Genomic DNA, 113407 nt, shown 5'->3' on the forward strand with positions numbered 1-113407 from the left:
TCGATGGCGGGTGCACTGGTCAGCGGTGCATTGATGACCGGTGCCGCGACAATCTTCGGCGCCTGTGCGACTTCCGCGCTGGTCACGACGACGGGCGCAGTCGCCGGCGCTGCCGCTGCGGCGGCAATCGCGCCGATCGGATCCGCCGACTCGACCGGAATGCGCGCCGCTTCGGGATTCGATATATCGACGACCAGACGGTGGCCATACTCCTCGTTCGGCATCAGCTCGAAGCTGTTCGCGAACACCGAGCCCTTGACGTCGAGCACGATGCGCAAGCCATCGCCGCGCGGGCCGCTGCGCAGACGCTCGACGACACCGAGGCCAGGAACGGCATTGATCTTCTTCATCGCCTTGCCGCTGATGCCGGCAATGTCGACGACAACGCGGTGCGGATTTTCCAGCGTGAAGATCTTGTGCGTGATATCGCCATCCAGATCGAAGACAACGCGGGTCGATTCCGGGCTATCCCACAGACGCAGGTCGCGCAACTCCGCTGCCGTGGCAAGCGGCGTCACCAGCATCGCGAGAACCAGCAAACCCCAGCGCATAAACCCACCCCGTAGGAGATGGGCAGAAATTACGCCTATTTTTTGCGCAATGCAAGGGTCAATACCCTTATCAAACATGGTGATAAGCAACTTTGTTAATCCAACTTATCTAAATCGTGTCCAGATCGCCGCAAAATTCGGCCAGCCAAGGCACCCGCCCCTCCACTTTCAGCAGGCGTTGAGCGCCCTGATGCTCCAGTGTCAGCGTCAGGTCGGCCGCAGGCAGCACACCCGCTCCGCGCTCCGGCCATTCGACCAGCCAGACCGAGGAATCCGGGGCATAACCGTCCAGCCCCAGCTCCCACAGCTCATCCGGGCTGTGCAGGCGATACAGGTCCATATGCAGCAGCTGCAGACCCGGCAACCGCGGCGGCCGGTAGGGCTCCATCAGGGTATAGGTCGGGCTGCGAACCGTGCCCTCCACCCCCAACGCCTGCAGAACCCCGCGCGCGAAGCTGGTCTTGCCGGCGCCCAGGTCGCCGAGCAGATAGACAACGGCGCCGGTCGACGAGTTCGCCAGCCGGCGCGCCAGCATCGCGCCCGCAGCCGCCGTTGCCGCCGCATCGCGCAGCCGTCGACTGCAGACCGTCATGGATTGACCACGCCGCGCAGACGGTCGATGACATCGCCCGGCAGCAGGCCGCGCTCACCGCCAGCTGCCGCTTCATCCGCCGCGACGGCATGCGCGACGACGCCGCGCTGCGCGGCGTCGAGCGCCGACATACCCTGCGCCATGAACGCGGCGATCACGCCGGTCAACGTGTCGCCCATGCCGGCGACCGCCATGCCTGGATTGCCGTGCGCGCAGATCGCGAGCGGATCGCCGCTGACCAGCGTGCCGGCGCCCTTAAGGACGACGGCGCCGCCATAACGCTGCTGCAAGGCGGCGTGACTGGCCCCGCGATCGGCCTGCACCTCCGCATTCTTGCAACCCAGCAGGCGCGCGGCCTCGCCCGGATGCGGCGTCAGCACCCAGTCCTCGCGCTGCTGCGGCACCCGTGCCAGCAGGTTCAGCGCATCGGCATCGACGACCATCGGCTTGTCGCTGCTCAACAACTGGGCGAACAGACTGCGGGCCCAGGCGTCCTGGCCAAGGCCCGGTCCCAGCGCAACGACCGTGGCGCGCGTCACCAGATTGCGCAGATCGTCCGCCGACGCTACGCCATGCACCATCAGTTCCGGCTGCGCAGCCACCAGCGCCGCTGCATGTTCGACCCGCGTCGCCACGCTGACCAGACCGGCTCCGGCCCGCAGCGCCGCCCGCCCCGCGAGCAGCGCGGCACCGGCCATGCCCAGATTGCCGCCGACCACCAGCACATGCCCGAACAGGCCCTTGTGGGCATTGCGTGGGCGGCGCTGCAGTTGCTGGAGATGCAGGCGCGTCAGCAGCTGCGCACGCGGCGGCTGCGCGGCGAACAACGCCGCCGGAACACCGAGGTCGTCATGAATGCGGCGGCCGCAGCACTCGGCGCCATCGCCGGTCCAAAGACCCAGCTTGTTGCCGATGAAGCTCAGCGTCAGGTCGGCATGCACACAAGCGCCGTCAGCGCGTCCGCTTGTCGCGTCGAGCCCCGACGGCACATCGACGGCGAACACCTTCGCGCCTGCGTCACGCGCCGCGTTGATCGCCGCAATCGCCTGCGCCGCAATACCCGTCGGCGGCCGTGACAAGCCAATGCCGAACACGGCGTCGACAAGCCACTCGCTCGCCGGCAGCACAGCCGGCAGCGGCTCGATCTCGCCGCCCAGCGCCAGCCAGGCCTGTCGCGCCATTGCGGCATCGCCGCTCGGAATCTGTTCGCTGACCGCGAAAACCCGCACCGGCACCTGAACCTGCCGCGACAGGCAGGCAATCTCGTAACCGTCGCCACCGTTGTTGCCGCTGCCGGCAACGACGACCAGGGATGCCGGAATGCCCTCGGCACAGATCAGCTTCCAGCATGCCGCGGCAGCGCGCTGCATCAGGCCGTAGCTGGGAATGCCGCCAGCAATCGCCGCGCGCTCCAGCGCCCGCACCTGATCGGCGTCGTACAACAGATTGGCGGCCTCGCTCATGCGCGCATTATAGAAGCCGGCGCGCAGCGCCCCGCATAATGTCGCCAGCCAAAAGCCAGTGCCTCCATGACCGCTGTCCCCCTCGACGACATTCCGAATCTGATCCCGCAGTGGGCGCGCGAGCTCGGCTTCAGCGATGCCGGCATCTCGACCTGCGAGCTGGACGGCGACTACGCCCACCTGCAGCGCTGGCTGGAACTGGGTCGGCATGGCGAGATGCAGTACATGGCGCGCGATCCGGACATGCGGCGCGATCCGCGGCGCCTGCATCCCGGCACGCTGAGCGTGATCAGCACGCGCCTGCACTACCGGCCGGAGGCGGCCGATGCAATGCAAGTGCTGCGCAGCGACGATCTCGCCTACGTGTCGCGCTATGCGCTCGGCCGCGACTATCACCGCTTGATGCGCGCACGGCTGGTCAAGCTCGGCCAGCGCCTCGAACAGGCGATCGCGCCGCACGGCTTCCGCGTGCTCTGCGACAGCGCGCCCTCGCTGGAAAAAGCACTGGCGCGCGATGCGCGTCTTGGCTGGATCGGCAAGCACACCCTGCTGCTGAGCAAGACCGCCGGCTCGTGGTTCTTCCTCGGCGAGATCTATACCGACATGCCACTGCCGGCACCGGCGACGGCGCTGGTCGAAAGCGCCTGCGGCCGCTGCAACGCCTGCATCAAGATCTGCCCGACGCAAGCCATCGTCGCGCCCTATCAGCTCGATGCGCGGCGCTGCATTTCCTATCTGACGATCGAACACCACGGCAGCATTCCACTGGAATTGCGCCCTCTGATGGGCAACCGCGTCTTCGGTTGCGACGACTGCCAGCTGGTCTGCCCCTGGAACCGCCACGCCCAGCTCACCGCCGAGGCCGACTTCGCGCCGCGCCACGGCCTCGACGCCGCACGGCTGGTGGATCTGTTCGGCTGGAGCGAAAGCGAATGGTCGAGCCGCAGCGAAGGCATGGCGTTGCGCCGCGCCGGTTATGCGCGCTGGCTGCGCAATCTCGCCGTCGGCCTCGGCAATGCGACGACGACACCGGAAGTCATCGCCGCATTGAACTCACGCGCCGATCACGACGACGAAATGGTCCGCGAGCACGTGCGCTGGGCGCTGGAACAGCATTCGGCGTAAAGGCAACCTAGCCCGGGTGAACCCCGGGATTCACGCTCATATCAAACCTGCATCCCGGGCTACGCCTAGCTGCCTCGCTTCGCCGCCATGGTCGAGACGCGCTGCATCAGCGCGCGCGTCGTCGCATCGATCTTGGCGTCGTCGCCCGGCTTGGGCTCGATGATGCGCTGCGCAGTCTGCTTGCCGAGCTCGACGCCCCATTGATCGAAGGCGTTGACCTCCCACAGCACGCTCTGCACGAAGGTGCGGTGCTCGTACAACGCGAGCAGCGCACCCAGGTGCCAGGCGTCGAGGATCGGCAGCAGCACGGTGTTGCTCGGCCGGTTGCCGGGAAATACCCGATGCGGAATCGCCGCTTCCAGCGCCGCGCCGCTCTGGCCCGCCGCGGTCAGCTCCTCGCGGACCTGCTCGGCTGGCTTGCCGTGCATCAACGCCGCCGACTGCGCCAGGCAGTTGGCGATGAGCAGCTGATGCATGTCTGCGTAGGGATGCTCGACGGCGGCAGGCAGAATGAAATCCACGGCGTGGCGTTCCGGACCCTGATGCAGCATCTGGAAATAGGCATGCTGGGCATTGCTGCCGACACTGCCCCACAGCGCCGGCGTGGTCCGGTAGTCGACCGGAACACCGTCGCGGTTGACGCCCTTGCCGTTGGATTCGAGTTCCAGCTGCTGCGCCCAGCCGCAGAGCATGCGCAGATGCTCGGCATACGGCACGACGACCTGGCTCGCGCAGCCGACGAAATTGCTGTTCCAGACGCCGATCAGGCCCATCAGCATCGGCAGGTTGCGCGCCATCGGCGCCGTCGCGAAATGACGGTCCATCGCATGCGCACCGGCGAGCAGCGCCGCGAAACGTTCGGGGCCGAGCGAGACGATGATGCTCAGGCCGATCGCGCTCCACAGCGAATAGCGGCCGCCAACCCAGTTCCAGAAGCCGAACTGACTGTCTTCGGCAATGCCGAAAGCCCGCACCGCCTTGGCGTTGGTCGACACCGCCGCGAAGTGCGAAGACACCGCCGCATCGCCGAGCGCCGCGACGATCCACTCGCGGGCGCGCTTGGCGTTGGCAATCGTCTCCAGCGTCGTGAAGGTCTTGCTGGCGACAATGAACAGCGTCGACTCCGGTCTGAGTCCGCTCAGCACGCTGTACAGGTCGCCGCCGTCGACATTGGCGACGAAGTGCGGCCGCGGCCCGTCGATCTGCATATTGAGGGCGTCGCAGACCATGCGCGGACCGAAGTCCGAGCCGCCGATGCCGATGTTGACGACATCCGTGATCCGCGCGCCGCTGGCACCGCGCAGTTCGCCGCTGCGCAGCGCCTTGGCGTACGCATACATGCGATCGAGGACGTCGTGGATATCGCCGCTGATCCGCAGGTACGCCGGATCGCCCTTGGGCGCACGCAGCGCCACATGCAGGACTTCGCGCTGCTCGGTGTGATTGATCGCCTCGCCGGCGAACATGCGATCGCGCCATTGCGCCAGCCGCTGTTGCTCGCCGAACGCCAGCAAGGCAGCGAGCGCCTCTTCGTCGATCAGCTGCCGCGAATAGTCGAGAAACAGATCGCAGCCTTCGGCACTGAAGCGCTGTACCCGCTCGGGATCGCGTGCAAACAGTTCGCGCAGATGCTGGGCGTTCAGGCGCAGCGCCTGTGCGTCCAGCGCCTGCCAGGCGGGGCTTCGCGTGAGTTTGGACATTGCGGGCGGAAGACACTGACTAAGCTGTGGAACGTCACAGGCTACTGGTTCTGTGCTTCACCGTGAAGATGGCCGCGATGCGGCCGCCGCGCGACAGCTGAACGCCAGCTATCTGGAAATTCTTGCGCGGCGCGGGCTAGGCCCAGTGATAGTTGAAGCTGATGCTGATGCGGTCTTCGTCGATCTGGCTGGGCGGCACTTCATGGCGCAACCAACTCTCGAACAGGATCACATTGCCGGTGCGCGCCGGATAACTGATGTGCGCGCGCTGATCTTCGCGCCCGCGCTGCTTGCGCGCCGGCGCCGCCATGAAGTGCGTCATGCGCGGATCCTCGAACTTGAGGCCGGCACAGCCCTTCGGCGTTGCCACGTAGTACGTGCCGCTGACGACGGATTGCGGATGGACATGAAAACTGTGCGCGCAACCGCGCGGCATGATGCTGAGCCAGCAGTCGCTCATGCTCAGGCGGCCACCGCGCAGATCCCAGTCGAGCGCGCGCGCGTAGGACGCGACATGCGTATCGATACGCTCGCGCAGGGTGTCGAACGTCGAAGAGAACCGGTGCAGCTGATCGAGCGAGCCGTAGCTCGTGTAGCCGGGCGGATAATTCTTGGCCGACCACTGACGCCCGGGGGCGTCGTAATCACGAATGCGGTAGCACTCGTCCAGCAGTTCCAAATTAAAAGCCTGCAGGCCACGGGCCTGCAGGCGTTCACAGTAGATCAGCGTAGGGAACCACGCCTTGACCGAGGTCACGCCCCGATCACGCGTTCGATGCCGCCTGCTGCGGAATCGTGTTGGCGGTACGCACGACGCGATTCTTTTCGTCGAGGTAGACCAGACGCGGCTTGTGGGTATGCGCAACCGCCGAATCCATCGCACCGTAGGCGCAGATGATCACGCGATCACCGACGCGGGCCTTGTGGGCCGCGGCACCGTTGATCGAGATGATGCCGGAGCCGGGTTCGGCACGGATGGCGTACGTCGTGAAACGCTCGCCGTTGGTGATGTCGTAGATGTCGATCTGCTCGAACTCAAGAATGCCTGCCAGCTCCAGCAGCTTGGAGTCGATGGCGCACGAGCCGTCGTAGTCGAGTTCTGCGTGTGTCACGCAGGCGCGGTGCAGCTTGCATTTCAGCATTTGCAATTGCATGGCGTATGCCTCTCTAGGAACTTTGGCGCGCCGGCGGCCCAATAAGACATGCGCTCGGCGACCCAGGGGTCTTGGATATGGCGGGCGGCCCACTAAGACATACGCCCGTTGCTGTGATCGGCGCCACAGCTGATGCGGCCCGGAGTCTAACGACAATCGTGCAGTGCATCAAATTTCTGTCACATGCACCTGCAGGTTGTCGATCAGGCGGGTCGTTCCGAGCTTGGCGGCGACCAGAATCACGGCATCTTCGGAGGGGTTCTGGCGGGGCAGCAGCAGGGGGTTACGGACCTCCAGATACTGAACCACAAAGCCCAATTCCTTCAGTCGATTGCGTTGCTCTTCTAAGGTTTCTTCGAGCTTGTTTTCCGGCTCGCGAACCTGCCCGGAAACCAGCTGCAGACTGCGGTACAACTCGACCGCCAGAACGCGCTCCGCCGGGGCCAGATACTGGTTGCGGGACGACAGCGCCAGGCCGTCGGCATCGCGTTCGGTCGCCACGCCGACGATCCGCAGGCGCATGCGCAGATCGGCGACCATGCGGCGGATGACGGCCAGCTGCTGGAAGTCCTTCTGGCCGAACAGGGCGACATCCGGCTGCACCAGGTTGAACAGGATATTGACGACCGTGGTCACGCCGTCGAAATGACCGGGCCGGAAAGCGCCTTCGAGCTCGGCGCTGACCTCGGGCACGCAGACCTTGCTCAGATTCTCGCGGCCGCGCGGGTACATCTCCTCGGTGCTCGGGGCGAACAGCAGATCGACGCCGGCCTGTTCCAGGGCGGCCTGGTCCTGCGCCAAGGTGCGCGGATAGCGGGCGAAGTCATCCTTGGGCCCGAACTGCAGCGGATTGACGAAGATGCTGGCGACGACGCGATCCGCCTGGCGCCTACCCTCTTCCATCAGGCGCAGGTGCCCGCGGTGCAGATTGCCCATCGTCGGCGCGAACGCGACGCGCTGGCCCTGCGCGCGCCAGCGATCGAGCTGCGCATGCAGCTCGGCAATCGTATGGACTGTGATCATGCGGCGGCTGGATCAGCTCGCGAAGCAGTGCTGCGGTGCCGGATACGCGCCCGACTTCACCTCGCGGACGTAGTTGCCGATCGCCGTTTCGATGTCGACGCCGCCGGTCATGTAGTTCTTCACGAAACGCGGCGTATGGCCGAGCGTCACCGTCGGCGAGATGTTGAGGATGTCGTGCAGCACCAGGATCTGGCCGTCGACGCTGGCGCCGGCGCCGATGCCGATCACCGGAACCGGCGAAGCGGCGGCGATCTTCGCACCCAGTTCCGCGGGAATGCATTCAAGCAACAGCAGGTCCGCGCCGGCCTCGGCCAGTACACGGGCGTCCTCGATCATTGCTGCGGCGGCGGCGGAATCGCGGCCCTGCACTTTAAAGGCACCCATCTTGTGGATGAACTGCGGCTGCAGACCCAGATGCGCGCAGACCGGCACACCGCGGATCGCCAGGTATTCGACGATGCTGGCCTGCTCCTTGCCACCTTCGAGCTTGACCATCTTCGCGCCGCCGACCTGCATCATCTTCTGCGAAGCATCGAGCGCGCGGTCCAGCGTCGCGTAGGACAGGAACGGCAGATCGGCAATCAGGAAGGCGCGCGACAGATGCGGTGCGACGCAGCGCGAGTGGTAGACGATGTCGTCGACGGTGACCGGCGTCGTCGTCTTGCCGCCATGCAGGACCATGCCCATCGAGTCGCCGATCAGCACGACATCGACGCCGGCGCGATCTTCGATCAGCGCGAAACTGGCGTCGTAGCAGGTCAGGCAGGCAATCTTCTCGCCGGCACTGCGCATACGGCGCAACTCGGCAATGTTGACGGGTTTCGCGGTGTTCATGGCCTCAGGTCCTGTGTGTCCGGGCGACGAGGGCGCGAAATATAGCAATCTGCGCGCCGCTGTGCGCTCAGGCGCCCCACAACTCCAGGCCTTCACGGCCAATCGCGCGCAAGGCCTCTTCCAACGGCGGCAAGCCGGGGATTCGCAGGCCGTCGGCAGCGACATCGATCAAGGGCGCCAGCACGAAGTTGCGCTGCGCGATGCCGGGATGCGGCAGCTGCAGGCTCGCACTGTCCCACTGCAGGCCTTCGACATGCAGCAGGTCGAGATCGATGGTCCGCGGCCCCCATTTGACGCTGCGCTGGCGGCCCATCTGCAGTTCCACGCCGAGCAGCGCCTGCATCAGCGCTTCGGGTTCGAGCGCGGTTTCAAGGCGGCAGGCCGCGTTGCAGAAGGCCGGCTGATCCGCCGGCCCCATCGGCGCGCTGCGGTAAAACGGCGATGTCGCATCAATGCGGCCGAGCCCGGCGATCCGATCCAGCGCCGCACGCAGCTGCGCGGGCGGATCGCCAAGATTGGCGCCCAGGCCAACGTAGGCGACGCGCATTCGCTGGTCGCCCGTCTTCAGTCCGCGGTCGGCGGCGCGCTCTGGCCGGAGCCGGATTTGCGTCCACGGCCGCCGCGACGGCGACGGCGCTTCTTCGGCCCGCTGGGTGCTGCCGGCGCCGATTCACTCGACTCCGCGACATCCCCATCGTCGAACTCGCCTTCCGGTTCCTCGGCGTGACGGCGATCCTGATGACGCGGCGCGGCCGGCATGCCGATCTGCGCCGTCGTCCAGAAGTCGGCGGCTGCCTGCGGCACTTCGCCGACGGCGGCGCGCAGCACCAGGAAATCGTAGGCCGCGCGGAAGCGCGGATGGGTCAGCAGCCGCTGCGCGCGGCCGCCGCGCGCATCGAAACGCGGCTGCAGCACCCAGATCTCGCGCATCGGCAGCGAGAAGCGCTTGGGAATCATGATGTGCCGCAGCGTCTGGCTCAGTGCCTTGTCCGAAGCCTGGACGATCGCGACGTTGGCATGCACGCCTTCGCGCTCGGTCAGGCGCTTGTACTCGCGCAGCACGCTCGGCCACAGCAGCGCGGCATACAGGAACGCCGGGCTGACGCTCTGGTCGGATTCGATGCGCTGCGCGGTGTTGGCCAACGCCTGACGCAGAAATTCGCCGTGCCGCGGATCTTCCATCGCCGCGTCGGCCGACGGCAGCAGGTGCTTGAGCAGGCCGTAACGATGCAGGCCTTCGAGATTGGCGACGCCGTCCTTGCACTGCAGCAGCTTGATCACTTCATCGAACAGGCGCGCCGGCGGAATCTCGCGCAGCAGGCCGGCGAGCTGCGGAATCGGCGCAGCCGTCGCTTTCTCGATCTCGAAGCCGAGCTTGTTGGCGATGCGCACCGCACGCAGCATGCGCACCGGATCTTCGCGGTAGCGCGTCTCCGGATCGCCGATCAGGCGGATCAGGCGACGATCCATGTCATCCAGGCCGCCGGTCAGGTCGACGATCGAATAGTCGCGGATGTCGTAATACAGCGCGTTGACAGTGAAGTCGCGGCGGAACGCATCGGTCTCCAGCGTGCCGTATTCGTTGTCGTCGAGGATGCGCCCCGTACCGTCGCGCTCATGCTCGTCGGTGATGACATTGCGGAAGGTCGTCACTTCCAGCACGTCGTTGCCGAAACGCACATGACAGATGACGAAGCGCCGGCCGATCAGCCGGCAGGAACGGAAGACCTGACGGATTTGGTTCGGATGCGCGTTGGTCGCGATATCGAAATCCTTGGGCGACAGACCCGCGAGCAGATCGCGGACACCGCCGCCGACCACATAGGCCTCGTAGCCGGCGTCCTTCAACCCATACAGCGTGCGCGTGGCGCCCTGCGTGAACTGACTGCGGGAAATCGGGTGATCTTCGCGCGGAATGCGGCGTACAGCCGGACGCGCGGACCTCTTTTTTGGAATTAATGCCTTGAGCCAGTTCATTGGGCGCGTATAATACGCGGCCTTTCGCCGTACCTGTAACATCAATTTCTACCCAGTTTCTTTGCTCCTATCGTCTAGAGGCCTAGGACGGAGCCCTCTCAAGGCTTAAACCCGGGTTCGAATCCCGGTAGGAGCGCCATCAAACGAAAAACCCCGGCCTTGTGCCGGGGTTTTTCGTTTGAATGCCATTGCGGGGTTCGAACCCGCAGGGTTCGACCACCTCGCAAAGCGAGGTGGCGCGAGCACGCGCAGCGCGCGCAGTCCCGAGCGAAGCTCGGGATCGAGGTCGCCTCCCGGCGACCTCGACAATCCCGGCCCTGCTCTCACAGAGCCCAGCAGCGATTTCGCCCTACACAACCACCACCTTCAACCCTACCTCGACGTTATTCCGCGTCGCCTTCGAGTACGGGCAGAACTGATGCGCCGCGGCGACCAGCTTGTTGGCGTCGGCCTCGGTGAGCCCGCTGATCCAGGCGGTGATATCGGCCTTCAGGCCGAAGCCGCTGTCGTCATTGCCGATGCCCACCGCAACCTCGATCTCGACCGACTTCGGCTTGAGCTGCATCTGCCCCGCAAGAAAATCGACCGCGCCGCCGAAGCAGGCGGCATAGCCCGCGGCGAACAGGTCCTCGGGTGTCGTCGTGCCCGGCTTGCCGGGACCGCCCATTTCCTTGGGCACCGACAGATCGACCTTGACGACGCCATCGCGCGATTCGGTATGACCATTGCGGCCGCCGCTGGCGACGGCATGCGCGGTGTACAGCACTTTGACTGGCATATCTCTGCTCCTTGTTATCGGTTCTGTCGTTGCGAATACTGCTCCACAAATCCCTACCGTACGATGAAGCGCACCGGCGCGGCCTCGGCATGCTGGCCGTCGCCGGCTTCCGCCACCGCCTTGAGCACATGCGCGCCGCGTTGCAGGCGCCAGCTCCAGCGCGGCGCAGCACCCTCGCCGACCAGTTCGTCGTCGAGATACCAGCGCACCAGCGCAATCGGCTGCTGCCAGGCGAGCTCGAAATCGAAGGCCTCCAGTTCGTCGGGGATGCGCGGGTCCATCGCCAGCTGCAATCCGTCATAAGGCTGGGTCAGCGCCGGTTGCTCGGGCGCCGCCGCGACAGCGGCCACCGCCAGTCCGCCCTGCGCCGCTTGCGCGACGACCGGCGCGGCGCTGCCGGCACGCGCCAGCAGTCCTCGGGTCAGCAGCGCCGCGCCCGTGGAGCCGGTGATGCCGTCGGTCGCGCGACCCGACAGATTGCCGATCCAGACGCCAACGACATATTGACCGTTGTAAGCCACCGTCCAGGCATCGCGGTAGTCACTCGAGGTGCCGGTCTTGACCGCCGTGCTCTGCGGGAAGCGCAGCACCCCGCCGTCGCCAAACTCAAGCAACCGCGCGGAAGGATCGGACAGGATGCCGCTGGTCATGCGCGCCGCCGCGGCCTGGAAGCCGACGCGCTCCGCTCGCGTCTCGCGATCGTCCTCGAACACCGTCAGCGGCCGGAAGCGACCTTCGCGCGCGAGTGCCGTGTAGGCCTGCACGAGTTCGTACAGCGAGACCTCGCCGTTGCCGAGCGCGAGGCCGTCGCCGTAGATATCCGGATGACGGTCGAGGCTGCGCACGCCGAGCGTCTTCAGCTTGTCGAGAAAGCGTTCTGCGCCGACGAACTGCAAGGCTTTGACCGCCGGAATGTTCAGCGAATTGCCGAGCGCCTCGCGCACGCTGATCAAACCGTAATGCGTGCGACTGTAGTTGCGGTACTCGTGCAGACCGCCGTTGACGCGCTCGGCGAGCGCGCTGTCGTCGATCGTCGTCTGCGGTCCCCAGCCCTGCTCGAACGCCGTGGCGTACAGCAGCGGCTTGAGCGTGGAGCCGGGCTGACGCGCGACATCGACGGCGTCGATACCAACGACATCCGGCGTCTGCATATCGACCACCGCCCAGGCTCGGATGCGATTGCCGTCGAGATCGACGATCAATGCCGCACCCTGGCGCGCACCTTCGCCGCCCAGGTCCTGCAGGCGCGCGCGCAGATAGGCTTCGGCATCGGCCTGCAGATGCGCATCGAGGCTGCTGCGCAAGGCCAGACCGCTCGCCAGACCCGCCGAGCGCTGCCGCACCCTGGCAACGAAATGCGCCGCCTGCAGCGGCGGCCGCGCGCGCGCGAAGCGCAGTGGCGCCGCATCGGAATCCGCCGTGGCATCCACCTTCGCGACGATGCCGTCGCCGAGCAATCTTGCAGCCAGACGGTCGATGCCGCGCTGCAAGTTGGCCGGCTCCTTCAGCAACCGCGACGGCGCGCGCAGCAACACCGCGAGCGCCAGCGTCTCGCGCTGGCTCAGGGTTTCCAGACTGCGTCCGAAATAGAACTGCGCGGCCTGGACGACGCCGCGCCGGTTGGCGCCATACGGCGCCTGGTTCAGATAGAACTCAAGGATGTCGTCCTTGCTGAAGCGCGCTTCAAGACGCATCGCCTCGAAACCCTCGACCCAGCGCGACCACAGCGTGCGTGGGCGGGGATGCAGCAGGCGCACGACCTGCTCGCTGATCGTGCTGGCGCCGCGGATGCCGCGCCGCGCCTTGAGGTTCTGCCATACCGCGGCCGCCCGCGCGCGCCAGTCGATGCCGGCGTGCTCGCGAAAGCGATGATCCTCCGCATAAACCACGGCCTGCGTCAGCAGCACTGGCATCTGCTCCAGCGGCAGTTGCTGCAGCTGATTCCAGCCGCCATCGAACGGCAGCTGCAAGGGCTCGCCGTGTCGATCGAGTACCGCAACACTGCCGTCCGCCGCGGCAACCTCAGCGGGCGGCACGAGCAGTGCCGGCAGGCTGCGCTGTGCCAGCGCGGTGGCCAGACCCAGCACCAGCGCGCCGCACGCCGTGCCGAGAACGGCGCGGCGCAGCAGCACGCTGGCGGCCAGCTGCTTCACGGCGCCCTGGCGCTGATCCGCAGCCTTGCCGCGACCCCGTTGCCGTAGACATCCGGCTCGTACATCTGCTCGGCGTGGCTACGCTCGATGGCGAATTCACCGGCGGCAATCGCCTGACCGAACCAGCTCAGCTGATAGCGGCCCTGCGAGATGAAGTCGGCGTAGTGACGCACCGCTTCGAAGCGCAGTTCGCGGTGATAGAACGGCCAGGGGTAGGCACTGTTGTCGGCCAGCGCACCGGCATCGATGCCCGCGGTCGTCGCCAGATCCGGGTTCAGCGGCTCGATGCCGCCCGGCACCGGATCGTCGACGACGACATAGGTCATCCAGGCCGGCGCCTCGAGCACGAGATCGACCTTGAGCAGTTCGCCCTGCTGCATCTCGAGTTCGCCCTGCGCGTTCGGCTTCAAGCTCTGCCATTGTCCGCCGCGCTGTACCGCATAACTGCGTTGCACGCTCAGGCCGGCATTGACCGCCGGTGCGTCGAACGGCTCGACGTACTGCAGTCGCGTGCTGACATAGCCGCGACCCTGCCCGCTGGCCTCGACCTGCACGCGCTGCTGACCGCTGGCCGTCACGGCCGTGCTCAGCACCGGACTCGTCGCCGGCTTCAGCTCCGCCTTGCCGAGCGGCTGCCCGCCGAGCGTTGCCGTCACCGCCAGATCGACCGGATCGCGCTCGTAGGTTTCGCTGTAGGCGATCAGCGCCTGCGCGCAGTACAGATTCTCTTGTGTATTGCTCCAGTGCGTACGACCGTCGCGCGCGGCGGTGACATGGCGGATCAGCTTCTGCGGCAGCTCGCCGATGCCGGGCTGCTCGCGCGCCGCGATCAGCGCACTGAGCGCCGCACAGTTGGAACGCACCGGCGAACCCAGCAGCCAGACCCAGGCGCTGTCGTTGTCGTCCTCGAGCGACAGCCGGCCGGCTGATTCGTTGGCGCGCGCCAACACGCGTTCGCGCGCCCGCTCCGCCCAGGCCGCGCCGCCATCGATACGCTGCGCGGTCTGCCAGAACAGGCTCTCGCCGAACAGTCCCATGCGGACCAGCTGCTCGCCATGACGCGCCAGCTCGGCGGCATCGACCTTGCCGCGCTGCGCCAGCGCGGCCAGCGCGACGGCGCGCAGCTGTGCTCGTGCCTCGCGCGAGTCGTAGCCCTGCGATGACGGATCGGCCCGCAGCACGCCGAGCAGATATTCGTCGAGCGCGTCCCAGACCTGCGCCGGCGGCGCATGGCCCAGCTCCTTGAGCCAGCCGAAGGCCAGCCCGGTGAAGGCCGACAGATACGGACTGACATTGGCGTCGCTGGCGACGAAGAAGGCCATGCCGCCATTCGGCGCCTGGAAGCTGCCGGCGTCCGCCAGCACATTGGCAACCTGCTGCTCGGCGTTCGGCCAGTCGACCGCCGGACCCAGGCGCGGCTTGAACTTGAGGAACTGCGCCGCCATCGTCGCCTTGCTCAGGCGCTGCTCCCAGCAGTCGTGCGGATACTCGCGCTGATAGGTGAAGGCGCCGTCGAGCGCGCCCAGCAGCGTCGGCGTCATCGCGACACTGAGCTGCGCCGCCTGCGCGGTCGCCGGCACATCGATGGTCTGCGTCACCGGCTGATCCGCGGTCAGGTCGGACAGGTCGGCGGCGGTCGCCGAGTAACGCGGCGCACGAACTGCAACGCGATGCGTCAGCCCGTCGCGATCCTCATCGTCACCGGCTTTCGCGGTGAACTGCAGCGTCTCGGCGGATGCAACCTTGAGCGGCAAGGTCACCGTCTTGCGCTCGAACGAGGCCAGTTCGACGATCTGCTTGATCTCGCCCTGCGCGCCGCCTTCGACCTTGATCGCCACCTCGATCTTGCGCGCGTGGTCGGCGCGATTGAGTACGGTGAAACCGGCGGTGAACTGATCGCCCTGCGCAAGCTGGTTCGGCATCGCCGGACGCAGTTCGGTCGGCTTGGTCACGCTGATATCGGTCTGGCCCAGGCCCATGCGATCGCCCGGCGTCACCGCCATCGCCAGCACGCGCCAGCCGGTCAGCTGGTCCGGCAGCTCGAAGGAGATCTCGGCGTTGCCGTCGGCGTCGGCAACCAGCGCCGGATTCCAGTATGCGACGAACTTCTCGACCGAGCGCAGCGACAGATCCGCACCGCCATCGCCGCCCGGATTGGCGCCTTTCTTCTCGAACTTCTGGCGGCCGATCAGCTGCGTCAGCAGGCTGTAGTTCGACAGATCGAGCGCATCGAGCGTCGTGAAGCCCTTGAGCGGATCGTAGTAGCTGGCACCGGCGGTGATCAGATCGAACACTGCCTTGTCGACGACGGCGACCGCGAACTCCGGCGCCTCGGCCTTTGCGTCCTTGCCGGCCGGCGGATGCGCGATCTTCGCCTGCAGCTTCAAGCTGACGGTATCGCGCGGGCGATACGCCGCGCGATCCGGCGTCAGCTTCACCTCGATGTGGCGATACGGCTCGTTGACCTCGAGCTTTGCGTAGCCCATGCGGAAGGTCGGCTTGCCGAGATCGACACCGCCCTTCAGCGGCGCCTCGACGCGCGGCGACATGACGACGACCGACACATAGGCGCCCGGCACATATTCCGGCAGCACCGGAATCTCGACGACGGGCGTCGAACCCTTCAGCGTCTGCACCGACGAGTGCAGCACGCCGTAGCGCTCCACCGTCACCAGCGCCTGTGCATCGGGGAACGGATTCTTGACCAGGAAGCGCGCGGTCTGGCCGACGGTCCAGCTGTCCTTCTCGGCGCGCAGATCGAGGCTGTAGTCCGGCGATTCCTCCCACAGCACCGCACTGCTGCCCTGCGCGTACAGATCGTAGTGCGTCTGATGCAGGCGATCCTTGCTGTCGCGGACCATCGCGGTGATGCGGAACTCGCCGGCGGCGTCGGGCGTGAAGTCGCAAGCCATGCCTTCCAGCGACGAGCGGCCCTTGCAGGTCGCGACGCGCTGCCACTGTGTCGTGTAGCGCGTGATGAAGGCATTGCCGGCGCCTTTGACGCGCGCACCCAGCGTCTGCTTGCGTTCGACCTTGACGTAGTACGGCGTGCCGCGCTGCGGTTCGCCCTGTTCGTCGACGACCAGCACATTGATGCTCGACGCCTTGCCCTGCTGCAACGACCAGTTCTCGGAACGCACGCCGATATAACGGTCGCGCCCGAAATACGGAATGCTGCTGCGGCCGACGATGCTGCGGCCGCGGTCGTCCTCGACGCTGCCTTCGAGCAGGACGCGGCCGACCAGCACCGGACCGTCGTCGGGCTTCAGCGTGGTCTGCCACTCGCCCTGCGCATCGAGTTGTCCGGTCTGGTCCAGCAGCGGCTGCAACTCGCGCCCGCTGTCGTCGGCGCTGTCGAAGCTGTAGATCTTCGCCAGCGGATGCTTGGGCTCGAACGCGACGACCTCAAGCCGCGCCTGTGCCCGCAGCCGCGCCGACGCAAAAGGACCGCCGCCCTGCAGCTTGGCGTCCACCTGCAGCGGAATCTCCGCGGCCGGCATCGCGCGCTTGGCACGCAGTTCGGCGTTGACGCGGAACGGCGCCGGCACGAAATCGGCCACCAGCACTTGCAGCGGATCGAGCGTGAACTCGGCGTAGTCCGGCTTCAGCTCGAAGCGGTACCAGCCGACCGCGGCGTTCTTCGCCAGCGCGAACGAACCATCGAGCGCTCCATAGCGATTCAGGGCAACCGCGTCGCGTTCATGCACGGTCGCGCCGGCAGCGTCGTACACGGTGACCTTGTAACGCCCGTTCGGCGGCGCAACGAGCGCCTTGCCGGAATCGTCGCGCACGTAGATCTTGTACTGCACCGTCTCGCCGGTGCGGTAGACGCCCTGGGCCGTCGTGCCCCAGCTGCGCATATGCGCGTAGCGCTCACGCCGGCTCGACCAGAACTGCTGGCGCGACGCACGCCAGATATCGACATCGAACGCCGACTGCAGCGGCAGCACCGCCAGCTGCTTATCGCGCTGCACGCGTACCGCGAGGCTGTCGGCGCCGCTGGTCCACAGCTGTTCGAGCTTGGGATCGAGTTCGACCGTGCCGGGCAACAGCGCGATGCCATCGGCGTCGGTGCGCGCGGTCGCGCGCGGCGTGTTGTCGAGTCCCTTGATGATCGCCACATCGGCATTCGCCACCGGCTTGCCGTCGGCGAGGCCGGTCACCCAGACCAGGCTGTTGCTGTGGCCGATCTTGGCGTGGATCTGCCAGGGCGTGACGGTGACGAAGAACTCGCGCGGCTGCTCGTCGAGTGCGGCACCGCCGCTCTGGGCCTCCAGCTTGCCGCGGATCGCGCCGCTGTCGTTCGTACCGAACATGCCGCGCACATTGAGCGGCATCGCGAAGGCGATATTGCGCAGCGGCGACACCGGAATCTGCTGTTGCTGATCCACCTCGAGCTGGGCGCCGCCCGTCCCCGCGGTCATGCGCGTATAGCGGGCGACGATGCTGTCGAGATTGGTGACCACCGCCGGCACCTCGGAATCCAGGCCGCTTTCCAGTACGGCGACCGGATGATCGGTGACGAGCGTGGGCGCACGCGCACCGGTGCGCAGTGCCAGCGCTGCGGTCTGCTGCAAGCTGCGGCCGAAACGATCGACCAGCCCGCCATCGATGCTGATCGAATAGCTGGACTCGGCGGTCAGCGAGTACGGGAGGTAGACGCGGTAGGTCTGCTGCGCGTTGTGCGGCCAGGACACCGGGTGATCGTCCGCCGAATTCGCCCAGGGGTTGTAGTCCGGGTCCTTCGGCTGCACCGGCGCCGGCGTGATCTTGAAATGCTCGCGCACGGCGCTGCTGCTGACCGGCGCGCTGAACTCGAGGCTGATCGGCGCGAGCGGCACGCAGCCCTCGGCGGTTTCTCCCGGCGCGAAGGACTGCTCCTCGTCGCCGATCGTGCAACGCAGGCCGATCAGGCGCAGCTCGGGGAACATGTGCGCGGTGAATTCGCGGTCGCTGCTCTGGCCCGGTTCGAGACCGAATGCCGATGTCAGTCCCGGGCTGATGGCCAACTCGTAGCTTTCATCCGGCTCGAGCGCCTGCGTCGGCCACACGCGCCATTGCGCCCGCGCCTCGCCCTGCGGCGTGTAGAACGGCGTATCGGCATCGAACACGTCCGGCCCGACCTCGAGCGCCTTGCCGAGCTTCAGCTTCGCGGCCACCGAGGCCGCGGTCACCGGCTGATTGAAGCGTACCCGCAGCTCGGGCTGTTGCGGCCCGCGCCAGGCGACGACCTGCGCATACAGCACGCGCGGCAGCTCCGTCGTGAAGCTGCTCGTCATGCCCTTGCGCAGCACCGCGCCATCAAGCGCGGTGAGGTCGGGGCGCACCTGCACGCTATAGCGGGTTGCCGGGCGCAGGCTGGTTTCGGACTGCAGATTGCAGGCAAGCACCTGCGCATCGAGCCAGCGCCACTGGCAGCCCGGATCCGGCGTCACGCTGACCGGCACTTCGTCGGCATTGCGTTCCATGCGGCCGAGCGGCACGACGGCGCGGTCGAAGCTGATCGTGATCTGGCGCTGCGCGCGCAGATCGGCGCCGGCCGGGGTGATCCGGCTGACATGCAGATCGCCGGCGGCCATTGCCGACCCAGCCAGCGCAAGCAGACCGAGTACGGCAGTGAATTTCATGGCGGGCTTATTCATGGCTCACCTTGATCCGGGCGAACAGCGCGCCGTTCTCGTCGCCGACCATCTGAACGCTGCGCAGACCCTGGATCGCGGTCCAGCCGATCTGGTTTTCGTCACCGGACTGAGGCTCGCTGACCGGCAGGCCGAGCAGGCCCAGGCTTTCGGCAGCGAGCGGGAAACGGCCATACGGAAAAGACACGGTGATCCAGTCCGCCTTGCCGTCGATGTAGACCACTTCGATACGATTGGCATAGTTGCAGCGCTCGCTGTGCAGCGCCGGCTGGCAGGATTGCGAGGCGCCAAGCACCTGCTCCGCCTCGGCACGCGGCTTGCCCGCGAAACTGGACAGCTGGACGAGCGGCTGGACCGCACCGCCGGCCTCGGGAATCTGCTCGAACGCGGCCTCGTAGTCGAAACCGCCGTCGCTGCGCCACCACTGCCAGGCCAGGGCACTCGCCGCCGCCACCACGAACAGGACAGCCGCAATCTGCTGTTGCCTTGTGCTTACCGTCATCATCAGGCTCCGAATGGGTGGTGCGCCGTGCCGGGTACACTCTAACGATTCCGCGTTGCAGTCTGCTGCGCGCAAGTGCACATCTTGACGCGAGATCGGGCGCCGGGCGGCCCGGACATGAAATAATGGCGCCGGTCTTTCCTCGTCCTACGCCGTGCTCCTGCTCTCCGCAACCCTGGCTGCGCTGCTGTCCGGCCCCGCGCTATACGCGATCGCGCAGCGGCATCCATCCCTGTTGGCGTTTCTCGACGGCTTCGTGCTGGTCAGCATCGCGGGCCTGGTCCTGCTCGAAGTGCTGCCGGATGCCTTCGTCGCAGGCGGCTGGCTGTCGCTGCTGTTCCTGCTGATCGGCCTGCTCGGCCCGACCGCGCTCGAGCATGGCTTGAGCCACGCGCGCCGCGAGGCGCATCTGCTGGCACTGGGCCTGGCGATCTTCGGCCTGGTGCTGCACAGCATCGGCGACGGTGCGGCGCTGTCCGGCGCCGGCGACGATCCTCACGAATCGGCGCTGGGCCTGGCCATCGCGATCCACAGCATTCCGGTCGGCCTGATGGTCTGGTGGCTGCTGTATCCGGTGTTCGGCATCGGCCTGCCGGCGCTCGCGCTGATCGCGATGTGCGCCGCGACGGCCGCCGGTTACTACAACGGCATGTCGTTCAGCGTCGTGCTCGGCGCACAGGGCTGGGCCTGGTTCCAGGCCGTGATCGCCGGTTCGATCCTGCATGTGATCTTCGGCCGGCCGCATCTCGACGAGACCTCCGAACATCACCAGTCGACACCCCCGTTCGAGGGCCTCGGCAATCTCGCCGCACTCGCCGCGCTGGCCTGGCTGGCACTGTCGTCGGCACATCATCACGGCGCCGAACTGACATCACCGACGCTGTCGCCCTATCTCGAACGCCTGCTTGAACTCAGCCTCGAATCGGCGCCCGCGCTGTTGCTGGCGTATGTCGTCGGCGGCTTCATCAGCGGCGAGCTGCCGGACCGCTGGCTGCGCTGGCTGAGCCGCGGCGGCCCCGCCTCGCAGGCGCTGCGCGGCATGGTGGTCGGCCTGCCGCTGCCGATCTGCAGCTGCGGCGTGCTGCCGCTGTATCGCTCGCTGATCCAGCGCGGCGTGCCGGTTGCCGCGGCCATGGCCTTTCTGATCGCGACGCCGGAAATCGGTCTGACCGCGCTGTTCGTGTCGGTCCCGATGCTTGGCTGGGAGATGACCGTGCTGCGCGTACTCGCGGCCGCTTTGCTCGCCGTGTTCGTCGCCTGGATGGTCGCGCGCAAGCTGCCGGCACCGGTCAGCGCCGCACCGAAGGCCTGCCCGCACTGTCATCCGCCGGCCGCTGAGAATGCGACCGCCGGCAAGAGCGGACGCCTGCGCCGCGCGGCGCGCGCCGGTCTGGTCGACCTGGTCGACGACACCGCGGCCTGGATCACGGTCGGCCTGCTGCTCGCCGCGGCGCTGATGCCGCATGTCGGCGATCTGTTCAGCAACCAGTGGCCGGCCTGGGCGGAGATCCTGCTGTTCGCCGCACTGGGCCTGCCGGTCTACGTCTGCTCGGCGGGTGCGACGCCGCTGGTCGCGGTGCTGATTGCCGGCGGCGTGTCGCCTGGCGCGGCGATCGCCTTCCTGCTGACCGGCCCGGCGACGAATGTCTCGACCTTCGGCGTGCTGAGCGCCATTCACGGTCGCAAGGTCGCCCTGCTGACGGCGCTGTTCGCCGGCGGCGGCGCGGTCGTGCTGGGCCTGCTCGTCAACCTGTGGGCGCCGGCAGCGACCGGCAACGCACTCGCCGGCACGCATGTGCATGGCGCGCCCTGGTACGAAACCCTGAGCCTAATCCTGCTCGTGCTGCTGCTCGCCGCGTCGCTGTTACGCCGCGGCGGTCGGGCGCTGTTTGCCGATCTGTATCTGAGCCACCGGGCTGCCGCTTAAACCGCGACTCGCGCGATCTTCATCGCCAGCTCCAGCGCCTGCTCGTAGTTGAGGCGCGGATCGACAGTGGACCTGTACGCGCGCTGCAGGTCTTCCTGCGACAGGTTGCGCGCGCCGCCGGTGCATTCGGTGACGTCTTCGCCGGTCAGCTCCAGGTGCACGCCGCCGAGGCGCGAGCCGCAGGCCTTGTGGATCGCGAACGACTGCTCGACTTCCGACAGGATCTTGTCGAACGGCCGCGTCTTCAGACCCGACGGCGTGCCGATCGTGTTGCCATGCATCGGATCGCAAATCCACAGCACCGAGTGGCCGGCCTTGCGCACGCCTTCGATCAGGCGCGGCAGATGGTCGGTAACCTTGTCGGCGCCCATGCGGTGAATCAGCGTCAGGCGACCCGGTTCGTTGTCCGGATTGAGCACGCGGCACAGGTCGACGACCCATTCCGTCGACATGCTCGCGCCGACCTTGACGCCCATCGGATTGCGGATGCCGCGGCAGTATTCGACATGAGCTCCGCCGATCTCGGCCGTGCGCAGGCCGATCCACGGAAAATGCGTGGACAGGTTGTACCAGCCGGTCTTGCGCGGCACCTGGCGCGTTTGCGCCTGCTCGTACCAGAGCATCAATGCTTCATGCGAGGTGAAGAAATCGACGCGCTGGAAATCGCTGATCGGCGCGCCGGCGAGCGTCTCCATGAAGCGCAGCGAATCGCCGAGGTTATCGACCATGCGCTGATAGTCCGCGGCGAGCGGCGAATGGCCGACCCAGTCGAGATCCCAGTATTCCGGGTGATGCAGGTCGGCAAAACCGCCGTCGATCAGGCCGCGGACGAAGTTGATCGTCATCGCCGAGCGCGCATGCGCTTCGAGCAGGCGCTGCGGATCGGGCGTGCGCGCGGCCTCGGTGAATTCCGGCGCGTTGACGATATCGCCGCGGTAACTCGGCAACGCGATGCCGTCGCGGGTTTCCAGGTCCGCCGAACGCGGCTTGGCGTACTGGCCGGCGAAGCGGCCGATGCGCACGACGCGCGAGCGCAGGCCATGCACCAGCACCAGCGACATCTGCAGCAACACCTTGAGACGGTTGGCGATGATCTCGGAGCGGCAGTCGGAGAATGACTCGGCACAGTCGCCGCCCTGCAGGATGAAACCGTCGCCGGCCTGCGCCCGCGCCAGGTTCTGCTTCAGCGCGTCGACCTCCCAGGAGGTGACCAGCGGCGGCAGCGAGCGCAGCTGAGTCAGCGCGCTGTCGAGCTTGGCCTGGTCCGGGTAGCGCGGCTGCTGGGCAGCCGGGAATGCGTGCCAGGACTCGGGGGTCCAGGCGCTGGTCGATGCTGGGGTCTGCTTTGAATCACTGCTTGTTTCGGCCACGGCTGCAGTTCTGTGTTGTTGATCGGCGATAATCGCGCGGGGCGCAAGTATACGGCTCCCGTCAACCCTGCCCCACTCGCAGCTCGTCCTCTGATGACCGTCAGCCCTTACGCCGACCATACGCCCCTGATGCAGCAGTTCCTGAGCATCAAGGCCCAGCACCCGGACACCCTGGTGCTGTTCCGCATGGGCGACTTCTACGAACTGTTCTACGACGACGCCCGCAAGGCGGCGCGGCTGCTGAACATCACGCTGACCAAGCGCGGCGAATCCGCTGGCCAGCCGGTGATCATGGCCGGCGTGCCGCAGCACGCGCTGGAGCAATATCTGGCGCGCCTGATCAAGGCCGGCGAGTCGGCGGTCATCGCCGAACAGGTCGGCGAGCCGGGCAACGACAAGGGACCGATGCGCCGCGAAGTCGTGCGCGTTGTCACGCCGGGCACGGCGACCGACGAAGCGCTGCTCGACGAGCGCACGCAGACGCTGCTCGCGGCGGCCTGCCGCGTCGGCCCACTGTTCGGCCTCGCCTGGCTGGAGCTGTCGTCGGGCCGCTTCAGCCTGCTGCAGACCGCGTCGGCCGAGGAACTCAAGGCCGAGCTGCAGCGCCTGCGCCCCAGCGAACTGCTGGTGGCGGACGGTGCCGCGCCGGAGATCTCCGGTTATTCGGGACCCGCCGCGCACACACGGCCGATCTGGCATTTCGACAGCGCCTCGGCCTATCGCCTGCTGACCGCGCAGTTCAACACCCGCGATCTGCGCGGCTACGGCGCCGAAGGCCTCGATGCGGCGATTGCCGCCGCCGGCGCGCTGCTGCAATACGTGCAGGAAACCCAGCGCAGCACGCTGCCGCATCTGGGCGGCCTGAACGTCGAATCACCGGGCGATGCGCTGATGCTCGACGCCGCGACGCGGCGCAATCTGGAAATCGATCGCTCGATTTCCGGCGCCCACGATTTCACCCTGTTGCACATCCTCGATCGCTGCGTCACCGCGATGGGCGCACGCGCCCTGCACCGCTGGCTGACGCGCCCCTTGCGCAATGCCGCGCTGGTCGGCGCGCGCCACGACGCCGTCGCGGCGCTGATCGAGCTCGGCGCGGACGCACGCAGCGCGCGCGGCTTCGAGACGCTGCGCGGCGCGCTGAAGGACATTGTCGATATCGAGCGCATCCTCGCCCGCATCGCGCTGCGTTCGGCGCGCCCGCGCGATCTCGCCGGCCTCGGCGCGAGCCTGCTGCAACTGCCAGCCGTGCATGCAGCGATCGCAACGCTCGAATCGCCATTGCTCGCCGAGCTGAAGAGCCGCCTCGGTGCGCATCAGGACCTGGCCGCCCATCTCGCCGCCGCGCTCAGCGACGAACCGCCGCTGCTGACCAAGGACGGCGGCATCTTCCGGATCGGATTCGACGAGACGCTCGATGAACTGCGGCGCCTGTCCGAAAACGCCGATGGCTATCTCAGCGACCTTGAAGCCCGCGAACGTACGCGCAGCGGTATCGAGACGCTCAAGGTCGGCTACAACCGCGTGCACGGCTATTACCTGGAGGTCGGCAAGACCCACGCGGCGAAGGTGCCGGCCGACTACACGCGGCGCCAGACGCTGACCAATTACGAGCGCTACATCACCGAAGAGCTGAAGCGCTTCGAGGATCAGGTGCTGTCGGCGCGCGACCGCGCCCTCGCCCGCGAAAAGGTCCTATACGAAGCCCTGCTCGACAGACTCGCTGCCGTGCTGCCTGCGCTGCAGGCCTGTGCGCAGGCGCTGGCAGAACTCGATGTGCTGGCGAACTTTGCCGAGCGCAGCCATGCGCTCAACTACGTGCGCCCGCAACTGGTCAGCGAGGACTGCGTCGAGATCTGCGGCGGCCGCCATCCGGTCGTCGAGCAGACCGCCACGTCGGCCTTCGTGCCGAACGATCTGACCCTGAACCGCGACACGCGCCTGCTGATCATCACCGGCCCGAACATGGGCGGTAAGTCGACCTACATGCGGCAGACCGCGCTGATCGTGCTGCTCGCGCATACCGGCTGCTTCGTGCCGGCGGACAGCGTGAAGCTGGGACCGATCGATCGCATCTTCACGCGCATCGGCGCGTCCGACGATCTGGCTTCCGGGCAGTCGACCTTCATGGTCGAGATGAGCGAGACCGCCAATATCCTGCACAACGCGACCGCTAGCAGTCTGGTGCTGATGGACGAGATCGGCCGCGGCACCTCGACCTACGACGGCCTGTCTCTGGCGCGCGCGGTGGCCGAGCATCTGGCGACCAAGCTCGGCGCGTACTGCCTGTTCGCGACTCACTATTTCGAACTCACCGCGCTGCCGGCGACGCTGCCCATGGTCGCCAACGCGCATCTCGACGCGGCCGAGTATCCGGCGGGTTCCGCGGGCCACGACGGCGACCGCCTGGTCTTCCTGCATCGGGTGAAGGCCGGCCCCGCCAATCGCAGTTACGGCCTGCAGGTCGCCGCCCTCGCGGGCGTGCCGCAGACGGTGATCCGCGCAGCGCGTGAACATCTGGCCGAACTGGAGCGCAAACCGGATCCCGCTTCGGCTGCGCCGCAGCTGTCGTTGTTCGGCAGCAGTCCGAAGCCGTCGGCTCGCGAAGCGCCGGCGCCTGCAAAGGCACCGGCGCTGGAGCTGCTCGAAGGCCTTGAACCGGACAGCCTGAGTCCGCGCGAGGCGCTGGAAGTGCTTTATCGGCTCAAGGCGACATTGCGCAAGGATTGAAGATCAAGCCGTGTTGCGCTGCCTCAGCGCGGCGATGATCCCAAAGACGGCGAAGCCCATCAGCACACCGCCGACCGCGATCGCGATCAGCGCGATATGCGGGACGTTGACGACGCGTGACAACAGCGGCAGCTTGCCAAATTGCTCCGCGGCGCCGAGCCCGAGAAGTACAGCGCCGATGCCGTCCAGCACAAAAAGCGGCCACGGCATCTTCTTCGCCGGCGGTGGCAATAACTGATCCGTACGCCGGCGGCGCAAACCTTCGCCACTTTTGTCCTGCCGACGTTCGCCTAGCGCCATTGGAGCCCCCGGAAACCCTGGCATTCCCGACCAGGCAAAGAGAATCGCGATCTCTAGAGAAAATTACAAGCCGGCGCTTCGCAGCGCCAGCTTGACCGCCATGACCACACTCAACACGAACAGCACGGTCATGGCCAGACCTATCACGATGAAATGGGCCGGCTTTCCCTTGGAAAAATCACGTTGGCGATTCTTCGAGCTTTGCACGCCGAAGAACGAGGCCGCGACGCTGGCCACGGTCTGCCACAAGGTCGGTGCGCGCACGCTGTCGTCGTCCTGCCCCGGCGTCTGCGTCATATCGGTCGCTCAGCCGGCCGCTCAGTAATCGGCGAGGATGCCGCGCGTCGTCGCGATATCGTCATCGGCCTTTGCGTTGATGTCTTCCGCGGTGAGCTTTTCGATCTTGCCGCCGATCAGCGGAATCGGGCAGCTGATGTTCCACTTCAGGGTATTGGCCGAACCCTTGCCTTCGTCCTTCAGGCTCATGTCGCACTGCACCTTGACCGGCGTGCCCTTGATCTCGACATCGAGCTTGCCGGTCATCCTCTTGATGTCCCAGCTGTCCTGCTGGACGACGACCATCGACGTCGGCAGGAATTTCTTCGCGAAGTCCGGAATCGATACCGTGTTCTTCGCGGTGTAGCGCACCTTGATGCTGAATTGCGTGTCGGTCTTCTTGTGCTCCAGCACCTCGACTTCCGTGAAGCCCAGCTCCTTGTACTTGCGCTCGAAATAGGCGCGGTCGCTGAACATCTTGATCACCGTTGCCGCCGGCTTGCCGAAGGTGTGCTTGCTGTCGAATTTCATGACTCCCCCTACGCGAATTTAGTGTGTGTATGCCGGGCATGTGCCGGCGCCAACGTCCGGCGCTCTTGGCGACCGGGGCGGCAGAAACAAAAAACCGCCGGGTTTGACCCCGGCGGTTTCAAATCTACACCAATCGCTCCGCGGTTGCGGTGCGTTTTTACTTGGTCGTCATCTTCTGCACCGACGCAGCGGTGAAGTAGTCCGGCTTGAAGGTCACGGTCGCATCGATCGGCTTGTCTTCGTTGAACGCAGCGGTCACGAAGTAACGGCCCGAAGTGAAGTGATAGATGACTTCCGGAATCGTCGTCGCGGTCAGGATGTTGTATGCGAAGACCATGTGGCCTTCCTGGAACTGGTACAGCTGATCGCGGTTGTCGTAAGCGTCGATCATGCCGATCGTCCAGGAATCCTCGTCAACGTAGTAACGACGCTTCTTGAACGTGTGGCTGGTACCGGCCTTGATGTCAGCCTCGACGACCCAGACGCGATGCAGCTCGTAGCGCGGGATGTCCTGATTGAGATGGCGCGGCTTGGCCAGATCCTTGTACTTGACCGACGGGCCGGCGATCTTGTTGGAGTTGTACGGCAGGTACATTTCCTTCTTGCCGACCAGCTTCCAGTTGTAGCGCTCAAGCACGCCGTTGAACATGTCGACCTGATCGTAGAACTGGTGACCGTCGGTGCCTTCGTACGGGTTGTCGCAGCAGACCGTCGGGGCGCGACGGATGCGCTTCAGGCCCGGCGAGTACAGCCAGGCAGCGCGACCTTCCGCACCCGTACCGGCCTTTTCGTGGACCAGAATAAAGGTGCCGGCGAGGCGCGGCGGGGCGACCGTCTTCGACAGATACTTGAGGAACTCGCCGGAACCCTTGGTCAGCGGCACCGGGTTCTTGATCGAGCCATAACCGAACTGGACGTCTTCGACCAGCTTGGTCAGCTGGAACTCGCCGTTCGGCTGCACGATCATCTGGTTGTTGTAGCGCGTCAGCGCTTCGCCGCGCCATTTGACCTTGTGATTCCAGATCGGCTCGGCGCCGGTCTTGGGAATCGGGAACGGGAAGCCGAGTTTGCAGTCGTTCGGCGTATCCGGGTTGAGCATTTCGCAGCCGGTTGCATTGATCTTCGTGGCGTCGAAGATTTCCTGCGGCCAGGTCACCACGCGATGCGGCGGATAGACGTTGAGCTTATAGGTGTCGTAGGTGTTCAGCAGGTGCTTGTGACCTTCCGACAGCTTGTCCGCGTACTGGGCCATGTTGGCCTTGGTGATCGTGTACAGCGGCTTGTCGCCGTCAATCTTCGGATCGTTCGGGTATTCACCCGACAGCGCGCCACGCTTGGCGCCCGGCGTCCACGCCGGAATCGAGCCGTCCTTATTGCCGGCCTTTTCAGCGCCGACAGGCGTCAGGCTGGTACCCAGCTGGGCTGCCTCTTCCGCGGAGACCTTCGCACCAGCCTGCCCAGCCATCAGGGTCAGTGCCAGCGCGCCGGTCAATACTGCTAGGCGCTTGTTCATCGGGTTTTCTCTCCTCAAAGGGGTTCAGATCTATGCCGTTATGCCACTTTCTGCAGCGGGCTGAAGGCGCGGGTCATGCTACATGAATACGCAAACAGCTTTCCACCGTCGAGTCTTGCATTGTCCATTGAACGGATGCTGAACTCACTACCCGTTCTTTATGGGTTTATTGGCTCGAAAACGCGCGCCGTAAGCAGCCGTACCGTCTTTTTTAACGTGCGGACGATGCGCGCAGGCGCTCCAGAGCCGCCAACAACGCAGGCCGCTCGCTGAGTTCGCAACGCAGCGTCGCCAGCATGATGAAAACGCCGGCAAGCCGGCGGTGCAGGAAGACGATTTCGCGCGGCGGCACCCGGAAATGCACCGACAGGGCATTGTTGGCGGCCAGCTTGCTGGCCCGCATGGGCAGATCGCTGAGACCCCAGTTGTAATCGCCCTCGGCGGTCCAGAGCTGCGCAGGGACCCGCGCGTCACCCGTCTCGCTGAAGGGCTCGACGATCATCTCGCAAAGCTTTGCGAACGCACTGCCGACCGCATCGGGAACGCCGGCGCGCATCAGGCCGATGGCGCGCGCGCCGCGCATGACTTGCGCGGTATCGCGCAACAGCGCGCCTTCGACGATGTCGGCATAGTTTTCGATGAACCCACGGCCGAACACCCGCGTCGCACCGAAATCGAGCAGCACGATGCGATCGATCTCGCCGTCCTTGCCGGGACGGATGCGGTAATTGCCGAAATGCGGATCCGACTGGACCATCCCCCAGTCGAAGAACTCCTGCAGGAAGAGCTCCATGAAGGCGTCGCCCAAGGCGTTGCGACGCTGCTGCGACAAGCCCTGCACTGCCGGCTGACGCACGTGCTCGCCGTGTTCGAACGAGGTCGTCAGCACCTGGTCGCGACTGTAGTCGGCGATGACTTCGGGCACGACGAAGCGCGGATCGTTGGCCAGGCGCTTGCGGAAGGTCTCGGTGAACTGGCGTTCGCTCTGGTAGTCCACCTCACGGTGCAGCATCTCGCGCACTTCGTTGAAGACCGGCGTGATGTCGAGCCCGCGCGGCGACAGGCGCGTCATGATCAGCAGACGCGACAGCGTGCGGATATCGCTTTCGATGGCATCGGCAACGCCGGGATACTGGATCTTGACGCACAGCTCCTTGCCGTCGGAACGACGCCGTGCGCGGTGCACCTGGCCGAGAGACGCCGCTGCCAGCGGCTGCTCGTCGACCTCCAGCTCGCGCAGGCGCGAACGCCCGAGCGCACGCTCCAGCACCGGCTGCACGATCTTCCAATGGACCGGCGGCGTGTCGTCCTGCAGCGACGACAGCACGGTGACGGCTTCTTCGGGCAGGAAATACTGTCCGTACAGCGACAGCATCTGCCCGGCCTTCATGACGCTGCCCTTGAGCTTGCCCAGCTCGTCGGCCAGGATCTGCGCCTGCTTGCGATAGAACTCGCGGTTCGCCTCGCTGCGATCGACCTCGCCACGGAAGATATTGGCGACCGAATGCGCAAAGATCTTGGCACCGGCGCCGACGCCGAGCTTGGTCAGCGCAACGCTACGCTCCAGCGACCCGGTTTTGAGGGACGAAATGCTAGGCTTGCCGCCGTTATCGTTCGCCGAAGACATTGATCGATGAGTAATGGCCTTGCCGATGTACTGTTAGCGCCGCAGCAGCGCGACGCCGTGATTGCCGATACGGTCCAGCTGATCGAGTCCCGGATCAGTGGCATCGGTGGACTCAAGGGCATCAGCCTGAAGACTGGATTGGCGATGGTCAAGGCTGCAAAGCCCGGCATCATGGTCAAGGCGACACAGCGCCTGCTGCCCGAGTTCATTGCCGCGCTGGATCCGCTGTACCAATCGTTCCGCAACTCGGCGGAGCGCGACTTTAGCGCGTTTCTGCGCAAGCATGATCGCCAGGTCACGACGGCGCTGCTGTCGATTGCCGATGCGCGTGTGCGCCAGGCCAGCCCCGGCATCCAGTCCAGCTACGGAAAATTCCGCAAGCTCGCGGAAGACGAGGTCAGGGCTGCCGTGCCGGACCTGGCGAAACTGATTCGCGGCTACCTGCCCTGAGGGCTTGGGCACAGCGGCGAAAAATTGGGACCGGCCGACACCGCCTGCATCGACCGGCCCCAAGGGAGTGATCGTTCGGGTGCGCGGCGCGCACCGGGTGATCGCGGATCGCCTAGGGTTTGGCCTGCACCGAGGTCGACGCGCTGACCGTGCCGCCCTTGCTCAGGGCCGCCAGGGTTTCGGATCTCAGCCCCGCGAGCGCCTTGAGCGCAGCCTGCTGCACCGCGCGCCGCTGTTCGGCACGGATGTCGTTCAGCGCCCGCGTCAGGACGCTGTCCGGCGCTGCCGCCTTGTCGGACGCGGCGACCGGCGCTCCAGCGTTGGCCAGCGCCGACGCGGTCAGCATCAGCGCAGCGGCTGCCCGGCCGGCATATTTGCCCAGTTCCTTGGTATTCATTGCCCCTTCTCCATCCTTGTCCAGCGGCAAGAACTTCCGTCTTGCAGGGGTTGGATGCGGCTCGGGCAAAAAGGGTTGCAGCCGATCGGGCGGATCGCCCGGCAGCCGCCCCGGCGCCTGGCTACTTGGCGTAGCGGGCCTTGACCTGCGCCGGCAGGAAGTCGCCTTCCCGCATCGGGATGTCGTATTGCGGCGGACTGTCCTCCGCGGTCAGGTGGTTGGCGAAGTAGCGGCCGTCCTGCAGGTCGTACACCAGCATCGGCGCGACATTGGCCGCCTGGATGTCGTAGATCGGCAGCAGATGGCCTTCCTGGAATCGCCATGGCTTGCCGTCGCGATCATGGTTCTCGACCAGCACGACGTTCCAGCTGTCCTCGTCGACATAGAACGTGCGCTTGCCGAAGCTGTGCCGCTTGCCGCTGCGCTCGGTCGCCTCGATGATCCAGACACGGTGCAACTCGTAGCGCGTCAGGCTCTGGTCGAAATGATGCGGCTTGAGCATGCTGGCGTACTTGTTCTTCGCATCGCCGATGCGGAAGCTGTTGTACGGAATGTACAGCTCGCGCTTGCCGACCAGCTTCCAGACGTAGCGGTCGAAATCGCCGTTGTACATGTCGACCATGTCGATGAACATCAGGCTCTCGGAACCCGGGAACGGCTGGTCGTAACCGACCGGCGGAATCCGGAACATCTTCGGGATCTTCGGCGGCAGCACCCAGACGTCGCGGTTGTTCTCCAGCGAGTTCGCGGTCTCGTGAACCAGCGCGAGGAAATCGATCTCGTTGCGCGAGGCGCCGAACCAGGTCAGGTAGTACAGCAGGAAATTCTTCTTCGACAGATCGATCGGATCCACCGTGTTGCCGTAGCGGAAGTACGCCTTCTCGGTCTGCTTCAGGTAGATCGGCGCACCGCGCACCGGCACCACCGCCTGCGTCGTCTGCTGTTGCACCGTGTTGCCGCGATAACGCGTGCGGTGGTTCCACATGATCTCGACGCCGGACTGCGGCTTGGGGAACGGCACGCCGAGATGCGCGCCGGTCAGCGAATCCGGCCCCAGCAACTTGGACTTGCCGATGTTGGCGAGGCTGGCGTCATAGATCGCCTGCGGATATCCGACGCTGCGGCGCGTCTTGTAGACCGGCATGCTGTAGGTCGGATAGCGGGCGAACAAGGCCTGATGCGCCGCGCTCAGATGCTCGCGATAACGCGAATAGTTGGTCGCGCTGATCGTGAACAGCGGCGCGTCCGCGGGAAACGGATCGAGCAGCCGCTTGCCCGGCCCGGTGCCGCTCGGCCACTCGCTGCGCGCAATGCCCCCCGTCCACGCCGGGATCGTGCCGTCGGCACTCGCTCCGGCTTCGGCGCCGATCGGCGTCAGCTTGCTGCCGGCCGAACTCGCCGCAGGTGCCGCGCTATCGGAGCCGCCACTGCCGGCGCTGATGACGATGCGCTCGCCGCCGATCAGTCCGCCGAGCTGGATCTGCTCGTCGCTGCGCTGGCGCCGCTCCGATGCGGCGGCCAGTGCCTGTTCGCGCGCGCGGCCGCTTTCCAGGTACTTGAGCCATTCGCCGGCCAGCTTGCGCGACGGCGCCTGCTGCTGTGCCTTGGCGAAGGCCTGCATCGCCGCCTCGACATTGGCCTGCTGGTAGCGCGCCATGCCGAGCGCCATGTAGGTATTGCCGTCGCCGGCACCGCGGGCGATCGCCGCATCCAGCGCCTGCGCCGCTTCGGCGTATTCCTCGCGATCCATGTGCAGCTGCGCGCGCTGCTGGTAGAGCGCGGCGCTTGGTGCCAGACGGATCGCTTCATCCATCGCCTTCAGCGCCAGGCTGGCTTCGCGCGCCGCCAGCCACAGCGAGGTCAGCAGCTTCCAGTTCTCGCCGTTGGACGGTACATCGCGGCGCTCCATCATCGTCTGCAGCGTCGACGCGGCCTGGAACGGCGCGCCAAGCTGGGCGGTCAACATCACCAGCTGCAGGCGCTCATCCGCGGTCGTCAGGAAACCAAGGCGGCCCGCCAGCTCCAGCACGACCGAGGCGCGGATCTTGTTGCCGGTCTTGACGTAGATGGCGACAAGACGCATCCAGTCCTCGCGCTGCGAGGCATCTTTCTTCAGCAGCTGTTCGAGCTGCGGCAGCGCCTCGCGCTCCTGTCCGTTGGCCAGCAGCACGGCGGCGTAGACGCGGCGCCAGCTCGGATCGAGCTCGCGACCGGCAACGCCCTTGACCGCGCGCTCGACCAGCTGCAGCGCCTCGCGATACCGTTTCTGCTCGTAATAGGCCGAACCCAGTGCAATCAGCGCCTCGTTGCTCGGCTTGCCGCCCTTGACCTGGGCTTCGAGCTGCGGAACCAGCTTCTTGTAATCGCCACTGGACATATACAGCTGCGACAACTGGTCGCGCATCTGCTGCGCGGCCAGGCCCGACAGCGCGTTCTGCGCGAGCGCCTGCTCGATGTACTTCGCCGCCTGCGCGGCATTGCCGGACTGCGCCGCCTTGGTCGCCAGATCGCGCAGCAGCAGTGCCTTGCCGTAGGGATCGGTGGTCTGCTTGAGCAAGTCTTCGGCGCTTTTCTGCTGGGTCTCGGCCGGCACCGCGTCGAGCACCCGCGTCTCGCTGCGGTACTGATCGGCGCGCGCCGGCGCAGACGCCAGCAGCAGCATCGCGACAAACAGCCAGGGATGACGGAGTCCGGTCATTTCCAGTTGTAGGCGCAGTCCGCCGGGTCCATGTCGACCTTCTGCTTGACCTCGCGCGCCTTGTCGAACGATGCGTACAACCAATGCGAGACGCTCTCGATCGCCGCTTCCTCGAACACGCCGCGCGGATCGGCATCGATCAGCCTGACATTGGTGACCTTGCCGGTCGGCAACACCGTGAAGATCACCTCGACCCAGCCGCGGATGCCTTGCTTGCAGGCCCATTCAGGCATCTGCGGACGCGCGGTCGACAGCGGAATGAGCGGCTTGCCGACAAAACCCTTGCCGGTGCCGACCCCGCCGCCGCCGGAACCCGAGCCGCGACCGCCGCCGGCAAAGCCGCCGAACGACCCGCTGCTGCCGAGATTGAGACCGCCGCTGCCCACCGACAGCGGCATCGAGATCGCGCCGAGATCGAAAGGCGTCACCGACGCCGCCGGCATGTTGAAGGTCGGCAGATCGTTGCGCGCCATCGATGGCGGCGCATCCGGCGGCGGCGGCGGCGCGAGATCCAGACTCTGCAGCGGATCAGATTCCTGTTCTGGTTTCGGCTGCACGACCTCGATGCCTTCGAGCACGCGCTGCGGCTCGACGTGCTTGCCCTGCGGCGGGGCGACCAGCCAGTACATCAGCAGGAACATCGCCAGCACCAGGAACAAGGCCGCCACCGGGATCAGGAACCAGCGCAGATTGTCCGTCGCGGGAGCGCGGCTCCCCATTCCGACGTCGGCAGTGGCGCGAATTTGCACGGGCTTACTTCGGCGTTGCGGCGATGGCGACGTCGGTGACGCCGGCGAGCCGGACCTGATCCATCGTCTCGACCATCAGGCCGGCACGCGCGGCCTGATCGGCCTGGATCACGACACTGGCCTGCGGATGCTGCTGCTTGAGCTTCTCGATGGCCGGACGCACGGTGCGGATGTCGACCCGCGATTTGTCGATCCAGATTTCGTTGTTGGCCGAAATCGCGACAAAGATATTCGCGCGCTCTTCCTTCTGCGCAGTCTCGGCCGACGGCCGATCGACACGGATGCCGGACTCGCTGACGAACGCCGCAGTGATGATGAAGAAGATCAGCAGGTTCATGATGAAATCGAGCATCGGCGCCAGGTCGATACCGGTTTCTTCGTGCTGCGGCGTGTGCCTTTGCATTCTCATGTCAGCGGATCACTCGTAGACCAGCACATCGTTCAGCTGCTCGGCTTCACGCCGTGCGCGCGCTTCGAACATCTGAATCGGATACATCCCGGACAGGCTGACCGCCAGACCGGCCATCGTCGCGATCATCGCCTGCGACACGCCGGACGCCATGGTCTGCGCGTCGGCACGTCCTTTCAGCGACATGACGTCGAAAACCTCGAGCATGCCGACGACGGTCCCCATCAGGCCCAGCAGCGGGCACAGCGGAATGATCGCGCGCATGATCGGCAGCGTCGTGCTCATCGCCAGCCGCGCTTCGGAAATCATCTGCGTGCGGATGCGCCGCGCGTACCAGGATTTGCGCTCGCTACGCGCCGCCCAGGCCGCGCGCAGCGCTTCCTGCTGGCGCGGGAACATGCGCTTGAAATACCAGTAGCGTTCGAGGATCAGCGACCACATCACCAGCGCGGTGATGAAGATCACGATCAGCACCGGGCCGCCGGCATCGAAAAAATCCGCCAGCGAAGAGAACGGCGTCAGCAGCTCATGACGCCACTGGTCGAAGCTAGCCAGCACGCGCGCCCTCCAGGCGACGCGCCAGCAGGCCCGCGCTCTGCTCGTCGAGAATCTGGATCAAGGCGCGCGAGCGCGTGGCCAGCAGCGAGTTGATGAACAGCAGCGGGATCGCGATGCCCAGGCCGAGCACCGTCGCGACCATCGCATGCGAGATACCGCCGGCCATCACGCGCGGATCGCCGGTGCCGGCTTCGAGAATCGCCTGGAAGGTGATGATCATGCCGATGACGGTGCCGAGCAGACCGAGCAAGGGGCCCGCCGCGACGATCATGCGGATCAGGTTCTGGAAGCGCTCGATGCTCGGCGTTTCGCGCAGCACCGCTTCCGACAGATGCAATTCAAGCACTTCCGGATCGGCCGAGGTTTCGTCCTTGAGTACCGCCAGCACGCGGCCCAGCGGGTTGTCGTTCGTCGGTGTACGCGTGTTCTGCAGCTGGGCATTGACCTTGCGGCCGGTCTTCATCAGGAACAGCAGCTGGTAGATCGCCAGCGCCGCGCCGACGATACCGATCAGCAGAATGACGTAACCGAGCATGCCGCCCTGATTCAGGCGCTCCAACAGCGACGGCTTGAGCGTATACAGGCGCAGCAGTTCGCCGCGCGTGGGGTCGACCAGCACCGGCGCGTAACCCTGCGTCGTCTCGCTGAAATCGCTGAGCAGGCCTTCGTGGCCAGGCTGACGATCCAGCAGCGTCAGATGCCCGGTGACGCCGTCCAGCGTCAGCAGGCGATCGTCGGCGAATGCGGTGAACATGCCGACACGCACCACGTCGGCTTCATTGCGCACGCCGTCGTCGTTGACGATCTCGGTCTTGAAGCGCGCGACGCGTCCGCCTTCGGCGATCTCCTCGGCGAGTGTCACCCAGAGTGCCTCGAGATCGTTGAGCGCCGGCAGTTCGGTCGCCTGCTCGAGGCGGCTGAGCAGCTCTAGACGTTCAGGGGCCTGCGCCGTCACCAGCGAATCGCTCGCTCGCACGCGGAAGTCGCCCGCGGTCTGCTTGACGCCGGCATACATCGCGCTGGCATCGCCGATGCGCGACACCAGCGCCTGCTTCATCGTCGTGATCTCGGCCTGCCCGGCGTCGAACTGCGAGCGGACCCGCGCGGCCTTGGCTTCGGCCGCGGCCAGATCCGCCTGCGCCTTCTGCAGCAATGCCTGCTGCTCGTTCTTTTCCTTCAGGAAGCGCGCTTCGCGCTCCTGGTTGAGCTTGGTCGTCTGCGAGGCCGAATCGCGGATCTGCTTGAGCAGTTCGTCCATGCCGGTCTTCTGCTGCGCCAGCGCGATGCCGGGCAACAGCAGTGCCATCCATACGAGCATCCTCATGGCTGGCCCCCTGCAGCCGGCATCGGCAGCACCAGCAGATCGGCGGCCATCGTTTCACGCGCCATGCGAATACCTTTCTTCACCGCGGCCTGATACTTGCGGTCCAGCTCCATCCATTTGGCGCTGGCAACGTCCCAGTAGAACGTCTCCTCGCCATCCAGCGTCATCGCATACAGCCCGGTGCGGCCAACACGCAGCACATCGACCGTGCGCTCGCCGATCTGGGTGCGCTCGGCGCCCAGACTGCGGCCATACTCCGCTTCGATCTGGTAAGCCTCGAGCACGCGCCGATACTTCTCGGCAACACCCGTCTCAGGATTGGCCATCAGGCGCTGCAGGTTCTCGAGCCGTTCCTTGCGCTCCTCCTGCAGGAACGGCAGATCGGCGGCCACCAGTTTCTCCAGACCGTCGAACATGCGCAGCATCAGCGGCAGGATCTCGCGCTCGGTGCGCTCCATCTCGACCAGCTGACGCTGCAACGATGCGCGTTCGGCATCCTGCCCGGCGGTCAGCTGCGCCAGCTGCTCGGCGTAGACGTTGAGCTGCTGCGCCTGCCAGATGGCAGCGCGATAGCGTTCGAGCAGGTCCTTGGTCTGGTCGTCGAGCTTGTCGATCCGCTCCTGAGACGCAACCGACGCGCGCTGAGTCGACTCAGCGGTCGTCACCGCGCGCTCCAATGCTTCGTTCTGCGCCAACGCGACCGATGCGGCCGTCAGCAGAACCGCGGCAGAAATCCCGCCGAGAATGTCAGACCGCACGGCCGGCCGCCTCGTGACGCTTTTCGAAGCGCTTTTCTATGGGCCGCAGCCAGCTGCAGATCAGATGCATCATCTCTTCCGTCTCCTCATCGTCGATGACCCAGTGACCGCGGTCAGCGTAATAGCGCTGGGTGGCCTGCGGATAACGGGCGGCGACCTTGCGCACGACCGATCCGGGCACCAATTTGTCCTGCCCGCAGCCAACCACATAGACCGGACATTTGACTTCGTCCGAATGGACCGCAGCCGCGCGCGAAAAGTCCGCCCACCAGAATGCGATCTCGGCGGCCGCACGACCGGACTCGTGAACCAGCCCCTCGTAGATCTCGCGATGCCGGTTGACCGGCACACCGTTGTACGCCGACAACGCCGCGCGCTCGGCGCTCGGCTTGTGCGCGTTGCGCCACAGGGCGCCGCTGAACAGCCACGGCGCGAAGGCCGCAATCGTCGACAGCTTCAGCGCGTTGATACCCCATTGCGGCGCCGGCGTCAGCAGCACCAGCGCCAACGGCTGGACGCGCATCGCCACCTGCTGCGCGAGCAGACCACCCATCGAGTGCCCGATGATGATCGGCGGCGCGTCGAAGTTCTGCGCCTGAATCCAGTCCACCAGGTAGTCGGCGTACTCGCGCAGGCTTTTGCTACGCACCTGCAGCGGCTGGTCCGGCACCGCGCCGTGTGCCGGCAGCGTCGGCGCATGACAGCGGTAACCTCGCGGCGCCAGCAGTTCGGTCACCCGCGCCCAGTTGGCGCCGGTACACCACATGCCATGAATCATCACGACCGGATACGACATTCCCTCACCCCGGAGCTAATAACCTGACAGGCGCGCAACGAAGGCGCGATTGAGGCGGCTGGGCCCGAGTTTGTTGGCGAGCGCCATCAGACGGGTACGCCAACCCGGATACCAATGGATGCGACGATAGCCGCGCCATTGCGCCGCCGTCCATACCGTTCCGGCAATGTCCTCGGCACTGAGATGGACGCCGAGTGTGGAAATGCTCGCAGGCTGCTCGATATCGGTGACCATCGCGGTGTTGACGAACAGCGGCAGTAAATCCATTGCGCGAATGCGGTGGCGCTGCCATTCCAGATCGAGCGCTTCCGTAAGGCCCTTGACCGCAAACTTGCTGGCGCTGTAGCTCGCGTAATCCGGCGAACCGTAGATCGCCGAAGCGGAACTCATGTTGATCACCCGGCTGTCGGGCACCTTCGCAAGATGCGGCAGCGCCGCCAGACAGCCATTGATGACGCCCTTGATGTTGACGTCGACGATGGCGTGATGGCGCCCCGCGGCGATGGACTCGAAAGGCCCTACGGACAGAATGCCGGCATTGTTGAACATCACGTCGAGACGGCCGTCGACCGGTGCGCAGAACGCATCCACCGCGGCGACAAAAGCGTCGGCGTCGGTGACGTTCAAGCTGCCGCAGACCGCCGCGCCGCCGAGTTCATCGCGCAGGCGCTGCACACCGAGACTGTCGACGTCGTAAAGACCGACACGCCAACCCTGCGCCGCGAAGCGCCGGGCGGTGGCACGGCCGATACCGGCCGCAGCGCCGGTGATGAAAATGGACGGTGAATGCATTCCTTGCAGACGATCTGTAGACGAAACTCGTAATCTAGCAGTCTTGTGCAAACAGGAGGTTCGCCGACCGTGGATCATTCACCGGGATTTCTTGCGCTGGTCAGTGAAGTGCGTCAACGGGTGCGAGAGCTACCCGCCGGCGACGTGCCGGCGCTGCTGGCACGCCAGCCAGACCTGCAATTGATCGATGTCCGCGAGCACAGCGAGTTTCTGGCCGAGCATGTCCGCGGCGCCGAGTGGATCGGCAAGGGCATCATCGAACGCGACATCGAGCGCCTGCATCCGGACAAGCAAGCCGAGCTGTATCTGTATTGCGGCGGCGGCTTCCGCTCGGCGCTGGCCGCGGACAACCTGCAGAAGATGGGCTACCGCAATGTCTGGTCGATCGACGGCGGCTGGCGTGCGCTCAAGGAGCTGCTGCCGACCCGTTCGGGTTGATTGGCCGTCCGTCACGCCAGCAAGAAAGGCAGCTGCGTTGAGCACGTTCTGAAAAACAGGCATGAAAAAAGCGCTCATCGAGCGCTGCGCGAACGTCCAGCAGAACAGAAAGCTCAAACAATCAAGGAACGCCCACTGAGCGCTCCAGGGGCATAAAACACGGACATAAAAAAAGAGCGCTCAGTGAGCGCTCTTTGACGAATCGTGGCGGAGCGGACGGGACTCGAACCCGCGACCCCATGCGTGACAGGCATGTATTCTAACCAACTGAACTACCGCTCCGCGATTCAACAAACTCTTCTTACTTCAGGACCCGCAGTTCATGTGCCATCAACATCAGGCCCAATGAGCTTGGTGGGTGCTGAGGGGCTCGAACCCCCGACATTCGCCTTGTAAGGGCGACGCTCTACCAGCTGAGCTAAGCACCCCGATTCACGGCAGAAGCAGCAAGAAAGCTACTTTATCATGTCCTTTAGCGCCTTGCCAGCCTTAAATGCTGGCGATTTGCTGGCCTTGATCTTGATGGTGTCGCCGGTCTTCGGATTGCGGCCGGCACGTGCGGCGCGCTCACGCACCATGAACGTACCAAAGCCCACCAGCGAGACCTTGTCCTTCTTCTTCAGCGCCTTGCCGATCACTTCGAACAGCGCGTCGACGGCACGGCCGGCGTCCGCCTTGGAAATCTCCGCCTTGTCCGCAACGGCATTGATCAAATCTGTTTTGTTCATATGAAGCGTCCCCTCGAAAATATATTGAAGTAAGCCCAGGGCTCGAAACTCTCGATGCCGCCAGCGATGACCAGCCCTTCCTGCCGGCTGGGCGCACCATCCGGAAGTCTGAAAACAGACACTCCCGGCAGGCCGGCGGCAGCGGATGACAGATAAAAACACCGCTCACGGCATTGGCCGCAAGAAATGTTTGACGTGGATTGCGGCGCTTTATAACAAGCGCGTTTTTAAGCGTCAACAACGCTTGCAGCAGATTTCCCCAGTGTTACAGCCGAATCGAAATAGCCGGGACGCTTGCAAGCTTTCGTCGGATTCGATGGGTAACAAGCGTCGGCCCGTTCAGCGCAGCCTCATCCGGAACGGCTAAAACGCCGCATGACAATGCCGCTCGTCGAGCCATAACAACCGTAAGTCGACTCCGGCCTTTTGCCCCAGCCCATTTGATACACTCGCCCTTCCCCATCGCCAGCTTAAAACGCATGCGCTCGATTCGTGGCCGCAGGGTCTCGTTACTTATTGTTGCTGCACTGCTTCCGTTGTCCCTAGCCGCTGCTGAAACGCCCGACACGACGGAGCGTGCGTTGCGCCTGGACCAGACGATTCAGGGTCTGAAGGATGAGGTCATCGAACTGAGTCGCGAGGCGCAGGACATAGAAAACACCGCCCTGGTGCCGGACTATCAGCGCGTGTCGGTTTATCTGCGCGTGGGCGTGCGTGGCCTGCTGCTCGACGAGGTCACGGTGTCCATCGACGGCAAGGCCATCAGCGTCTATCACTACGACGAACACGATTCGCGCGCCCTGCTGTCCGACAACAGCCTGCAGCGCCTGCTGCGGACGACCGTCACTCCGGGGCCGCATCGCATCAACATCGACGTCAGCGCCAAGTACGCCGACGACAAGGAAGGCACGCCGCCGTCGAAAGTCCAGTTCGAGGCCATCTTCGACAAGGACGAGAGCGAAGCCGAGCTGGAGTTCGGCATCACCCGTGCCAGCCGCTTCGGCGACGAACTGCGCATCGGCATGAAGCAGTGGCGGAGAAAGTCGTGAGAATTCTGCCCGCCGCCCTGCTGCTGGCCCTGGCGCTACCGGTCAGCGCCGCCGAAGTCTATGTTTCCGGCAGCAAGGACGATCCGCGTCTTCGCTCCTCGGAGTTTCTCGGCCGTGACGATCGTTACTTCTCGGCGCTGACCGAGCTGCGCCTGATCGACGAGGGCAGCGATCCGCTGCGCATGCCGGCCGAGTATCAATGGCTGCTGGCCGACAGTTATCTCTCCTTCGGCATGCGCGATCGCGCCGAGGCGATTTACCGCAGCCTCGCCGCGACGACGACCGATCGCGAAATGGTCGGCAAGGCCCAGCTGCGCATCGCCGAGTTCGAATATCAGCGCGGTTATCTGGCTGAAGCCCGCGCGACGCTGTACCGCATGCGCGAAACGCTGCCGCAGCCGCTGGTCGTCGACTGGCAGGATCTGCTCGCCCGCGTGCTGATGGCCGAAGGCCGCTACGGCGATGCCGTGGAGGTACTGACCGACCTCAACAATTCCGATCGCCAGTCGCCGTATACGCGCTACAACCTCGGCGTTGCCTTGATCAACGACGGCCGCGCCGCGCAGGGTCAGACCGTGATGGACAAGGTCGGCCGCATGACGCCGGAGGATCTGGAGAAATACGCGCTGCGTGACCGCGCCAATCTCAGCCTCGGCTATAACTTCCTGCAGTCCGAACAAGGCGGCACCGCCAAGCCGATCTTCATGCGCGTGCGCTCGGAAGGCCCGTTCTCCAACCGCGCCCTGCTCGGCCTCGGCTGGACCGAACTCGCGCCGCAGGGCGAGCGCGTCGCCAAGGTTCAGGTCAACGACGAGAAGCCCGACGCAACGCCGTTCACGACCTTCTCGACGCTCGGTGTGTTGCTGCGCCCGGGCTTTGCCGAAGAGGACATCTTCAAGCGCGCCGGCCTCAGCGCCTTCCGCCTGAAGAAGGCCAGCAAGGCCGACGAGGATGCATTGCGCCGCGCGCTGGTGCCTTGGGTGGAACTGATTTCGCGCGATCCGATGGACACCGCGGTCCAGGAAGCCTGGCTCGCCATTCCTTTCACGCTCGACCGCCTCGGCGCCTATACGCAGGCCCTGAGCTATTACGAGAAGGCGATCGTCGTGCTCGAGAACGCCCGCACCCGCATGAATGCGGCGATGACGTCGATCCGCCAAGGCCGCATGGTCGAGACCATCGTCCGCCGCGAGACCGACTCGGAATCCGGCTGGGAGTGGAAACTGCTCGATCTGCCGGACGCACAGGAAACTTACTTCCTGCAGAACCTGCTGGCGCAGCATCAGTTCCAGGAACCGCTGAAGAACTATCGCGACGTGCGCATGATGTCGCGCTCGCTGGAATCCTGGTCGCAGCGCCTCGCCACCGTCGACAAGAGCTACAACTCGGCGACGCGCACGGCCGCCCAGCCGGCGGTGCAGATTCGCCGCGCGCGCAACAACTGGAAGGCGCCGTGGAAGGGTCTGCAGATTCCGCTGCAGTTCGACGGCCAGCTGTCGACGCCCGGCGCTTACTCGGATTCCGCACCACCGATTGCCGAGCGCGCGCCGTCGATGCGATTGGCACGCGCACCCGAGCGGTTCAACGGACCGCTTGAGCGTGCCGAAGCGGCCCAGCAGCGCATCGCCAATCTGCGCCAGCAGCTGGATGTCGCAGCCGAAGCGCAGTCCAAACTGCTGCAGGACATGGCCGTCGCCGAACTGAGCGGGCAGAAGCAGCAGATCGAGCGCTATCTGGTCGAGGCGCGTTTCGCGCTTGCCCGCCTGTATGACCGCCAGCAAAAAGGCGAACTCAATGACAATTGATTTGAAGCGGCGCCAGGCTCCCCTCGCCGACGCCATCCAGCGCCAGTTTGCCGCGCGGCCGGGCGCCCCGGCGCTGGCCCTGCTGACCGCCGCTGCACTGGCGCTGTCCGCCTGCTCCGGCTCGCCGGTGAAGGGCGCGTCGCCGACGATCGCCAAGTCGATCGGCCGCATGGACGAACCCTCGCCCGACGTGCTGCCGATCATCCGTTCCGAGCCGGTCGCCATCGATCCGGAAAAGGCGGCGGAGAACTACCGCAAGCTGCTGGAGCTGCAGCCCGACCAGGGCACCAAGTCCGAAGCGCAGCGCCGTCTGGCCGACCTTCAGGTGCAGATCGAAGACAGCCGCGGCAACAGCGAAGAATCCCAGAAGGGCCTGCAGGAAGCCGTCGCGCTGTACAACAAGTTGCTGTACGCCGAGCCGGACAGCAAGGACAACGATCGCATCTTCTATCAGCTTGCCCGCGCGCAGCAGAACCTCGGCGAAACCGAAGCTGCGATCGAGACGCTCAAGCGCATGACCGATCGCCACCCGGATTCCAAGCTGGCCGGCGATGCTCATTTCCGCCGCGCCGAACTGCTGTTTGCGCTGACGCGGTTCAGCGAAGCCGAGCCGGTCTACAAGATCGTCATGGATCTCGGCAGTGCAACGCCGTTCTTCGAACCGGCGCAGTACAAGTACGGCTGGTCGCAGTACAAGCAGTCGAAGTACGAAGAGGCGGTTGGCACCTTCCTGGCGCTGCTCGATCGCGAGCTGCCGACCGGCGAACTGTATGAAGTCGAGCCCGCCTTGTCGGTCGTCGACAAAGCCAAGAACGACATGGTCCGCGATTCGCTGCGCGTGATCACGCTGTCGCTGGCCCAGCTCGGCGGCGGCCCGGCCCTCAACCAGTACCTCACCGCGCACGGCGACCCGCGTTTCACGCCGCTGCTGTATGCGGCGCTGGGCGAGTCGCTGCTCGAGAAGGAACGTTATACCGATGCCGCCGGCGCCTACGCGGCGTTCCTGCAGCGCTATCCGAGTTCGGCGCTCGCGCCGTCCTTCCAGTCGCGCGTCATCGGCGCTTATCTGCAGGGCAATTTTGCCGACCTGGTGATCGCCGAGAAGGAACGCTACGCGCGGACCTACGATCCGAGTGCGCCGTACTGGGGCGGCAGACCCGCCAGCGCCGGCGTGATGACCGAGCTGCGCGCGCATCTGAACGACCTCGCCCGCCATCACCATGCGCAGGCACAGAAAGACAAGCTGAAGAACCAGGCCGAGTTCCTTGTCGCGGCCGGCTGGTACAAGCGCATTCTCGATCTGTATCCGGAAGACCCGCAGCGCATCGAAATCAACTTCCTGCTTGGCGACAGCCTGCTCGACGGCGGCAAGACGCTTGAAGCCGCGCAGGAATACGCGAAGCTGGCCTACGACTATCCGGCGCATCCGCGTTCCGGAGAAGCGGCGCACGCCTCGGTGCTCGCGTACCAGCAGAACGCCAAGAACGCCAACCCGGCGCAGCGGCCGGCGGCCCTGCGTCAGGCCATCGACGCCGGTCTCAAGCTGGCCGATACGTTCACGACGCATCCGCAGAAGTTCCAGGTGCTCACGCAGGCGGCGCTCGACCTTTACGAGCTCAAGGCCTACGACGAATCGATCGCGGTGTCCGAGCGCGTGCTCAGCGGTGGACCGACCGTGGATGCGTCCCTCCGCCGCCTGGCCTGGGGCGTGACCGGCGATGCCGAGTTCACCCAGAAGCGCTACGTTCAGGCCGAGCGTGCATTCACCGAAGAGCTCAAGCTGACGCCGCCGAACGCAGCTGAACGCGGCGAAATCACCGAGCAGCTCGCCGCCTCGATCTACAAGCAGGGCGAAGCGGCCCGCGAGGCGAAGGACTTCAAGACCGCGGCGATGCATTTCCTGCGCGTCGGCCAGGTCACGCCGCAGGCGACGATCCGCGCCACCTCGGAGTACGACGGCGCCGCGGCGCTGATCGAGCTTGAGGACTGGGCCGGCGCGGCGCGGGTGCTCGAAAGCTTCCGCACGCTGTTCCCGGGCCACGCCCTGGAAGCCGACGTCGACAAGAAGCTCGCGGTCGCCTACCAGCGCGACAACAAGCCGCTGGACGCCGCGCGTGCGTTCAAGCGCATCGCCGCACGCACCAGCGAAACCCTTGCGGTTCGCAGCGAAGCCGCCTGGCTCGCGGCGACCCTGTTCAACGACGGCAAGTCGGCCGGCGAAGCGGAAGCGGCTTTCGGCTACTACGTCGAGAACTTCCCGCGTCCGCTCGATCGTTCGCTCGATGCACGCAGCAAGCTCGTCGAGTTCGCCCGCAAGCGCGGCGACACCCCGGCGCTCAAGCGCTGGCTCAGCGAGCTGGTTGCGGCCGATGCCGGCGCCGGTGGCGAACGCAGTCAGGTCTCGCAGGCGCTGGCCGCCAAGTCGAGCCTTGAGCTGGGTCGCATGGCGGCGAACGATGCCGCCGCGCTACGCCTGTCGCTGCCGATCGAAAAGAGCCTGCCGGCCCGCAAGGCGGCCATGCAGGAAGCGATCCGCTGGCTCGGCAGTGCCGCCGCCTTCGGTTTTGCCGACACGACGACCGCGGCGACCTTTGAGCTGGGCAGCGTCTACCAGAAGTTCAGCCGCGCACTGCTGGATTCGGAACGTCCGCGTGGTCTCGGCGAGCTGGAACTCGAACAGTACAACCTGCTGCTGGAAGAGCAGGCCTATCCGTTCGAGGAGCAGGCGATCGAAGCCCACGAGAACAACCTGAAGCGCCTGAAGAACGGCACTTACGATGAATGGATTGCCAACAGCGCCAAGGCGCTGGCGCAGATTTCACCTGCCAAGTACGGCAAGCGCGAGCAGGGAGAGGATCGTTATGAACTGCTCGACTGAGTCCCTGACCGTGCGTCGTCGTCGTGGCAGTCTCCTGCGCCAGGCCGGCCTGCTGGCGCTGTGCCTGGGCCTCGCCGCCTGTTCCGCCGCGCCGACGCGGCCGGACGGTCCGGATGCGCCGACCGACGCCGCCGCCGTGCCGGACAAGGGCAACCCGCAGACCCGCTTTGCCGCGGCCGTCGCCCTGCACAAGCAGAACCAGGTGGCCGAGGCCGAAGAAGCCCTGAAGAGCCTGACCACGGACTTCCCGGACCATTCGGGACCCTGGACCATGCTCGGCATCATCTACGCCAAGTCGAACCGGCGGGATCTGGCCATCAATGCGCTGCTGAAGGCCGCGACGCTCAACGACCGCAACAAGGTCGCGTTCAACTGGCTGGGCATCCTCTACCGTGAGACCGGCGACTTCAACCGTTCGCGCCTCTCCTACGACAAGGCGCTGGCGATCGATCCAAACTATGCCCTGGCGCATTACAACCTCGGGGTTCTCCTGGACGCACACCTGAAGCAGCCGGCCAACGCCCTGCCGCACTACAAGGCCTACCAGCAGGCCGGCCATGCGGATGACCTGCGCGTCATGGCCTGGGTTGCGGAAATCGAGGCGTCGCAGGCGCCTGCCGCTGCGCCCCCGGCACCGGGCACGGCGCCCAAAGTCGAGCAAACCCCATGAAATCTCTTGGTCTGATGGCCGCGGCGAGCCTTACACTAGGCGCCCTGCAACTGCTGACCGCGGTGGCGCAGGCGCAGGACGAACAGCCGGCGATCGGCATCCGCATTCCGGACGGCAACGCCACTACATCCAAGCCGCCGAGCGCGCCGAGCGACGGAACCAACATCATCGGCGAGCGTGAATCACCGATCGGTCTGTACATCATGCCCTGGCGCGATTCACGCGCCGAGGAAGATCTCGACCGTCCGGCACGCTTGCTGCAAGAGAAACTGGTGCCACTCGACGAAGACGTTTTCCTGCGTCAGATCGAGTACCACACCGCATTGAGCAACGCCCTGAAACAGAAGGGCTCGGTCACCCCGCTCGAACGCTGAGCGGGCTGACTTAAACGCAGTTCCTTTCCACTACACATTTATCTTCACAGAGGTCACCCCATGGAGTTCTTCACTACCGTCCTTAGCTTCTTCCAGAAAGGCGGCTTCTTCATGTACCCGATTGCCCTCGTCGGCGTCCTGACGCTGGCGATCGCCCTTGAGCGCTGGCGCTTCTTCAGCCGCATGGAGCGCGAAAACGGCCGCCTGTGGAAGGAAGTCAGCCCGCTGCTCGCCTCCGGCGACTTCACGGCGATCGGCCGCATCACCGCCGACTCCGAGACCGCGATCGGCCGCATCCTCGGCAACGGCATTGCCCAGGCGCGCACCGACAAGCGCCGCAGCGAAGTCGAAGTGGCGACCGAAGAGGGCCTGATGGAAGTCCTGCCGGCGATCGAGAAGCGCACCCACTACCTCGGCACGTTCTCGAACGCCTCAGTGCTGTTCGGCCTGCTCGGTACCGTGCTCGGCCTGATCAGCGCCTTCGCCGCGCTTGGCGCCGCCGACCCGGCCGAGAAGGCCGACCTGCTGTCGGCCGCTATTTCCGAGGCCATGAACTGCACGGCCTTCGGCCTGATGGTCGCGATTCCCGCGCTGCTGCTGCACTCGTACCTGCAGAGCCGCACGACCGAAATGATCGACAAGCTCGAAGCGGTCTGCTCGAAGTTCGTCAGCGCGGTGTGCAGCCGCGGCTAATCGACGGAATCACGATCCATGAGTTCTACCCGCCGATCCCGGCGACTCCAGCGTCATGCCAGGATGCGTGGGAAAACCACGCACCTGAACATCGTCTCGCTGATTGACGTGTTTGCGGTGCTGGTGTTCTTCCTGCTCGTCAGCTCGTCGATCTCGGCTGCGCGTCTCAACATCATCAGCCTCAACCTGCCGTCGCCCGATCAGTCCGCGCCGCCGCCGGAGCCCGAAAAGATTCCGCTGCAGCTGACGATCACGATGCGCGGCACCGGCATCACCGTGTCCGACAGCCGTGGCGTGCTCAAGCGCTTTGCCAACAACGAAGCCGGCTACGACATCAGTGGCCTGTCCGAACTGCTGGTCGAAGTGAAGCGCAACGCACCGGAAGAGAAGAGCGTGACGCTGCTGTTCGAACCGGAAATCCCCTACGACAACGTCATCCAGGTCATGGATGCGACGCGCCTTGCCCCGCTGTCATCGGGCAGCGGCAAGCGTGAGCTGTTCCCGCAGATCTCGATCGGCGACGCCGCGGCACTGGCCGGAGCCGCGCCATGAGCGGCGGCAACCGTAACGAGCGCCGCAAGCTGCGCGAGGCGCGCCGCGAGCGTCATGTCGAGATCAACATCGTTTCGCTGATCGATATCTTCGCGATCCTGGTGTTCTATCTGCTGGTCAACGCGCTCGTCGTGCAGGTGCTGCCGAGTCCGCAGGCACTCAAGCTGCCGGAAAGCGCCGCCGAGGAAGAACCGCGCCAGACGGTCGTCGTGCTGGTGACCAAGGACGACATCCTCGTCGACCAGCGCCGCGTCATGACGACCACCGATGCGCTGAACTCGACGACGCCGTCGCTGGCCGCGCTGAAGACCGACCTGATGCTGACGCCGCTGATGCAGATCGAAGGCCAGGCCGGGCAGCTGACGCGCGGCGAGATCAACATCATGGCCGACAAGACGATCCCGTATCACCTGCTGAAGAAGATCATCGCGACCTGCACCGAAGCGCGCTTCGCGAGCATCTCGCTGGCCGTGATCCAGAAAGAGCACGGAGGCCAGCCTTGAGTACGCTCATCGTTGGTCTGGACGGCTGGGAGCTTGGCGAGAACGCGGACCGCCGGTTCCGGCGCACCGTGCTGTCGCTGCTGATCCCGTTCCTGATCCTGTCGATCATCATCCCCTTGCTGCATCTGCAGGGCCTGCAGGCCGGCGGCGGTGACACGCTGGAACAGCGCGTCGTCACCATCGTGCCGGACGCGATTCCGGCCGAGGAAACCGAAGAGCCTGCGCCCGCCGAGGAAGAGACCGAACCCGAGCCGGAGCCGGAAAAGCCGAAGCCGGTCGAGAAGCCCAAGCCGCAGGAAAAGCCGCGTGAAGTGGTGATCCAGCCGCCGGTGCCGACCGAGGCCGAACGCAAGGAGCAGGCTCGCAAGGTCGCCCAGCGCGCCGGTGTCATGGCGATGGCCGACCAGCTCGCCGCGCTGCGCGATCCGTCGATGCAGGGCTTCGATGCGTCGCGGCCGCTGACGACGGGCATTGCCACCGCGCAGGCGGGCACCGGTGCCACCGGCGGCTCTTCGGAGGCGATTGCGCAATCGGCTGCGGCCTCGTCCGGCGGCATCGGCGATGTCGGCACCGCCGACCAGCGCCGCTCGCAGGCCGGTGTCGGCCTCGGTCAGCGTCGCACGACGGCGGTGGAAAACCCGATCGGCGCCGGCCCCGACAAGACCCGCCCGGGCCAGGCCGGCGACAAGCTGCTGGCGGGACGCACGCTGGAGGAAATCCAGCTGGTGTTCGACCGCAACAAGGGCGCGATCACGTCGATCTACAACCGTGCGGCACGCGAGAATCCGAATCTCGGCGCCGGCAAGATCGTCATCAGCCTGACGATTGCGCCGGACGGCTCGGTCACCGCCTGCTCGGTCGTCTCCAGCACCTTCAACGATGCGGATCTGGAGCGCAAGATCGTCCAGCGCGTGATGCTGATGAACTTCGGCCCCAAGAACGTGCCTTCGTACACCTACCCCAACTACCCGATCAACTTCCTGCCGTCCTGAGAAGTCGCGTCGTAGGAACGTAGAGTTGCCGCAAAACGAACGGGGTGAGCCGAACAGGCTCACCCCGTTTATCATTGGGGCCCCTCAGAACAAGGCAGGACTGCCACATGGGTTTTCTATCGGGCAAGAAGGCGCTGATCACCGGCGTCGCCAGCGATCGCTCCATCGCCACCGGCATCGCCGAGGCTTTCAAGCGCGAAGGTGCCGAACTGGCCTTCACCTACCAGGGCGAGCGCCTGAAATCGCGTGTCGAGGAATTCGCCGCCAGCTGCGGCAGCAAGATCGTCATGCCGCTCGACGTCGTCGAGGACGCGCAGATCGCCGAAGTCATGAGCGAACTGCAGAAGGCCTGGGGCGGCCTCGATGTGCTGATCCACTCGATCGGCTTCGCGCCGCGCGAGCAGCTGCAGGGTCGCTATCTCGATGCGGTGACCCGCGAGGGCTTCCGCATCTCGCACGACATCTCCGCCTACTCCTTCGCCGCGCTCGGCAAGGCCGCCAAGCCGCTGATGCTTGGCCGTCAGGCCTCGCTGCTGACCTTGACCTATCTGGGCGCGGTGCGCGCCGTGCCGATGTACAACGTGATGGGTCCGGCCAAGGCCTCGCTGGAAGCCAACGTACGCTTCATGGCGGCCGATCTCGGCGAGGACGGTATCCGCGTCAACGGCATTTCCGCCGGCCCGATCAAGACGCTCGCCGCGGCCGGCATCACCGGCTTCCGCGGCATGCTGTCGAAAGCCGAGGCGGCGTCGCCGCTGAAGCGCAATGTGTCGATCGAGGAAGTCGGCAATGCCGCGGCTTTCCTGTCGTCCGATCTCGCATCGGGCATCACCGGCGAGATTCTGTACGTCGACGCCGGCTACAACATCATGGGCATGAGCGGCGAGTAAACGCCAAGCGTTTCAGGCGCCGCAGCCCGGGGGTTCACTCGGTGCTCGGTGGATCTCAACTTCCGCCGAGCACTTTTTCGCCATCGAGCCGCGCGACGGTCACCGTCGCTGCCGTATCGCCGAGCACATTGACGGTCGTGCGGCACATGTCGAGCAGACGATCAACGGCAAGAATGAGGCCGACGCCTTCCAGCGGCAGACCGACGGCGCTGAGAATCAACGCAATCGCAACCAGGCTCGCCGACGGGATGCCGGCGACGCCGACCGAAGTCAGCAGCGCCATCAGCACGATCGTGAACTGAGTCGCGAAGCTCAGTTCCAGGCCGTAGGCCTGGGCAATGAACAACGCAGCGGCGCATTCATACAGCGCGGTGCCGTCGGTGTTGACGTTGGCACCGATCGGCAGCACGAAGCCGGTCACCCGCTCCGACACGCCGGCGCGTTCGCGCAGGCATTTCAGCGTCAGCGGCAGCGTCGCCGCGGAAGAACTGGTCGAAAACGCCGTCAGCAGCGCCGGCCCGACCGCACGGAAATGCGCCAGCGGCGACACCCGCGCGATCAATCGCAGCACCAGCGGCAAGGTGATCAGCGCATGCGCAAGCAGGCCGCAGACCACCGCGGCGAAGAACAAGGCCAACGGCTTGATCGCCGTCGCACCGGTCTTGGCGACAACACCCGACACCAGCGCGAACACGCCCAGCGGCGCGAAGCGCATCACCAGATCGGCGATCTTCAGCATCGCCTGGTAGACGCCTTCCCAGAAATCGCGCTGCGTGCGCTGCACCTGCTCGGGCAGACGTGTCAGCGCCCAGGCGAACAGCAGCGCGAAGGTCACCAGGCCGAGCATGTCGGCTTCGGCCGCCGAGCCGATGGGATTGGACGGAATCAGGCGTTGCAGCACCGCGAGCAGATCGCTGCCGCTGCGCTCGCGCACACCGGAGAGAACCTGCTCGGTATCGCTTGCCAGACCGAGCAACGGCGCGGCGGGTTGGCCGTTGATGATGCCCGGCGAGAACAGGTGGATCATCAGCAGGCCAGTCAGGATCGCGAGCAGGCCGGTGCCCATGTAGAACATCAGCGTCCAGCTGCCGAGACGGCCGAGCGTGCGACCGTCGCTCGCGCCAGCCAGGCCACAGATGATCGCCGCAACGATCAAGGGCACGATCAGCATGCGTAGCGCGTTGAGGAACATCGTGCCGATCAGGCCGACTGCCTCGAGGAACCAGGGGACATCGCCGAGGAACTGTCCGGCGAAAGCGGCCGCGACCAGCGCGATGGCAATTTGCCAGTGCAGTTTCATACGCGGTGTTTTTTGGGTCGGAAACGAAAAGGCCGTTCGGGTTCGATTGAACCACGAACGGCCCTGTTTCGCGACCGGCCTCTACCAGGCCGGCGAACTGCCGCGGTTTAGCCTTCCGGCGTTGCCGGCGCAGCGTCCTCGTCCGGCAGCATCAGCTCGATGCCGACTTCGCTCTCGATCTGCTTCATGTAAGCGTTGAACTCGGCACCCGCGGCGAGCTGCTTGAGTCGATTGCGCTGGGCATCCACCACAACGCCCGGCTGCTCCGGCGATGCCACGGCGCTGAGCGCAATGACCGCGCGGCCGCCGTCGTCGAGTTCGACTTCGCCGTAGCTGGACTTGCCTTCAGCCGGACGCGCGAGCTTGAACGTCGCCGTCAGCACCTTGGCGACAATGCTCTTGTCGTCGCGGCGGATCGCGCCCGGATTGCGCAGCTCGCCACCCTTGGCACTGACAATCTGCTGGAAGTCCGTACCTTCACGCACGGCATTCAGCACTTCGGTCGATTCCTGGGTAATCAGCTTGCGCGCGGCCTCGTCGACCAGCGCGCTGCGCACGGCATCCTTGACCTCGTCGAAGGCCTTCTGGCGCGGCTCTTCGTATTCGGCCTTGCGGACGACGACGATGCGATTCTCACCGACGGTCAGCGGCTTGCTGTTCTCGCCGTCCTTGAGGACTTCGGTCGAGAATGCAGCGGCGATGACGGCCGGGTTGCCGGCAACGCCCGTGGCGTCCTTGCCGCCGCGCGTCAGCCAGTCGGTGGTTTCAACCTTCAGCTGCAGCGCTTCGCCGACCGGGTCCAGCGACGCGGTGTTCTCGAACGCGAGCTGCTCTAGCTGATCGGACTTTTCCTGGAAGCGCGTCTGACGCTCGCGATTCTGGAACAGCGTCACCAGCTCCTGCTTGACGTCCGGCTCTTCAAAGGCGCGAACCGTCGAGGCCTTCAGCTCGTTGAGCTTGATGATGTGCCAGCCGAACTCGGACTCGACCAGATCGCTGACCTGATTTTCCTTGAGGCTGAACAGGGAGTCCTCGAAGGACTTGACCATCTGGCCGCGGCTGACCCAGCCGAGATCGCCGCCGGCGTCTTTGGAACCCGGATCTTCCGAGTTCTCCTTGGCAAGCTTGGCGAAATCGGCACCGTCCGCAATCTGCTTGGCGAGGCCTTCGGCCTTGGTCTTGGCAGCGTCCTTGTCGGCGCCGAAGCTGATCAGGATATGGCTGGCCTTGCGCTGTTCCTGGGTCGTGAACCGGCCAGCCTTCTCGGCCTCGTAGAGCACTTTCAGCACATCGTCGGCCGGTGCCGCGATTTCCGGCATGCTGTCCAGCGCCAGCTCCACGTAAGCGAGCTTGATGCGTTCCGGCGCCATGTACTGCGCCTTGGTTTCTTCGTAACGGGCCTGGACCTGCTCGTCGCTGACCGTCACGCGATCGCGGTAGCGGCCGAGCTCGAACATGGCGTACTGCAGCGTGCGCGTCTCGTTCATCAGACGCACCATCTGCTGCACTTCGACGTCCGGCGCGAAGGCCGTATCGACGATGGCGCTGCGCATCTGGTTCATCTCGACGCTGTCGCGCAGCTGCGATTCGTAGCGATCCGGCGTCAGACCGACGCGCGACAGCGCATCGCGGTACGCCTCGGTGTCGAACTTGCCTTCGCGCTGGAAGGCCTGTTCGGCGGAAATCGCCTTGAACAGAGTCGCATCGTCGGCGACGTAACCCTGCTCTTCGGTGTACTGGCGCAGCATCGTCTCCTGCGTCATGTCGTTCAGCACCGAGGTCCGCAGGCGCTTCTGGTCGAACATGTCGGCGCGGAAGTTCTCGCCCATCAACTGCACCAGCTGCTGGTAGCGCTGGTCGAACTGGCGACGGAACTGCGAGTCGTGAATCTTCTGGTCGCCGACCTTGGCCACGACCGGATCACCGCCACCGCCCTGGAAACTTTCGATACCGAAGAACGCGAACGGAATGATCAACATCGCGATGATCGCGCCCGCGATCAGTCCGGAAGTACGGTCACGAATCTGCTGAAGCATGTTTCCTCACCTTCGTTTTTCGAGTGCGCAAGCGACAAAGCCCGGACGATCCCGGGCCTTGTCTGTCGCAACTTTATGGTGGGCTGCCCCCGACTCGAACGGGGAACCTACTGATTAAGAGTCAGCTGCTCTACCATTGAGCTAGCAGCCCCATAAATTGGCTTACAACAAAATGCTTGAAGTGGGGTGACCGACGGGGCTCGAACCCGCGACAACCAGAATCACAATCTGGGACTCTACCAACTGAGCTACGGCCACCATCGGGAGCATTCCCCCCAGCCGGGTCACGATCAGGGGCGCGCATAATAACAGAACCTTTTCAGAGTCAAAAGACTTTAAGCGCCATCGTCGAAATGCCTTCGCCGCCCGCCCCGATCCGGCGCGCCGCAATCGACACGAACCCCCGCAACGGCGCTATCTTCGTTGAACAGACCGACATCAAACGGGGAAGTCCGATGTCTTCATCCTGCACCAGCCCCTGCGCGAAACCCGGCCACGCAGCCGCATTGGCCTTGGCCGTCGCGCTGGGCTGCGGCAGCGCCCATGCCAAGGTCATCGATTCGGCGCCCAATGGATTCACGCTGGAGAACAGCGAAACCGTCCCGGTGGCACCGGCCGCCGCCTGGCGGGCGCTGGTCGAGCACGTCGGCGACTGGTGGCCTGCGGACCACAGCTGGTGGGGCGATGCCAGCAAGCTGAGCATCGAGCCGCGCATCGGCGGCTGCTTCTGCGAACGCAGTGGCGAAAAGCAGGCCTGGCACATGAGCATCGCCTTCGTCGATCCCGGCAAGTTGCTGCGCATGACCGGCGGCCTCGGCCCGCTGCAGGGCATGGGCGTTGGCGGCGCGCTCGACTGGCGCTTCGAGGCCGTCGAGGCTGGTACCAGGATCACGCTGCACTACCGCGCCGGCGGCTACGCCCCGGAAGACCTTTCGAAGTTCGCGCCGATCGTCGACAAGGTGCAGGCCCAGCAGCTCGGCGGGCTGGCGAACTATCTGCGCAAGACGGCCAAGGCCGGCAAGTAAGGTCTCTCGTCCGCTGTGACGAGGTTGTGGCGCGGCACAGCCGCTAGCTTAGCGGCCAGTCCTGATCACGATGCTTTTCCATGGCCAATCTGCGCGACAACAGTCTGATCCTGCTTGCCTACGTCCTGTGCATCGCCGCCGGCGGCGCCGTGCTGTGCTGGGCCGGCCTGCCGCAGCCCTGGGATGCACTGGCGGCCGACATCGTCGCCACCTTCGTCATCTTCGGCTTCAGCCTCGCCTACCGGAACTCCAGTTTCTACGACGCCTACTGGAGCGTCATTCCGCCGCTGCTGGCCGTGTACTGGTATTTCGCCAACGCGGCGGCCGGCGTCAACGAAGCCCGCGCGATGCTCGTCATGGCGCTGGTCTGGTTGTGGGCGATCCGCCTGACGACCAACTGGACGGTCTACTGGGGCGGCATGACGCATGAAGACTGGCGCTATCCGATGGTGCGCGCCCGTGCCGGCCGCCACGCCAAGCTCGCCGACCTGTTCGGAATCCACCTGTTCCCGACCGTCGAAGTCTTCCTGACCATGCTGCCGGTCTACGCGGTCATGACGCGCGGCCAGGCGCCGCTGGGCTGGCTCGATGCGGTCGCCGCCATCGTCACCTTCGGCGCGATCGCGATCGAGACGATCGCCGATCTGCAGCTGCACGCCTTCATCGCCAGGCGCAAGCCGGGCCAGAGCCTCGATGCCGGCCTGTGGTCCTGGTCGCGGCATCCGAACTACTTCGGCGAGCTGTCGTTCTGGTGGGGCCTGATGCTGTTTGGCCTCGCGGCGGCGCCGGATCAATGGTGGTGGGTGCTGCCGGGCGCATTGGCAATGACTGCGATGTTCGTCTTCGCGAGCATTCCGTTCATGGACCAGCGCAGCCTCGAGCGGCGCCCCGAGTACGCCGACTATATGCGCCGCGTCTCGGCACTGGTGCCGCTGCCGCCACGCAAATGAAGCGGTCGGCGGGCTAGGATGGCGCAGTCCATCCGGAGTCCGCTGTGTCGGTTTCGCTAGATCAGAATTTTGTCCGCGCGCAGTTCCCGGCATTTGCCGAACCGACGCTGCGCGAGCAGGCCTTCTTCGAGAATGCCGGCGGCTCCTACACCTGCGCACAGGTCATCGCGCGGCTGACGGAGTACTACCGCCGGCTCAAGGTTCAGCCCTACTACCGCTATGCCGCCTCGCTCGAGGCCGGCGCTTGGATGGACAGCGCTCACCAGCGGCTCGCCGCGTATCTCGGCGTCGGTGCGGCTGACGTGCATCTCGGCCCGTCGACTTCGCAGAATCTCTACGTGCTGGCACAGGCCCTGCGTCAGCAGCTCAAGGCCGGCGACGAGATCGTCGTCACCCAGCAGGATCACGAGGCCAATCAGGGCGTCTGGCGACGCCTCGCCGGCGACGGCATCGTCATCCGCGAATGGCCGGTCGATCGCGACAGCGGATCCCTGGCCATCGTTGATCTTGAGCGTCTGCTCAATGCGCGCACGCGGGTCGTCGCGTTCACGCAATGCTCGAACATTCTCGGCGAGATCAATCCGGTGGCCGACATCTGCGCGCGCATCCGCGACGCCGGTGCCATCAGCGTCGTCGACGGCGTGTCGTATGCGCCGCACGGCTTTCCCGATGTCCCGGCGCTGGGTGCCGACATCTACCTGTTCTCGCTGTACAAGACCTTCGGCCCGCACCAGGGTCTGATGGCGCTGCGCGGCGATGTGCTCGAGCGTCTCGGCAATCAGGGCCACTACTTCAACGGCGCGCTGACGCACAAGCGCATGGTGCCCGCCGGCCCCGATCATGCGCAGGTCGCCGCCGCTGCCGGCATTGCGGATTACTTCGATGCGCTCGATGCGCATCACGGCGGCCAGGCCGATGGCGGGCGTCCGCAGCGGGTGCGACAGCTGCTGGCTGGCGCGGAAACGCCGCTGACGCAGCGCATCGTCGACGATCTGCGTCGGCGTACGGGCGTGCGCCTGCTGGGACCGGCAGACGCCACGCACCGGGCTGGCACGATCGCCGTCGATCTGCAGCGCCTGGCGCCCGCCGATGCGGTCGAAAAGCTCGGCGCGCGGGGCGTGATGGCTGCGGGCGGCCATTTCTATGCCGTGCGCCTGCTCGAGGCGACCGGCATCGATCCGGCGCGCGGTGTGCTGCGCCTGTCGCTGGCACACTACAACGATCAGGCCGACGTCGACCGCCTGCTTGGCGCGCTGGACGCGCTGCAACTCGCATAACGAAGCCCCGGAGCCGGTCATGCAGATCACCGTTTTCGTGCTGCTGGTCATCGCCCTCGCCGCATTCGCCTGGCTGCTGATGCGCCTGCAAAGACAACAGCAGATGCTCGATACGCTGCTGCAGGATCAACAGGCCCTCAACGCGGCCTGGAATGCATTGCCGCCGGATGCCGCGCAGCTGGCGAACGTCGGCGCCGCCTGCTTCGTCAGTCTGGAAATTCTCAACCCGGTGGAACTGGCGGCCAAGGAGTCCAGCTTCGCCGGCCCGCTCGGCACCATCGCACCGGGATTGCTGCGCAGGATCGTCTATCAACGCGCGGTGGCGATCATCCGCGAGGATCTGCTCAAGCACGGTGTCGTCGCCGAGGTGAAGATCCATGGTCTGGCTTGAGCTGCTGCTGACACTGGCGGCCTTGGGCACGGCAGGTCTTGCCGGCTGGCGCAGCCTCGCGCAGGAGCAGGGCATCCGCGAAATTGCCGACGGCATGCGCCGCAGCGGCACGCTGCTGATCGAACGCCAGAACGCCAGCCGCGCGCAGCAGCAGATCGGCGGCGCCCAGCAGATTGCCGAAACCGTGATCGATGCCGGCACCTCCGCGGTGCGCGCCGTGCATTTCGGCATCGCGCAGATTCCGTTCGGCATCCTCGAAGCCTTGCCGCCGACGCGCGATGCGACGCGTGTCGTCCGCCAGACGCACGATGTCATCGCCGATGCCGTCTATGGCTCGATCAAGGGCGCCAACCGCATCGCCGGCCTGCTCGCGCGCAATGCGCTGACCGCTGCTCGGCATCCGCGCGCCATTGCATCCGATCAGCCGGCCAAGGCCGTAACTGCAGCCGAACCCCATCTCAAGCCCGATCTCAACCGCGACTCTGATTCCGACCAGAGCTGATGTTTCCAGGAGCCACACCATGCTGATCGTTCACCATCTGAACAACTCCCGCTCGCAGCGCGTGCTGTGGATGCTCGAGGAGCTTGGCCTGCCGTACGAGGTGAAGCACTACCAGCGCAACAAGCTCACGATGCTGGCGCCGCCGGAACTCAAGGCCGTGCATCCGCTCGGCAAGTCGCCGGTGCTGACCGATGGTGACGCGGTCATCGCCGAGACCGGCGCGATCATCGAGTACCTGACCGAGAAATACGGCCAGGGTCGCCTGATTCCGCCGGCCGGCACGGCCGAGCGCCTGCGTTATACGTACTGGCTGCACTATGCGGAAGGTTCACTGATGCCGCTGCTGGTGATGAAGCTGGTGCTGAGCAAGGTCGCGCCCGGCTCGCCGGCACTGATCCGGCCGATCGCGAGGGCGATCGTCAACAGCCTGCACCAGCGTTTTCTCGATCCGAACCTGAGGACTCACCTGGACTTCGTCGAATCCGAACTGGCGCGCAGCGAGTGGTTCGCCGGCGATGCGCTCAGCGCCGCCGACGTCATCATGAGCTTTCCGCTCGAGGCGGCAACCGCGCGCAACGACGACGGTGCCGCGCGGCCGCACATCCAGGCCTTCGTCGAGCGCGTGCGCGCCCGCCCGGCGTACAAGCGTGCTCTGGAGAAAGGCGGACCTTACGAGCTGCTGCGCTAAACGTCACATTGGCAATCTAAGCTCGCGTCCGTGACCACCGCGCTCTCCCGTCCGTTCAGTGCCGGTGCGTTCCCCGAAATGGACGTGCTGCAGCGGCTGATCGCTCGCGCCGGGCCGTCGCTGCGCAGCGACGTGCTGTGCGAGGTCGAATTCAAGGGCGAACGCCTGCCGGTACTGTGCGCCGAACTCGGCTCGACCTCGCCGGAGGTTGCCGCCGTCGGCTTCTTCGGCGGCGTTCACGGCGTCGAGCGCATCGGCACTCAGGTTCTGCTCGCGCTGCTGGAGTCGCTGGTCGAGCGCCTGCAGTGGGACGAAACCTTGCACCAGCTGCTCGAACGCGTGCGCCTGGTCTTCGTGCCCCTGATCAACCCGGGCGGCATGCTCGCCCGCACGCGCTGCAATCCGGTCGGCGTCGATCTGATGCGCAATGCGCCGGTCGAGGCGGATCACCGCGTGCACTGGCTGCTCGGCGGTCACCGCTTCTCGCCGCGGCTGCCCTGGTATCGCGGCGCCGCCGGCGCGCCGATGCAGCCCGAAGCGCAGGCGGTCTGCGATGTCGTCGAACAGCGCATCCTGCCGCATGCCTTCAGCCTGACGCTGGACTGCCACTCCGGATTCGGCGTCAAGGATCGCATCTGGTTTCCGTATGCGCGCTCGCACCAGCCGATCGAATGCCTGCCGGAGCTGTATGCGCTGCGCACGATGTTCCGCCAGTCGCATCCGTATCACAGCATCTATCGCATCGAACCGCAGGCCGATCAGTACACGACCCACGGCGATCTCTGGGACTATCTCTACGATCGCTCGCGCGTCGATCACGCCCCCGGCCGGTACCTGCCGCTGACGCTGGAGATGGGTTCGTGGCTGTGGATCAAGAAAAGCCCGGCGCAGCTGTTCTCGATGCTCGGCATGTTCAACCCGATGGCACCGCACCGGCATCAGCGCATCCTGCGCACGCATCTCAACTTTTTCGATTTCCTGATCCGCGCGTCCAGCGCCCACCAGCGCTGGCGTCCGCAGGACACCGCGCGACAGGCGCTCAACGAAGCGGCGCTCGCGTATTGGTTCCAGGCGCAGAAGTCGTTGTCGCCGCCATGAGCGGCACGGACTGGGAGAGTCTGCTGCGCAGCCTGCCGGCAGCCAGCCCGCTCAGCTTCGATCTGAATGAGGCGCGCTGCCTCGCACTCGATCTGAGCAGCAGCAATCCGCGCCTCGGCCAGTTCGATCCGCTCGACACCGCGCGCTTCAGCGCCTGGATCGACGCCGAGATTGCCGCCGCCGACGCCGACTACGCAGCCGGCGGCTACGGCGAGAACCGCGGGCTGTATCGCATGAGCGAGATCTTCGCGACGCCGCAGGGCGGCTACCGCACCGTGCATCTGGGCATCGATCTCTGGGCCGCCGCCGGCACCCGTGTCCATAGCGTGCTCGACGGCGTCGTGCTGGGCCTCGCGGACAACAGCGCCTTCGGCGACTACGGCCCGACCGTCGTCGTCGAGCACCGGATCGGCGATGCGCGCCTGCACATCCTTTACGGGCACCTGGCGCGCCATACGCTCCGCCATCTGCGCGTCGGCCAGGCGCTTGCCGCGGGTGAGCCGATCGGCTGGCTTGGCGTCGCCGAGGAAAATCATGGCTGGCCGCCGCATCTGCATATCCAGCTGATCGCCGATCCGGCGCAGCAGCAGGCCAGCGACTATCCCGGCGTCGCAGCCGAGAACGAGCGTGCGACTGCGCTCGCCGCCTGCCCCAATCCCAATCTGCTGCTGCGTATACGCGCGCTGCTCTAGGGGGCGGGTTAAGCTGTCGACATGCTCAGCACCCCAATGTCCCCCATCGACCTGCATTGCCATTCCAGCGCCTCGGACGGCGAGCTGGCACCTGCGGCTGTCGTTGCCGAAGCCGCGGCGGCCGGCGTCAGGACGCTGGCGCTGACCGATCACGACAGCACGGCGGGCCTCGATGCAGCGCTACAGGCCACGCGCGAGCACGGCATGCACCTCGTTCCCGGCGTGGAGATTTCGGTCAGCCATGACCGCCACACGCTGCACATCCTCGGACTCGGCATCGATCCGGACAACGCGGCGCTGCGCGCCGGACTCGCACAGCTGCAGGAAAAACGGGTCGTGCGCGCCAGCGCGATCGCTGCCAAGCTCGAACGCCTCGGCGTCAAGCAGGCGCTGCAACGCGCGCAAGACATGGCCGCCGGCGGCCAGATCACGCGCTCGCATTTCTCGCGGCTGCTGATCGAGGCCGGCGTCGTCAAGGACAGTGGCCGCGCATTCAAGCGCTACCTCGGCCAGGGGCGTCAGGCCTATGTCGCAGCCCAGTGGGCGCATCTCGACGACGCGATCCGCTGGATCCACGCGGCCGGCGGCAGCGCCGTGCTCGCGCATCCGTTCAAGTACCCGCTCAGTCGTGCCGCGCGACACCGCACGCTGAAATCCTTTCGCGAGCTCGGCGGCGATGGCATGGAAGTCTGCTGCGGCACGTCGAGCCAGGAAGAGATCGGCGAATCCGCGCGCGACGCGCTGGAGTTCGGCCTGCAGGGCTCGATCGGCTCGGACTACCACGGCCCCAAGCAAGCCTGGGCCAAGCTCGGGCGTGTCGCCCCGTTGCCGGCGACGGTGACGCCGATTGCCGCGCTGCGAGCGGCCTGAGCACGGCAAACGCACATGGGCTTCTACGATCGCCACATCCTGCCGCACCTGATCGATTGCACCTGCGGCATGGGCGACATCATGAAGGCGCGCTCGCAAATCGTGCCGCGGGCGCGCGGCAAGGTGCTGGAGATCGGCATCGGCAGCGGCCTCAATCTCGGCTTCTACGATCCGGCGCGGGTGACGCATATCTTCGGCGTCGACCCTTCCGCGGAGATGCAGGCCAAGGCGCGCCGGCGCGCGGCGGCAATCTCCATCCCGGTCGATACGGTGCCGCTGGTCATCGAGCAGATCGGCGCCGCCGATGCGAGTTTCGATACCGTTGTCTGCACGTTCACGCTGTGCACGATTCCCGATCCGCTGCCGGCACTGAAGGAAATGCACCGCGTGCTCAAGCGCGGCGGCGAGTTGCTGTTCTGCGAACACGGCCTGGCGCCGGACGCCTCGATCCGCCGCTGGCAGCACCGCCTGACGCCACTGTGGAAGCCGATCGCCGGCGGCTGCCATCTGAACCGCAACATCCCGGACTTGATCGCCGCCGGCGGTTTCGAGATCACCGAGCTCGATGCGCACTACCTGCCGGGACCAAAGCCGATGACGTATGTCTACAGCGGCGTCGCGGTGCACGGCAAGGCGCGTTAGGGCCTGTTAACACTATTCGGATCGTCGCGGTGCCCCCGGCTTTGCGGCCAGGCAAGGCGCGAGCGACGACGTTGGGTTATTCCCAATGAGGAGCGAGCAACGCGGCATGGCCACAAAGCCGGGGGCACCCCGAAGGGGCGGGATCGTTTTGCCGCATCGCCGCGTCTGTCGTCACTCATGTACGTTAAGTACACCTCGTTCCTCCATCCTTGCGCTGCGGCAAAACGGTCTCCGCCGCGGCGATCCGAATGGTGTTAACAGGCCCTAAAGCATTCCGTTTTCGCGAAACCAGTCCAGTGCCCGCTGCGCCGTCGCTTCAAGGTCCAGCCGCGGCGCATAGCCGATCGCCGCGGACGACTCGCCGCTCAGGTGCTGGCCGGCGGACATCACCGCAATCGCCGACTCGCTGATCGCGGGCACCGGCCCCTTCAGATACAGGTAACGCCATTTCTGCAGCGTCGCCACGGTCTTGGCGATAGTCAGTGAAATCGGCTTCGGTGCCGGCTGGCCGGACAGACGCGCAATCAGCGTGGTCAACTGCTCCATGTCGCTGTTGACGCCGGTGATCAGATAACGCCGACCGGCGACGCCCTGCTCGGCGACCTTGACGATGCCGCGCCCGGCGTCACTGGCCGCCACGATGTTGCGTCGACCGGGAACATAGTTGCGGAAGCGTCCACTGGCGATGCCGACGATGATCTGCCCGGTCGTCGGGCCATAGTCGTATTCGCCGAAGGTCATCGACGGAATCGCAATGCAGACCGGCAGGCCCTTGGCGGCATGCTGCAAGGCCAGTTCATCCAGCGCCCACTTCACCTGCAGATAGGGATTGCGATTCGCCGGCGCGCCCGCGTAGCGCTCGTCGCCGCGCGCCGGCTGACCGTCGGTGCGCTTGGGCAGCGCAATCGACCCGCCGACGTAGACGACGCGGCCCACGCCCGCATCCGCCGCGGCGCGGTACAGATGGTTGGCCAGCGAGGTCGCGGTATCGACTTCAGCGCGCCAGGGTCGCGGCACCGTCGGGTAGTACGCCGCCGCGTTGATCAGCACGTCGACACCGCGCAACGCGGCCGGCAAGGACGCGGGCTCGCTCAGATCGGCACGGATGCATTCGACCTGCAAACCGCTCAGCCGCTGCCTGCCCGCCTCGGAGCGGTAGTACGCGACGGCGCTGTGACCGGCCGCGAGCACCGATTCCAGCGCGTGGCGCCCCAGCATACCGGTCGCCCCCATCACGGCGATCTTCATCCGCTTGTCGCTCCGTCGATCGTGCAGGCGCCAAGACTGCCATATCGCGGCCGCAGACAGGAGTGATGCAATCGGAGGAGTCGGGTTCCGCTATCAAGCCGCAGACTGCGGGTACTGAGATCAATCCGGAGCAAGCTCGTGACCGCAAAATGGACCGTCGCCGACATGCCGAACCTGCGCGGCCAGACCGCGTTGATCACCGGCGCCAATCGCGGCCTGGGCCTGGAGATCGCGCTCGGCCTCAGCGGCGCCGGCGCGGATGTACTGATTGCCTGCCGCGATGCCGGCAAGGCACAAGCCACCGTAGCGCGGCTTCAGGCGCATGCACCCGGCAGCCGCATCAGCGCGCTGAGCGTCGACATGGCAAAGCCGGAGTCGATCCGGCAGTTCGCTGAAGAGGTGAAGCGCCAGCACGCCAAGCTCGACGTGCTGGTGCACAACGCCGCCGCCATCATGGCGCCTTTGACGCATACCGCAGAAGGCTACGAGCTGCACTTCGCGACCAATCATCTGGGGCCGTTCATGCTGACGGGGCTGCTGCTGGAACCGCTGCGCGCGGCGCCGGCTGCTCGCGTGGTTTCGACCGCGAGTCTTGCGCATCGCCTGACCAGCGGTCTAAATCTCGCCGATCCGCATTTCCGCCAGCGCCCGTACAAGGACATGGACGCCTACGGCGCGAGCAAGCTTGCAACCCTGCAGTTTTGTTTCGAACTCGATCGTCGCCTGCGACGCGACAACAGCACGATCCGCTCCGTCGCCGCGCATCCCGGCTACACCGCGACGAATCTCGATCTCGGCAACTTCTTCCTGCGTCTGAGCACGCGCCTGTTCGGCCAGAAGCCGGCGCTCGGCGCCTTGCCCGCGCTGTATGCGGCATCGAGTGCGGACGTTGCTGGCGGCGATTACATCGGCCCTGGTGGGTTCAAGGAACTCGGCGGATATCCGCAGCGTGTCGACAGCCGGACCGAAGCCAAGGATGTGAACGCGGCCGCTGCGCTATGGACGCTGTCGGAGCAGCTGACGGGCGTGCGTTACCTTTCCTAGCCAATCATCCGTTTGCGAAATGCGTGCGTTACATCGGCCCATTTCGCTGAAGAACAACTGAACTGCACAGTTCAGTTTCAATTCACTGCTCCTCGCCGAAGCTGCACGCCGTCGATTGCGGACTCACTCATTTCCCGCCTTCGACAGCAAGCTCAAACCAAGGAGTACTGAAGATGAAAGCTATCCGAAACCAGACGGCAATCGCCCTGCTCGCCGCTGCGATGTGCGTCCCGGCAATTGCTGCCGACCGCACGATCGGCGAGAAGTTTGACGATGCCTGGATCGATGGCAGCATCGAAACTGCCGTGCTGTTCAACTCGCACCTCAACGAGTACAGCATCCGGTCCGAAGTCGAGAACGGCAAGGTCACGCTGAGCGGCAACGTCGCGTCCGACATCGATCGCAGCCTGGCCGGCGAAATCGCCAAGGGTGTCGACGGCGTCAAGAGCGTGGACAACAAGATCACTGTCGGCGGCGAGAAGGACGGCCTCGACAAGGTCTCCGACAAGGCCTCCGAGCGCGGCCAGAAGCTGCGCCAGTGGGCCAACGATGCAACGACGACGGCCGAGATCAAGACCCGCCTGCTCGCCAACAGCAACACGCATGGCCTGCAGATCAATGTCGATACCAAGGCCGATGTCGTCACCTTGACCGGCAAGGTGGCATCGACCGAGGAAGCGGCGCTCGCCGAGCAGATCGCGAGCAACGTGGACTCGGTTGACGAAGTGAACAACCGCTTGGTTGTTGCATCTCGCTAAGGGAGCCCTTTTGCGGCTGCGCCAAACTCTTAGTCGGGATCATGACCCTGCCCGGAGCCGTTCGCTCCGGGCATTTTTTTGCGCGCACCGCCTGCAAATTCACGCAGCGACGCGCTAGCATTCGGACTTCGTGCTCAAGCCTTGAGGATGCAGCGATGACGCAGACCAACAACACGCACAATCTGGCGATCGGCTATGTGCTGTGGATCTTCGGTTTCATGGGTGCCCACCGCTTCTACTACGGCCGCCAGATCACCGGCGTGATCTGGTTCTTCACGCTCGGGCTGTTCTTCATCGGCTGGATCATCGATCTGTTCCTGATCCCCGGCATGGATCGCGACGCCGATCGCAAATACAGCGAAGGCCGCATCGACTACACCGCCGGCTGGCTGCTGCTGACGTTTCTCGGCGTCTTCGGCGTGCACCGCTTCTACATGGGCAAGTGGATCACCGGCCTGATCTATCTGCTCACCGTCGGCCTGCTGGGCCTGGGCATCCTCTACGACTTCCTGACGCTCAATGAGCAGATCAACGAGAAGAACCGCGCGGCCTGAGTACGCTCAGCCGAACAGATCCGGCTGCTTCTCCGCTTCCTCGGCAACATCGAAGTTGCTGAGGCCGACGCCGATCAGCCGATAGCGCTGATCGGCGGGCGCGCCGACCCGCCCGAGCAGACTCTGGGCGATTTCGATGAACCCCTCCTGCGTCACCGGCGGCAGCGGCGGCGTCAGGCTGCGCGTCAGCGTGCGGAAATCGCTGGTCTTGAGCTTGAGCACCACCGTACGTCCCGCGCGGCCAACCTTGCGCGAAGCCTGCCAGGCCTTTTCCGCCATGCGCTGCACATGCGGCGGCAACTCGGTGAGCAGCACGTCGCGCTCGAAGGTGTCTTCGGCGGAGACCGATTGCGTCGGCCGGTCCGGATCGACCGTGCCGTTGTCGATGCCGCGCGCCAGCGCATGCAGGCGCGCACCGTAGCGGCCAAAGCGCAGCTCCAGTTCCATCTGCTCGTGCTGGCGCAGATCGCCGACGCTGCGGATGCCCAGCTCCGCCAGCTTGCCCTCCATGACCTTGCCGACGCCGGGAATGCGCCCGACCGGCAGCGGCTCGAGGAAAGCCTCGACTTCGTGCGGGCGGATGACGAACTGACCGTCCGGCTTGCGCCAGTCCGAGGCGATCTTGGCGAGAAACTTGTTCGGCGCGATGCCGGCCGACGCGGTCAGGTTCAGCTCGCCGCGGATCGCGTCGCGGATCGTCGTCGCCACCGCGGTCGCGGTGGACATGCCGAGCTTGTTCTCGGTGACGTCGAGATAGGCCTCGTCGAGCGACAGCGGCTCGACCAGATCGGTGTGGCGGCGGAAGATCTCGCGCACCTGACGCGACACCGTGCGATAGCGCGTGAAATCCGGCGGTACGAAGATCGCGTCCGGACACAGTCTCTCGGCGCGCACCGCCGGCATGGCCGAGCGCACACCGAACTTGCGCGCCTCGTAGGACGCCGCGCAGACCACCGATCGCGCGCCGCGCCAGGCGACCACCACCGGCTTACCGCGCAAGGACGCATCGTCGCGCTGCTCCACCGATGCGTAGAACGCATCCATGTCGACGTGAATGATCTTGCGCTGCGGCTCGGCCATGCCGGCAATTCTGCAACTTTGCCCGCTCCGGCGCTGCTGACGCGGCAGCGCGAAAGCCGCTAGGCTTGCGGCCATCCCACCTTCAGGAACGCCCGCCATGAGCACGCAATGGACCACCGCCGACATCCCGCCGCAGAACGGCCGTATCGCGGTCGTCACCGGCGCCAATAGCGGCCTGGGTCTGCAGACCGCGACCGCGCTGGCCGCGGCGGGAGCGCAGGTCATCATGGCCTGCCGCAATCCGGACAAGGCCGCTGCGGCATTGGCGCAGGTCCGGCAGCAGGCGCCGGGCGCCAAGGTCGAGCTGATGACGCTGGATCTGGCCGATCTTGCCTCGATCCGCGCGTTTGCCGACGCTTATGCGAAGCGATTCGACCGCCTCGATCTGCTGGTCAACAACGCCGGCGTCATGGCCCTGCCGTTCTCGCGCACCAAGGACGGTTTCGAGATGCAGATCGGCACCAATCATTTCGGCCACTTCGCGCTGACCGGGCTGCTGTTCGACAAGCTGCTGGCCGGCCAGCAGCCGCGCATCGTCAATCTCGCCAGCATGGCGCACAACTGGACGCCCGGTCTGAATTTCGACGATCTCAACTACGAGAGCCGGCGCTACAACAAGTGGATCGCGTACGGCAACAGCAAGCTGTCGAACCTGTATTTCACGTTCGAACTGAACCGCCGCGCGCAGGCGGCCGGCAAACAGATCACGATCGCCGCCGCGCATCCGGGCTATTCCGACACCAACCTGCAGTACGCGGGTCCGGCGCTGGAGAAGTCCGCCTTCGGCACCTGGCTGATGAAGGTCGGCAATGGCATTTTCGCGCAGCCGGCGGCGCTGGGCGCGCTGCCGTCGCTGTACGCGGCCACGGCAGAGGACGTCAATGGCGGCGACTACATCGGCCCCGACGGCTTCCAGCAGATCCGCGGCTATCCGCGCAAGGTCGGCTGCCGCAAGCTGGCCCGCGACCGCGGCATTGCCGAGCGCCTGTGGCAGGTGTCCGAGGAACTTACCGGCGTCAAATACGCACTGTCCTGAATCCGCCCGATCATGAACCGGAACCCGATGACTTCTTCACGCCCCTGGCTCGCGCTCGGTCTGCTGGCGCTGCTCTCCGCCTGCGCCGGCACGCCTGAGGTTGCGCCCCTCGCCTGCACCGATCAATGCCAGAGCCATACCGACGGCTACGAATGGGCGCAGCGCAGCAACCTGACCGACACCTCTGCCTGCACCGGCTATCCGGCCGCCTTCATCGAAGGCTGCCGCGACGGCGTCGAGGACTTCCGGATGCTGCAGCCGTCTTCGAAGGGAATCTAGCGAAACTCCGTGGTGGCGACGCGCTGCGGATCGATGCCGTCGCGCGTCGCGATCCGCGCCCAGAAGCGCGCCAGCCGCGGCGCTTCCAGCGTCTTCAGCGATTCCCACAAGACCTTATGCCAGGCCGCCGCCAGGCGATCGGCGCGCTGCAGCGCCTGACCATCGCCGCCGGTCTCGTCGAGCAGATTGAAAATCTGCGCCTCCACCTGATCGCGCGTCGCCCGCAGGCGCTCGCGCAACGCCGGATCGGCAAGCGCCCAGCGGTGCAGCCACTCGTGGCGTCGCCATAGCGGCGCCTGCACCCGCTGCGCCTCGGCGGTCAGCACAGACCAGCCATGATCGAATCCCGCCGGACGGAAGATCGACAGACAGGGCGCGGACGTGCCGGTGAACGCCACCGTTGCGCCCTCCGCCGTCAGCCGCGCAATCATCGAGCCGGTGGTCTGATGACGGCGGATGAACCCGGCGGCGTGCATGCAGACATCGGCATTGCTGCCGTGCGCAGGATCGGCGCCGGGCTTATGGTGTTGTCGCAGACGCGCCGCGGCGCTTGCCCATCCCGCGCGGCTGACATCGCAGGCCTGCAAGGCCAGCGCGCGACGCTGCCGCGAGCCGGCCAACCAGGGCATCAGCCGCCGATCATGGCGCCGCGCGAAGTCCGCCGCCTGCAGCGGCACATCCGTCGAACCCAGATCGACCGCGCCATCGAGCGTCAGCGCATTGGAGATCGCATAGGCCGTTTCGATGCGCCGCGCGGCCCAGCTGCGGCCGGCCGTTTCCAGCACCCAGGCTTCGCGGCTGTCGGCGATCAGGAAACTGTTGTCGTAGCAGAAGCGCTGATCGGCGTAGCCGGCCGGACCGCCCTGGCCGTAACGCTCCAGCAAGCCCGTCATCACATCCAGCGCCGCGCGGCTGCTGGCCCCACGTTCCAGGCCGAGCCGTACCAGATCCATGCCGAGCAGCCCGGGCTTCAGCGTCGCGCGTCGCGAGAAGATCGCCTCGTTGCCGATGACCACACCCGCATCGTTGATTCCCATCTCGGCGCCCCAGCACCAGGCGGGCTGCGACAGGATCGCCGCATGGCGATCCGCAAGCTGATCGATCTCGATATGCGAGACGCGCAGAGTGCGAGCAGCATCGCCACGCACGGCGGCATAGCGCACGACCGGCTGCGGCTCCGAGGGTTCGCGGTCGGAATTCTTGCTGAACCAGATCGCGCCGTCGGCCACAAGGACTTGGGTATCGCACATACTGGCAGTGTATGACGACAATCCATGCTCCGGCAGCGCTAACCCATCACAGCGTCACGGCCGCAGGCGACGAGGCCTGCGCCGGCTGATGGACATCGCGATCCGCCACGGCGCCGCGCTCCGCGAAACCTTTACCGAGGAGCGCTGCCACATCGTCGAGCTGTCGAACAGCGCGGACGATCCCGCAGTGTCTATCGCCCGCGCGCGCGTCGAACCGGGAATGACGACGCGCTGGCACCAGCTGCGCGGCATTGCCGAGCGCTACGTGATTCTCGAAGGCAGCGGGCGGGTCGAAGTGGGCGATTCCACGGCGCAGATCGTCGGCCCCGGCGATGTCGTGCTGATCCCGCCGGACTGCGCGCAGCGGATCACGAACACCGGCAGCGGCGATCTGGTCTTCCTCGCGATCTGCACGCCGCGCTTCGAGTGGTCTGCGTACAGCGCCTGGGGCGATTAGCTGCCGAACAGCAGTCGAAAGACCAGGCCGACCAGCGCGAACACGACGACCCCGGCCGCCCAGATTCCGGCGAACCAGGCCAGCCGCTGCCAACGCTCATTCAATGACTGTACCCGGCGCCGGCCGTGACCTTGCCGCGGAACACCCAATAGGCGTACGCGGTGTAGATCAGCACCATCGGCAACGCGCAGGCCAGCGCGATCAGCATGAAGCGCTGGCTGGTCGGCGGCGATGCGGCCTGCCAGATCGTCAGGTCCGGCAGCAGGATGTGCGGCCACAGGCTGATGCCGATGCCGACGTAGCCGAGCAGGAACAGTGCGATCGCATAGAAGAACGGCGGATAGTGCGAGCCGGCCCTCAGCTCGCGATACAGCGAAAACGCGACGACGGCGGTCGCCAGCGGCACCGGCGACAGGGACAGCCAGTGCATGTCGCCGAACCAGCGCTCGGCGATCATCGGGAACTTCAGCGGCGTGTAGATGCTGACGACGGCGAGTGCGATCAGCGAGATCAGCAGCGCCACGCGCGCCGCCTTGCGCGCCCAGTCGCGCAGCGGGCCTTCGGTCTTCATGTTGATCCAGGTGGCACCGAGCAGCGCGTAACCGCCGAGGATGCCAAAGCCGGTCACGACCGAGAACGGCGTCAGCCAGTCGAAGGCGCCGCCGGCAAACGCACCGTTCTCGACGCGCACGCCTTCGAGCAGGCCGCCGAGCAGCAGGCCCTGGCAGAACGCGGCCAGCGTCGAGCCGCCGCTGAACGCGATGCTCCAGAACACTTTGCTGGTCTGCGCCTTCATGCGGAACTCGAACGCGACGCCGCGAAACACCAGCGCGAACAGCATCAGCATCAGCGGGATGTAGAACGCCGGCAGCGCAATCGCATAGGCCTGCGGGAAGCCGCCGAACAGCACGGCGCCGCCGAGGATCAGCCAGGTTTCGTTGCCGTCCCAGACCGGCGCGATCGAGGTTGCGGCGAGATCGCGGCTCGCTTCGTCCGGCATCAGCGGAAACAGAATCCCGAGGCCCAGATCGAAGCCGTCGAGAATCACGTAGAGCAGCACGCCGAGGACGATGACGCCGGCCAGCACCATGGAAAGGTCCATGTCAGATCACCTCGCTCGGACGCGCGCCGCGCATCGCTTCAACGTGATGCGCAGGCAGCGGCGTCGGCCCGCGTTTCGCGAGCTTGGTACAGAACACGATGTAGGTTGCGAGCAGCACGCCGTAGACGAGTACGAACAGCGTCAGCGACGTTGCAACGGCACCGGCACTGACGGGGGAAACCGCCTCGGCGGTGCGGATCAGGCCGTGCACGACCCAGGGCTGACGGCCGATCTCGGCAACCAGCCAGCCGGCGATCGTCGCGATGAAGCCGAGCGGAAACGACAGCCGCAGCGCCTGCAGATACAGGCGCTGATCGTCGAGCCGGCCGCGTATCCACAGCAGCACGCCGGTGGCGCCCAGCAGCAGGAAGACGAACCCGAGTCCGACCATCACGCGGAATGCGAAGAACACCGGCGCAACCGGCGGCTGGTCCGCGCGCGGCACTTCGTTGAGACCCTTGATGACGGCGTTGGTATCGTGCTGCAGGATCAGGCTCGCGAGCTTGGGAATCTCGATCGCGTAGCGATTGGTCTGTGCCGCCTGGTCCGGCCAGGCAATGGCGACCAGCGGTGCGCCGGCGCGGGTTTCCCACAGCGCTTCCATGGCCGCGACCTTCATCGGCTGGTGCTTCTGCACGTTGAGGCCGTGCATGTCGCCGACGAGAATCTGCGCCGGCGCCGCGAGCGCCATGACGACGAGCGCGGCACGCAAGCCGGCGCGCGCGACATCGCGATGCTCGCCCTGCAGCAGCCACCAGGCCGACACCGACGCGACGACCAGCGACATCGTCAGCGTCGACGCCAGCAGCATGTGCGCGAGGCGGTACGGGAACGAGGGATTGAAGACGATCGCGAACCAGTCGGCCGGGATCAGGCGGCCGTCGACCCACTCCGCGCCCTGCGGTGTGTGCATGAAGCTGTTGGCCGACAGGATCCAGAACGCCGAGTTGGTCGTGCCCAGCGCGACCAACAGCGTCGCCAGGAAATGCAGGCGCGGGCCGACCTTCTCCCAGCCGAACAGCATGATGCCGAGAAAGCCCGCTTCGACGAAGAACGCGGTCAGCACCTCGACCGACAGCAGCGGGCCGAGCACCGGACCGGCCAGTTCGGAAAAGCGCGAGAAGTTGGTGCCGATCTCGTAGGACAGCACCAGGCCGGAGACCACGCCCATGCTGAAGGTCAGCGCGAAGATCTTGACCCAGAAATAGTACAGCTTGAGGTAGTGCGGCTGCTGGGTGCGCCGCCAGGCGGCCTCGAAAAACACCAGCATCCAGGCCAGGCCGATCGTCAGCGTCGGAAACAGGATGTGAAAGCCGATCGTGAAACCGAACTGTATCCGTGACAGCAGTAACGCATCCATGCGGCTTTCCGGTGGCGATGATCAGGTTCTCTTGGTGGAACTCTCCTCTCGCGGCGGCTATTGGAACACAGGAGCTGGGGGATTTCACTCAGCTGCTGCCGGGCCGGGCTTGAAAACGACTGCGGAACGGACAACGCCGGCTCGGGGCCGGCGTTGCGATGACAGCGGATTCGGTCGCCCGCGACGGGCAGCGAAAACTAGAAGATCGGCTTGTTCAGCGTGTCCTTGACCCAGCTGCCGAGCTTGCTGGAAGTCGTCGTCGCTGCACGGTTCGCGGTGTTGCTGAACTCATTCACCGCCGCCTTGGGAACGACCATCGTCGCAACCTGCGGCTGCTGCGACTGCGAAGGCTGTTGCGGCGCGCGCGAACCCGGCGAGCTCGTGGTCGGCCCCGACAGCGGCTCCGACGAGGTCGACAGGCGATGCAGCATGCGCGCGAGATCGGAGGTGTCGGTCAGCTTCATGCGCCGCGGCGCGGGCATCTGCTGGCACAACTGGCCATCGATCAGCTTCAGCTGTTCGGCATCGAGCTTGCGGGTCAGGTAAGTGTCCGGCACCGCGCCCTGGGTCTCGATGGCCAGATAGTTCGTGCTGGAACCGACGCCGCGGCCGCGCAGGCTGCCATCGTTCGAGATGATGACGAGGCTGTGATCGCCGTCGAGATCGGGTGCCGAAGCCGGACCGAAATCGCCCCAGCCCTTGAAGTAGAACGGGACGCTCTCGCGCTTGCAGTCGTACTGGATGCGACGCACCCAATGCGGATGCAGCGGCCTGGTCTCCGTGCCGCGGTAACCGCCGAGCACGACCCAGTCGAGCTTCTGCATCTTCATCAGCGGCTGCTCGATCGGCTCCCAGTGCATGCGGCCGTCGGCGTCCTGCCCCTGGTAGGCCTGGACGATGCCCTTGAGCGGCCACAGGATGTCACGCGTCGTCAGCGGCACCTGCTCCATGCGGACCGGGCCGACCAGCGGATCGAACACCACGAAGCGCATCGCCGCCGGCGTCTCCAGCAGCGGACGCACGCGCGTCATGTAGGTTTTCTGGTCTTCGCACAACACGCCGACACAGACGTTGCTCAACGGCCATTCGAAGCGCCGCACACCGCTGCCGTTCTGGGTCTGCGCCGCAGAACGTGCGGCACGCGCCGACAGAAACGTCTTCATGCGCTCGGCGCGCTGGGTGACGATGTAGAAGGTGTGCTGGGGATGCTGGGCGATGACGTCGAGGACGCGATCGATGAAGCCATCGAGAATGCGGTCGGAAAAAAGATCTCCGGCCGGCGCGACGAGGATGCGTTGCGCCGCCTGAGGCCAGCGCGCTGGCTCATGCGTTAGCGCGTACTCGTACGCGATAACATGACGCCACGTATCCTCATCAACGAATTGCCCCGTAGAACGGGCCCAACGCTCCAAGTAAGGCTTGGTGACGTAGTCCCTGCGCGCCGGCGACCCCCCCGAGTTACCGAACGCGACGTTCCACAGCAATTCTCCACCGGCCAGAGCAACCAGCCCGGACAGATCGTCAGTCGGATTCTTCGGGCCGTCATCGAGCACAACAAAGTTGTACCCGTCTGGCAGCCCACCGCCTGACAACGTCATAGCACCCCCGAAAACAAGCTTGAAAAAGTGAGCGTACGCATCAGTAACACCCGGCAGAGCATTGCACGACGATCTTCGTCTACCCACCCCCTTTTTAGGGGGGGTCTTGCTAGTAAATTTTACCCCACTAACCAACTGCACAACGAGCCGTTTAGCATGAAAAAACAACCGCCGAACGGGCACTTAGCATGACACTGGCAAAATTCGCTGAACGCCTGAGGCGAATCAGGCCGCTCGATTGGATCATGTTGCTGCTGGCGCTGGCCTCGATCGCCCTGCTGAGCTGGGAAACCTGGGGGCCGGTAACGCCTGAACAGCGTGAGCTGATATTACTCGGCGACTATGTCATCTGCAGCCTGTTTGCCGGCGAGTTCGTCTGGCGCTGGCGGGCGGCCGGCTGGACCCGCCAGTTCGTCTGGCGCAACTGGTACGAGGTGCTCGGCATGATCCCGGTCGCCCATCCGGCGATCCGCGGTTTCCGCCTGTTCCGGGTCATCCGCATCGTCATCCTGCTATCGCGCTTCGGGATCGCCGCCGACCGCGCGATTGGCGACGATTTCACCTACCTGCTGGTCAACCGCTTCCGCGACGCCATCGTGCGGTCGATCAGCGGCGCGGTGACCGTCGCGGTGCTCGACGAGGTCGAATCGGTATTGGCCAAGGGCACTTACACCGAAAACATCTCGCGGGCCCTGCAGGAAAACGAGCATGAGGTCCGCCAGATGATCCTCGAGAAGCTCAAGCAGGACCGCCAGGCCGGGCGCCTGTCGCGGCTGCCGTTCTACGACGAGATCGTCAGCGGTGTCGTCGACGCCGGCATCCGCGTGGTGGAAGAGGTGCTGCGCGATCCGCGCACCGACGAACTGGTCGCCGACATGCTGCGCGAGAACCTGCACCAGCTACGGGTGGCGATTGCCGAGCAGAACCAGCGCCGCGACAGCGGGGCTGAAGCGGCGGCCGACGGCAACGTCGCGCCGGCCAGCGCGCTGAGCTGAGCGCACCCGACAGGCGCGGGCGGTCTCGACTGGGTCACCGATGGAAGGTTTGACCCCAAGTGGATGGGCGGGCGAAGAAACTTCGCCCGCCATCCGGGGGTGCCGGGACTCAGGGGGGAGTGAGTCCCAGTAGTTCGACCTAACGGGGGCGCTAGATCGAGGGCGCATCATAGGGGCCGTCCCAGTCATGGGATATAGATTATTCATACTGACCTACCGGCTACTGGTCAGAGGCTATGGCGACCGCCGGTTCCGACGTAAACTCCCGCACCCTTATTGTCTGTAAAGCAATCGTCATCATGAAGTGGTTCGGCGCCCGCAACATCCACGTCCCCGCTGAACTCGGGTCTGTCACCACGATTGCCGACGAAGACCTCAGCGACGCCCGCACCGTTGACGCGGCAGCGGTCGAGCGAATCTGGCGAGCGGTCGAAGTCCTCTACCGCAGCGGCGCCCATCCCGGCATCAGCATCTCCCTGCGCCATCACGGCAAGGTCGTGCTCAACCGGGCGATCGGCCACGCCGCCGGCAACGGTCCGGACGACTCCCCTTACGGCCCCAAGCGTCTGATGCTGCCGGACACGCCGGTCTGCGTGTTTTCGGCCTCCAAGGCGATCACCGCGATCCTGATGCACAAGCTCGCCGAGGAAGGCGGCATCAAGCTCGACGAGCGGGTCAGTCATTTCATTCCGGAGTTCGCCGAACACGGCAAGTCGGAGACGACGATCTCGCAGGTGCTGTCGCATCGCGGCGGCTTCCCGATGTTCAATCTGCCCAAGGCCGAGATCGATCCGGCGATGCTGCTCGACTGGGAGCGCTGCGTCGACCTGATCTGCCGCTCGCCGCCGGTACACGGCAAGCAGCCGCCGCGGCAGGCTTATCACGCGATCACCGGCGGCTTCATCCTCGCCGAGATCCTGCAGCGCGTGACCCAGCGCCCGATCGGCGAATACCTCAACAACAAGATCCGCAAGCCGCTCGGCATGCAGACCTTCACCTACGGTCTGGCGCCTGAATTCCGGCCGACCGTGGCGCTCAACTACGTGGCCGGCGCGCCGGTGCGCTTCCCGATCTCGGTCATCCTCGAACGCGCGCTGATGCTGCCGATCCAGGGCATCGTCGATGTCTCCAATTCGGCGGTGTTCCACCAAGCGGTCGTGCCGTCCGGCAATCTCTACTGCACGGCCGACGAGCTCTCGCGCTTCTACCAGATGCTGCTCGATCACGGCGAGTACCAGGGCGTGCAGGTCCTCAAACCGAAGACCGTCGCCCGTGCGGTACGGCCGGCATCGGCGATGACGCTCGACCGCACGCTGATGATTCCGATGCGCTACAGCGAAGGCATGATGCTCGGCGCCAATCCGGTCAGCCTCTATGGCCCGATGACCGGCCGCGCCTTCGGCCATCTCGGCTTCCTCAACATCCTCGCCTGGGCCGATCCGCAGCGGCAGGTGGCCGTCAGCCTGCAGACCACCGGCAAGGCCGTGCTCGGCGCGCATCTGTTGCCGCTGGTACAGCTGATGACGGCGATCGGACGCGAGTGCCGGGACTGATCCAGAGTCCGGCCAAGACCTGATGCGCGTCGCAGTCCTCGGAGCGGGCGTCATCGGCGTCACCGCGGCGCACTACCTGCGCCGCGCCGGCATGGACGTCGTCGTCGTCGATCGGCAGAACGAGGCGGCGGGCGAAACCAGCTTCGCCAACGGCGGCCAGATTTCGGTCTGCCATGCCGAACCCTGGGCGAATCCGCGCACGCCGCGGAAGCTGCTGCAATGGATGCTCGACGCCGATGCACCGCTGCGCATCCGCCTGCAGGCCGACCCTGCCCTGTGGCACTGGCTGCTCGCGTTCCTGCGTGAATGCAGCGCACAGCGCAGCCGCGCGAACATCCGCCAGCTGGTGAATCTCGGCTTGCACAGCCGTGCCTGCCTGCGTGCGCTGCGCGAAGAGCTGCAACTGCACTACGACGAGCGCAGCCACGGCATCCTGCACATCTACACTTCGCCCGGGGAATTTGCCGCGGCGCAGGCACCGGCGCGGCTGATGAGCGAACTCGGCTGCGAGCGCCGCGTCCTGTCGGTTGCCGAGGCAATCGCGATCGAACCCGCACTGCAGTCGACGCAGGTGCCGCTGGTCGGCGCGACCTACGCACCCGACGACGAATCCGGCGATGCGCGGCAGTTCACGACGGCGCTCGCCAGGCATTGCAGCGCTGCCGGCGTCGAGTTCGCCTTCGGGCAGACGGTCGAAACACTCAAGCTGCAGAACGGCCGCATCGCCAGCGCCGGACTGGTCGATCGCGAAGGCACGCGCAGCACGCTGCAAGCCGATGCTTTCGTCCTCGCCCTCGGCAGCTACAGCCCGCTGCTGGTCAAACCGCTGGGCATCGATCTGCAACTGATCCCGGCCAAGGGCTACTCGCTGACGGTGCCGGTCGCGCAGCCCGAGCGCGCCTACACCGTCGCGCTGATCGATGACGGCCACAAGCTGGTGTTCTCGCGGCTCGGCAAGCAGCTGCGTGTCGCCGGCATGGCGGAGCTGGTCGGCTACGACCAGCGCATCGATCCGCGTCGCGCCGGGCTGTTGCTGCAGCGCCTCGAAGAACTGTTCCCCGGCGCCGGCGATCGGTCGCAGGCCAGCTACTGGACCGGCCTGCGGCCGGCGACGCCGTCGAACGTGCCCTATGTCGGGCGCAGCACGGTGAGCAATCTCTATCTCAATACCGGTCACGGCACGCTGGGCTGGACGCATGCCTGCGGCTCCGGGCAGGCGCTGGCGGAGATCGTCGGCGGGCGCCGGCCTAAAATTGATTTCGCGTTTTGCGGGATGGGTTGAGCACGAGCCACGCCCAAAACGGGAAACACAAACAAGAACGGCGCCCGAAGGCGCCGTTCTTGTTTCAGGCCCTGATCCGCAGATCAGTTGCCGGTGCAGCTGCTCGAACCCGGATAGCGCGTTTCGTCATTGGTGATGACTTCGCTGATCCACTGCGCGATCAGCGCATGGCCTTCGTCGTGCACGACGCTGCGCGCGATCGGCGGCATCTTCGCGGCCGGCAGCGTCGCTTCCGGTCCGATGCGGAACGGAATGATCGAGTCGCTGACGTCGCCCGGATGGATGTCGTAGGTACGCCCGCCATTGCCTTCCTGCCCCGTCGCCGTCGGCCGCTTGCAGATGCCGTAGGTGTTGTCGACGGCGCGCAGGCTGTCCATGTACATGCCGGTGCTCGCCGCGAAGCCGCGCGGATTGTGGCAATGCGCGCAGTTCACTTCGAGATAGGCGCGTGCGCGGGCTTCGATGTCCTGCGCGCTGCCGGCCGGGAAGCCGGCGTTGCCGGGCTTGTTGAAGATCGGCAGGCGCTCGACGTTCGTGGCGATCTGCGTGACCGGGTCGATGGTCATGTCGCCCGGGCAGCCGGCGATCAGGCCCTTGTCGCACCAGTACTTGATCTGGTTCTTGCCGAACACCTCATGCCGCGACTGCTCGGTGTTGATGCTCGACTCCGACGCATACGGACGATTGAGGTTGCGCAGCTTCGGACCGATCGGCGCGGAGCCGGTGTCGGCATCCTCGTTGGCATGGCAGCTCAGGCACTGGTTGGCGTGCGGGATCTGGTACGCCGGCGCGCTGCCCTGGTGCAGGGCACCGGAATCGACGTCGGTGAAGTTCCAGCTCACCGAGGCATGACCGCCGCCCAGCGCGAGCCTGGCGACGCGGCGGCCGCTGGCATCGGTCGACCAGATGTACGGCACGCCGTCCCAGCGGGCGACGCCCTTGCTGTTGGTGCGCTTGATCAGCAGGCGCGTCTCGACGGCATTTTCGGTACCGGTCTGTTCATCGAGGAACGAGAAGGTCTTCGCGATGATCGTGCCGGCCGGGAAGTTCAGCGTCGCGTTGGCGCCATCGGTCGCGGCGCTGCGGTACGTGGCCTTGGTGCCCGGCGGCAGGTAGGCGACGCGATACTTCACCGCGTAGTCGGAGAACAGCTTGGTGTTGAGCACGAACGGCACGCCGTTGCCGCGCGGCGCGCTGGTCGGATCTTCCGGATCGGCGAACAGGTTGTACTGGTCCAGCGTCGGGCAGTTGACGCCCGCCGCACCGAAGTTGACGCCGCTGCCGCTGCCCGCTTCGCAGAGACGCGCGACCTGCTCGGGGCTTGGCGCCGCGTCGAAGTTGCCGCTGCGCTTGAACGGCGGAATCACGACCGCCGGCAGCGGCGGCAGATTGCGACCGTAGGCGGCCGGGCAGTCATGCGGCGCGAGATCGAAGCTCGATGCGAAGTTCGCCAGGTCGGTGCTCGCCACGTTGCGCAGCAGGCCGACCAGCGCCTGCGGACCGGCCGACGGATCGACCAGCAGCACGCCGATCACCGCTTCCAGACCTTTCAGGCCGTGGAAGTTGGCGAACTTGAGGCTGTCGCCGCTGAACTCGTTGCTGGCATCGATGCAGGAGGAGAACCAGTCCGGCAGGATGCGCGGATTGCCTTCGGCCGTCGTGTCGAACTTGTAGGCGTTGTAGTGACATTCCGGGTTCGGATCGTCGTTGCCGAGCTGCGGCTTGCCGCGCGAGTCCTTCGGCACCGGCAGGCCGTTGGCATCGAGCGGATACGGGCAGTCGGCATCGTAATCGTCAAGCAGGCCATCCCACAGGATGTGCGCGCCACGCACGCCCGGCAGACCCGGCAGCGGCAGCGTACCGAGGCCAGGCAGGCGCGGAATCCCCGCGGCCAGGCAGGTCTGCAGGTTCAGCGGATTGAGGCACGCGGCCTGGGTCTTCAGGCCGATCAGCACCGGCAGGAACTTGGCAACGTCGAGCGACTGGATGTCGCTGGTCGTCGGCAGCGGCAGGCTGTTGCCGTTGTTGATGAACTTGTTGTCGTAGATGTGGACGCCTTCGGTGTACCAGTCGATGCGACGCTCGGTCGGCCGGCCCGCGCCTTCCGGGAACAACTCGTAGCTGGCGTGGATGATGCCGCCGGTGTTGTTGTTCTCGAAGACGTTGTTGAAGATGTCGATGCGGTCGTAGGACAGCGTGATCATGCCGCTGCCCGACGGCACGTTGCCGACGAAGCCGCCGGACGTGAAGTTGTAGGTGTTGTTGTTGCGCGAGATGTTGTTGAACATCCGCGAACGGTCGCCGTACTGGCGCAGGCCGTCGAGGTCATAGACCAGGAAGCCGCCGGTGTTGCATTCGGCGACGTTGCTGTCGTACTCGCCGCCCTGCACGTTCTCGATCTCGAAACCGAAGACGTTGAAGGCGGCGCGGCTGTTCTTGATGATCGCGTTGTTGGTCTGGCCGACGTAGATACCGGCGTCCGAAGCGCCAACCGATTCGGCTTCCTCGATCAGGATGTTCTCGGAGGCGACCGGATAGATGCCGTAACGGCCCGACTTCGGGCTCACCGTGTAGTCCGGCGAGGTCGTGTCCAGCGGCAGCAGCTGATTTTCGATCGCGGTCGGGTCCTGGGTGGCCGGATCGGTGCACGCGACATTGAGGCGCTTGGCGTTGTCGGTGAATGCGTTCGCCGCGGTGATCGGGTCCGGGCTCTCGCGGCCGCCGTTCGACGACCAGATCGCACGGACGCGCTTGATCGCCGCCTGGTCGACGCCGCGCAGCTCGATACCGTTGCCGCCGGTGTCGAGCACGGTCAGGTCTTCGATCCACAGGCCATGGACGTTGACGGCGAGGATGCCTTCCGGCGTTGCGCTCTGCTTGAACGACAGCACGGTCTTGTCGCGGCCGCAGCCCTTGATCAACACGTCTTCGGTGTCGGTCAGCTGCAGCGCTGAGCTGAGGTCGAAGAAGCCGCAGGCGAAATCGATGACGTCGCCCGGCGCCGCCTGGATCATCGCGGCAATCATCTGGCTGGTCGCGTCCGGACCCGGCTCGATCTTGAAGATGCGCCCGTCGCCGGTGCTGCCACCGCCGCCGTTGCCGCCGGTGGTGCCGCCAACCGGCTCGGAATTCGAATTGGTACCGCAGGCCGCAAGCAGCGGCAGACAGACAGCAGCGGCGATCAGGCCGCGCAACACCTTGTGATTCCAGGACAGCGACATCAGGCTTCTCCCCCTAGGCTGGCGGCCGCCGCATGGCGGTAGCGCTCGCAAATGACCAAGTTCGGCATGGTACGCGCGATACCCATCGCCTTCACTGGGAAAATCACCCTTACAGGGACTGCTTTCGCCGGCCGGATCAGGTAACGTGCCGCATCCGCAACATCCGGCCTCGATGGCCAGGAACTACCACCCATGCTCTTCGCGCTCGAAACCTTGTTTCTGCGTATTTACATGCTGATCTTCAAGGGCGTGACGGCCATCATGCCGTTCAAGTGGCCGCGCAGCTTCGAAGGCGCCGGCTCCTCGCTGGAACTGTGCCGGCACATCGCCGCCGAAGGTCATCGCAAGATCCTGATCGTCACCGACGCGATGCTGGTCAAGCTCGGCCTGCTCGACCAGATGAAGGCCGAGCTCGACAAGGCCGGCGTCATTTATGTGATCTACGACGGCGTGCTGCCCGACCCGACCGTCGAGCAGATCGAAGCCGGCTTCGAGATGCTCAAGGCCAACGACTGCAAGGCGATCCTCGCGATCGGCGGCGGCTCGTCGATCGACGCCGCCAAGGTCATCGGTGCGCGCGCCAAGAACAACAAGCCGATCGTCAAGATGGCCGGCCTGTTCCGCGTGTTCTGGGGCATGCTGCCGCTGTACGTCGTGCCGACCACCGCCGGCACCGGCTCGGAAGTGACGATCGCCGCCGTCGTCTCCGACCGCGCGCAGAAGCGCAAGCTGCCGATCATGGATCTCAGGCTGATGCCGACCGCCTGCGCACTGGACGGCGCGCTGATGACCGGCCTGCCGCCCCACATCACCGCTGCGACCGGCATGGACGCACTGACCCACGCGGTCGAAGCCTACATCTCGCGCAACGCGATGAAGCGCACCGACGAGAAGGCCATCGAAGCGACGAAGCTCGTCCTCAAATACCTGCCGACGGCGGTCAGCAACGGCAGCGATGTCGAAGCCCGCCAGCAGATGGCGCGCGCGTCCAACCTCGCCGGCATCGCATTCACCCAGGCCGGCGTCGGCTATGTGCACGCCATCGCCCACAACTTCGGCGCGCTCTACCACGTGCCGCACGGCCTCGCCAATGCGATCGTCATGCCGCATGTGCTCGACTACTCGAAGCCGAACTGCGCGGACCGCCTCGCCGAGCTGGCGCGCGCCTGCGGCGTCGGCAGCCCCGGCGCTTCGGATGAGGTGCTGGCGGATGCCTTCATCGCCAGGATCCGCGAACTCAAGGTGCAGTTCGGTATTCCGGAAACGCTGGAAGCACTGCGCGCGAACGACGTCACGCCGATCGCGGTCGCCGCCCGTTCGGAAGCCCGCTTCACTTACGCCGTGCCACGCTATATGGATCAGACCACCTGTGAAGGCGTCATCCGCAAGATGCTGGTCGCAGCCTGAGCCGAGCACGACCGCGCGCCCGGTTCCAGCCGATCGGGCGCGCGGGTTCCGCGCAAGCCGCATGATTTTTTCGCGCCGCCACGGAACGAGTTCGCCGGAATCCGATCTGAGGCTCCGTCGTCAGCCACCGCCGGATCATTGCTTGCCCGCCGCGCCGCACCACTGTCCCCGCCTTCCGAAACGCTGGCACCTGCGATGAGCACGCTCGCGCGTTACCGCCCCTGGCTGTCGACGCTGCTGGTGGTCGGCCTCGCCGCCGCGGCCTTCTTCGCGCTGCACCGGCTGACCGGCGAGATCCGCTACGCCGATGTCCAGGCCGAGATCCGCGATACGCCCTGGTCGGCACTGGTCGCCGCCGGCCTGTTCACGCTGCTGTCGTTCGTTGCACTCGCCGGCTACGACGCCTCCGCGCTGCGCTATATCGACGCGCGCCTGCCGCTGCGCACGCTCGCCCTCGGCTCCTTCGCCGGCTACGCGCTCGGCAACACGGTGGGATTCGGCCTGCTGACCGGCGGCGCGGTACGCCTGCGCGTCTATGGTGCCGCCGGCCTCGAGCCGGTCCAGATCGCCCGGCTGATGGGCTTCGTCGGCGCCGGTTTCGGGCTCGGCATCAGCTTCATCGGCGCCCTCGGCCTGCTGTGGGGCGCGCAGGCCAGCGCGACGCTGCTGCCGCTGCCGCCATTGCTGCTGCAGGTTCTGGCGGTGCTGATGCTGGCCGCCATCGCCGCGCTGATCGTGCTGTGCGCGCGGCAACGCAGCATCCGCCTGCGCGGACGCAGCCTGAGCCTGCCGTCCTGGCAGCTGGCTGTCGCGCAGATCGCCGTCTCGGCGCTCGACATCCTCGCCGCGGCGATGGTGCTGTGGATGTTGCTGCCGGCGTCGGACGTCACGCTCGGCAGCTACATCGCCTTCTTCGCGCTGGCCGTCGCCGTCGGCGTGATCTCGCATGTGCCCGGCGGCATCGGCGTGTTCGAGGCGGTGATTCTGCTGGCCTTCCGCGACGCGCTGCCGACCGAGAAAGTCGCCGGCGCACTCGTCCTGTACCGGGCGATCTACTACCTCGCGCCCTTGGCACTGGCCGTGCTGCTGCTCGTCCTGCGCGAGTGGGCGGCGATCGCCGCGCATCGCGCCCGCCAGCAGGCCGCCGAGCTGTCGCCGCTGTTTCTCGCCGTCGCGACGTTTGCGATGGGCCTGATGCTGCTGATCTCCGGCGTCACGCCGTCGACCGAGGACGCGACGGCATTGCTGGCGCTGAACATTCCACTGGCCTTCGTCGAAGGCGCGCATTTCCTCGGCAGCATCGCCGGCCTCGGCCTGTTGTTCGTCGCGCGCGGCTTGCTGCTGCGGCTCGACGCTGCCTGGTGGGCCGCCGTAGTACTCGCACTGCTGGGCCTGCTGTTTGCATTGCCCAAGGGCATCGCGGTGTCGGAAATGGCCGCGCTCGGCGTTCTGGTCGCGCTGCTGGTCGCCGGGCGCAAGGAGTTCGACCGGCGCGCTTCGCTGTTCGCCCAGCCGCTGTCGCTGAACTGGATGCTGATGGTCGGCGCCGCGCTGGCCGCGGTGATCTGGCTGATGTTCTTCGTGTATCGGGATGTCGAGTACAGCAGCGACCTGTGGTGGCAATTTGCCTTCGACGCGCACGCACCGCGCAGCCTGCGCGCCAGCGTCAGCACCGTGCTGCTGGCGTTCGGCTTCACCGCCTGGCAGGCGTTCCGCCCGGCGAGCGGCAATGCCGTGAGCCCGGGTGCCGCGGAGCTGGCACATGCCGAAGCCATCATTCGCGAGCAGCCGCGCGCGGACGCGGTGCTGGCGTTGATGGGCGACAAGAGCCTGCTGTTCTCGCAGTCGGGCAAGTCGTTTCTGATGTACGGCAAGCGCGCCCGCACCTGGGCCGCGCTCTACGATCCGATCGGACCGGAAAGCGAATGGCCGGAGCTGATCTGGCGCTTCGTCGAACTGGCGCACCAGCACGGCGGCCGCGCGTGCTTCTACCAGGCCAGCGCACGCCATCTCGCGCTGTATGTCGATGTCGGCATGTCCGCGTACAAGCTGGGCGAGTACGCCTTCGTGCCGCTGCGCGAATTCACCCTGCAGGGTTCCAAGCGCGCGCACCTGCGCACCGCGGTCAACAAGGGCGAGCGCGAAGGCCTGCAGTTCGAAGTGCTGCCGGCCAGCGCCGTGCCCGCGTTGCTGCCGCAGCTGCGTGCGATCTCGGACGCCTGGCTCAAGCAGCATGCGACGCGCGAGAAAGCGTATTCGCTCGGCGCCTTCGAGCCCGAGTATCTGCAGCGCACACCGCTGGCGATCGCCTCGCGCAACGGCCAGGTCGTCGCCTTCGCCAATCTGATGGTGACCGAAGGCAAGGCGGAAGCAACGATCGACCTGATGCGCTACACCCCCGACGCGCCCAAGGGCGTGATGGACTATCTGTTCGTCAAGCTGCTGCTGCACTGCCAGGCGCAAGGCTACGAGCAGTTCGGCCTGGGCATGGCGCCGATGTCGGGCATGTCGGAGCATCGCAACGCGCCGAACTGGCAACGCGTCGGCCGCCTGATCTACCGCCACGGCCGGCGCTTCTACAACTTCAAGGGCCTGCGCAGCTTCAAGGAAAAGTTCGAGCCCGACTGGGAGCCGCGCTATCTGTGCGCCGAGGGCGGCGTCAAGCCGCTGCTCGCGTTCACCGACATCGCCGCGCTGGTCAGCGGCGGCATCAAGGGAATCCTGACGAAATGAAACCGAGCGCGCTCCGCGTCTGCGGCCTGCTGGCCTTGCTGCTGGTCTCGACGGTGCAGGCGCAAACGGCTGCGAAGGCGAATGCGGCGGCCAATGCCGCACCCAGTGTCGCAGCCAATGAAACAGTCCTCGAACACGGCCGATTCAAGCAGGTGCATCTGTTCCGGCCGGCGCAGACGCCGACCAGCTTTGCCCTGCTGCTGTCCGGCGACGGCGGCTGGAACGCGGCAGAAACGCAGCTCGCACAGACGCTCGTTGGCGAAGGCGCACTGGTTGCCGGCATCGACACCGCGCAATTCATCGCCACGCTGGAAGCCGACGACGGCGACTGCGCGCTGATCGATGGCGATCTCGAGAATCTCGCGCACTTCAGCCAGGCCTACGCCAAGGTACCCGGCTATCTGCAGCCGATCGTGGTCGGCTATTCCGCCGGCGCGAGCCTGGCTTACGCGAATCTGCTGCAGGCACCGGCGGGCACCTTCGCTTCGGCGCTGGTGCTTGGCTTCTGCCCCGACCTGGAAATGAAGAAGCCGATGTGCGCCGGCGAAGCGCTGCGCTACAGCGCCCACAAGAGCGGCAAGGGATTCGACCTGCTGGCCGATCCTGCGCTCAAGGCACCCTTGATTGCGCTGTACGGCGGTGACGACGATCTCTGCGATATCCCCAGCACGCAGAAGTTCGTCGAGCGCATGCCGAGCGCGCAGATGACGGTGTTGCCCGGCGTCAATCACGGCTACGGCGATTCACCGAGCGCGCGGACGGCACTGGCGGCGGCTTATCGGCGCCTGAAGGCCAAGGCGGTGGTCACCGACGCACCGGCGCCGCCGTCACTCGGCGATCTGCCGGTGATCGAGGAACCCGCCGACAACGCCGCCGGCAATCCGCGCTTTGCGGTATTGCTCAGCGGCGATGGCGGCTGGGCCGGTCTCGACAAGGACGTCTCGGCGGCGTTGCGCGCCAGGGGCATCTCGGTCGTCGGCCTCGATTCGCTGCGCTACTTCTGGAGCGCGCGCACGCCGCAGGGCATAGCAAGTGATCTCGATCGCATCATCGATCACTACGCCGCGCTGTGGCACAAGCGCGAAGTGATCCTGGTCGGTTACTCGCAGGGGGCCGATGTGCTGCCGTTTGCGCTGAATCGGCTGTCGGCCGCCAATCGGCAACGCCTGGCGGTGGCCGTCGCGATGGGCCTGTCCGACCACGCGGTGTTCCAGTTCCATCTGACGAACTGGGTCAGCGACAACGACGACGGCCCGGCAACGCTGCCGGAAGTGCAGCGGCTCAAGGACGTACGCTTCCTGTGCGTTTACGGCGTCGAGGAGGAGGACAGCATCTGCCCGCAACTGCGCGGCAGCGGCGTCACGCTCGCGCGCCTGCCCGGCGGCCATCATTTCGACGGCGACTACGAAGCGCTCGCGGCGACGATCCTCGCCCACGTACCCGCTGACCCGCGCCCGATCACGAAACCCTGAGTTCGCAACCGGCGGCCGGCTAGTGCTTGATCACCGCGAGTTGAGTGCCCGCTTCGACACGCACGGCATGAAAGCCCGCGACCTCCGCCGCCGCAGCCTGGCACACGACCCGATCGCGACCTGATTTTTTCGCCTGGTAGAGCGCCATGTCGGCACTGCGGATCAGCGCGTTGGCATCGTTGTCGCCGGCGCCGGCGCTGGCAACGCCCATCGAGACGGTCGTCGAGAAGCGCTGACCGTTCAAGGCCGACAGACTCAGCGTCGCCAACCTCGTACGCAGACGTTCGGCCAGCACCGCGGCGTCGCGCCGCGAGCAATGCGGCAGCACCAGTGCAAACTCTTCGCCGCCGTAGCGGCACAGGATGTCGCCTTCGCGGGTTTCCTGGCGCGCCAGTTCGGCCCAAGCCTGCAGCATCGCGTCGCCGGACTGGTGGCCGTGCTGATCGTTGAGGGCCTTGAAGTAATCGAGGTCGGCAATGATCAGGCTCAGATCGTGGCCACCGATCGCAGCCTCGCTCATTTCGCGACTCAGCGCTTCGTCGAAGTAGCGCCGGTTGTAGAGCCCGGTCAGGCCGTCGCGGGTGGCTTGCACGCGCAGCTGTTCCTGTAGCTGCGTGACTTCGGCGATACGCGCTTCCAGATGGCGATTGCTTTCGTTGATCTGGTCGAAGGCCTCCGTCAGGCGCCGGTTGAGCGCCTGCTGCTCTTCCTCCAGCAGCTTGCGCTGGGTGATGTCCTGGACCTGCGAGATGAAATGCAGCGGCTCGCCCGCGGCATTGCGCAGCAGCGTGACGTCGAGCTGCGCGTCGACGATGCCGCCGTCGGCACGCAGATAGCGCTTGAACAGACGATAGCGGTCGCTGCGGCCATCGAGCAGCTCACGCACCTTGGCCAGGTCTTCATCAACGTCGTCCGGATGCGTGACCTCCGCGAAGCTGAGCAACTGCAATTCACCGGCGCTGTAGCCGAGCATCGTCGACAGCGCTTCGTTGACTTCGAGGAAACGCCCGTCCGGGCTGACGAGTGCCTTGCCGATCGGCGCATTGCGCATCGCCTGGCGGAATCGGTTTTCGCTCTCCGCCAGCGCGCTGCTGTTGCGGCGCTCTTCGGTGACGTCGCGACCTTCCGGGATCAGCAGCGTGACTTCGCCGTTGGCGTCGAACACCGGCTTGATCGAGAAATCGATCGTGATGTAGCTGCCGTCGGCACCGCGGATGTCTTCGTCGTAACGCACCAGTTCGCCGCGCGCAGACCGTTCGACCGCGTGCCTGAGACGCTCCTGGGCTTCCGGATGACCGCTCCACCAGTACGTCTCCCAACCCGGCAGGCCCATCACGTCGACCGACTTCAGTCCGCCGAATGCCAGCGCCGTTTCGTTGACCTCGACGACGGTACCGTCCGGCCACATCACGCCGATGAACTGCACCGTGGAATTGAAGATCGCGCGGAAGCGTGCCTCGCTGAGGCGCAGCGCACGCTCGACCAGGCAACGCTCGGTGATATCCAGCGCCGTCCCGCGCAAGGCAATGACCCTGCCGCTGCCGTCGCGGACAACTTCGCCGCGCGCGGCGAGCCAGCGTGCCTCGCCGGTCGGGTGCTGGATCGCCAGTTCGATCTCGTAGGGTTTGCCGTCGACAACGGTCGACGCCATCAGGCTGTCGACTCTGCGGCGGGTCTCGGCGTCCAGCAGGGAGCCGGGATCGAGCAGTCCCTGCTGCGCGGCCGTCGCGTCGAGGCCGACGATGTCGAACAGCACCTGCGACCACTGCATCTGGTTCGAGGCAAGATCCCAGCGCCAGCTGCCCAGCCGCGCCAGCCGCTGCATCTCGGCCAGTTCGGCATCGACTTCGTAGAGCGCGATCGTCCGCGTGCGCTCGGGCATCTGCACCGGCGCGGGCCGGGGCAGCCGCCGCCGCGACCGCGATTGCGGCCTGCGTCCAGCGTTGCGAACCCGTTTTGCGCCCATGTGATCCTCCGTTGCGCTATCAGACGCCAAGGGGATGTCACATAACTTGGCGCGGCGACGGAAACCGGGCGCGGGCGGACAAACGGCGGGCCATCGGGCTTGATCGGCCGCCCTGAATCCGGCCGCCGGCGTCGCCATCCAGTCAGATCAGCCCGACCGAGACCCTCGCCCATGACCGATCTTTCCGCCTTCCCGATCACCCGCAAGTGGCCGGCGCAGCATCCGGAACGGCTGCAGCTCTACTCGCTGCCGACGCCCAACGGCGTCAAGGCATCGATCATGCTGGAGGAAACCGGCCTTCCGTATGAGGTGCACAAGGTCAATTTCGACACGAACGACCAGTCCTCGCCCGAGTTCCTGTCGCTGAATCCCAACAACAAGATTCCGGCCATCCTCGATCCACAGGGCCCCGGCGGCAAACCGCTCGCACTGTTCGAGTCCGGGGCGATCCTGATCTACCTCGCCGAGAAGACCGGCCAGCTCCTCGGCCGCGATGCCGCCGCGCGCCTTCAGACGATTCAGTGGCTGATGTGGCAGATGGGCGGCGTCGGGCCGATGTTCGGCCAGGTCGGCTTCTTCCATAAGTTCGCCGGCAAGGACTTCGAGGACAAGCGTCCGCGCGATCGTTACGTCGCAGAATCGCAGCGCCTGCTCGGCGTGCTCGACAAGCACCTCACCGGCCGCCAGTGGCTGCTGGGCGCCGACTACACGATCGCCGACATCGCGACCTTCCCGTGGGTACGCAACCTGATCGGTTTCTACGGCGCCGGCGAACTGGTCGGCATCGGCAACTATCCGCAGGTGCAGCGCGTGCTCGAAGCGTTCGTCGCCAGGCCGGCGGTGATTCGCGGGCTGACAATTCCTTGAACCCCTGAGCGTCAGACCGCGCGCAGCCCTTCGATGATCGGCACGCGCGCCGCACGCAGCGCCGGGAACAACCCGCCGAGCAGGCCGATGATGCAGGCGCACAGGCCGCCCTGACCAAGCAGCGCCGGCGTGACGTTGAACGCGAAACTGACCTGGCTGAAGCTCGCCGTATTGAGGGTGGATACGGTGTAGCCGTTGAACAGCAGATAGGCGATGCCGCCGCCGAGCGCGGCGCCAGCGCCGCACAGCAGCACGCATTCGAGCAATACCGACAGGACGATCGGCAGTGCATCGAACCCGATCGCCCGCAACGTCGCGATCTCCACGCTGCGCGACTCGATCGAGGCATACATCGTGTTGACGGCGGCGAACAGCGCGCCCAGGCCCATGATCGATGAAACCACATAGCCGATGATCTGCATCGCCGCCGACAGCGTGCCGCCCTGCGCGGCGAAATATTCGGACTCGCGCTGCGGCGTATGCGACAGCGCCGGATCGCTGGTCACCGCATCCTTGTAGGTCTGGAAGGCATCGACGGACTGCAGCAGCGCGGTGATCGAGCTGTAGCTGGACTGGTTGTAGGCCGACATCACCGCCTCGACTTCGCCCCAGGCTTCGGATTCCAGCGCGCTGCCGCCACTCTCGAAAACACCAACCACGGTCCAGTTCACACCGGACAGGCTGACCTCGGCACCCAGTTCCAGCGCCGGGAAATGCGCCTGCGCCGCACGCCCGACCATCAATTCGCGCAAGCCAGCATTGAACATGCGTCCGGCAATCAGGCGCGCTTCGGGACGCACCGCCAGCACTTCCATGCCGACGCCGCGCACGACCAGATTGCCGTCCTTGCCGCGATCCCGCTGCGGCAGCGGTGAGATCGTGAAGCGCTCGACCGAAGCGGCCACCTTGCCGTCGGCGAGGCGCGCCAGGCCCGGTGCGTCGAGCAGCACCCGCAACTGATCGCGCGCGATCGAACTGCCAGGCTCATTGATCTCGCCGGTCGACAGCACGACGACGCGGTCGACGCGGCCGGCCTTCTGGAAGGTCTGCTGGAAACCATCGGCCATCGCCAGCATCGACACCAGCACGCCGGACGCGCCGGCGATGCAGATCACCACGACCAGGGCGACGCCCCAGCGCGCCGGCAGGCTGTAGAGACTCAGCAGACTGACCCTGAGGATGCGAAACAGCATCAGGAGCTCCGCAATCCTTCAACCACCGACAGGCGCGCGGACTGCCAGGCCGGCAGCACGGCGGCGATGACGCCGAGCAACAAGGCGAGGCCGAAACCGGTGAGCATCGTCGACAGGTGCAGGCTCAGATACGGCAGCACCGAGGACACCGCCTTGGCGGTCGGCTTGAGGACCAGCCAGGCCAGCGCAAGGCCGCTCACGCCGGCGCTGCCGCAGAGCAGCAGCGATTCGAACGCGACCATCGCCGCAATCCTGGCATCGCTGAAACCCAGGGCCTTGAGCGTCGCAAACTCCGGAATCCGTTCGCGGAACGCGCGCATCATCGTGTTGCCGGCGACCACGACCAGCGTGAAGAAAACCGCGGAAAGAATCGCGCGGATGATCAGGCCGATGTCGCCGATCTGCGCCATCATCGAGCGCTGCTGTTCCGCCTCGGACTGGGTCTGGGTCGGATGCGCGGAATTCTGGAACAGCTCGTCGATCGCCTTGGATACCGCCGGGATCTGCGCCGGATCGAGAACCTTGACGAAGAACAGCGTGACCTCACCCGGATTACTGCGCGCCTCGTCGATGTAGTCGTAGTGCACGATGATGCGCATCGCGGCGATGTCCTCGCCCATCAGTTCGGTGTTGTAGTCGAAGATGCCGACCAGATCGAACTCCCAGTCATGACCGCCATCCTTGCGCTTGACCCAGACCGAGGTCAGCGGAATGTGGTCGCCGATCTTCCAGCCGTATTTCTCCGCCATCTGCCGGCCGGCGATCATGCCGGTGCGGGTTTTCTCGAAGGTCTCAAGCTGGTCGGCCGGCAGCAAGAAGCGCGGATCGGTCGTGAAGAACGTCCGTCCATCGGTCGCCAGCGACGGCTGGCCGCGCGCCCTTTCGTTCTGGAATCTGACCGGAAACATCACGACCGGAATCACCGCCTTGACGCCCGGCACGGCCTCGATCTGGCTGCGATACGCATACGGCAGCGCCTTGGCGAAACCGTAGCGATGGCTGGTCATCATCGAATCCGCTCCGCCGAGACGGGCGCCACCGTAGATCAGCGCACTGAGCGCTTCGAGCATGCCGTACAGCATGAAGGCGACCGCGATCGACGCAAACGTCAGCGCCGTGCGCGCCTTGCGCCGCCACAGCATCGCCCAGACCAGGGTGAGATAGTTCAAGAATCTTCGAGGTGGCCGCGTGGATGATGGTGCGCCCGGAGAGACTCGAACTCCCGGCCCTCTGGTTCGAAGCCAGATGCTCTATCCAACTGAGCTACGGGCGCAACGGCGTCCAGTGTACGCGAGTGGCGCGGCGCAAAAAAAATCCCCCGCGATGCGGGGGGCTATCGCGGGGGTAGGCTCAATCGCCCAGTGAGGATCAGGCAGCGCGGCGCGACTCGCGGTTGATCGACTGCACCTTGCCGGTCCGCGCGCGCGAGAACTCGAGGACACCGTCGTCGACCGGTTCGTCCATCAGCATCGGCTTGTCGATCTCGTAGTTGTGCAGCACCGCCCACGGCAGCGCCGAGCCCTGGCGCGGCAGTTCGGCGCGTGCGCGCTGGACGTAGCCGGAACCCAGCGAATCGAGGATCGAGATTTCGAGCTTGTGGTTGGCGCGATCGCGCGGCGTGACGACCTGCATGCCGCGCTTGTCCATCAGGTTGATCAGGCGGCAGATGTAGTTGGACGCGATCTCGGCCTTCAGCGTCCAGGGTGCATTGGTGTAGCCGATGATCCAGGCCATGTTCGGCATGTCCTGCACGAGGACACCCTTGTACATCATCGAATCGGCGAAGGTGCGCGGCTTGTCGTCAACCTTGACCTGCATGCCGCCGCCGATCTGCACGCGCAGGCCGGTCGCGGTGATGATGATGTCGGCGTCGAGGGTCTTGCCGGACTTCAGGCGGATGCCGGTCTCGGTGAAAGTGTCGATGTGATCGGTGACGACCGAAGCCTTGCCGCTCTTCAGCGCCGCAAACAGATCACCATCCGGCACCGCGCAGAGGCGTTCGTCCCAGGGCATGTACTTCGGCGTGAAGTGCGACATGTCGAAGTCCGGGCCCACGGCCTTGCGCACGCCGTTGAGGAGGAACTTGCGCATCGCGTTCGGCCAGCGCTTGCAGGCCTTGTACAGCGAGCGCTGGATGAAGATGTTGCGGCTGCGCGCCATGCTGTAGACGAACTTCTCCGGCAGGAAGTGGTTCAGCACCTTGGAAATCTTGTCGAGGCCCGGCACCGAGAACACATACGACGGCGAGCGCTGCAGCATCGTGATGTGCGCAACCTTGTCGGCCATCGCCGGCACCAGCGTCACCGCCGTCGCTCCGCTGCCGATGACGACGACCTTCTTGCCGCTGTAGTCCAGTTCTTCCGGCCACTTCTGCGGATGGATGACCTGGCCCTTGAACTGCGAGATGCCGGGGAATTCGGGTTCGTAGCCGGCGTCGTAGTTGTAGTAGCCGGTGCACATGATGAGGATGCTGCACTGGAAGGTCTCCGTGCGGCCGTCCGTCGTCGCGGTGATCGTCCAGCGCGCTTCTTCGGAAGACCAGGACGCTTCCTGGATGTGCCTGCCGTACTGCACGTGTTTGTCGACGCCGTACTCGCCGGCGGTCTTCATGATGTAGTCGCGGATCGCCGGGCCGTCGGCGAGCACCTTGAGCGCATGCCAGGGACGGAACTGGTAGCCGAAGCTGAACATGTCCGAATCCGAGCGGATGCCGGGATAGCGGAACAGATCCCAGGTCCCGCCCATGCGCTGGCGGCGTTCGAGAATCGAAAAGGTCTTGCCGGGGCACTGCATCGCCACCTGGCAGGCCGCGCCGATGCCGGACAGGCCGGCGCCAATGATCAGAACGTCGAATTGCTGGTCAGCCATGTTGCTCTCCTCGAACCGCTTTGTTGAACCGCTTTTGTATAAGCAGCAGCCTACGCCCTTGCCCGAAACGCGGAATTGCCATTTCGTGACATTGTTTTATCATTCGGTGACAGCTCGACGGAGTTCCCATTGCATAGCTTGGTCAGGGCCAGCGCAATCTCGGCGGTACCCGAGCTGATCGATGAGCTTGGCGGGGATCCGGCTGCGCTGCTGACACCGCTGCACATCCCGCTCGACATCGCCCGCCGCGAGAACGCCTTTGTGCAGCTGCGCGGCGTTGCCCAGCTGTTCGAGAACTGCGCACGCACCCTGCACTGCCCGGACTTCGGCTTGCGCGTGGCACAGCGGCAGGGCCTGGAGACGCTCGGGCCGATCGCGGTGATCATCCGCAATGCGGAAACGGTGCTCGAGGCTTTCGACGCCGTCGGCGGCTTCATCCATCTGCACAGTCCTGGCCTGAAGATCACGCTCGACCGCAACGGGCCGGTCGATGCGATGCGCTTCGTCTACGACATCGTCGAGCCGGACCTGCCGATCGTCAGCCAGGTCAACGAGATGAGCCTGGGCACCGCCTACCGCATCCTCAAGCTGCTCGGCGGACCGCAGGCGAACGCGGCGCTGGTGACGTTCCCGCATCAGCGCATCGCGACACGCGAGGTCTACACCGCGTTCTTCGGTTGCCCGGTGCAGTTCGGCCAGCCCGAATGCACGCTGCACCTACCGCTGAACGTGCTCGGCCAGCGCATCGACAGTGCGGATCCGGTCACCAAGCGCCTGGCGACGCAGTATCTGGAGAACCAGGCGCTGACGGCGACGGCACCGCTCGCCAGCCGCGTGCAGCAACTGATCAACCGCCTGCTGCCGACCGGCCACTGCCACATCCGCGCGGTGGCCGAGCACCTGTGTCTGCACACCCGCACGCTGCAGCGCCGGCTGGCTGAAGAAGAAGCCTACTTCGAGGACATCCTCGATGCGCAGCGCCGTGAACTGGCGACGCGCTACCTCGCCGAGTCCGGGCTCTACCTGAGCCAGATCACCGGCCTGCTTGGCTACGCCGAACAGAGTGCATTCAACCGCTCATGCCGACGCTGGTTCGGCACGACGCCGAAGGGGTATCGGTCGCAGTTGAAGGATCGACGACCGAAAACCTAGCCCGGGTGCAACCCGGGTTTCACCCCGGCTACGGCAGCTCGACACGAACGGGCTTGGGGGATGAGACGATTCCTAAAGCAACTGCGCCGCGTGATGGCGCAGGTGATCCTCGACAAAACTCTGGATGAAGAAATAGCCGTGGTCGTAGCCGGCATGCCGATGCAGCTGCAGCACCTGGCCACTGGCTTCGGCAGCAGCAACCAAGGCATCCGGTGCCAGCTCGCGGGCAAGGAACTGGTCCGCCTCGCCCTGATCAACGAGCACCGGCCCGGGATAGGCCTTGCGCTGCATGAGCACGCTCGCATCCCACTCGGCCCAGCTCACAGTGTCTTCACCGAGATAGCGCGAAAACGCGCGCTGGCCCCAGGGCACGGCGCTCGGATTGCAGATCGGCGCGAAAGCCGACAGTGAATGCCAGCGCTGCGGATCGCGCAGCGCGGTGACCAGCGCGCCATGGCCGCCCATCGAATGACCGAAGATGCCGCGACGATCGCTGCGCGCCGCAAAGTTCGCTTCGATGAGCGCAGGCAGTTCGCGGTTCACGTAGCTACCCATGCGGTAGCCGGTCGACCACGGCGCCTGCGTCGCATCCAGATAGAAGCCGGCACCGACGCCGAAGTCCCAGCTGTCGGCCTCGCCCGGATAACCGAGACCGCGCGGGCTGGTATCGCAAGTCACCAGCATCAGGCCCAGCTCGGCGGCTACGCGCTGCGCGCCGGCCTTGATCATGAAGGTCTCGTCGCTGCAGGTCAGGCCGGCGAGGAAGTACAGCGCCGGCACCTCGCCGTGCTGAGCCTGCGGTGGCTGATACACGGCGAAATTCATCGTCGTGCCGGTTTCGGTCGATGCGTGGCTGTAGTAGCCCTGCGTGCCGCCGAAGCAGGCGTGCTCCGAGCGCTTCTCCATCAGAAGACCACCACGGAGCGGATCGATTCGCCGCGCGTCATCAGGTCGAAGCCCTCGTTGATCTGCTCGAGCTTCAGCTTGTGCGTGATCAGCTCGTCGATGTTGATCTTGCCGTCCATGTACCAGTCGACGATCTTCGGCACGTCGGTGCGGCCGCGCGCGCCGCCGAAGGCCGAACCGATCCAGCGCCGCCCGGTGACGAGCTGGAACGGTCGCGTCGCAATCTCCGCACCGGCAGGGGCAACGCCGATGATCGTCGACACGCCCCAACCCTTGTGGCAGCACTCCAGCGCCTGGCGCATGACCTGCACGTTGCCGATGCATTCAAAACTGTAGTCGGCGCCGCCCTTGGTCAGCTCGACCAGATGCGCGACCAGATCGCCCTCGATCTTCGCCGGGTTGACGAAGTGCGTCATGCCGAACTTGCGCGCCATCGCCTCGCGCGCCGGATTGGTATCGACACCGACGATCATGTCGGCACCGACCATCTTCAGGCCCTGGATCACGTTGAGACCGATGCCGCCGAGACCGAACACGACGCAGTTGGTGCCGGCTTCAACCTTCGCCGTGAACAGCACGGCGCCGATGCCGGTCGTCACGCCGCAGCCGATGTAGCAAATCTTGTCGAACGGCGCGTCCTCGCGCACCTTGGCCAGCGCAATCTCCGGCAGCACCGTGTAGTTCGCAAACGTGCTGCAACCCATGTAGTGCAGCACCGGCTTGCCCTTATAGGAGAAACGCGCGCTGCCGTCCGGCATCAGGCCGCGACCCTGCGTCGTGCGGATCTTCTGGCACAGGTTGGTCTTCTGCGACGTGCAGTAATCGCACTCGCGGCATTCCGGCGTGTAGAGCGGAATGACGTGGTCGCCCTTCTTCAGACTCTTGACGCCGGGGCCGACGTCGACGACGACGCCCGCGCCCTCGTGACCGAGAATCGCCGGGAACAGGCCTTCCGGATCGGCGCCCGACAGCGTGTACTTGTCGGTGTGGCACAGGCCGGTCGCCTTGATCTCGACCAGCACCTCGCCCTCGCGCGGCCCTTCGAGCTGGACAGTTTCGATACTGAGGGGTTGGGCAGCAGCAAAGGCGACGGCGGCACGCACATCCATGATCAGGCTCCGTAATCGGTTCGGGGGATGGCATTCTAGACGCATCGCTACAAGCTCCGTCCTCATGCCTGAAATCACCCTCGACGACCTGCGTCGCTACGCGATCGCGCGCACGCTGTTCGCGCCGACGACGCTGCAGCGCGCGATCGACAAGCTCGGCTTCGTGCAAGCCGATCCGATCCGCGCGCCGGCGCGCGCCCAGGATCTGACGCTGCGCCATCGCGTGAAAAACTACCGCGCCGGCGATCTGGAACGGCGCTACAGCCGGCTCGCCGTCGAGGAAGACTGCCTGGTCAACTATGGCTTCCTGCCGCGCGAACATCTCGCGCTGATGCATCCGCGCAAAGCGCGCCAGGCCTGGACGACGGCCACCAGACGCAAGGCAGAAGCGATCCTCGCCTACATCCGCGAACACGGCGTCGTGCATCCGCGCGAGATCGAACAGCACTTCGCGCACGGTCGCATCACCAACTACTGGGGCGGTTCGAGCAATGCGAGCACGCAGCTGCTGAGTGCCATGCACTATCGCGGCCTGCTGCGAATCGCGCGGCGCGACAGCGGCACGCGCGTCTATGCCGCCGTTGAGCACCCGCAACTGCGGCTCGACACCGCTGAACGCGCACGCCGCGCGGCCGCGCTGATCGAGTTGATCGTCCGCAAATATGCGCCGCTGCCGGCGCCAAGCCTGACTTACCTGACCCGCCTGCTGATCTCCTACGGCGCGCCGCATCTGGCCAGCGAAGCGCAGGCGGCAATGCGCGCGGCGCGTGGGCAGCTCGCCAGCCGCCGATTCGATGGCATCGACTGGTACTGGCCGGTCGACGAAGATCCGGCGGCATCCCGTCACGCGGTCGATGAGCGACTGCGACTGCTCGCCCCGTTCGATCCCATCGTCTGGGACCGCCGCCGCTTCGAGTGGCTGTGGGGCTGGGTCTACAAGTTCGAGGCCTACACGCCACCGGCGCAGCGTCGCTTCGGCTACTACGCATTGCCGCTGCTGTGGGAGGAGCGCGTCATTGGCTGGGCGAACGTCGCAGTCGCGGGCAACGGCCGGCTGCAGGCCGATTTCGGGTACGTGACGAGCAGACCCAGAGGCGCCGCATTTCGCGCGGCGCTCGACGACGAGATGCAAGGCATGACGCAGTTTCTCGGCGTCGGCTGAAGCCTGGCGAGGCGCCGTTGCGCAACACAGTTGGCGGCCCGACAATCCGGCCTCAAGCCGCTCTGGATCACACTCCGCATGAAACCTTCCGTTCCGCGTTTCGCCCTCGCCGCCTGCGCCGCGCTGCTGTGCCAAACCGCGCTGGCGATTCCGGAAGGGCCGGAACCGAACACGCCGGAATGGCTCGCCCGTGAAACCGCCAACTACGCACACGTGCTGGAAGCCGATGCCGAACTCGTCGCGCAGCCCGACTATCTGCTGACCTGGACACTGCGCGGCAATACCAATCATCTCGACTGGCTGCAGCGCGCGATCAACGACCCGAGTTGGCTGTCGCCGCTGTCCGGCAACACCGCGGTGACACCGGTCGCAGCGACCTGGGGCGCGGTCGCGACCGGCGACCCGACGCGTTATGCGGATGCCAACGGCGCCAACGGCCGCGTGTTCTACGAACAGGAAGCCGAGGTCATCCCGGTGGTGTTTTACGACGACGGCTGCGCGCGCATTTCCGGCCGCGTCTGGACGCCGCGCAGCGCGAAGCCGGGCGACCGTCTGCCCGGCGTCGTGATCCAGAACGGTTCGATCCAGGCCAGCGAGACGCTGTACTGGTGGATGGCGCAGCCGCTGGTGCGCGCCGGTTACGTCGTAATGACCTTCGATCCGCGCGGCCAGGGCCGCTCCGATCTGCAGACGCCGACGCTGCAGCAGGGCGGCAACTTCAACACGGCGGTGTTCAGCGACGGCTTCACGCACATCGTCGACTTCTTCCGCTCGACGCCGGTGGCGCCGTACCCGAACAACCTGATCTGCGCCGGCACTTATCCGACCGAGGTCACGGCGTTCAATCCGTTCTACGACCGCATCGATGCCGACCGCCTCGGCGTGACCGGTCACTCGGCCGGCGCCTTCGGCATCTCCGCCGTGCAGGGTTATCCGGGCGAGCGCTTCGCGTTTCCGGATGCGCGCGGCAACAATCCGATCGACGTCATCGTCGCCTGGGATTCGCTGCAGTTCAGCCCGGACACGCCGCCGCGCGTACCGGCGATGGGCCAGACCAGCGAATACCTGGTCGCCGCGCCGCCGCATGTCACGGCGCCCGACCCGGAAGGCCACAAGGATTCATATCGCGGCTGGGCCGCAGCCGGCGTGCCGGTCTATCAGTTCACCGTTGCCGGCAGCACCCATTTCGACTGGAGCCTGTTGCCTGGTTTTCCGGCCAGCTCCTGGTGCCCGGATATCTCGACCGGCGTCTGCAGCGGCGGCTGGGCGCAACCGATGATCGTCCACTACTCGCTGGCCTGGCTCGATCGCTGGCTCAAGCAGCCCGGCGAGACCGGCTATGCCGATGCCGACGCGCGCCTGCTCGACGACGCCAGCTGGTGCTCGCGTTACAGCGTGTATTCCCGCGCCGGCCGCGATTTCCGCGACCGTGGCGGCAAGCCGCACCAGAGCGAAGATATCCGCGCCGACTGCGTCGCCGGCAAGATCGACACGCCCGCGACGGCCGGCGCGGCCAGCGACGATGACGGTGGCGGCGGCGCCATGGGCTGGTTGAGCCTGCTGCTGGGCACGGCAATTGCGGCGCGGCGCCGCGTCAGGGCAAGTCTGAACCGGAAGCTGCGGTCTCTGCCAGACTGAACCGTTCGGCGGCGATTTCCCGGCGTTTGGAGTCCGCTGACTCGTTGGTCACATTGCGGGGCCTAAGCTGCGTCCGTCCTTCATATCGCGAGACTGCCTGTGACCCGTGACCACCGCCCGGCCGCTCTGTTCACCGCTCTGACCCATTGCTGGCGGTATGCGCTTGGCGCACTGGCGCTGATCCCGGCAACCTCGGCCCTGGCGATGAGCTATGTGCCGATGACCGACGAGGCCTTGTTCGACAAAGCCGATGTCGTCGTCCGCGGCATCATCGTCGATGCCCGCGGTGCCGCTGGCCGCGAACTCGACGAAACCAGCTACCGCCTGCAGACCCGTGAAGTGCTCAAGGGCAGCGTCGAAGCCGGAGATCTCGATATCCGCCTGCCCGGCGCCTACGACCAGAGCGCCCGCGGCGCGCTGATCGTCCCCGGCATGCCGCGCTTCGCCAACAACGAGCCGGTGCTGCTGTTCCTCGACAAGCGCAACGATCGCAGCTACAGCCCGAGCCAGCTGCTGCTCGGCGTGTTCCGCGAGCGCAACGACGTGACCAATCAGTCCGTCCTGGTCCAGGATCTCGAACAGGCCGACGCGATCGAACCCTCCACCGAGCCCCACGAGTTCCACCGGCATCGCCGCACCGAAGGCTTTGTCGAGTGGTTGCGGGATCGGGTCCGCGGCGACCGCCACCACGGCAACTACTGGACCGACAACGATGTCGGCCCCGGCGGCAAGTTCCAGCTCTCCAGCCCGCAGGTGCGCTGGTTCGAGTTCCAGGCCGGCCAGAGCGTGCCGATCTACGCCAACGAGACCGACACCGGCATCGAGGATCTGCAGGATGCGATCAGCGCCTGGAACAACGCGCCGGGCAGCAACATCGCACTGGTCTACAGCGGCATCAGTTCGAAGACTTCCGGTCTCGACATTGCCGATGGCATCAACGAAGTGCTGTTCAACGATCCCAACAACGAACTGCTCGGCAGCTTCGACTGCCTGCTCGGCGGACTGGGTGCGTACGGCAAATGGCGCAGCCTCGGGACGCGGACATTCAACGGTCAGAGCTACGGCGTGATCACCGAAGGCGACATCGTCGTACAGGACGGGATTTCCTGTCTGTTCAGCGGCCGCCGCAACGCCAACGCGGCGGAACTGCTGGCGCACGAGCTTGGCCACGTGCTCGGTCTCGCGCATTCCTGCGGCGACGGTCTGCTCGGAATCTGCACGCCGGGCAGCTCGGCGGACAACGCGCTGATGCGTCCGACCCTGCATGCGGATGGCCGCGGCGCCAGCCTGAGCTCCGACGACATCGCCGGCGTGGGCGTGCTTTACGCCCCGGTTGTCGGCGGTGGTGATGGCGGTGGTGGCGGCAACGAGAATCCCGATCCGGGCGCATCCGGTGGCGGCGGTGCACTCGATCTGGAGACGCTGCTGCTGATGCTGTTGAGCGGCATCGCCGGCTGGGGCGTATACGCCACGGCGGGGCGTGCGCAGCGCGGCTCGAATTCGCAGAACAAGTGGCGCTAGCGCGCCGACGACCTGTGCGTTTCCAGCGCCTGGAACAGCGCCTGTAACGGTCTCGAACCGGCTGCCGGTGCCGGGTGCGCGGCCAGAACGGCGTGGCGCTCCGGAATAGCCAGATGCAGTGTCGTCTGCCCGGTCGCGTCCAGTTGCCCATGCTGGCGCAGCCGCTCGAAGGTGCACGCCAGTGCGCCATCGCCGGCCGCGGCATTCTCCAGTGGCGCGTATTCGTCGATCGAGAACAGCGGCTGCCGCCCGGCCTGAGCGGCGGCTGGCGTCATCCCGCGACGTGCGGCCGCAACGGCAATCGATACAACTTTCGGCTGACTCTCACGCTGGCTCATTGAACGTCCCTGCATCCCCAAACAATGGTTGTCGCCTTGCACGCTCATGCGAACGCCGATTCGTGAGCGAAGCGGAAACGCAGCACTTCGCTGTTGACCGCATCCGCGGCGATCACCTCGCGGACATCGAGCAGTTCGCTCGCGCCGAGCTGCCGCATCCAGCCGGAGAAAACACCTTCGAACAGGCCCGGCGCCCAGCTCATCGCCATTTCGCCGAACCAGCGCTTCAACGGCGTGCAGCCGTGCACGAAATCGATCGAACCCGGCTTCGCCTCGACCGTCACCCAACCCCAGTTCATCTCCGACATCAGTGCGTTCGCGCGCTGCTCGAACTGATCTATCGTCTTGATGTCGCTGATCGCATACTGCTTCGCCAGCCGGTGGCCGGCCAGATACGCCAGAGAGCGCAGCTGTGCATCGGAGACATGGTTCGAGAACGCGGTGGTCAAGGAACGCAGCACCGGCTCCGTCGACTCAAGCGGCGGCCTCTTCGAAAGATATTCGTACGTCCTGGCATCCATCACAGCGGCCTCCCGATCGCTCGCGACGAGTCGATCTCTCCTCTGATTTCATGGGCGTCATCATCGGTGTTTTCGATCCTGAAATATCTACGACTTAGGTCTTGGTAGGATTTGTTTAATCAGGCATTTTTTACGACAGGCAGTCCTGGTCCCAATCAGTTCGAAAATGAGCCCGACAATGCTGAAATCCCCGAATGCGCTGTGGCCTCGAGTGAAGTTACTTGCCTGCGGCATTGCAGCCGCGGCCAGCCTCTCCGCCTGCGGCGGTACGGACACCGGGCTCAACCTGCCTCCAGCGGTCAGCTTGAGCGCGACACCGGCAAGCCTGGCCGTCGGCGCGACGCTGACGCTGAGCTGGAACAGCAGCAATGCGCAGAGCTGCCTCGCCGGCGGCGACTGGACCGGCGCGCGCGCCACCAGCGGCAGCGAAACCCTGACCGCAAGCACGGACGGCGTGCTGCGCTTCACGCTGAGTTGCAGCGGCCCCGGCGGCAGCGGCGATGCCGAAGCCAGCGTGACCGTCGGCAACGGCATCACGGGTCTCTGGTCCACCGGCTACTACCCCGCTTATGCCACCGCGCGGATGCCGATCGCGCAGATCCCGTTTGCGGCAATGACGCATGTCATCCACTTCGCGCTGATCCCGACGCATGCCAGCGGCACCGGCACGGTCGGCAGCACCGCGGGCGAGGTCGGCACCCTGAGCGATCCGTTCGAGCTGCTTGACCAGGCGGACGCCCTGGTCGCCGCGGCACGGCGCAACGGCAGCAAGGTCCTGCTCGGCATCGGCGGCGACACCAGCGTCGACGCGCCGCTGGGCTTCCAGCAGGCACTGGCCAGCAGCGCCGGCCGCGCGCGCCTGATCGACAGCATCACCGACGTCATCGCCGACAAGGACTACGACGGCGTCGACGTCAACTGGGAATCCCTGCGTTTTCCGGAAGACGTTGCCGCGCTGCGCAGCTTCATCGGCGATCTGCGCGATGCGCTCGACACGCTGTCGCCTGCAACGCGCCTGCTGCTGACCTACCCGGCCGGCACCGCGTCTGACTTCGACAACTACGCGAACACGGCCGCGCTGCTGGCGCCGGTCGCGGCGGACATCGACCAGATCAATCTGCAGACCTATGTGATGGGCGGCCCCTACCAGGGCTGGGTCACCTGGCACAACTCGCCGCTGCGCGCGGGCGACTGCGTGTTCAGCACGACCGGCACCCCGCCGCCGACAGTCGCCAGCACCGTGCAGGCCTTCACCGCCGCCGGCATCTCGCGCTCGCGCCTGGGCATCGGCATCCAGCTCGCCGGCGTCGACTGGAAAGGCGGCAGCGGCACTTCGACCGGCGGCGTCAGCCAGCCCTGCCAGAGCTGGGATTATTCGGCCACGCGCCCCAATGGCCAGGACATCGGCGCGCCGGACTACGCCAATTGGCAGTTCATCGACGTCGCCGACGTCATCCGCAACTACACGCCTGGTAACGGTTACATCGAGCAGTTCGACGAAGATGCGCAGATGCCTTGGCTGAGCCGCGATCGCGCCGGCAGCGCCGACGATCATTTCGTCAGCTTCGAGAACGCATCGTCGATTGCCGCGAAGGCGGACTATCTGCGCGAGGAAGGTCTTGGCGGCACCATCATCTTCGAGATCACCCAGGACTACCTCCCCGAGCGCGCGACGACCGACGCCCAGCATCCGCTGATGACCGCCATCCGCCAGAACATCCTCGATCGACCCTGACGCCGAGCGCGGCGGCAGCGAGCGTTCGTGTAGCCTATGCGCCGGGGCTTTCCGGGCTCCATTCCACAACCTGAAGAATGAGTTCGACTGACACCTGGTTTCTGCTGTTTGCGTTTTTTCTGGTTCTGCTCAACGGCTTCTTCGTCGCCGCCGAGTTCGCGATCGTCAAGCTGCGGCACACGCGCGTCGCCGAGCTGAGCCGCCTGCACGGCGTTCGCGGGCGCCTGCTGGCGACGGTCCACCGTAACCTCGATGCCTACCTGTCGGCCTGCCAGCTCGGCATCACGCTCGCGTCGCTCGGTCTCGGCTGGGTCGGCGAGCCCGCCTTTGCGCATCTGCTCGAGTGGCCGCTGAAAGCGCTGGGGGTCGACGACGACCCGGAAACGATTCACCGGATCGCCTTCATCGTCGCGTTCGCGACCATCTCGTATCTGCACATCGTGCTCGGCGAGCTCGCGCCAAAATCCGCCGCGCTGCGCAAGCCCGAGGCCATGTCGCTGTGGACGGCCGCACCGCTGTTCGTCTTCTACTGGCTGATGTATCCGTTCATCTGGGTGCTCAACGACAGCGCCAACCGCGTGCTGCGCCTGTTCGGGCTCGGCAACGAAGGCGGACACTCGCACGAAACGCCGTACACGCTCGAAGAGCTGCGCGTGATCCTGCACATGTCGCATTCGGCGGCCGAACCGCAGACCGCGCAGGTTTCGGAGATGAACCGCATGCTCGCGCACACGCTGGAGCTGCCGCAGCTGCATGCGAGCGATGTCATGCATCACTTCCGCGAGCTGATCGGCATCGGCACCGGCGAGAACGCCGAATCCGTGCGCCGCCATCTGCAGACGCACCGCTACAGCCGCTATCCGTACATCGACAGCGTCACCGGCGAGATTCTCGGCGTGCTGCACTACAAGGACATCGCGCTCGAAGGCGACGGTCCGGATTACGACGCGCGCCTGCGCCGTCACCTGCTGCCAATGGAACGCGTCACCGAGGACTTCCCGATCAGCACGCTGCTGCGCCAGTTCCGTCTCGGCGCGCCGCATCTGGCGATCGTCGAGGACGAGGACAAGCAGCCGGTCGGCTTCGTGACGATGGAAGACGTGCTCGAAGCCATCTTCGGCGAGATCCTCGACGAGCATGAACCGGGCCGCAAGCTGCGCAGCAAGCGCGTGCCCGAGCGCATGCCGGACGGCAGCCTGCTGGTGCGCGGCGATACGCCGCTGTTCATGCTTGAGCGCGAACTCGGCGTGGAGCTGCCGGAATCGCAGGAGCTGAGTACGGTCGCCGGCCTGCTGATGGAACGCCTCGGCCACGTCGCCAAAGTCGGCGACGAGATCGACGTCGCCGACCATCGCGCCCGCGTGCTGCGCATCAAGGGCTCGGCGATCGAGGCGGTCAGCCTGACGCTGCGCGCCGAGGACGCAGACTAGCGCGTCATCGCGGTCGTCGGCGCCGGCAGCGGAATCTGCGGGCAGCTCAGTGCGTCGAACTCGACGCCGAGCACGTCGATCAGGCGGCCATCCTTGCGCAGGAAATGCGCCTTCTGGCAGCGCCCTGAGAATTTCTTCGCCGAGTCGTCATGCGGATCGCGATCGAGCGGCGGCTCGGGTCTAGGCGGCAGATTCGCAATCGGCGGAATCGCGCTGCGCTCGTCGTCCCACAGGATCATCGCGCTGCCGCGGGTCTGCACGTCGTTCGCGTAATCGAGGACCGGCAGGCCGAGCCCGCGCTCGATGTCCGGATGGCGCTGACCGCTGCCGAGATTCGTCGCGACGCGATCGCTCATCGCGAAATCGGCGGGAATGCCGATCGTCCGCGCCATGACTTGCGCCGACCATTCGGTGACCTGCTGGTCGCCGAACTGCGGGTCGAGCTTGACGGTCTTCGTCGCACCGCCGAAGGCGCTGTTGTCGCTCAGGTGCGCGGCGTAGCCATCGTTCTCGGAACGATCCCACAGCATCTGCATCATCGAGAACAGCAGCTGGCGATCGAGCGAATCCTGGTAGGCGGCATACAGCACGATCGCGTACTGGTCGAAGTCCTTGCTGCGATTGAGCAGCGTCGAATAGTTCATGCCCAGCGAGCCGAGCGCACCGCGATGCAGATCGCGATCGGCGGCCATCAGCACGCCACCGAGAATGCCGCCCTGCGAGTTGCCGTCGTAGAAGACTTCGCTGCGGTCGTACAGCGGCCGGCCGTCGGCACCCTGAAACTCTGGCCGCGATGCGAAGCCCTGCGGATGACGCAGCAGGCGCGTCAGGAACATGAAGTTGACCATGCCCTGCTGCGACGCATCCGGCACGACCGGGAACAGCGAGAGGTCGAGCAGCGAGGTCAGCACGTTCGGCAGATCGCCGGTCGCGAAACCGAAGAAGTCGACCGCACAGAACAGGTAGTTGAACTCGCGCGACAGGTCCGGCACGCCGTCGTAGTTCACCGCGGCGCGCGAGTCGAGCAGACCGTGGCCGTAGATGCCGGCGCGCGCCGGATTGTCGGGTGTGGCCTGCGCCGGAATCTGGCACAGGTAGCGCGTCGTCATCGTGCCGCCCAGCGGCGCCGGCCCCGGCAGGCGATCCGGCAGGCCGTCGCCGTAGCGGATGCCGAGCGGATCGTCGAGATTGCTTGCGTCCGCGGTGCCGCCGGTCGGCGCGTAGTACAGACGGTTCGGCGGCAGGCTGCCGCTGGCGACGAGGCCGCCGACGGTCTCGAGCAGATCGCAGGCCGCGCCGGTGGCGTCCGGCAGCTGGTCGCAGGCGGCGTTGAGCGTCTGCGCGATCTGCGGATACTCGGCCGGTGAAGGATCGCCGATCACCATGTAGCTCGGCACGGTGATCGTGCCTTCGATGCGCTTGACGATGCCCTCGCGCGGATCGGCGGTGACGCTGTCGACCGTGAACTGCGGCGCGGCGCATGGCGCCGCATCGTCATGGCTCAGGCAATCCGCGTCCGGATTCTGCGCCAGCGTCTTGAACGCCTCGTCACGCATGTGGCGCAGGCGGCCGATCTGGCTCTGCGTGCTGGCGACCGTAAAGTCCCAGGCCAGATAAACGCTGCCGCGCTCAATGCCGGCAGCTTCGAGCACCGGAAACACATCGGCTTCCAGTTCGCTGCAACGCGCCGCGACCTGCGGCAGGCTCGTCTCATGGCCGTCGCGGCACATCCGGAAACCGGGCTGGGCCATCAGGCGCTGACCGTCGGCATCCTTCAGATTGCGCAGCACGACGACGTAGCGCTTGCCCTCTTCGAAGTTCTTCGCCGGACGGATCAGCAAGGCCGCGCGCGGATTCGGATTCGGGATCGCGAACTCCGGCAGCGGGATGCCCTGGAACTCGCCATGGTTCTGCAGCAGCGTGCCGGCGGTCGCGTCGAGTTCGCTGAACACCAGATGCGGCACCGGCGTGGCCTGCGGCGACTCCGGGACTTCGAGCACGAGAATCGGTGCGCCGGGCTGCAGCGACAATCCCGGATTGACGATGCCGATCCGCTCGGCCGGCAGATCGAAGGTCGCGGTCAGCGACAGATCCGGCACATAGGTCATCAGCAGTGCGCCGGGCGAGAAGCCATCGTTGCGATTCCATTCCGCCGGATTCACCGGCAGGCCGGCGACGTTGCGCGGCGTGGCCGTCAGCTGCAGGTTGACGCGCCGGCCGGTGCCGCCGCGCTCCTCCGACTGGATGCTGCCGGCGGCCGCCGCAACGGTGAAGTGATTGTTGGGAAACGGATACAGGCAGTTCGCGGCATCCAGCACATCGCAGCCGCGCAGCGAGGCATCGAGCGCGGCCGGCAACAGCTCGGCGTCGCTGGGCGCTGGATCAGGGCTGGCGGTCGGCTCCGGCGTGGCTGACGGTGTGGGCGTCGGCGTGCCGCCGCCGGCGACATCGACGCTATGCGAACAGGCCGACAGCAAGGACGCAATGACGACTGCGGCCAAGGCCGCGCGACGAATCTTCATGGACAGGCTCCCCCGAACCCGGACGGCGCCGTCGGATGGGCGCCTTGATCAGGGGAGACGGTATGTCGTCAGCCTGCGTCGTTCAATGAGTTTACGCGCCAAGCCGGCACCTACTGCGGCGCGTTTGCCCACTCGGTCAGCCCTTCGCGACGGTAGAGCTCGACGAACGACGGCAGCGCGCGCAGGCGCTGGATGTACGCCGCCGCATGCGGCCAGGTCGTCGCCGGCTTCGGCATGTTGCGCGACCAGCGCATCAGCATGACCGCCAGCAGGTCGACCGTACTGAGCCGACCGCCGACGAGATGCGATCTGCCGTCGGCGAGCTGGGCGTCGAGCTTCGCGTAGGCGCCTTCGATACGCGTGCGCGCGAGCGCCTTGACCGCGGCGGCGCCCTGCGGATCGCCATCCTTCTCGGCGTAGAACCAGTCGCGCATCGCCGGCAGCAGGGTGTTGGCCAGATAGACCATGGCTTCCAGCCAGGCCGCGCGATCCTTCGATCCTGGCGCCGGCGCCAGGCCCGCTTCGGGATGACGTTCGGCCAGCAGCATCAGCAGCGCGGCGGACTCCGTGCGCGGTACGCCGTCGACGATCAGCGTCGGTACGCGTCCGGCCGGGTTGAGACGCAGGTATTCCGGATCGCGCTGTTCGTTGCGATCGAAGTCGACAGGCCGCGCCTCGAAGGACAGGCCCATCTCGAGCAGCATCCAGTGCACACACATGCTGGCCGTGCCGGGGCTGTAGTACAGGATGTAGCTCATGACCGCGAACTCGCCGTGCTGTATTGAGGCAGCACTATAGCCGCGACCCGCCGTTCGCTTAAGCGGCGGCGGGCTCGCGCGTCTCGGCGACCAGCAGGTTCGGATTGCGCACGCGGCTCGGCAGCGCATGACGCAAGATGCGCCAGGTCACCTGACCCGATTGCGACAGCAGCGAGCCGGTGTTGTAGCGCTGGCCGTAGCGCGCGCAGATGTCGCGCACGACCGGCGCCATCTCGACGTAACGCCGCGCCGGCAGATCCGGGAACATGTGATGTTCGATCTGGTGGCTGAGGTTGCCCGACATGAAGTGCAGCAGCTTGCCGCCGCTCAGGTTCGACGAGCCGCGCAGCTGGCGCAGGTACCAGTGGCCGCGCGATTCGTTGATCACGCAGCTCTTCGGGAAGGTCTCGGCGTGCGCGGTGAAATGACCGCAGAAGATGATCGTGTAGGTCCACACGTTGCGCATCAGGTTGGCGACGATGTTGCCGAGCAGCACCGGCAGGAAGAACGGCCCGGCGAGCAGCGGAAACACGACGTAATCCTTGATCAGCTGGCGGCCGATCTTGCGGCCGACCGGCGCGAATTCCTTGCGCATCTGCGCACCGCTCATCTTGCCGGCGAACCAGCGGCCGAGGCGCACGTCCTGGATCGCGACGCCCCACTCGAACAGCAGCGCGAAGATCGGCGCGATCAGGGGCTGGGTCAGGTAGAACGGCCGCCACTTCTGTTCCGGGAAGATGCGCAGCAGTCCGTAGCCGATGTCGTCGTCCATGCCGCGCACATTCGTGTACGTGTGATGCTTGAAGTTGTGCGTCTTGCGCCAGTTGTCGCTGGTGCCGACGATGTCCCACTCGTAGGTCTTGCCGTTGAGGTGCGGGTCGCCCATCCAGTCGTACTGGCCGTGCATGACGTTGTGGCCCAGCTCCATGTTCTCGATGATCTTCGACAGGCCGAGCAGCAGCGTGCCGAGCACCCAGGCCGGCGGAAACAGACCGAAGAACAGCAGCGCGCGACCGATCACTTCGAAGTAGCGCACGGTCTTGACGACGCGGCGGATGTAACGCGCATCGACCTCGCCCAGGTCGGCCTGCGTGCGCGCGCGCAGCGCGTCGAGTTCGGCACCGAACTGGTCGAGTTCCTCGACGGACAGCGGACGATTGAGTGCGGGCTGGGTCATGTCAGTTTTCTAGAGATCGAGAATCAGATCGGAGACGGCGCGGTTGACGCACAGACGCAGCGCACTGCTGCGCTCGGCGCTGTGGTCGCCGGTGTTGAGATCCTGCGTGGTGCCTTCGAGCTTGCCGCAGGCGCAGGTGTTGCAGATGCCCATGCGGCAACCATAGGCCGGCTTGATGCCTTGCGCTTCAAGCGCCGGCAGCAGCGCCTGGCCGCGCGGCACTTCGATGCTGCGGCCGCTGGCGCGCAATTCGACGCGCACGCTGCCGGTCGCTTCGAGCGCGATCGTCGCCGGCGGCGTGAAGGCCTCGGCATGAAACCGCTGCGCGCGTCCCGCTACCAGCTCGCGCGCCTGCTGGACAAAGCCGGCTGGGCCGCAGGCATAGACCTGCTGCTGATCCAGGGCCGGCGCCAGTCGCTGCAGCAGATCGGCGCTCAGGCGCTCGCCCAGCTCGTCACCCATGCGCAGCGTTTCGCGCGTCAACACGACATGCAGATGAAAATTCGAATGCTTGGCCGCCAGCTCGCGCAGTTCGCGCAGATAGCACAGCTCGGCACGCTGGCGCGCCCAGTAGATCAGCGTCAGCTCGCCGGCCGGCTTCGCGGCCCAGGCGCGCGTCAGGCTCATCAGCGGCGTGATGCCGCTGCCTGCGGCGAGGAACAGCCAGCGGCCATTGATCGCGTCCGGCCAGGTCATTTCGCCGAAGGCGGGACCGAGTTCGAGCACATCGCCGACGGCGACGCGCTGGCACAGATGCTCGCTGAGCTTGCCGCCCTCGACGCGCTTGACCGTCAGGGCAATCCGGCGGTCCTTGCGCGGCACGTCGGTCAGGCTGTAGCTGCGCGTCACCCGGCTGCCGTTGACCTCGGCGCTGACGTTGACGTGCTGGCCAGGCTGAAACCCGCGGAAATGGCGGTTCGGCTTGAGCACCAGCGTGACCGCGTCGAGCGCTTCGACGCGGCGTTCGACCACCCGCGCCAGCGAGCGCGCCCACGACCAGGCCGGATTGAGTTTCGCCGCCCAGAAGTCGAAGACTTCCGGCGCAATGAAGGGCCCGAGCAGGCGGCCCATCGGGCTCATGGTGGCAGCAGTCGTCATTAAAGGCAGAGCGCTTCCGGCGGTTGAATGGCGGCCATTATACGGGGGGCTGTACAAATGTCTATACAACTGTATATTAATAGTGCCGGCTATCCTGCTGGCACCCTCCGAGCGCCTTGAGTCCCGTGACGGCCATCAGCCCCCTTGCCAGCGAAAAGGTCCGCGCCCTGCCCGGCCGCAAGGCGGCGATTTCGCGCGAGGACATCATTGCCGCGGCGCTCAAACTGCTCGGCCCGCACCGCAGCGTCTCGACGCTGAGCCTGCGCGAAGTCGCCCGCGAAGCCGGCATCGCGCCGAACAGTTTCTACCGGCATTTCCACAACATCGACGAACTGGCGATTGCGCTGATCGACCTCGCCGGCCGCTCGCTGCGCGAGATCATCGGCTCGGCGCGTCAGCGCGCAACCATCGAGCGCAGCATCGTCCGCAGCTCGGTCGAGACCTTCATGGAACAGCTGGGTGCCGACGAGCGCCTGCTGCACATCCTGCTGCGCGAAGGCACGGTCGGCTCCGATGCGTTCAAGCAGGCGGTCGAACGCGAGCTGCAGTTCTTCGAGGACGAGCTGTGCATCGACCTCGTGCGCCTCGCCGAAGCGCACGGCACCGGACTGTCCAATCCCGCCATCACCGCCAAGGCGATCACCCGCCTGGTGTTCGCGATCGGCGCAACGGCGATGGACCTGCCGCGCGAGAAGCACGCCGAGATATCAGAACAGCTCGCAATCATGGTGCGCATGATCGTCGTCGGCACCCAGACGATGGCGGGCAACCAGTCGATCCAGCCGTAAGGGTTTCCAACACGTAGCCCGGGTGAAACCCGGGGACTACGCCTGTGGAGAATGCGCGAACCCGGATTGCATCCGGGCTACGGGGCTGCAGATATGAATCGGAGCCTCCCTGGCGTTCCGAATCAGCGGAACAAACTACCTGTGCGGGTAGTGCCCGCCGGGACCGCATCCCGGAAGATCGCGGTCAATAAAACAACACCGGAGAGAGAACATGGCCCTGAAAGAAGCGCTGGACGGCGTCCTGCGCCAGGCGGCAGACGCTGGCGAAGTCCCGGGCGTGGTCGCCATGATCACCAATCGCGAAGGCACGCTGTACGAGGGCGCGTTCGGCAAGCGCAGCCTCGGCGGCGCGGCGCCGATGACGCTCGACACCGTCGGCCTGATCGCGTCGATGACCAAGGCCCTCACCTCGGTCGCGGCGATGCAGCTGGTCGAGCGCGGCAAGCTCGATCTCGACAGCCCGGCGTCGCGCTGGCTGCCCGAGCTGGACAAGGTCCAGGTGCTCGAAGGTTTCGACGCCGCCGGCAAGCCGCGCCTGCGCGCACCCAAGACGCCGATCACGCTCAAGCATCTGCTGACGCACACCTCCGGCTTCACCTACGAGTTCGTCAGCGAAGACATCCAGAAGTACCAGTCGGCGACCAACACGCCGGGCTTCATCAGCTGCGCGCTCGACAGCATCCGCCTGCCCTTGCTGTTCGATCCGGGCGAACGCTGGTCCTACGGCGTCAGCACCGACTGGGCCGGCCGTGTCGTCGAGGCCGCGAGCGGACAGAAGCTCAGCGAATACTTCGCCGAGCACATCCTGGGCCCGATCGGCATGAAGGACACTGCGTTCCGCTTGCGCGCCGATATGCGCGAACGCCTCGCGAAGATTCACGCCCGCGTCGAAAGCCAACTGGTGCCGATCGATCTGGAAGTACCGCAGCAGCCGGAGTTCGAGATGGGCGGCGGCGGTCTGTACGGCACGATGGGCGACTACCTGAAGTTCGTGCGCATGGTGCTCAATCGCGGCCAGGCCAACGGCCAGCAGATCCTCAAGCCGGAAACCGTGGATCTGATGATGCAGAACCACCTCGGCACGCTCGACGTGCCGCCGGTGCGCAGCGCCAACCGTCAGTTCACCAACGACATGCCGATGCCGCCGGACAATCCGCAGAAGTGGGGTCTGGCCTGGATGATCAACAGCAAGACACTGCCGACCGGCCGCCGCGCCGGCAGCCTGATGTGGGCGGGCCTGGCGAACTCGTATTACTGGATCGACCCAACGACCGGCATCGCCGGCGTGCTGATGACGCAGATTCTGCCGTTCGCCGACATCAAGGCGATGCCGCTGTTCCTCAACTTCGAGTTCGCGACCTACCAGAATCTGTAGCGCCCGCCGACTGGAGCAAACCCGGCAGCCTGCGTTAGCCTCGACGCAGGATCTGCCGGAGCAGCACCATGTGCCGCAACATCAAGACGCTGTTCAATTTCGAACCACCCGCGACGGAAGACGAGATCCAGGCCTCCGCGCTGCAGTTCGTCCGCAAGCTCAGCGGCTTCAACAAGCCATCGAAGATCAACGAAGAGGCTTTCGAGCTCGCCGTGCAGCAGGTCAGCGATGCCGCACGCACGCTGATGAACTCTCTGGTCACGCTGGCGCCGCCGAAGAATCGCGAAGAGGAACGCAGCAAGGCCCTGGCGCTCTCGGCCAAGCGCTTCAGCTGATCGGCTCGTCGGACTCGCCTAGGGCCTGCTGAACAGCAGTTCGCTGTCTTCGATCGGCGCGAAGCGCAGGATCGGCACATCCTTGACGTAGTCCTGCACGATCTTCCAGGGACGCTGCCTGCCCTGCTTCGGCAGCTGATCGACGGCACGCCGGATATACCCCGAGTTCAGGCCACCCATGACGGTATCCTCGGCGCGGTTGTTGCCGGTGTCGCGCGGCACGACCTGCGAATATCCCTTCTGGTCCATGTGCTGCAGCAGACGGCAGACGTACTCGCTGGCGATGTCGGCCTTGAGCGTCCACGAGGCGTTCGTGTAGCCGATGACGATCGCCGCATTCGGAACACCTTCGATCAGCACGCCCTTGTAGGTCATGCTTTCGCTCGGCACGAACGGCGCGCCGTCGATATCGACCTTGACGCCGCCCATCAGCTGGATGTTGAGGCCGGTGGCCGAGACGACAATGTCGGCCGGCAGCTCTTCGCCGGACTGCAGCTTGATGCCCCTGGCCGTGAACGTTTCGATCTGGTCGGTGACGACGGCCGCATCGCCGCGATTGATCGCCTTGAACAGATCGCCGTTGGGCACCACGCAGAGGCGTTCGTCCCAGGGGTCGTAGCTCGGCGTGAAGTGGCGGATGTCTGCCTTGTTCTTCAGCTGCGAACGCACGCCGGCGAGCAGCAGGCGGCGCACGACCTTGGGCCGCCTGCGCGACAGCCTGTAGAGGAAGCGCTGCAGCGTGATGTTGCGCGTGCGTGCCATCCGGTAGACCAGCATGCC

General features: G+C 65.8%; 100 protein-coding genes and 6 tRNA genes (2 of these 106 running past the window's edge). 48 read left to right on the forward strand and 58 right to left on the reverse strand.

The features are described from left to right. The 3 genes from AC3WUF_RS08320 to AC3WUF_RS08330 form a co-directional block, all read right to left on the reverse strand. Positions 1-551 carry the start of an N-acetylmuramoyl-L-alanine amidase gene (locus AC3WUF_RS08320; RefSeq protein ID WP_492424388.1) on the reverse strand. It extends 817 nt beyond the left edge of the window, so 551 of the gene's 1368 nt are visible here — the first part of the coding sequence; the start codon lies at positions 549-551; the stop codon falls past the left edge of the window. A gap of 109 nt (positions 552-660) precedes the next feature. Continuing rightward, on the reverse strand, positions 661-1143 hold the full coding sequence (gene tsaE, locus AC3WUF_RS08325; RefSeq protein ID WP_492424390.1) for a tRNA (adenosine(37)-N6)-threonylcarbamoyltransferase complex ATPase subunit type 1 TsaE: 483 nt from the start codon (positions 1141-1143) through the stop codon (positions 661-663). After that, positions 1140-2606, reverse strand: a complete 1467-nt coding sequence (locus AC3WUF_RS08330) for an NAD(P)H-hydrate dehydratase (protein ID WP_492424392.1) — start codon at positions 2604-2606, stop codon at positions 1140-1142. Before AC3WUF_RS08330 ends, tsaE begins: the two co-directional genes overlap by 4 nt. Before the next feature lie 66 nt (positions 2607-2672). On the opposite strand from AC3WUF_RS08330, the gene queG reads away from it, so the two are divergent. Continuing rightward, a complete protein-coding gene (gene queG / locus AC3WUF_RS08335; protein WP_492424394.1) occupies positions 2673-3731 on the forward strand; it encodes a tRNA epoxyqueuosine(34) reductase QueG in 1059 nt (352 codons plus the stop codon). A gap of 65 nt (positions 3732-3796) precedes the next feature. On the opposite strand, the gene pgi is transcribed toward queG, so the two are convergent. The 7 genes from pgi to pcnB form a co-directional block, all read right to left on the reverse strand. Then, entirely contained in the window at positions 3797-5431 is a 1635-nt protein-coding gene (pgi, locus tag AC3WUF_RS08340; protein WP_492424396.1) for a glucose-6-phosphate isomerase, read from the reverse strand. Positions 5432-5567: 136 nt separating this feature from the next. Continuing rightward, positions 5568-6188 carry a TIGR02466 family protein gene (locus AC3WUF_RS08345; protein ID WP_492424398.1) on the reverse strand — a complete coding sequence of 207 codons (621 nt, stop codon included), beginning with the start codon at positions 6186-6188 and terminating at the stop codon, positions 5568-5570. 7 nt (positions 6189-6195) lie between these two features. Further along, the gene (gene panD, locus AC3WUF_RS08350; protein ID WP_492424400.1) at positions 6196-6585 is read right to left on the reverse strand and encodes an aspartate 1-decarboxylase; all 390 of its coding nucleotides are present in this window, start codon (positions 6583-6585) and stop codon (positions 6196-6198) included. A 168-nt stretch (positions 6586-6753) separates the two neighbouring features. Then, a complete protein-coding gene (gene panC, locus AC3WUF_RS08355; RefSeq protein WP_492424402.1) occupies positions 6754-7608 on the reverse strand; it encodes a pantoate--beta-alanine ligase in 855 nt (284 codons plus the stop codon). 12 nt (positions 7609-7620) lie between these two features. Then, positions 7621-8442 (reverse strand): 3-methyl-2-oxobutanoate hydroxymethyltransferase, encoded by an 822-nt coding sequence (panB, locus tag AC3WUF_RS08360; protein WP_492424404.1) that lies wholly within the window; start codon positions 8440-8442, stop codon positions 7621-7623. Between the two features lie 67 nt (positions 8443-8509). Beyond that, positions 8510-8989, reverse strand: a complete 480-nt coding sequence (gene folK / locus AC3WUF_RS08365; protein WP_492424406.1) for a 2-amino-4-hydroxy-6-hydroxymethyldihydropteridine diphosphokinase — start codon at positions 8987-8989, stop codon at positions 8510-8512. Between the two features lie 17 nt (positions 8990-9006). Then, positions 9007-10419, reverse strand: coding sequence for a polynucleotide adenylyltransferase PcnB (pcnB, locus tag AC3WUF_RS08370; protein WP_492424408.1), 1413 nt, complete (start codon positions 10417-10419; stop codon positions 9007-9009). A gap of 63 nt (positions 10420-10482) precedes the next feature. Here pcnB and AC3WUF_RS08375 point away from each other — a divergent pair. Then, positions 10483-10558, forward strand: a tRNA-Glu gene (locus AC3WUF_RS08375). A 210-nt stretch (positions 10559-10768) separates the two neighbouring features. On the opposite strand, the gene AC3WUF_RS08380 is transcribed toward AC3WUF_RS08375, so the two are convergent. The 4 genes from AC3WUF_RS08380 to AC3WUF_RS08395 are packed head-to-tail and all read right to left on the reverse strand — an operon-like array spanning position 10769 to position 19491. Beyond that, positions 10769-11197 carry an organic hydroperoxide resistance protein gene (locus AC3WUF_RS08380; RefSeq protein WP_492424410.1) on the reverse strand — a complete coding sequence of 143 codons (429 nt, stop codon included), beginning with the start codon at positions 11195-11197 and terminating at the stop codon, positions 10769-10771. A 53-nt stretch (positions 11198-11250) separates the two neighbouring features. Beyond that, entirely contained in the window at positions 11251-13350 is a 2100-nt protein-coding gene (locus AC3WUF_RS08385) for a transglycosylase domain-containing protein (RefSeq protein ID WP_492424412.1), read from the reverse strand. Continuing rightward, positions 13347-18977: an alpha-2-macroglobulin family protein gene (locus AC3WUF_RS08390; RefSeq protein WP_492424414.1), complete on the reverse strand. Its 5631-nt coding sequence runs from the start codon at positions 18975-18977 to the stop codon at positions 13347-13349. The genes AC3WUF_RS08385 and AC3WUF_RS08390 overlap by 4 nt, the downstream gene beginning before the upstream one ends. 7 nt (positions 18978-18984) lie before the next feature. Continuing rightward, positions 18985-19491, reverse strand: a complete 507-nt coding sequence (locus AC3WUF_RS08395) for a hypothetical protein (RefSeq protein ID WP_492424416.1) — start codon at positions 19489-19491, stop codon at positions 18985-18987. A 154-nt stretch (positions 19492-19645) separates the two neighbouring features. Between AC3WUF_RS08395 and AC3WUF_RS08400 the strand changes: the two genes are divergently transcribed. Continuing rightward, positions 19646-21418: a permease gene (locus tag AC3WUF_RS08400; protein WP_492424418.1), complete on the forward strand. Its 1773-nt coding sequence runs from the start codon at positions 19646-19648 to the stop codon at positions 21416-21418. On the opposite strand, the gene AC3WUF_RS08405 is transcribed toward AC3WUF_RS08400, so the two are convergent. Further along, positions 21415-22788 (reverse strand): class II 3-deoxy-7-phosphoheptulonate synthase, encoded by a 1374-nt coding sequence (locus AC3WUF_RS08405; RefSeq protein WP_492424420.1) that lies wholly within the window; start codon positions 22786-22788, stop codon positions 21415-21417. The genes AC3WUF_RS08400 and AC3WUF_RS08405 overlap by 4 nt on opposite strands. 93 nt (positions 22789-22881) lie before the next feature. Here AC3WUF_RS08405 and mutS point away from each other — a divergent pair, with 93 nt between their 5' ends. Further along, positions 22882-25518: a DNA mismatch repair protein MutS gene (mutS, locus tag AC3WUF_RS08410; protein ID WP_492424422.1), complete on the forward strand. Its 2637-nt coding sequence runs from the start codon at positions 22882-22884 to the stop codon at positions 25516-25518. 3 nt (positions 25519-25521) lie between these two features. Here the strand turns inward: mutS and AC3WUF_RS08415 are convergent, their stop codons facing one another. From AC3WUF_RS08415 to AC3WUF_RS08435, 5 genes are all read right to left on the reverse strand, one after another. After that, positions 25522-25818, reverse strand: a complete 297-nt coding sequence (locus tag AC3WUF_RS08415) for a hypothetical protein (RefSeq protein WP_492424424.1) — start codon at positions 25816-25818, stop codon at positions 25522-25524. A 63-nt stretch (positions 25819-25881) separates the two neighbouring features. Next, on the reverse strand, positions 25882-26115 hold the full coding sequence (locus AC3WUF_RS08420) for a DUF2970 domain-containing protein (protein ID WP_492424426.1): 234 nt from the start codon (positions 26113-26115) through the stop codon (positions 25882-25884). Positions 26116-26136: 21 nt separating this feature from the next. Then, positions 26137-26625, reverse strand: a complete 489-nt coding sequence (locus AC3WUF_RS08425) for a DUF2505 domain-containing protein (protein WP_492424428.1) — start codon at positions 26623-26625, stop codon at positions 26137-26139. A gap of 157 nt (positions 26626-26782) precedes the next feature. Continuing rightward, positions 26783-28138: a DUF1329 domain-containing protein gene (locus AC3WUF_RS08430; protein ID WP_492424430.1), complete on the reverse strand. Its 1356-nt coding sequence runs from the start codon at positions 28136-28138 to the stop codon at positions 26783-26785. 211 nt (positions 28139-28349) lie between these two features. Next, on the reverse strand, positions 28350-29765 hold the full coding sequence (locus tag AC3WUF_RS08435) for an ABC1 kinase family protein (protein WP_492424432.1): 1416 nt from the start codon (positions 29763-29765) through the stop codon (positions 28350-28352). 6 nt (positions 29766-29771) lie between these two features. Between AC3WUF_RS08435 and AC3WUF_RS08440 the strand changes: the two genes are divergently transcribed. Beyond that, the gene (locus tag AC3WUF_RS08440; protein WP_492424434.1) at positions 29772-30215 is read left to right on the forward strand and encodes a DUF6918 family protein; all 444 of its coding nucleotides are present in this window, start codon (positions 29772-29774) and stop codon (positions 30213-30215) included. A gap of 112 nt (positions 30216-30327) precedes the next feature. Here AC3WUF_RS08440 and AC3WUF_RS08445 read toward each other — a convergent pair whose 3' ends face one another. The 9 genes from AC3WUF_RS08445 to AC3WUF_RS08485 all read right to left on the reverse strand — a co-directional run bounded on the left by AC3WUF_RS08445 (position 30328) and on the right by AC3WUF_RS08485 (position 38696). After that, complete coding sequence (locus tag AC3WUF_RS08445) at positions 30328-30612, reverse strand: hypothetical protein (RefSeq protein WP_492424436.1); 285 nt, start codon at positions 30610-30612, stop codon at positions 30328-30330. A gap of 121 nt (positions 30613-30733) precedes the next feature. Further along, on the reverse strand, positions 30734-33310 hold the full coding sequence (locus tag AC3WUF_RS08450) for a DUF1329 domain-containing protein (RefSeq protein WP_492424438.1): 2577 nt from the start codon (positions 33308-33310) through the stop codon (positions 30734-30736). Then, positions 33307-34059 (reverse strand): energy transducer TonB, encoded by a 753-nt coding sequence (locus AC3WUF_RS08455; protein WP_492424440.1) that lies wholly within the window; start codon positions 34057-34059, stop codon positions 33307-33309. The genes AC3WUF_RS08450 and AC3WUF_RS08455 overlap by 4 nt, the downstream gene beginning before the upstream one ends. 4 nt (positions 34060-34063) lie before the next feature. Then, positions 34064-34468, reverse strand: a complete 405-nt coding sequence (locus tag AC3WUF_RS08460) for an ExbD/TolR family protein (protein WP_492424442.1) — start codon at positions 34466-34468, stop codon at positions 34064-34066. 9 nt (positions 34469-34477) lie between these two features. Next, complete coding sequence (locus AC3WUF_RS08465; RefSeq protein ID WP_492424444.1) at positions 34478-35026, reverse strand: MotA/TolQ/ExbB proton channel family protein; 549 nt, start codon at positions 35024-35026, stop codon at positions 34478-34480. After that, complete coding sequence (locus AC3WUF_RS08470; protein WP_492424446.1) at positions 35016-36350, reverse strand: MotA/TolQ/ExbB proton channel family protein; 1335 nt, start codon at positions 36348-36350, stop codon at positions 35016-35018. Before AC3WUF_RS08470 ends, AC3WUF_RS08465 begins: the two co-directional genes overlap by 11 nt. Continuing rightward, positions 36347-37108 (reverse strand): DUF3450 domain-containing protein, encoded by a 762-nt coding sequence (locus tag AC3WUF_RS08475; RefSeq protein ID WP_492424448.1) that lies wholly within the window; start codon positions 37106-37108, stop codon positions 36347-36349. The genes AC3WUF_RS08470 and AC3WUF_RS08475 overlap by 4 nt, the downstream gene beginning before the upstream one ends. Beyond that, the gene (locus AC3WUF_RS08480; protein WP_492424450.1) at positions 37098-37904 is read right to left on the reverse strand and encodes an alpha/beta hydrolase; all 807 of its coding nucleotides are present in this window, start codon (positions 37902-37904) and stop codon (positions 37098-37100) included. Before AC3WUF_RS08480 ends, AC3WUF_RS08475 begins: the two co-directional genes overlap by 11 nt. Before the next feature lie 15 nt (positions 37905-37919). Then, the gene (locus AC3WUF_RS08485) at positions 37920-38696 is read right to left on the reverse strand and encodes an SDR family oxidoreductase (protein WP_492424452.1); all 777 of its coding nucleotides are present in this window, start codon (positions 38694-38696) and stop codon (positions 37920-37922) included. Between the two features lie 69 nt (positions 38697-38765). Here AC3WUF_RS08485 and AC3WUF_RS08490 point away from each other — a divergent pair, with 69 nt between their 5' ends. Then, the gene (locus tag AC3WUF_RS08490; RefSeq protein WP_492424454.1) at positions 38766-39134 is read left to right on the forward strand and encodes a rhodanese-like domain-containing protein; all 369 of its coding nucleotides are present in this window, start codon (positions 38766-38768) and stop codon (positions 39132-39134) included. A 205-nt stretch (positions 39135-39339) separates the two neighbouring features. Here the strand turns inward: AC3WUF_RS08490 and AC3WUF_RS08495 are convergent. The 3 genes from AC3WUF_RS08495 to AC3WUF_RS08505 all read right to left on the reverse strand — a co-directional run bounded on the left by AC3WUF_RS08495 (position 39340) and on the right by AC3WUF_RS08505 (position 39862). Further along, positions 39340-39416: transfer RNA gene (locus tag AC3WUF_RS08495), tRNA-Asp, on the reverse strand. A 70-nt stretch (positions 39417-39486) separates the two neighbouring features. Then, positions 39487-39562 (reverse strand) — tRNA-Val (locus AC3WUF_RS08500). A gap of 27 nt (positions 39563-39589) precedes the next feature. Further along, entirely contained in the window at positions 39590-39862 is a 273-nt protein-coding gene (locus AC3WUF_RS08505; RefSeq protein ID WP_492424456.1) for an HU family DNA-binding protein, read from the reverse strand. A 581-nt stretch (positions 39863-40443) separates the two neighbouring features. Here AC3WUF_RS08505 and AC3WUF_RS08510 point away from each other — a divergent pair. The 10 genes from AC3WUF_RS08510 (at position 40444) to AC3WUF_RS08555 (ending at position 50268) form a co-directional block, all read left to right on the forward strand. After that, positions 40444-40911, forward strand: a complete 468-nt coding sequence (locus tag AC3WUF_RS08510; RefSeq protein ID WP_492424458.1) for a hypothetical protein — start codon at positions 40444-40446, stop codon at positions 40909-40911. Beyond that, the gene (locus AC3WUF_RS08515; RefSeq protein WP_492424460.1) at positions 40908-42716 is read left to right on the forward strand and encodes a tetratricopeptide repeat protein; all 1809 of its coding nucleotides are present in this window, start codon (positions 40908-40910) and stop codon (positions 42714-42716) included. The genes AC3WUF_RS08510 and AC3WUF_RS08515 overlap by 4 nt, the downstream gene beginning before the upstream one ends. Then, a complete protein-coding gene (locus tag AC3WUF_RS08520; protein WP_492424462.1) occupies positions 42706-45594 on the forward strand; it encodes a tetratricopeptide repeat protein in 2889 nt (962 codons plus the stop codon). Before AC3WUF_RS08515 ends, AC3WUF_RS08520 begins: the two co-directional genes overlap by 11 nt. Next, positions 45578-46264: a tetratricopeptide repeat protein gene (locus AC3WUF_RS08525; RefSeq protein WP_492424464.1), complete on the forward strand. Its 687-nt coding sequence runs from the start codon at positions 45578-45580 to the stop codon at positions 46262-46264. The genes AC3WUF_RS08520 and AC3WUF_RS08525 overlap by 17 nt, the downstream gene beginning before the upstream one ends. After that, positions 46261-46638 carry a hypothetical protein gene (locus tag AC3WUF_RS08530; protein WP_492424466.1) on the forward strand — a complete coding sequence of 126 codons (378 nt, stop codon included), beginning with the start codon at positions 46261-46263 and terminating at the stop codon, positions 46636-46638. The genes AC3WUF_RS08525 and AC3WUF_RS08530 overlap by 4 nt, the downstream gene beginning before the upstream one ends. A gap of 60 nt (positions 46639-46698) precedes the next feature. Next, positions 46699-47331, forward strand: a complete 633-nt coding sequence (locus AC3WUF_RS08535; RefSeq protein WP_492424468.1) for a MotA/TolQ/ExbB proton channel family protein — start codon at positions 46699-46701, stop codon at positions 47329-47331. 63 nt (positions 47332-47394) lie between these two features. Then, complete coding sequence (locus AC3WUF_RS08540) at positions 47395-47883, forward strand: ExbD/TolR family protein (protein WP_492424470.1); 489 nt, start codon at positions 47395-47397, stop codon at positions 47881-47883. Beyond that, positions 47880-48386, forward strand: a complete 507-nt coding sequence (locus AC3WUF_RS08545) for an ExbD/TolR family protein (RefSeq protein ID WP_492424472.1) — start codon at positions 47880-47882, stop codon at positions 48384-48386. The genes AC3WUF_RS08540 and AC3WUF_RS08545 overlap by 4 nt, the downstream gene beginning before the upstream one ends. After that, complete coding sequence (locus AC3WUF_RS08550; RefSeq protein WP_492424474.1) at positions 48383-49378, forward strand: AgmX/PglI C-terminal domain-containing protein; 996 nt, start codon at positions 48383-48385, stop codon at positions 49376-49378. Before AC3WUF_RS08545 ends, AC3WUF_RS08550 begins: the two co-directional genes overlap by 4 nt. 107 nt (positions 49379-49485) lie before the next feature. Further along, the gene (locus AC3WUF_RS08555) at positions 49486-50268 is read left to right on the forward strand and encodes an enoyl-ACP reductase FabI (protein ID WP_492424476.1); all 783 of its coding nucleotides are present in this window, start codon (positions 49486-49488) and stop codon (positions 50266-50268) included. 55 nt (positions 50269-50323) lie between these two features. Here the strand turns inward: AC3WUF_RS08555 and AC3WUF_RS08560 are convergent, their stop codons facing one another. The 4 genes from AC3WUF_RS08560 to AC3WUF_RS08575 form a co-directional block, all read right to left on the reverse strand. Beyond that, positions 50324-51568, reverse strand: a complete 1245-nt coding sequence (locus tag AC3WUF_RS08560) for a dicarboxylate/amino acid:cation symporter (RefSeq protein ID WP_492424478.1) — start codon at positions 51566-51568, stop codon at positions 50324-50326. Between the two features lie 107 nt (positions 51569-51675). Then, positions 51676-53604: a SurA N-terminal domain-containing protein gene (locus AC3WUF_RS08565; protein WP_492424480.1), complete on the reverse strand. Its 1929-nt coding sequence runs from the start codon at positions 53602-53604 to the stop codon at positions 51676-51678. A 76-nt stretch (positions 53605-53680) separates the two neighbouring features. After that, positions 53681-53755 (reverse strand) — tRNA-Lys (locus AC3WUF_RS08570). A 31-nt stretch (positions 53756-53786) separates the two neighbouring features. Next, a tRNA-His gene (locus AC3WUF_RS08575) sits at positions 53787-53862 on the reverse strand. Between the two features lie 197 nt (positions 53863-54059). Here AC3WUF_RS08575 and AC3WUF_RS08580 point away from each other — a divergent pair. The 10 genes from AC3WUF_RS08580 (at position 54060) to AC3WUF_RS08625 (ending at position 61739) form a co-directional block, all read left to right on the forward strand. Beyond that, positions 54060-54629, forward strand: coding sequence for an SRPBCC family protein (locus AC3WUF_RS08580; protein ID WP_492424482.1), 570 nt, complete (start codon positions 54060-54062; stop codon positions 54627-54629). Positions 54630-54709: 80 nt separating this feature from the next. Further along, positions 54710-55579, forward strand: a complete 870-nt coding sequence (locus AC3WUF_RS08585; protein ID WP_492424484.1) for a DUF1295 domain-containing protein — start codon at positions 54710-54712, stop codon at positions 55577-55579. A 44-nt stretch (positions 55580-55623) separates the two neighbouring features. After that, positions 55624-56856, forward strand: coding sequence for an aminotransferase class V-fold PLP-dependent enzyme (locus tag AC3WUF_RS08590; RefSeq protein ID WP_492424486.1), 1233 nt, complete (start codon positions 55624-55626; stop codon positions 56854-56856). Positions 56857-56875: 19 nt separating this feature from the next. Then, positions 56876-57247, forward strand: coding sequence for a hypothetical protein (locus AC3WUF_RS08595; RefSeq protein WP_492424488.1), 372 nt, complete (start codon positions 56876-56878; stop codon positions 57245-57247). Further along, positions 57234-57749: a hypothetical protein gene (locus tag AC3WUF_RS08600; RefSeq protein ID WP_492424490.1), complete on the forward strand. Its 516-nt coding sequence runs from the start codon at positions 57234-57236 to the stop codon at positions 57747-57749. The genes AC3WUF_RS08595 and AC3WUF_RS08600 overlap by 14 nt, the downstream gene beginning before the upstream one ends. 19 nt (positions 57750-57768) lie before the next feature. Further along, on the forward strand, positions 57769-58437 hold the full coding sequence (locus AC3WUF_RS08605) for a glutathione S-transferase family protein (protein ID WP_492424492.1): 669 nt from the start codon (positions 57769-57771) through the stop codon (positions 58435-58437). Positions 58438-58467: 30 nt separating this feature from the next. After that, positions 58468-59535 carry a M14 family zinc carboxypeptidase gene (locus AC3WUF_RS08610; protein WP_492424494.1) on the forward strand — a complete coding sequence of 356 codons (1068 nt, stop codon included), beginning with the start codon at positions 58468-58470 and terminating at the stop codon, positions 59533-59535. Further along, on the forward strand, positions 59532-60227 hold the full coding sequence (locus AC3WUF_RS08615; protein ID WP_492424496.1) for a peptidoglycan DD-metalloendopeptidase family protein: 696 nt from the start codon (positions 59532-59534) through the stop codon (positions 60225-60227). The genes AC3WUF_RS08610 and AC3WUF_RS08615 overlap by 4 nt, the downstream gene beginning before the upstream one ends. Before the next feature lie 36 nt (positions 60228-60263). Continuing rightward, positions 60264-61097 (forward strand): PHP domain-containing protein, encoded by an 834-nt coding sequence (locus AC3WUF_RS08620; protein ID WP_492424498.1) that lies wholly within the window; start codon positions 60264-60266, stop codon positions 61095-61097. A 15-nt stretch (positions 61098-61112) separates the two neighbouring features. After that, complete coding sequence (locus tag AC3WUF_RS08625) at positions 61113-61739, forward strand: class I SAM-dependent methyltransferase (RefSeq protein WP_492424500.1); 627 nt, start codon at positions 61113-61115, stop codon at positions 61737-61739. A 264-nt stretch (positions 61740-62003) separates the two neighbouring features. Here AC3WUF_RS08625 and AC3WUF_RS08630 read toward each other — a convergent pair whose 3' ends face one another. Then, positions 62004-62987, reverse strand: coding sequence for an NAD-dependent epimerase/dehydratase family protein (locus AC3WUF_RS08630; protein WP_492424502.1), 984 nt, complete (start codon positions 62985-62987; stop codon positions 62004-62006). 138 nt (positions 62988-63125) lie between these two features. Here AC3WUF_RS08630 and AC3WUF_RS08635 point away from each other — a divergent pair, with 138 nt between their 5' ends. From AC3WUF_RS08635 to AC3WUF_RS08645, 3 genes are all read left to right on the forward strand, one after another. Further along, the gene (locus AC3WUF_RS08635) at positions 63126-64031 is read left to right on the forward strand and encodes an oxidoreductase (protein ID WP_492424504.1); all 906 of its coding nucleotides are present in this window, start codon (positions 63126-63128) and stop codon (positions 64029-64031) included. Between the two features lie 173 nt (positions 64032-64204). Next, positions 64205-64789: a BON domain-containing protein gene (locus AC3WUF_RS08640; protein WP_492424506.1), complete on the forward strand. Its 585-nt coding sequence runs from the start codon at positions 64205-64207 to the stop codon at positions 64787-64789. Positions 64790-64944: 155 nt separating this feature from the next. Continuing rightward, complete coding sequence (locus tag AC3WUF_RS08645; protein WP_492424508.1) at positions 64945-65343, forward strand: NINE protein; 399 nt, start codon at positions 64945-64947, stop codon at positions 65341-65343. 6 nt (positions 65344-65349) lie between these two features. Here the strand turns inward: AC3WUF_RS08645 and dinB are convergent, their stop codons facing one another. After that, the gene (gene dinB / locus AC3WUF_RS08650) at positions 65350-66423 is read right to left on the reverse strand and encodes a DNA polymerase IV (protein WP_492424510.1); all 1074 of its coding nucleotides are present in this window, start codon (positions 66421-66423) and stop codon (positions 65350-65352) included. A gap of 97 nt (positions 66424-66520) precedes the next feature. On the opposite strand from dinB, the gene AC3WUF_RS08655 reads away from it, so the two are divergent. Then, positions 66521-67459 (forward strand): oxidoreductase, encoded by a 939-nt coding sequence (locus AC3WUF_RS08655; RefSeq protein ID WP_492424512.1) that lies wholly within the window; start codon positions 66521-66523, stop codon positions 67457-67459. Between the two features lie 27 nt (positions 67460-67486). Continuing rightward, entirely contained in the window at positions 67487-67738 is a 252-nt protein-coding gene (locus AC3WUF_RS08660; RefSeq protein ID WP_492424514.1) for a hypothetical protein, read from the forward strand. On the opposite strand, the gene AC3WUF_RS08665 is transcribed toward AC3WUF_RS08660, so the two are convergent. Beyond that, positions 67735-69009 (reverse strand): C69 family dipeptidase, encoded by a 1275-nt coding sequence (locus AC3WUF_RS08665; RefSeq protein WP_492424516.1) that lies wholly within the window; start codon positions 69007-69009, stop codon positions 67735-67737. The genes AC3WUF_RS08660 and AC3WUF_RS08665 overlap by 4 nt on opposite strands. 67 nt (positions 69010-69076) lie before the next feature. Here AC3WUF_RS08665 and AC3WUF_RS08670 point away from each other — a divergent pair, with 67 nt between their 5' ends. Beyond that, positions 69077-69445 (forward strand): cupin domain-containing protein, encoded by a 369-nt coding sequence (locus tag AC3WUF_RS08670; protein WP_492424518.1) that lies wholly within the window; start codon positions 69077-69079, stop codon positions 69443-69445. On the opposite strand, the gene AC3WUF_RS08675 is transcribed toward AC3WUF_RS08670, so the two are convergent. From AC3WUF_RS08675 to AC3WUF_RS08690, 4 genes are all read right to left on the reverse strand, one after another. After that, positions 69442-69549: a DUF2474 family protein gene (locus tag AC3WUF_RS08675; RefSeq protein WP_492424520.1), complete on the reverse strand. Its 108-nt coding sequence runs from the start codon at positions 69547-69549 to the stop codon at positions 69442-69444. The two genes, AC3WUF_RS08670 and AC3WUF_RS08675, sit on opposite strands and share 4 nt — an antisense overlap. After that, a complete protein-coding gene (cydB, locus tag AC3WUF_RS08680; RefSeq protein WP_492424522.1) occupies positions 69546-70547 on the reverse strand; it encodes a cytochrome d ubiquinol oxidase subunit II in 1002 nt (333 codons plus the stop codon). Before cydB ends, AC3WUF_RS08675 begins: the two co-directional genes overlap by 4 nt. A gap of 1 nt (position 70548) precedes the next feature. Continuing rightward, entirely contained in the window at positions 70549-71907 is a 1359-nt protein-coding gene (locus tag AC3WUF_RS08685) for a cytochrome ubiquinol oxidase subunit I (RefSeq protein ID WP_492424524.1), read from the reverse strand. Between the two features lie 197 nt (positions 71908-72104). After that, positions 72105-73505 (reverse strand): DUF5131 family protein, encoded by a 1401-nt coding sequence (locus tag AC3WUF_RS08690; protein WP_492424526.1) that lies wholly within the window; start codon positions 73503-73505, stop codon positions 72105-72107. 245 nt (positions 73506-73750) lie between these two features. Here AC3WUF_RS08690 and AC3WUF_RS08695 point away from each other — a divergent pair, with 245 nt between their 5' ends. The 3 genes from AC3WUF_RS08695 to AC3WUF_RS08705 all read left to right on the forward strand — a co-directional run bounded on the left by AC3WUF_RS08695 (position 73751) and on the right by AC3WUF_RS08705 (position 77335). Further along, the gene (locus AC3WUF_RS08695; RefSeq protein ID WP_492424528.1) at positions 73751-74500 is read left to right on the forward strand and encodes an ion transporter; all 750 of its coding nucleotides are present in this window, start codon (positions 73751-73753) and stop codon (positions 74498-74500) included. Between the two features lie 299 nt (positions 74501-74799). Beyond that, a complete protein-coding gene (locus AC3WUF_RS08700; protein WP_492424530.1) occupies positions 74800-76053 on the forward strand; it encodes a serine hydrolase domain-containing protein in 1254 nt (417 codons plus the stop codon). 22 nt (positions 76054-76075) lie between these two features. After that, on the forward strand, positions 76076-77335 hold the full coding sequence (locus AC3WUF_RS08705; protein WP_492424532.1) for a D-amino acid dehydrogenase: 1260 nt from the start codon (positions 76076-76078) through the stop codon (positions 77333-77335). A gap of 83 nt (positions 77336-77418) precedes the next feature. Here the strand turns inward: AC3WUF_RS08705 and AC3WUF_RS08710 are convergent, their stop codons facing one another. Further along, positions 77419-80556, reverse strand: a complete 3138-nt coding sequence (locus tag AC3WUF_RS08710) for a parallel beta-helix domain-containing protein (RefSeq protein WP_492424534.1) — start codon at positions 80554-80556, stop codon at positions 77419-77421. Positions 80557-80748: 192 nt separating this feature from the next. Between AC3WUF_RS08710 and AC3WUF_RS08715 the strand changes: the two genes are divergently transcribed. The 3 genes from AC3WUF_RS08715 to AC3WUF_RS08725 all read left to right on the forward strand — a co-directional run bounded on the left by AC3WUF_RS08715 (position 80749) and on the right by AC3WUF_RS08725 (position 86168). After that, positions 80749-81963: an iron-containing alcohol dehydrogenase gene (locus AC3WUF_RS08715; RefSeq protein WP_492424536.1), complete on the forward strand. Its 1215-nt coding sequence runs from the start codon at positions 80749-80751 to the stop codon at positions 81961-81963. 195 nt (positions 81964-82158) lie between these two features. Then, positions 82159-84696, forward strand: coding sequence for a bifunctional lysylphosphatidylglycerol flippase/synthetase MprF (mprF, locus tag AC3WUF_RS08720; RefSeq protein ID WP_492424538.1), 2538 nt, complete (start codon positions 82159-82161; stop codon positions 84694-84696). Beyond that, a complete protein-coding gene (locus tag AC3WUF_RS08725; protein WP_492424540.1) occupies positions 84693-86168 on the forward strand; it encodes an AcvB/VirJ family lysyl-phosphatidylglycerol hydrolase in 1476 nt (491 codons plus the stop codon). Before mprF ends, AC3WUF_RS08725 begins: the two co-directional genes overlap by 4 nt. A 19-nt stretch (positions 86169-86187) precedes the next feature. Here AC3WUF_RS08725 and AC3WUF_RS08730 read toward each other — a convergent pair whose 3' ends face one another. Continuing rightward, the gene (locus AC3WUF_RS08730) at positions 86188-88050 is read right to left on the reverse strand and encodes a sensor domain-containing diguanylate cyclase (protein WP_492425599.1); all 1863 of its coding nucleotides are present in this window, start codon (positions 88048-88050) and stop codon (positions 86188-86190) included. A gap of 255 nt (positions 88051-88305) precedes the next feature. On the opposite strand from AC3WUF_RS08730, the gene AC3WUF_RS08735 reads away from it, so the two are divergent. Continuing rightward, the gene (locus AC3WUF_RS08735; protein WP_492424542.1) at positions 88306-89001 is read left to right on the forward strand and encodes a glutathione S-transferase N-terminal domain-containing protein; all 696 of its coding nucleotides are present in this window, start codon (positions 88306-88308) and stop codon (positions 88999-89001) included. A gap of 11 nt (positions 89002-89012) precedes the next feature. On the opposite strand, the gene AC3WUF_RS08740 is transcribed toward AC3WUF_RS08735, so the two are convergent. The 4 genes from AC3WUF_RS08740 to AC3WUF_RS08755 form a co-directional block, all read right to left on the reverse strand. After that, positions 89013-90194 (reverse strand): ABC transporter permease, encoded by a 1182-nt coding sequence (locus AC3WUF_RS08740; RefSeq protein ID WP_492424544.1) that lies wholly within the window; start codon positions 90192-90194, stop codon positions 89013-89015. Beyond that, positions 90194-91363 (reverse strand): ABC transporter permease, encoded by a 1170-nt coding sequence (locus tag AC3WUF_RS08745; RefSeq protein WP_492424546.1) that lies wholly within the window; start codon positions 91361-91363, stop codon positions 90194-90196. Before AC3WUF_RS08745 ends, AC3WUF_RS08740 begins: the two co-directional genes overlap by 1 nt. 27 nt (positions 91364-91390) lie before the next feature. After that, a tRNA-Arg gene (locus AC3WUF_RS08750) sits at positions 91391-91467 on the reverse strand. A 95-nt stretch (positions 91468-91562) separates the two neighbouring features. After that, positions 91563-93062, reverse strand: coding sequence for a flavin-containing monooxygenase (locus tag AC3WUF_RS08755; RefSeq protein WP_492424548.1), 1500 nt, complete (start codon positions 93060-93062; stop codon positions 91563-91565). 129 nt (positions 93063-93191) lie between these two features. Here AC3WUF_RS08755 and AC3WUF_RS08760 point away from each other — a divergent pair, with 129 nt between their 5' ends. Further along, positions 93192-94214, forward strand: coding sequence for an AraC family transcriptional regulator (locus AC3WUF_RS08760; RefSeq protein ID WP_492424550.1), 1023 nt, complete (start codon positions 93192-93194; stop codon positions 94212-94214). A 72-nt stretch (positions 94215-94286) separates the two neighbouring features. Here AC3WUF_RS08760 and fghA read toward each other — a convergent pair whose 3' ends face one another. Together fghA and AC3WUF_RS08770 are read right to left on the reverse strand one after the other, a co-directional pair. Further along, complete coding sequence (gene fghA / locus AC3WUF_RS08765) at positions 94287-95120, reverse strand: S-formylglutathione hydrolase (RefSeq protein WP_492424552.1); 834 nt, start codon at positions 95118-95120, stop codon at positions 94287-94289. Further along, positions 95120-96229: an S-(hydroxymethyl)glutathione dehydrogenase/class III alcohol dehydrogenase gene (locus tag AC3WUF_RS08770; RefSeq protein WP_492424554.1), complete on the reverse strand. Its 1110-nt coding sequence runs from the start codon at positions 96227-96229 to the stop codon at positions 95120-95122. Before AC3WUF_RS08770 ends, fghA begins: the two co-directional genes overlap by 1 nt. A gap of 64 nt (positions 96230-96293) precedes the next feature. On the opposite strand from AC3WUF_RS08770, the gene AC3WUF_RS08775 reads away from it, so the two are divergent. From AC3WUF_RS08775 to AC3WUF_RS08785, 3 genes are all read left to right on the forward strand, one after another. Continuing rightward, positions 96294-97391 carry a DNA glycosylase AlkZ-like family protein gene (locus AC3WUF_RS08775; RefSeq protein WP_492424556.1) on the forward strand — a complete coding sequence of 366 codons (1098 nt, stop codon included), beginning with the start codon at positions 96294-96296 and terminating at the stop codon, positions 97389-97391. Positions 97392-97469: 78 nt separating this feature from the next. Then, complete coding sequence (locus tag AC3WUF_RS08780; RefSeq protein WP_492424558.1) at positions 97470-99029, forward strand: alpha/beta hydrolase family protein; 1560 nt, start codon at positions 97470-97472, stop codon at positions 99027-99029. Between the two features lie 99 nt (positions 99030-99128). After that, complete coding sequence (locus AC3WUF_RS08785) at positions 99129-100550, forward strand: matrixin family metalloprotease (protein WP_492424560.1); 1422 nt, start codon at positions 99129-99131, stop codon at positions 100548-100550. Here the strand turns inward: AC3WUF_RS08785 and AC3WUF_RS08790 are convergent. Together AC3WUF_RS08790 and bcsD are read right to left on the reverse strand one after the other, a co-directional pair. Next, positions 100547-100936, reverse strand: coding sequence for a hypothetical protein (locus AC3WUF_RS08790; protein WP_492424562.1), 390 nt, complete (start codon positions 100934-100936; stop codon positions 100547-100549). The two genes, AC3WUF_RS08785 and AC3WUF_RS08790, sit on opposite strands and share 4 nt — an antisense overlap. After that, the gene (gene bcsD / locus AC3WUF_RS08795; RefSeq protein ID WP_492424564.1) at positions 100933-101409 is read right to left on the reverse strand and encodes a cellulose biosynthesis protein BcsD; all 477 of its coding nucleotides are present in this window, start codon (positions 101407-101409) and stop codon (positions 100933-100935) included. Before bcsD ends, AC3WUF_RS08790 begins: the two co-directional genes overlap by 4 nt. 178 nt (positions 101410-101587) lie before the next feature. Between bcsD and AC3WUF_RS08800 the strand changes: the two genes are divergently transcribed. Continuing rightward, positions 101588-103144 carry a glycosyl hydrolase family 18 protein gene (locus tag AC3WUF_RS08800; protein ID WP_492424566.1) on the forward strand — a complete coding sequence of 519 codons (1557 nt, stop codon included), beginning with the start codon at positions 101588-101590 and terminating at the stop codon, positions 103142-103144. 77 nt (positions 103145-103221) lie between these two features. After that, positions 103222-104574 carry a hemolysin family protein gene (locus AC3WUF_RS08805; RefSeq protein WP_492424568.1) on the forward strand — a complete coding sequence of 451 codons (1353 nt, stop codon included), beginning with the start codon at positions 103222-103224 and terminating at the stop codon, positions 104572-104574. Here AC3WUF_RS08805 and AC3WUF_RS08810 read toward each other — a convergent pair. From AC3WUF_RS08810 to AC3WUF_RS08825, 4 genes are all read right to left on the reverse strand, one after another. Then, on the reverse strand, positions 104571-107096 hold the full coding sequence (locus tag AC3WUF_RS08810; protein ID WP_492424570.1) for a hypothetical protein: 2526 nt from the start codon (positions 107094-107096) through the stop codon (positions 104571-104573). The two genes, AC3WUF_RS08805 and AC3WUF_RS08810, sit on opposite strands and share 4 nt — an antisense overlap. A 110-nt stretch (positions 107097-107206) precedes the next feature. Next, on the reverse strand, positions 107207-107854 hold the full coding sequence (locus AC3WUF_RS08815) for a glutathione S-transferase family protein (protein ID WP_492424572.1): 648 nt from the start codon (positions 107852-107854) through the stop codon (positions 107207-107209). A 58-nt stretch (positions 107855-107912) separates the two neighbouring features. Continuing rightward, entirely contained in the window at positions 107913-109031 is a 1119-nt protein-coding gene (locus AC3WUF_RS08820; RefSeq protein ID WP_492424574.1) for a fatty acid desaturase family protein, read from the reverse strand. A gap of 9 nt (positions 109032-109040) precedes the next feature. Further along, on the reverse strand, positions 109041-110111 hold the full coding sequence (locus AC3WUF_RS08825) for a ferredoxin reductase (RefSeq protein WP_492424576.1): 1071 nt from the start codon (positions 110109-110111) through the stop codon (positions 109041-109043). A 143-nt stretch (positions 110112-110254) separates the two neighbouring features. Here AC3WUF_RS08825 and fabR point away from each other — a divergent pair, with 143 nt between their 5' ends. The 3 genes from fabR to AC3WUF_RS08840 all read left to right on the forward strand — a co-directional run bounded on the left by fabR (position 110255) and on the right by AC3WUF_RS08840 (position 112627). Next, on the forward strand, positions 110255-110917 hold the full coding sequence (gene fabR / locus AC3WUF_RS08830; RefSeq protein WP_492424578.1) for an HTH-type transcriptional repressor FabR: 663 nt from the start codon (positions 110255-110257) through the stop codon (positions 110915-110917). Positions 110918-111128: 211 nt separating this feature from the next. After that, positions 111129-112292 carry a serine hydrolase domain-containing protein gene (locus AC3WUF_RS08835; protein WP_492424580.1) on the forward strand — a complete coding sequence of 388 codons (1164 nt, stop codon included), beginning with the start codon at positions 111129-111131 and terminating at the stop codon, positions 112290-112292. A gap of 68 nt (positions 112293-112360) precedes the next feature. Next, on the forward strand, positions 112361-112627 hold the full coding sequence (locus AC3WUF_RS08840) for a DUF2277 domain-containing protein (RefSeq protein ID WP_492424582.1): 267 nt from the start codon (positions 112361-112363) through the stop codon (positions 112625-112627). A gap of 18 nt (positions 112628-112645) precedes the next feature. Here AC3WUF_RS08840 and AC3WUF_RS08845 read toward each other — a convergent pair whose 3' ends face one another. Next, a protein-coding gene (locus AC3WUF_RS08845; RefSeq protein ID WP_492424584.1) for a flavin-containing monooxygenase crosses the window boundary here: on the reverse strand, positions 112646-113407 show its 3' portion. It continues 696 nt past the right edge of the window; the window shows 762 of its 1458 coding nt (coding positions 697-1458); its start codon lies off the right edge, out of view; its stop codon occupies positions 112646-112648.

This window comes from Fontimonas sp. FW305-C-3 (genome assembly GCF_058783185.1).

Excerpts from the sequence above, each read along its gene's own strand:
- AC3WUF_RS08740 (WP_492424544.1), bottom strand. The coding sequence starts at position 90,194 with ATGCTGTTTCGCATCCTCAGGGTCAGTCTGCTGAGTCTCTACAGCCTG.
- AC3WUF_RS08730 (WP_492425599.1), bottom strand. The coding sequence starts at position 88,050 with ATGCCCGAGCGCACGCGGACGATCGCGCTCTACGAAGTCGATGCCGAA.
- folK (WP_492424406.1), bottom strand. The coding sequence starts at position 8,989 with ATGCGCGTCGCCTACGTTGGCCTGGGCGCCAATCTTGGCGATCCGCCC.
- AC3WUF_RS08450 (WP_492424438.1), bottom strand. The coding sequence starts at position 33,310 with ATGACCGGACTCCGTCATCCCTGGCTGTTTGTCGCGATGCTGCTGCTG.
- AC3WUF_RS08630 (WP_492424502.1), bottom strand. The coding sequence starts at position 62,987 with ATGAAGATCGCCGTGATGGGGGCGACCGGTATGCTGGGGCGCCACGCG.
- pgi (WP_492424396.1), bottom strand. The coding sequence starts at position 5,431 with ATGTCCAAACTCACGCGAAGCCCCGCCTGGCAGGCGCTGGACGCACAG.
- AC3WUF_RS08435 (WP_492424432.1), bottom strand. The coding sequence starts at position 29,765 with ATGTCTTCGGCGAACGATAACGGCGGCAAGCCTAGCATTTCGTCCCTC.
- AC3WUF_RS08835 (WP_492424580.1), top strand. The coding sequence starts at position 111,129 with ATGGCCCTGAAAGAAGCGCTGGACGGCGTCCTGCGCCAGGCGGCAGAC.
- AC3WUF_RS08715 (WP_492424536.1), top strand. The coding sequence starts at position 80,749 with ATGCTCTTCGCGCTCGAAACCTTGTTTCTGCGTATTTACATGCTGATC.
- AC3WUF_RS08735 (WP_492424542.1), top strand. The coding sequence starts at position 88,306 with ATGACCGATCTTTCCGCCTTCCCGATCACCCGCAAGTGGCCGGCGCAG.
- AC3WUF_RS08690 (WP_492424526.1), bottom strand. The coding sequence starts at position 73,505 with ATGACGTTGTCAGGCGGTGGGCTGCCAGACGGGTACAACTTTGTTGTG.
- AC3WUF_RS08710 (WP_492424534.1), bottom strand. The coding sequence starts at position 80,556 with ATGTCGCTGTCCTGGAATCACAAGGTGTTGCGCGGCCTGATCGCCGCT.
- AC3WUF_RS08625 (WP_492424500.1), top strand. The coding sequence starts at position 61,113 with ATGGGCTTCTACGATCGCCACATCCTGCCGCACCTGATCGATTGCACC.
- panC (WP_492424402.1), bottom strand. The coding sequence starts at position 7,608 with ATGATCACAGTCCATACGATTGCCGAGCTGCATGCGCAGCTCGATCGC.
- AC3WUF_RS08685 (WP_492424524.1), bottom strand. The coding sequence starts at position 71,907 with ATGGATGCGTTACTGCTGTCACGGATACAGTTCGGTTTCACGATCGGC.
- AC3WUF_RS08540 (WP_492424470.1), top strand. The coding sequence starts at position 47,395 with ATGCGTGGGAAAACCACGCACCTGAACATCGTCTCGCTGATTGACGTG.
- pcnB (WP_492424408.1), bottom strand. The coding sequence starts at position 10,419 with ATGAACTGGCTCAAGGCATTAATTCCAAAAAAGAGGTCCGCGCGTCCG.
- dinB (WP_492424510.1), bottom strand. The coding sequence starts at position 66,423 with ATGGCCGAGCCGCAGCGCAAGATCATTCACGTCGACATGGATGCGTTC.
- AC3WUF_RS08695 (WP_492424528.1), top strand. The coding sequence starts at position 73,751 with ATGTTGCTGCTGGCGCTGGCCTCGATCGCCCTGCTGAGCTGGGAAACC.
- AC3WUF_RS08645 (WP_492424508.1), top strand. The coding sequence starts at position 64,945 with ATGACGCAGACCAACAACACGCACAATCTGGCGATCGGCTATGTGCTG.
- cydB (WP_492424522.1), bottom strand. The coding sequence starts at position 70,547 with ATGGACCTTTCCATGGTGCTGGCCGGCGTCATCGTCCTCGGCGTGCTG.
- AC3WUF_RS08660 (WP_492424514.1), top strand. The coding sequence starts at position 67,487 with ATGACTTCTTCACGCCCCTGGCTCGCGCTCGGTCTGCTGGCGCTGCTC.
- AC3WUF_RS08825 (WP_492424576.1), bottom strand. The coding sequence starts at position 110,111 with ATGAGCCCGATGGGCCGCCTGCTCGGGCCCTTCATTGCGCCGGAAGTC.
- tsaE (WP_492424390.1), bottom strand. The coding sequence starts at position 1,143 with ATGACGGTCTGCAGTCGACGGCTGCGCGATGCGGCGGCAACGGCGGCT.
- AC3WUF_RS08595 (WP_492424488.1), top strand. The coding sequence starts at position 56,876 with ATGCAGATCACCGTTTTCGTGCTGCTGGTCATCGCCCTCGCCGCATTC.
- AC3WUF_RS08380 (WP_492424410.1), bottom strand. The coding sequence starts at position 11,197 with ATGCCAGTCAAAGTGCTGTACACCGCGCATGCCGTCGCCAGCGGCGGC.
- AC3WUF_RS08430 (WP_492424430.1), bottom strand. The coding sequence starts at position 28,138 with ATGAACAAGCGCCTAGCAGTATTGACCGGCGCGCTGGCACTGACCCTG.
- AC3WUF_RS08755 (WP_492424548.1), bottom strand. The coding sequence starts at position 93,062 with ATGGCTGACCAGCAATTCGACGTTCTGATCATTGGCGCCGGCCTGTCC.
- AC3WUF_RS08605 (WP_492424492.1), top strand. The coding sequence starts at position 57,769 with ATGCTGATCGTTCACCATCTGAACAACTCCCGCTCGCAGCGCGTGCTG.
- AC3WUF_RS08535 (WP_492424468.1), top strand. The coding sequence starts at position 46,699 with ATGGAGTTCTTCACTACCGTCCTTAGCTTCTTCCAGAAAGGCGGCTTC.
- AC3WUF_RS08460 (WP_492424442.1), bottom strand. The coding sequence starts at position 34,468 with ATGAGAATGCAAAGGCACACGCCGCAGCACGAAGAAACCGGTATCGAC.
- AC3WUF_RS08805 (WP_492424568.1), top strand. The coding sequence starts at position 103,222 with ATGAGTTCGACTGACACCTGGTTTCTGCTGTTTGCGTTTTTTCTGGTT.
- AC3WUF_RS08530 (WP_492424466.1), top strand. The coding sequence starts at position 46,261 with ATGAAATCTCTTGGTCTGATGGCCGCGGCGAGCCTTACACTAGGCGCC.
- AC3WUF_RS08670 (WP_492424518.1), top strand. The coding sequence starts at position 69,077 with ATGGACATCGCGATCCGCCACGGCGCCGCGCTCCGCGAAACCTTTACC.
- AC3WUF_RS08555 (WP_492424476.1), top strand. The coding sequence starts at position 49,486 with ATGGGTTTTCTATCGGGCAAGAAGGCGCTGATCACCGGCGTCGCCAGC.
- mutS (WP_492424422.1), top strand. The coding sequence starts at position 22,882 with ATGACCGTCAGCCCTTACGCCGACCATACGCCCCTGATGCAGCAGTTC.
- AC3WUF_RS08565 (WP_492424480.1), bottom strand. The coding sequence starts at position 53,604 with ATGCTTCAGCAGATTCGTGACCGTACTTCCGGACTGATCGCGGGCGCG.
- AC3WUF_RS08705 (WP_492424532.1), top strand. The coding sequence starts at position 76,076 with ATGCGCGTCGCAGTCCTCGGAGCGGGCGTCATCGGCGTCACCGCGGCG.
- mprF (WP_492424538.1), top strand. The coding sequence starts at position 82,159 with ATGAGCACGCTCGCGCGTTACCGCCCCTGGCTGTCGACGCTGCTGGTG.
- AC3WUF_RS08480 (WP_492424450.1), bottom strand. The coding sequence starts at position 37,904 with ATGTCGTATCCGGTCGTGATGATTCATGGCATGTGGTGTACCGGCGCC.
- AC3WUF_RS08810 (WP_492424570.1), bottom strand. The coding sequence starts at position 107,096 with ATGAAGATTCGTCGCGCGGCCTTGGCCGCAGTCGTCATTGCGTCCTTG.
- fghA (WP_492424552.1), bottom strand. The coding sequence starts at position 95,120 with ATGGAGAAGCGCTCGGAGCACGCCTGCTTCGGCGGCACGCAGGGCTAC.
- AC3WUF_RS08725 (WP_492424540.1), top strand. The coding sequence starts at position 84,693 with ATGAAACCGAGCGCGCTCCGCGTCTGCGGCCTGCTGGCCTTGCTGCTG.
- AC3WUF_RS08520 (WP_492424462.1), top strand. The coding sequence starts at position 42,706 with ATGACAATTGATTTGAAGCGGCGCCAGGCTCCCCTCGCCGACGCCATC.
- AC3WUF_RS08655 (WP_492424512.1), top strand. The coding sequence starts at position 66,521 with ATGAGCACGCAATGGACCACCGCCGACATCCCGCCGCAGAACGGCCGT.
- AC3WUF_RS08390 (WP_492424414.1), bottom strand. The coding sequence starts at position 18,977 with ATGAAATTCACTGCCGTACTCGGTCTGCTTGCGCTGGCTGGGTCGGCA.
- AC3WUF_RS08790 (WP_492424562.1), bottom strand. The coding sequence starts at position 100,936 with ATGAGCGTGCAAGGCGACAACCATTGTTTGGGGATGCAGGGACGTTCA.
- AC3WUF_RS08485 (WP_492424452.1), bottom strand. The coding sequence starts at position 38,696 with ATGCATTCACCGTCCATTTTCATCACCGGCGCTGCGGCCGGTATCGGC.
- AC3WUF_RS08700 (WP_492424530.1), top strand. The coding sequence starts at position 74,800 with ATGAAGTGGTTCGGCGCCCGCAACATCCACGTCCCCGCTGAACTCGGG.
- AC3WUF_RS08545 (WP_492424472.1), top strand. The coding sequence starts at position 47,880 with ATGAGCGGCGGCAACCGTAACGAGCGCCGCAAGCTGCGCGAGGCGCGC.
- AC3WUF_RS08640 (WP_492424506.1), top strand. The coding sequence starts at position 64,205 with ATGAAAGCTATCCGAAACCAGACGGCAATCGCCCTGCTCGCCGCTGCG.
- AC3WUF_RS08560 (WP_492424478.1), bottom strand. The coding sequence starts at position 51,568 with ATGAAACTGCACTGGCAAATTGCCATCGCGCTGGTCGCGGCCGCTTTC.
- AC3WUF_RS08505 (WP_492424456.1), bottom strand. The coding sequence starts at position 39,862 with ATGAACAAAACAGATTTGATCAATGCCGTTGCGGACAAGGCGGAGATT.
- AC3WUF_RS08440 (WP_492424434.1), top strand. The coding sequence starts at position 29,772 with ATGAGTAATGGCCTTGCCGATGTACTGTTAGCGCCGCAGCAGCGCGAC.
- AC3WUF_RS08775 (WP_492424556.1), top strand. The coding sequence starts at position 96,294 with ATGCCTGAAATCACCCTCGACGACCTGCGTCGCTACGCGATCGCGCGC.
- AC3WUF_RS08445 (WP_492424436.1), bottom strand. The coding sequence starts at position 30,612 with ATGAATACCAAGGAACTGGGCAAATATGCCGGCCGGGCAGCCGCTGCG.
- AC3WUF_RS08415 (WP_492424424.1), bottom strand. The coding sequence starts at position 25,818 with ATGGCGCTAGGCGAACGTCGGCAGGACAAAAGTGGCGAAGGTTTGCGC.
- AC3WUF_RS08525 (WP_492424464.1), top strand. The coding sequence starts at position 45,578 with ATGAACTGCTCGACTGAGTCCCTGACCGTGCGTCGTCGTCGTGGCAGT.
- AC3WUF_RS08820 (WP_492424574.1), bottom strand. The coding sequence starts at position 109,031 with ATGACCCAGCCCGCACTCAATCGTCCGCTGTCCGTCGAGGAACTCGAC.
- AC3WUF_RS08425 (WP_492424428.1), bottom strand. The coding sequence starts at position 26,625 with ATGAAATTCGACAGCAAGCACACCTTCGGCAAGCCGGCGGCAACGGTG.
- AC3WUF_RS08585 (WP_492424484.1), top strand. The coding sequence starts at position 54,710 with ATGGCCAATCTGCGCGACAACAGTCTGATCCTGCTTGCCTACGTCCTG.
- AC3WUF_RS08620 (WP_492424498.1), top strand. The coding sequence starts at position 60,264 with ATGTCCCCCATCGACCTGCATTGCCATTCCAGCGCCTCGGACGGCGAG.
- AC3WUF_RS08600 (WP_492424490.1), top strand. The coding sequence starts at position 57,234 with ATGGTCTGGCTTGAGCTGCTGCTGACACTGGCGGCCTTGGGCACGGCA.
- queG (WP_492424394.1), top strand. The coding sequence starts at position 2,673 with ATGACCGCTGTCCCCCTCGACGACATTCCGAATCTGATCCCGCAGTGG.
- AC3WUF_RS08800 (WP_492424566.1), top strand. The coding sequence starts at position 101,588 with ATGCTGAAATCCCCGAATGCGCTGTGGCCTCGAGTGAAGTTACTTGCC.
- AC3WUF_RS08580 (WP_492424482.1), top strand. The coding sequence starts at position 54,060 with ATGTCTTCATCCTGCACCAGCCCCTGCGCGAAACCCGGCCACGCAGCC.
- bcsD (WP_492424564.1), bottom strand. The coding sequence starts at position 101,409 with ATGGATGCCAGGACGTACGAATATCTTTCGAAGAGGCCGCCGCTTGAG.
- AC3WUF_RS08840 (WP_492424582.1), top strand. The coding sequence starts at position 112,361 with ATGTGCCGCAACATCAAGACGCTGTTCAATTTCGAACCACCCGCGACG.
- AC3WUF_RS08615 (WP_492424496.1), top strand. The coding sequence starts at position 59,532 with ATGAGCGGCACGGACTGGGAGAGTCTGCTGCGCAGCCTGCCGGCAGCC.
- panB (WP_492424404.1), bottom strand. The coding sequence starts at position 8,442 with ATGAACACCGCGAAACCCGTCAACATTGCCGAGTTGCGCCGTATGCGC.
- AC3WUF_RS08330 (WP_492424392.1), bottom strand. The coding sequence starts at position 2,606 with ATGAGCGAGGCCGCCAATCTGTTGTACGACGCCGATCAGGTGCGGGCG.
- AC3WUF_RS08470 (WP_492424446.1), bottom strand. The coding sequence starts at position 36,350 with ATGAGGATGCTCGTATGGATGGCACTGCTGTTGCCCGGCATCGCGCTG.
- AC3WUF_RS08815 (WP_492424572.1), bottom strand. The coding sequence starts at position 107,854 with ATGAGCTACATCCTGTACTACAGCCCCGGCACGGCCAGCATGTGTGTG.
- AC3WUF_RS08420 (WP_492424426.1), bottom strand. The coding sequence starts at position 26,115 with ATGACGCAGACGCCGGGGCAGGACGACGACAGCGTGCGCGCACCGACC.
- AC3WUF_RS08780 (WP_492424558.1), top strand. The coding sequence starts at position 97,470 with ATGAAACCTTCCGTTCCGCGTTTCGCCCTCGCCGCCTGCGCCGCGCTG.
- panD (WP_492424400.1), bottom strand. The coding sequence starts at position 6,585 with ATGCAATTGCAAATGCTGAAATGCAAGCTGCACCGCGCCTGCGTGACA.
- AC3WUF_RS08395 (WP_492424416.1), bottom strand. The coding sequence starts at position 19,491 with ATGACGGTAAGCACAAGGCAACAGCAGATTGCGGCTGTCCTGTTCGTG.
- AC3WUF_RS08770 (WP_492424554.1), bottom strand. The coding sequence starts at position 96,229 with ATGGATGTGCGTGCCGCCGTCGCCTTTGCTGCTGCCCAACCCCTCAGT.